The organism is Acinetobacter sp. B-6 (assembly GCF_056930735.1).
Genome location: NZ_JBXPBY010000016.1, coordinates 1 through 110,149, shown reverse-complemented (window position 1 = coordinate 110,149; position 110,149 = coordinate 1). Strand labels below are relative to the sequence as shown.

101 protein-coding genes and 1 pseudogene are annotated in these 110,149 nt (G+C 38.1%); 67 read left to right on the top strand and 35 right to left on the bottom strand.

The features are described 5' to 3' along the window. Window positions 1-63: 63 nt before the first annotated feature. Window positions 64-768: an SIMPL domain-containing protein gene (locus tag AC1Z3T_RS17820; protein ID WP_100884915.1), complete on the bottom strand. Its 705-nt coding sequence runs from the start codon at window positions 766-768 to the stop codon at window positions 64-66. A 502-nt stretch (window positions 769-1,270) separates the two neighbouring features. Here AC1Z3T_RS17820 and AC1Z3T_RS17815 point away from each other — a divergent pair. After that, window positions 1,271-2,644 (top strand): diaminobutyrate--2-oxoglutarate transaminase, encoded by a 1,374-nt coding sequence (locus tag AC1Z3T_RS17815; protein WP_004831411.1) that lies wholly within the window; start codon window positions 1,271-1,273, stop codon window positions 2,642-2,644. Between the two features lie 3 nt (window positions 2,645-2,647). Beyond that, window positions 2,648-4,180: a pyridoxal phosphate-dependent decarboxylase family protein gene (locus AC1Z3T_RS17810; RefSeq protein WP_100884916.1), complete on the top strand. Its 1,533-nt coding sequence runs from the start codon at window positions 2,648-2,650 to the stop codon at window positions 4,178-4,180. Window positions 4,181-4,597: 417 nt separating this feature from the next. Here the strand turns inward: AC1Z3T_RS17810 and AC1Z3T_RS17805 are convergent, their stop codons facing one another. The 4 genes from AC1Z3T_RS17805 to mutS form a co-directional block, all read right to left on the bottom strand. Then, a complete protein-coding gene (locus AC1Z3T_RS17805; protein WP_004831408.1) occupies window positions 4,598-5,317 on the bottom strand; it encodes a D-Ala-D-Ala carboxypeptidase family metallohydrolase in 720 nt (239 codons plus the stop codon). 140 nt (window positions 5,318-5,457) lie between these two features. Further along, the gene (gene fdxA, locus AC1Z3T_RS17800; RefSeq protein ID WP_004831407.1) at window positions 5,458-5,781 is read right to left on the bottom strand and encodes a ferredoxin FdxA; all 324 of its coding nucleotides are present in this window, start codon (window positions 5,779-5,781) and stop codon (window positions 5,458-5,460) included. Between the two features lie 339 nt (window positions 5,782-6,120). Next, window positions 6,121-6,657 carry a GNAT family N-acetyltransferase gene (locus tag AC1Z3T_RS17795; protein ID WP_058968364.1) on the bottom strand — a complete coding sequence of 179 codons (537 nt, stop codon included), beginning with the start codon at window positions 6,655-6,657 and terminating at the stop codon, window positions 6,121-6,123. A 141-nt stretch (window positions 6,658-6,798) separates the two neighbouring features. Next, window positions 6,799-9,453: a DNA mismatch repair protein MutS gene (gene mutS / locus AC1Z3T_RS17790; protein ID WP_151713749.1), complete on the bottom strand. Its 2,655-nt coding sequence runs from the start codon at window positions 9,451-9,453 to the stop codon at window positions 6,799-6,801. 450 nt (window positions 9,454-9,903) lie between these two features. On the opposite strand from mutS, the gene dctA reads away from it, so the two are divergent. Both dctA and AC1Z3T_RS17780 read left to right on the top strand, forming a co-directional pair. Then, a complete protein-coding gene (gene dctA, locus AC1Z3T_RS17785; protein ID WP_005029908.1) occupies window positions 9,904-11,232 on the top strand; it encodes a C4-dicarboxylate transporter DctA in 1,329 nt (442 codons plus the stop codon). A 122-nt stretch (window positions 11,233-11,354) separates the two neighbouring features. Continuing rightward, window positions 11,355-11,554: pseudogene (locus AC1Z3T_RS17780) on the top strand (IS1595 family transposase); the annotation flags it as partial. Here the strand turns inward: AC1Z3T_RS17780 and dddY are convergent. After that, window positions 11,554-12,759 (bottom strand): dimethylsulfonioproprionate lyase DddY, encoded by a 1,206-nt coding sequence (gene dddY / locus AC1Z3T_RS17775; protein WP_419320851.1) that lies wholly within the window; start codon window positions 12,757-12,759, stop codon window positions 11,554-11,556. The pseudogene AC1Z3T_RS17780 and the gene dddY overlap by 1 nt on opposite strands. Before the next feature lie 976 nt (window positions 12,760-13,735). Here dddY and AC1Z3T_RS17770 point away from each other — a divergent pair. The 6 genes from AC1Z3T_RS17770 to acuI all read left to right on the top strand — a co-directional run bounded on the left by AC1Z3T_RS17770 (window position 13,736) and on the right by acuI (window position 20,076). Next, complete coding sequence (locus AC1Z3T_RS17770; RefSeq protein ID WP_151713747.1) at window positions 13,736-15,001, top strand: CaiB/BaiF CoA transferase family protein; 1,266 nt, start codon at window positions 13,736-13,738, stop codon at window positions 14,999-15,001. A 38-nt stretch (window positions 15,002-15,039) separates the two neighbouring features. Beyond that, complete coding sequence (locus tag AC1Z3T_RS17765) at window positions 15,040-15,906, top strand: enoyl-CoA hydratase (protein ID WP_004831352.1); 867 nt, start codon at window positions 15,040-15,042, stop codon at window positions 15,904-15,906. Window positions 15,907-16,023: 117 nt separating this feature from the next. After that, entirely contained in the window at window positions 16,024-16,332 is a 309-nt protein-coding gene (locus AC1Z3T_RS17760; RefSeq protein WP_004831351.1) for a DUF485 domain-containing protein, read from the top strand. Continuing rightward, window positions 16,329-18,056, top strand: a complete 1,728-nt coding sequence (locus AC1Z3T_RS17755) for a cation acetate symporter (RefSeq protein WP_288499957.1) — start codon at window positions 16,329-16,331, stop codon at window positions 18,054-18,056. Before AC1Z3T_RS17760 ends, AC1Z3T_RS17755 begins: the two co-directional genes overlap by 4 nt. 320 nt (window positions 18,057-18,376) lie before the next feature. Further along, window positions 18,377-19,021, top strand: coding sequence for a TetR/AcrR family transcriptional regulator (locus AC1Z3T_RS17750; protein WP_139422157.1), 645 nt, complete (start codon window positions 18,377-18,379; stop codon window positions 19,019-19,021). 77 nt (window positions 19,022-19,098) lie between these two features. Further along, window positions 19,099-20,076: an acrylyl-CoA reductase (NADPH) gene (acuI, locus tag AC1Z3T_RS17745; protein ID WP_419320847.1), complete on the top strand. Its 978-nt coding sequence runs from the start codon at window positions 19,099-19,101 to the stop codon at window positions 20,074-20,076. Window positions 20,077-20,603: 527 nt separating this feature from the next. Here the strand turns inward: acuI and tcuB are convergent. From tcuB to AC1Z3T_RS17715, 6 genes are all read right to left on the bottom strand, one after another. Next, window positions 20,604-21,731 (bottom strand): tricarballylate utilization 4Fe-4S protein TcuB, encoded by a 1,128-nt coding sequence (tcuB, locus tag AC1Z3T_RS17740; protein ID WP_288499954.1) that lies wholly within the window; start codon window positions 21,729-21,731, stop codon window positions 20,604-20,606. Then, window positions 21,721-23,127: an FAD-dependent tricarballylate dehydrogenase TcuA gene (gene tcuA, locus AC1Z3T_RS17735; RefSeq protein WP_288499951.1), complete on the bottom strand. Its 1,407-nt coding sequence runs from the start codon at window positions 23,125-23,127 to the stop codon at window positions 21,721-21,723. The genes tcuB and tcuA overlap by 11 nt, the downstream gene beginning before the upstream one ends. Window positions 23,128-23,230: 103 nt before the next feature. After that, on the bottom strand, window positions 23,231-24,160 hold the full coding sequence (locus tag AC1Z3T_RS17730; protein WP_151713741.1) for a LysR family transcriptional regulator: 930 nt from the start codon (window positions 24,158-24,160) through the stop codon (window positions 23,231-23,233). A 129-nt stretch (window positions 24,161-24,289) separates the two neighbouring features. Beyond that, a complete protein-coding gene (locus AC1Z3T_RS17725) occupies window positions 24,290-25,084 on the bottom strand; it encodes a substrate-binding domain-containing protein (protein WP_151713740.1) in 795 nt (264 codons plus the stop codon). An 82-nt stretch (window positions 25,085-25,166) separates the two neighbouring features. Beyond that, window positions 25,167-26,477: an MFS transporter gene (gene tcuC, locus AC1Z3T_RS17720; protein ID WP_004831342.1), complete on the bottom strand. Its 1,311-nt coding sequence runs from the start codon at window positions 26,475-26,477 to the stop codon at window positions 25,167-25,169. 278 nt (window positions 26,478-26,755) lie between these two features. Beyond that, window positions 26,756-27,685: a LysR family transcriptional regulator gene (locus AC1Z3T_RS17715; RefSeq protein ID WP_058968349.1), complete on the bottom strand. Its 930-nt coding sequence runs from the start codon at window positions 27,683-27,685 to the stop codon at window positions 26,756-26,758. A gap of 675 nt (window positions 27,686-28,360) precedes the next feature. Between AC1Z3T_RS17715 and AC1Z3T_RS17710 the strand changes: the two genes are divergently transcribed. From AC1Z3T_RS17710 to AC1Z3T_RS17680, 7 genes are read left to right on the top strand one after another with little or no spacing between them, the layout of a single operon-like run. Continuing rightward, window positions 28,361-29,350, top strand: coding sequence for an acyl-CoA desaturase (locus AC1Z3T_RS17710; RefSeq protein WP_151713739.1), 990 nt, complete (start codon window positions 28,361-28,363; stop codon window positions 29,348-29,350). Next, window positions 29,347-30,621: an NAD(P)/FAD-dependent oxidoreductase gene (locus tag AC1Z3T_RS17705; protein WP_419320843.1), complete on the top strand. Its 1,275-nt coding sequence runs from the start codon at window positions 29,347-29,349 to the stop codon at window positions 30,619-30,621. The genes AC1Z3T_RS17710 and AC1Z3T_RS17705 overlap by 4 nt, the downstream gene beginning before the upstream one ends. An 8-nt stretch (window positions 30,622-30,629) precedes the next feature. Then, entirely contained in the window at window positions 30,630-31,424 is a 795-nt protein-coding gene (locus AC1Z3T_RS17700; RefSeq protein WP_151713737.1) for a DUF1365 domain-containing protein, read from the top strand. Next, window positions 31,421-32,617, top strand: coding sequence for an SAM-dependent methyltransferase (locus AC1Z3T_RS17695; RefSeq protein ID WP_004831337.1), 1,197 nt, complete (start codon window positions 31,421-31,423; stop codon window positions 32,615-32,617). The genes AC1Z3T_RS17700 and AC1Z3T_RS17695 overlap by 4 nt, the downstream gene beginning before the upstream one ends. 38 nt (window positions 32,618-32,655) lie before the next feature. After that, window positions 32,656-33,435 (top strand): DUF1295 domain-containing protein, encoded by a 780-nt coding sequence (locus tag AC1Z3T_RS17690; protein ID WP_009584906.1) that lies wholly within the window; start codon window positions 32,656-32,658, stop codon window positions 33,433-33,435. Between the two features lie 8 nt (window positions 33,436-33,443). Next, the gene (locus tag AC1Z3T_RS17685) at window positions 33,444-34,493 is read left to right on the top strand and encodes an SAM-dependent methyltransferase (RefSeq protein WP_004831335.1); all 1,050 of its coding nucleotides are present in this window, start codon (window positions 33,444-33,446) and stop codon (window positions 34,491-34,493) included. Between the two features lie 47 nt (window positions 34,494-34,540). Further along, window positions 34,541-35,863, top strand: coding sequence for a sensor histidine kinase (locus AC1Z3T_RS17680; RefSeq protein ID WP_419320841.1), 1,323 nt, complete (start codon window positions 34,541-34,543; stop codon window positions 35,861-35,863). On the opposite strand, the gene AC1Z3T_RS17675 is transcribed toward AC1Z3T_RS17680, so the two are convergent. Genes AC1Z3T_RS17675 through AC1Z3T_RS17665 form a run of 3 tightly spaced genes read right to left on the bottom strand, consistent with a single transcriptional unit; the run spans window position 35,856 to window position 37,624 of the window. After that, window positions 35,856-36,554, bottom strand: a complete 699-nt coding sequence (locus AC1Z3T_RS17675; RefSeq protein WP_151798593.1) for a response regulator transcription factor — start codon at window positions 36,552-36,554, stop codon at window positions 35,856-35,858. The genes AC1Z3T_RS17680 and AC1Z3T_RS17675 overlap by 8 nt on opposite strands. Window positions 36,555-36,572: 18 nt before the next feature. Next, the gene (locus AC1Z3T_RS17670; RefSeq protein WP_419320839.1) at window positions 36,573-37,076 is read right to left on the bottom strand and encodes a chalcone isomerase family protein; all 504 of its coding nucleotides are present in this window, start codon (window positions 37,074-37,076) and stop codon (window positions 36,573-36,575) included. Beyond that, a complete protein-coding gene (locus AC1Z3T_RS17665) occupies window positions 37,046-37,624 on the bottom strand; it encodes a hypothetical protein (protein ID WP_004831331.1) in 579 nt (192 codons plus the stop codon). Before AC1Z3T_RS17665 ends, AC1Z3T_RS17670 begins: the two co-directional genes overlap by 31 nt. A gap of 516 nt (window positions 37,625-38,140) precedes the next feature. Here AC1Z3T_RS17665 and AC1Z3T_RS17660 point away from each other — a divergent pair. The 11 genes from AC1Z3T_RS17660 to AC1Z3T_RS17610 all read left to right on the top strand — a co-directional run bounded on the left by AC1Z3T_RS17660 (window position 38,141) and on the right by AC1Z3T_RS17610 (window position 47,453). Then, complete coding sequence (locus tag AC1Z3T_RS17660; RefSeq protein ID WP_419320837.1) at window positions 38,141-38,620, top strand: hemerythrin domain-containing protein; 480 nt, start codon at window positions 38,141-38,143, stop codon at window positions 38,618-38,620. A 366-nt stretch (window positions 38,621-38,986) separates the two neighbouring features. Next, window positions 38,987-39,637, top strand: coding sequence for a paraquat-inducible protein A (locus AC1Z3T_RS17655; protein ID WP_483396832.1), 651 nt, complete (start codon window positions 38,987-38,989; stop codon window positions 39,635-39,637). Beyond that, on the top strand, window positions 39,634-40,413 hold the full coding sequence (locus AC1Z3T_RS17650) for a paraquat-inducible protein A (RefSeq protein ID WP_483396831.1): 780 nt from the start codon (window positions 39,634-39,636) through the stop codon (window positions 40,411-40,413). The genes AC1Z3T_RS17655 and AC1Z3T_RS17650 overlap by 4 nt, the downstream gene beginning before the upstream one ends. Before the next feature lie 44 nt (window positions 40,414-40,457). Continuing rightward, on the top strand, window positions 40,458-42,110 hold the full coding sequence (locus tag AC1Z3T_RS17645; RefSeq protein WP_004831326.1) for a PqiB family protein: 1,653 nt from the start codon (window positions 40,458-40,460) through the stop codon (window positions 42,108-42,110). Further along, window positions 42,107-42,802 carry a PqiC family protein gene (locus AC1Z3T_RS17640; protein ID WP_483396830.1) on the top strand — a complete coding sequence of 232 codons (696 nt, stop codon included), beginning with the start codon at window positions 42,107-42,109 and terminating at the stop codon, window positions 42,800-42,802. Before AC1Z3T_RS17645 ends, AC1Z3T_RS17640 begins: the two co-directional genes overlap by 4 nt. A gap of 546 nt (window positions 42,803-43,348) precedes the next feature. Continuing rightward, on the top strand, window positions 43,349-43,735 hold the full coding sequence (locus tag AC1Z3T_RS17635; RefSeq protein WP_317807983.1) for a VOC family protein: 387 nt from the start codon (window positions 43,349-43,351) through the stop codon (window positions 43,733-43,735). Window positions 43,736-43,844: 109 nt separating this feature from the next. Beyond that, on the top strand, window positions 43,845-44,381 hold the full coding sequence (locus AC1Z3T_RS17630) for a GNAT family N-acetyltransferase (protein WP_317807981.1): 537 nt from the start codon (window positions 43,845-43,847) through the stop codon (window positions 44,379-44,381). A 461-nt stretch (window positions 44,382-44,842) separates the two neighbouring features. Next, window positions 44,843-45,139: a pyridoxamine 5'-phosphate oxidase family protein gene (locus AC1Z3T_RS17625; protein ID WP_483396829.1), complete on the top strand. Its 297-nt coding sequence runs from the start codon at window positions 44,843-44,845 to the stop codon at window positions 45,137-45,139. Continuing rightward, window positions 45,055-45,252 carry a pyridoxine 5'-phosphate oxidase C-terminal domain-containing protein gene (locus AC1Z3T_RS17620; RefSeq protein WP_483396828.1) on the top strand — a complete coding sequence of 66 codons (198 nt, stop codon included), beginning with the start codon at window positions 45,055-45,057 and terminating at the stop codon, window positions 45,250-45,252. Before AC1Z3T_RS17625 ends, AC1Z3T_RS17620 begins: the two co-directional genes overlap by 85 nt. A gap of 351 nt (window positions 45,253-45,603) precedes the next feature. Beyond that, window positions 45,604-46,143 carry a type 1 glutamine amidotransferase domain-containing protein gene (locus tag AC1Z3T_RS17615; protein WP_483396827.1) on the top strand — a complete coding sequence of 180 codons (540 nt, stop codon included), beginning with the start codon at window positions 45,604-45,606 and terminating at the stop codon, window positions 46,141-46,143. 821 nt (window positions 46,144-46,964) lie between these two features. Continuing rightward, on the top strand, window positions 46,965-47,453 hold the full coding sequence (locus AC1Z3T_RS17610; RefSeq protein ID WP_139421237.1) for a pyridoxamine 5'-phosphate oxidase family protein: 489 nt from the start codon (window positions 46,965-46,967) through the stop codon (window positions 47,451-47,453). A gap of 43 nt (window positions 47,454-47,496) precedes the next feature. Here the strand turns inward: AC1Z3T_RS17610 and AC1Z3T_RS17605 are convergent, their stop codons facing one another. Together AC1Z3T_RS17605 and AC1Z3T_RS17600 are read right to left on the bottom strand one after the other, a co-directional pair. After that, window positions 47,497-47,964: a BLUF domain-containing protein gene (locus tag AC1Z3T_RS17605; protein WP_042089834.1), complete on the bottom strand. Its 468-nt coding sequence runs from the start codon at window positions 47,962-47,964 to the stop codon at window positions 47,497-47,499. 39 nt (window positions 47,965-48,003) lie between these two features. Then, window positions 48,004-48,453: a BLUF domain-containing protein gene (locus tag AC1Z3T_RS17600; RefSeq protein WP_058968331.1), complete on the bottom strand. Its 450-nt coding sequence runs from the start codon at window positions 48,451-48,453 to the stop codon at window positions 48,004-48,006. Between the two features lie 1,034 nt (window positions 48,454-49,487). Between AC1Z3T_RS17600 and AC1Z3T_RS17595 the strand changes: the two genes are divergently transcribed. The 3 genes from AC1Z3T_RS17595 (at window position 49,488) to AC1Z3T_RS17585 (ending at window position 51,237) form a co-directional block, all read left to right on the top strand. Further along, window positions 49,488-49,646 carry a DUF1328 domain-containing protein gene (locus AC1Z3T_RS17595; protein WP_004831314.1) on the top strand — a complete coding sequence of 53 codons (159 nt, stop codon included), beginning with the start codon at window positions 49,488-49,490 and terminating at the stop codon, window positions 49,644-49,646. A gap of 102 nt (window positions 49,647-49,748) precedes the next feature. Further along, entirely contained in the window at window positions 49,749-50,018 is a 270-nt protein-coding gene (locus AC1Z3T_RS17590; protein WP_004831313.1) for a hypothetical protein, read from the top strand. Window positions 50,019-50,673: 655 nt separating this feature from the next. Continuing rightward, window positions 50,674-51,237: a TetR/AcrR family transcriptional regulator gene (locus tag AC1Z3T_RS17585; protein WP_151713728.1), complete on the top strand. Its 564-nt coding sequence runs from the start codon at window positions 50,674-50,676 to the stop codon at window positions 51,235-51,237. Between the two features lie 23 nt (window positions 51,238-51,260). Here the strand turns inward: AC1Z3T_RS17585 and AC1Z3T_RS17580 are convergent, their stop codons facing one another. Both AC1Z3T_RS17580 and AC1Z3T_RS17575 read right to left on the bottom strand, forming a co-directional pair. Then, the gene (locus AC1Z3T_RS17580) at window positions 51,261-52,478 is read right to left on the bottom strand and encodes a multidrug effflux MFS transporter (protein ID WP_483396826.1); all 1,218 of its coding nucleotides are present in this window, start codon (window positions 52,476-52,478) and stop codon (window positions 51,261-51,263) included. Between the two features lie 801 nt (window positions 52,479-53,279). Next, a complete protein-coding gene (locus AC1Z3T_RS17575) occupies window positions 53,280-54,098 on the bottom strand; it encodes a sulfite exporter TauE/SafE family protein (RefSeq protein ID WP_252048365.1) in 819 nt (272 codons plus the stop codon). A 95-nt stretch (window positions 54,099-54,193) separates the two neighbouring features. Here AC1Z3T_RS17575 and AC1Z3T_RS17570 point away from each other — a divergent pair, with 95 nt between their 5' ends. Next, complete coding sequence (locus AC1Z3T_RS17570) at window positions 54,194-54,967, top strand: AraC family transcriptional regulator (protein WP_262468838.1); 774 nt, start codon at window positions 54,194-54,196, stop codon at window positions 54,965-54,967. 155 nt (window positions 54,968-55,122) lie between these two features. On the opposite strand, the gene proP is transcribed toward AC1Z3T_RS17570, so the two are convergent. Then, window positions 55,123-56,604: a glycine betaine/L-proline transporter ProP gene (gene proP / locus AC1Z3T_RS17565; RefSeq protein ID WP_100884928.1), complete on the bottom strand. Its 1,482-nt coding sequence runs from the start codon at window positions 56,602-56,604 to the stop codon at window positions 55,123-55,125. 440 nt (window positions 56,605-57,044) lie between these two features. Here proP and AC1Z3T_RS17560 point away from each other — a divergent pair, with 440 nt between their 5' ends. From AC1Z3T_RS17560 to AC1Z3T_RS17550, 3 genes are all read left to right on the top strand, one after another. Then, window positions 57,045-57,653 (top strand): TetR/AcrR family transcriptional regulator, encoded by a 609-nt coding sequence (locus tag AC1Z3T_RS17560; protein WP_004831307.1) that lies wholly within the window; start codon window positions 57,045-57,047, stop codon window positions 57,651-57,653. Between the two features lie 4 nt (window positions 57,654-57,657). Beyond that, window positions 57,658-58,635: a zinc-binding dehydrogenase gene (locus AC1Z3T_RS17555; protein ID WP_042089851.1), complete on the top strand. Its 978-nt coding sequence runs from the start codon at window positions 57,658-57,660 to the stop codon at window positions 58,633-58,635. 65 nt (window positions 58,636-58,700) lie between these two features. Further along, window positions 58,701-59,057: a DUF1304 domain-containing protein gene (locus tag AC1Z3T_RS17550; RefSeq protein ID WP_483396824.1), complete on the top strand. Its 357-nt coding sequence runs from the start codon at window positions 58,701-58,703 to the stop codon at window positions 59,055-59,057. A gap of 89 nt (window positions 59,058-59,146) precedes the next feature. On the opposite strand, the gene AC1Z3T_RS17545 is transcribed toward AC1Z3T_RS17550, so the two are convergent. Continuing rightward, window positions 59,147-59,587 (bottom strand): MarR family winged helix-turn-helix transcriptional regulator, encoded by a 441-nt coding sequence (locus tag AC1Z3T_RS17545; protein ID WP_009583934.1) that lies wholly within the window; start codon window positions 59,585-59,587, stop codon window positions 59,147-59,149. 229 nt (window positions 59,588-59,816) lie between these two features. Here AC1Z3T_RS17545 and AC1Z3T_RS17540 point away from each other — a divergent pair, with 229 nt between their 5' ends. The 5 genes from AC1Z3T_RS17540 (at window position 59,817) to AC1Z3T_RS17520 (ending at window position 65,235) form a co-directional block, all read left to right on the top strand. After that, window positions 59,817-60,323 carry a flavin reductase family protein gene (locus AC1Z3T_RS17540; RefSeq protein WP_483396823.1) on the top strand — a complete coding sequence of 169 codons (507 nt, stop codon included), beginning with the start codon at window positions 59,817-59,819 and terminating at the stop codon, window positions 60,321-60,323. A gap of 23 nt (window positions 60,324-60,346) precedes the next feature. Next, the gene (locus AC1Z3T_RS17535) at window positions 60,347-61,534 is read left to right on the top strand and encodes a flavin-dependent monooxygenase (protein WP_483396822.1); all 1,188 of its coding nucleotides are present in this window, start codon (window positions 60,347-60,349) and stop codon (window positions 61,532-61,534) included. Between the two features lie 33 nt (window positions 61,535-61,567). Continuing rightward, window positions 61,568-62,545, top strand: a complete 978-nt coding sequence (locus AC1Z3T_RS17530; protein ID WP_483396820.1) for an amidohydrolase family protein — start codon at window positions 61,568-61,570, stop codon at window positions 62,543-62,545. Window positions 62,546-62,668: 123 nt separating this feature from the next. Beyond that, window positions 62,669-63,991: an MFS transporter gene (locus tag AC1Z3T_RS17525; protein ID WP_009583903.1), complete on the top strand. Its 1,323-nt coding sequence runs from the start codon at window positions 62,669-62,671 to the stop codon at window positions 63,989-63,991. 32 nt (window positions 63,992-64,023) lie between these two features. Further along, window positions 64,024-65,235 (top strand): DcaP family trimeric outer membrane transporter, encoded by a 1,212-nt coding sequence (locus tag AC1Z3T_RS17520; protein ID WP_199936553.1) that lies wholly within the window; start codon window positions 64,024-64,026, stop codon window positions 65,233-65,235. A 258-nt stretch (window positions 65,236-65,493) separates the two neighbouring features. Here AC1Z3T_RS17520 and AC1Z3T_RS17515 read toward each other — a convergent pair whose 3' ends face one another. Then, entirely contained in the window at window positions 65,494-66,414 is a 921-nt protein-coding gene (locus AC1Z3T_RS17515) for a LysR family transcriptional regulator (RefSeq protein ID WP_151714567.1), read from the bottom strand. 118 nt (window positions 66,415-66,532) lie between these two features. Here AC1Z3T_RS17515 and AC1Z3T_RS17510 point away from each other — a divergent pair, with 118 nt between their 5' ends. The 6 genes from AC1Z3T_RS17510 (at window position 66,533) to AC1Z3T_RS17485 (ending at window position 71,840) form a co-directional block, all read left to right on the top strand. Continuing rightward, on the top strand, window positions 66,533-67,411 hold the full coding sequence (locus tag AC1Z3T_RS17510; protein WP_058972053.1) for an intradiol ring-cleavage dioxygenase: 879 nt from the start codon (window positions 66,533-66,535) through the stop codon (window positions 67,409-67,411). After that, window positions 67,408-68,091, top strand: a complete 684-nt coding sequence (locus tag AC1Z3T_RS17505) for a 3-oxoacid CoA-transferase subunit A (protein WP_483396819.1) — start codon at window positions 67,408-67,410, stop codon at window positions 68,089-68,091. The genes AC1Z3T_RS17510 and AC1Z3T_RS17505 overlap by 4 nt, the downstream gene beginning before the upstream one ends. After that, the gene (locus tag AC1Z3T_RS17500; protein WP_004829536.1) at window positions 68,088-68,744 is read left to right on the top strand and encodes a 3-oxoacid CoA-transferase subunit B; all 657 of its coding nucleotides are present in this window, start codon (window positions 68,088-68,090) and stop codon (window positions 68,742-68,744) included. The genes AC1Z3T_RS17505 and AC1Z3T_RS17500 overlap by 4 nt, the downstream gene beginning before the upstream one ends. A 124-nt stretch (window positions 68,745-68,868) precedes the next feature. After that, window positions 68,869-70,077 carry a 3-oxoadipyl-CoA thiolase gene (gene pcaF / locus AC1Z3T_RS17495; RefSeq protein WP_483396818.1) on the top strand — a complete coding sequence of 403 codons (1,209 nt, stop codon included), beginning with the start codon at window positions 68,869-68,871 and terminating at the stop codon, window positions 70,075-70,077. A gap of 318 nt (window positions 70,078-70,395) precedes the next feature. Then, a complete protein-coding gene (locus tag AC1Z3T_RS17490; protein ID WP_483396817.1) occupies window positions 70,396-70,761 on the top strand; it encodes a nuclear transport factor 2 family protein in 366 nt (121 codons plus the stop codon). Window positions 70,762-70,772: 11 nt separating this feature from the next. Continuing rightward, window positions 70,773-71,840, top strand: coding sequence for a maleylacetate reductase (locus tag AC1Z3T_RS17485; protein WP_483396816.1), 1,068 nt, complete (start codon window positions 70,773-70,775; stop codon window positions 71,838-71,840). Window positions 71,841-72,068: 228 nt separating this feature from the next. Here AC1Z3T_RS17485 and AC1Z3T_RS17480 read toward each other — a convergent pair whose 3' ends face one another. The 3 genes from AC1Z3T_RS17480 to AC1Z3T_RS17470 form a co-directional block, all read right to left on the bottom strand. Further along, the gene (locus tag AC1Z3T_RS17480) at window positions 72,069-72,725 is read right to left on the bottom strand and encodes a hypothetical protein (protein ID WP_483396815.1); all 657 of its coding nucleotides are present in this window, start codon (window positions 72,723-72,725) and stop codon (window positions 72,069-72,071) included. Between the two features lie 69 nt (window positions 72,726-72,794). Next, window positions 72,795-74,324 (bottom strand): alkaline phosphatase, encoded by a 1,530-nt coding sequence (locus AC1Z3T_RS17475; RefSeq protein ID WP_483396814.1) that lies wholly within the window; start codon window positions 74,322-74,324, stop codon window positions 72,795-72,797. A 15-nt stretch (window positions 74,325-74,339) separates the two neighbouring features. Further along, entirely contained in the window at window positions 74,340-75,929 is a 1,590-nt protein-coding gene (locus tag AC1Z3T_RS17470) for an alkaline phosphatase (protein WP_100884933.1), read from the bottom strand. Window positions 75,930-76,558: 629 nt separating this feature from the next. Here AC1Z3T_RS17470 and AC1Z3T_RS17465 point away from each other — a divergent pair. The 8 genes from AC1Z3T_RS17465 (at window position 76,559) to AC1Z3T_RS17430 (ending at window position 86,443) form a co-directional block, all read left to right on the top strand. Beyond that, on the top strand, window positions 76,559-77,236 hold the full coding sequence (locus tag AC1Z3T_RS17465) for a GntR family transcriptional regulator (RefSeq protein WP_009584626.1): 678 nt from the start codon (window positions 76,559-76,561) through the stop codon (window positions 77,234-77,236). Window positions 77,237-77,312: 76 nt separating this feature from the next. Next, the gene (locus AC1Z3T_RS17460) at window positions 77,313-78,638 is read left to right on the top strand and encodes an NAD(P)/FAD-dependent oxidoreductase (RefSeq protein ID WP_100884934.1); all 1,326 of its coding nucleotides are present in this window, start codon (window positions 77,313-77,315) and stop codon (window positions 78,636-78,638) included. 191 nt (window positions 78,639-78,829) lie between these two features. After that, window positions 78,830-80,158, top strand: a complete 1,329-nt coding sequence (locus tag AC1Z3T_RS17455) for an MFS transporter (RefSeq protein ID WP_100884935.1) — start codon at window positions 78,830-78,832, stop codon at window positions 80,156-80,158. A 71-nt stretch (window positions 80,159-80,229) separates the two neighbouring features. Continuing rightward, window positions 80,230-81,135 carry a dihydrodipicolinate synthase family protein gene (locus tag AC1Z3T_RS17450; RefSeq protein ID WP_009584606.1) on the top strand — a complete coding sequence of 302 codons (906 nt, stop codon included), beginning with the start codon at window positions 80,230-80,232 and terminating at the stop codon, window positions 81,133-81,135. Further along, the gene (locus AC1Z3T_RS17445; RefSeq protein WP_100884936.1) at window positions 81,135-82,631 is read left to right on the top strand and encodes an aldehyde dehydrogenase; all 1,497 of its coding nucleotides are present in this window, start codon (window positions 81,135-81,137) and stop codon (window positions 82,629-82,631) included. The genes AC1Z3T_RS17450 and AC1Z3T_RS17445 overlap by 1 nt, the downstream gene beginning before the upstream one ends. A gap of 157 nt (window positions 82,632-82,788) precedes the next feature. Continuing rightward, complete coding sequence (locus AC1Z3T_RS17440; protein ID WP_100884937.1) at window positions 82,789-83,985, top strand: hypothetical protein; 1,197 nt, start codon at window positions 82,789-82,791, stop codon at window positions 83,983-83,985. 75 nt (window positions 83,986-84,060) lie between these two features. Continuing rightward, window positions 84,061-84,948 carry an aromatic amino acid DMT transporter YddG gene (gene yddG, locus AC1Z3T_RS17435; RefSeq protein WP_171266127.1) on the top strand — a complete coding sequence of 296 codons (888 nt, stop codon included), beginning with the start codon at window positions 84,061-84,063 and terminating at the stop codon, window positions 84,946-84,948. Between the two features lie 166 nt (window positions 84,949-85,114). Beyond that, entirely contained in the window at window positions 85,115-86,443 is a 1,329-nt protein-coding gene (locus tag AC1Z3T_RS17430) for an MFS transporter (protein ID WP_100884938.1), read from the top strand. 124 nt (window positions 86,444-86,567) lie between these two features. Here the strand turns inward: AC1Z3T_RS17430 and yddG (AC1Z3T_RS17425) are convergent, their stop codons facing one another. Both yddG (AC1Z3T_RS17425) and AC1Z3T_RS17420 read right to left on the bottom strand, forming a co-directional pair. After that, window positions 86,568-87,488, bottom strand: coding sequence for an aromatic amino acid DMT transporter YddG (gene yddG, locus AC1Z3T_RS17425; RefSeq protein WP_151959949.1), 921 nt, complete (start codon window positions 87,486-87,488; stop codon window positions 86,568-86,570). A gap of 191 nt (window positions 87,489-87,679) precedes the next feature. Continuing rightward, window positions 87,680-88,735 (bottom strand): GlxA family transcriptional regulator, encoded by a 1,056-nt coding sequence (locus AC1Z3T_RS17420; protein WP_058970677.1) that lies wholly within the window; start codon window positions 88,733-88,735, stop codon window positions 87,680-87,682. Between the two features lie 265 nt (window positions 88,736-89,000). Between AC1Z3T_RS17420 and AC1Z3T_RS17415 the strand changes: the two genes are divergently transcribed. Next, window positions 89,001-89,753 carry an IclR family transcriptional regulator gene (locus AC1Z3T_RS17415; protein WP_058970680.1) on the top strand — a complete coding sequence of 251 codons (753 nt, stop codon included), beginning with the start codon at window positions 89,001-89,003 and terminating at the stop codon, window positions 89,751-89,753. A 46-nt stretch (window positions 89,754-89,799) separates the two neighbouring features. On the opposite strand, the gene AC1Z3T_RS17410 is transcribed toward AC1Z3T_RS17415, so the two are convergent. The 4 genes from AC1Z3T_RS17410 to AC1Z3T_RS17395 form a co-directional block, all read right to left on the bottom strand. Next, a complete protein-coding gene (locus tag AC1Z3T_RS17410; RefSeq protein ID WP_009584622.1) occupies window positions 89,800-91,296 on the bottom strand; it encodes a CoA-acylating methylmalonate-semialdehyde dehydrogenase in 1,497 nt (498 codons plus the stop codon). Between the two features lie 46 nt (window positions 91,297-91,342). After that, on the bottom strand, window positions 91,343-92,503 hold the full coding sequence (locus AC1Z3T_RS17405; protein ID WP_058970683.1) for an iron-containing alcohol dehydrogenase: 1,161 nt from the start codon (window positions 92,501-92,503) through the stop codon (window positions 91,343-91,345). A 32-nt stretch (window positions 92,504-92,535) separates the two neighbouring features. Further along, window positions 92,536-93,927, bottom strand: a complete 1,392-nt coding sequence (locus AC1Z3T_RS17400; protein WP_479734038.1) for a GntP family permease — start codon at window positions 93,925-93,927, stop codon at window positions 92,536-92,538. Window positions 93,928-94,436: 509 nt separating this feature from the next. Next, window positions 94,437-94,829: a DUF4440 domain-containing protein gene (locus AC1Z3T_RS17395; protein WP_121774237.1), complete on the bottom strand. Its 393-nt coding sequence runs from the start codon at window positions 94,827-94,829 to the stop codon at window positions 94,437-94,439. A 376-nt stretch (window positions 94,830-95,205) separates the two neighbouring features. Between AC1Z3T_RS17395 and AC1Z3T_RS17390 the strand changes: the two genes are divergently transcribed. The 4 genes from AC1Z3T_RS17390 (at window position 95,206) to AC1Z3T_RS17375 (ending at window position 99,841) form a co-directional block, all read left to right on the top strand. After that, window positions 95,206-96,549: a spinster family MFS transporter gene (locus AC1Z3T_RS17390; protein WP_058970689.1), complete on the top strand. Its 1,344-nt coding sequence runs from the start codon at window positions 95,206-95,208 to the stop codon at window positions 96,547-96,549. A 90-nt stretch (window positions 96,550-96,639) separates the two neighbouring features. Next, the gene (locus AC1Z3T_RS17385; RefSeq protein WP_100884957.1) at window positions 96,640-97,635 is read left to right on the top strand and encodes an AraC family transcriptional regulator; all 996 of its coding nucleotides are present in this window, start codon (window positions 96,640-96,642) and stop codon (window positions 97,633-97,635) included. Between the two features lie 99 nt (window positions 97,636-97,734). Further along, window positions 97,735-98,841, top strand: a complete 1,107-nt coding sequence (locus AC1Z3T_RS17380; protein ID WP_042089969.1) for an NAD/NADP-dependent octopine/nopaline dehydrogenase family protein — start codon at window positions 97,735-97,737, stop codon at window positions 98,839-98,841. A gap of 1 nt (window position 98,842) precedes the next feature. Beyond that, window positions 98,843-99,841, top strand: a complete 999-nt coding sequence (locus AC1Z3T_RS17375; protein WP_100884958.1) for a 3-hydroxybutyryl-CoA dehydrogenase — start codon at window positions 98,843-98,845, stop codon at window positions 99,839-99,841. Window positions 99,842-99,890: 49 nt separating this feature from the next. On the opposite strand, the gene AC1Z3T_RS17370 is transcribed toward AC1Z3T_RS17375, so the two are convergent. Beyond that, a complete protein-coding gene (locus tag AC1Z3T_RS17370) occupies window positions 99,891-100,358 on the bottom strand; it encodes a MarR family winged helix-turn-helix transcriptional regulator (RefSeq protein ID WP_004831289.1) in 468 nt (155 codons plus the stop codon). A 149-nt stretch (window positions 100,359-100,507) separates the two neighbouring features. Between AC1Z3T_RS17370 and AC1Z3T_RS17365 the strand changes: the two genes are divergently transcribed. The 8 genes from AC1Z3T_RS17365 to AC1Z3T_RS17330 all read left to right on the top strand — a co-directional run bounded on the left by AC1Z3T_RS17365 (window position 100,508) and on the right by AC1Z3T_RS17330 (window position 107,953). Then, window positions 100,508-101,620: an amidase gene (locus AC1Z3T_RS17365; protein WP_042089966.1), complete on the top strand. Its 1,113-nt coding sequence runs from the start codon at window positions 100,508-100,510 to the stop codon at window positions 101,618-101,620. An 18-nt stretch (window positions 101,621-101,638) separates the two neighbouring features. Next, entirely contained in the window at window positions 101,639-102,805 is a 1,167-nt protein-coding gene (locus AC1Z3T_RS17360; protein WP_005029794.1) for an acyl-CoA dehydrogenase family protein, read from the top strand. A 43-nt stretch (window positions 102,806-102,848) separates the two neighbouring features. Continuing rightward, window positions 102,849-103,376, top strand: a complete 528-nt coding sequence (locus AC1Z3T_RS17355; protein WP_004831286.1) for a nuclear transport factor 2 family protein — start codon at window positions 102,849-102,851, stop codon at window positions 103,374-103,376. A gap of 30 nt (window positions 103,377-103,406) precedes the next feature. Beyond that, window positions 103,407-104,684, top strand: coding sequence for an aromatic ring-hydroxylating oxygenase subunit alpha (locus AC1Z3T_RS17350; protein WP_004831285.1), 1,278 nt, complete (start codon window positions 103,407-103,409; stop codon window positions 104,682-104,684). 10 nt (window positions 104,685-104,694) lie between these two features. Next, on the top strand, window positions 104,695-105,180 hold the full coding sequence (locus AC1Z3T_RS17345; RefSeq protein ID WP_004831284.1) for an aromatic-ring-hydroxylating dioxygenase subunit beta: 486 nt from the start codon (window positions 104,695-104,697) through the stop codon (window positions 105,178-105,180). Window positions 105,181-105,190: 10 nt separating this feature from the next. Beyond that, window positions 105,191-105,928, top strand: a complete 738-nt coding sequence (locus tag AC1Z3T_RS17340; RefSeq protein ID WP_100884959.1) for an SDR family NAD(P)-dependent oxidoreductase — start codon at window positions 105,191-105,193, stop codon at window positions 105,926-105,928. 34 nt (window positions 105,929-105,962) lie between these two features. Continuing rightward, the gene (locus tag AC1Z3T_RS17335; protein ID WP_100884960.1) at window positions 105,963-106,916 is read left to right on the top strand and encodes a PDR/VanB family oxidoreductase; all 954 of its coding nucleotides are present in this window, start codon (window positions 105,963-105,965) and stop codon (window positions 106,914-106,916) included. A 71-nt stretch (window positions 106,917-106,987) separates the two neighbouring features. Then, window positions 106,988-107,953, top strand: coding sequence for a p-hydroxyphenylacetate 3-hydroxylase reductase component (locus AC1Z3T_RS17330; protein ID WP_171066850.1), 966 nt, complete (start codon window positions 106,988-106,990; stop codon window positions 107,951-107,953). An 80-nt stretch (window positions 107,954-108,033) separates the two neighbouring features. Here AC1Z3T_RS17330 and AC1Z3T_RS17325 read toward each other — a convergent pair whose 3' ends face one another. The 3 genes from AC1Z3T_RS17325 to AC1Z3T_RS17315 form a co-directional block, all read right to left on the bottom strand. Then, window positions 108,034-108,759 (bottom strand): hypothetical protein, encoded by a 726-nt coding sequence (locus AC1Z3T_RS17325; protein ID WP_100884961.1) that lies wholly within the window; start codon window positions 108,757-108,759, stop codon window positions 108,034-108,036. An 81-nt stretch (window positions 108,760-108,840) separates the two neighbouring features. Next, window positions 108,841-109,533 carry a hypothetical protein gene (locus tag AC1Z3T_RS17320; protein ID WP_100884962.1) on the bottom strand — a complete coding sequence of 231 codons (693 nt, stop codon included), beginning with the start codon at window positions 109,531-109,533 and terminating at the stop codon, window positions 108,841-108,843. Between the two features lie 36 nt (window positions 109,534-109,569). Next, window positions 109,570-110,149, bottom strand: a 580-nt coding sequence (locus AC1Z3T_RS17315; RefSeq protein WP_483396811.1) for a hypothetical protein, incomplete at its 5' end; no start/stop codon positions are given.

The following is a 110,149-nucleotide window of genomic DNA, read 5'->3' as shown; positions in this document are numbered from 1 at the left end:
TAAGCACGGTTTCTATCAATCTGATTTTTTCTATGAATCTGATTTAAAGTTAAATCAACGAGATTATTTAAACTGGATAGAACCATTGGCATTTACTGTGATCTTCGACTCACCAGCAGCCATATTTTGTCCACCAGCATCGGCAGCTTCAAACTTAGCCATAGATGCACGTGCGGCATAAATCGGTTGTGGATAAGAGTTGCTGGTATTGATGTTGATATTCACCAAGTTATAAGACGATTTGTTCCATGCTTGCGTTAAAATTTGCGCACGTTGCTGGAAGTTTTTCGAAGCTTCAACCATTAATTCATTTTCAACTTTCTTACGTTGTTCATCAGAGACTGTGAAGTTGATAGACTGGGTTTGGAAGCTGTTTTGCAATTCATTGATTAGTTGGCTTGCTGCTTTAAAGTCTTTACTTTCAATTTGGATTTCAGCACGACCACGCCAATCTTTTAACTTTTGATTGTCATTGTCATATACAGGATAGGTGGTTTGTGAACCTGTTTCGACTTTAACTTGTGGATATTTTTTAGAGATCGCAATGGCTTGATTCATTAATTGAGTGATTTGTGCGGAAAGCTCGGCAGGCTGTTTGTTGGTTTTTTCAATAAACAGTACGGCATGCATTTCATCATTAGACACTTGACGTGTCGCATCTGCTTGAACATTTACGATGTTGTAGTTTAGCGAATCATTATCAGCTGCCATTGTCATTGTGCTCAGTGTAGTTCCCAGAAGTAAAGTGGTTAAAGCTAAGTAACGCATAAGTCATCCTTAAAAATTGTTTGATTAAATTTTATGACCAAAAGATATATTGTATAAATTGAATCTGTTTTTGATGATAATGGTAGTTTGTGGAAAAACTATGGCGGATTTTGTGGTGCATTTGTAATAATTTACATAGAAATTGCAATAATGTTTTATTTAAAAATTTTTTAAAATGAATTATTTACGCACTTATAGAATATTGGATTTGTATAAGATCGTGTCTTATAGGTAAAGTGATTTTAATTGTCTACTTTTCTTTGCTTTGTCACATAGTATGATAATAATACTTGAACTGGATTGAGCTAAATGTTTTTTTCGATAAATGGAGAGTAGATAAGTACATAAAAGTTATTTATTTTCTTGTAAAAAACTGTATTATCGCGCTCCTAGTTATGAATATTAAAAGCTCTCTAACTAGATTTCTATAAAGCACCGAGTCAAAGGACCACAAGTCACCCGACTTATTTCTTTCAACCCATATCAGAGATGGTAATTCGATATGAGCGTTACTTCTGTAAATCCTGCTGCCACTTCCACAAACGAATACTACTTGACTCGCCAAAGTCAGATGGAATCGAATGTTCGTAGTTATCCACGTAAATTACCGTTAGCGATAGCGGAAGCACATGGTTGTTGGGTTACCGATGTTGAAGGTACAAAGTACCTCGATTGTTTAGCTGGGGCAGGAACATTGGCTTTAGGCCATAACCATCCTGCGGTGATTAAAAGTATTCAAGACACTTTAGCAAGTGGTTTACCTTTACATACTTTAGATTTAACAACGCCTTTAAAAGATGCTTTTACTGAAGCACTACTTGAACAACTCCCAGGTGGAAAAGAAGAGTATTGTCTACAGTTCTGTGGTCCATCTGGTGCAGATGGTACAGAAGCAGCGATTAAGTTGGCAAAAACATATACTGGTCGTAGTACTGTGATCAGTTTCTCTGGTGGTTACCATGGTATGACACATGGTGCACTAGCGATGACAGGTAACTTATCTGCTAAAAATGCGGTGAATGGCTTAATGCCAGGCGTACAATTTATGCCATATCCGCATGAATACCGTTGCCCATTGGGGATTGGCGGTGAAGCAGGTGTAGATGCCCTTACCTATTATTTCGAGAACTTCATTGAAGATGTCGAAAGCGGTGTGACCAAACCTGCTGCTGTAATCCTTGAAGCGATTCAAGGTGAAGGTGGTGTTGTGTCTGCACCTGCAAAATGGTTGCAAAAAATCCGTGAAGTGACTGAACGTCATAATATCGTATTGATTTTAGACGAAGTTCAAGCAGGCTTTGCACGTTCAGGTAAAATGTTTGCCTTTGAACATGCAGGTATTGAACCTGATGTTGTGGTGATGTCAAAAGCAGTCGGTGGTAGCCTACCATTGGCTGTATTAGGGATTAAACGTAAGTTTGATGCTTGGCAGCCAGCAGGTCACACGGGGACTTTCCGTGGTAACCAACTTGCTATGGGTACTGGTCTTGCAACGATTAAAACAATCAAAGAGCAAAATCTGGCGAAAAATGCACAAGAACGTGGTGATTTCTTACAAGCTGAATTGAAAAAATTAGCTCAAGAATTCCCATGTATTGGTAATGTTCGTGGTCGCGGTTTGATGATCGGTGTTGAAATTGTGGATGAGCGTAAGCAAGCAGATCATATGGGTTCGCTTCCTGCTGATTCACAATTGGCAGCTGCAATTCAAACAGCATGTTTTAACAATAAACTATTGTTAGAAAAAGGCGGTCGCAGTGGTACGGTGATCCGTCTACTTTGTCCGTTGATCATTACTCAAGAAGAGTGTGAAGATGCAATTGCGCGCTTTAAGAAAGCTGTTGCAGAAGCTCTTGTTGCAGTTCGAGGCGCTTGATTTATGGTAGATTTTGCAGAACATCGTAAAGCGTTACTCTGCAATGATGCTCAATCTATTGCTGACTATGAGTCAGCAATGGCTGAGGCGACTAAAGCAGTCGCAGCATGGTTGCAAAACGATAAAATGTACACAGGCGGAAGTATCAAAGAACTTCGTGAAGCGATTTCTTTTGCGCCGTCTAAACAAGGTTTAGGACTTCACCAGTCGCTTGAACGTATGGTTGAACTTTTCCTTAATAAAAGTTTAAAAGTACATCACCCACATTCTTTAGCACATTTGCACTGTCCAACGATGGTGACCAGTCAAATTGCTGAAGTGCTGATTAATGCCACAAACCAGTCAATGGACTCTTGGGATCAAAGCCCAGCAGGCTCATTGATGGAAGTTCAATTAATCGATTGGTTGCGTCAAAAAGTAGGTTATGGTACAGGTCAAGCAGGGGTGTTCACTTCTGGCGGTACACAGTCTAATTTGATGGGTGTACTGTTGGCGCGTGACTGGTGCATTGCCAAGAATTGGAAAGATGAGGATGGTCGTCCTTGGTCTGTTCAACGTGACGGTGTTCCAAACGAAGCGATGCGTAATGTCAAAGTGATTTGCTCTGAAAATGCACATTTCTCTGTTCAAAAGAACATGGCGATGATGGGCATGGGCTTTCAGTCGGTTGTGACTGTACCTGTCAATGAAAATGCACAGATGGATGTCGATGCGCTAGAAAAAACCATGGCGCATTTACAGGCTGAAGGCAAAATTGTTGCTTGTGTTGTTGCGACTGCTGGGACAACCGATGCTGGTGCGATTGATCCATTGAAAAAAATCCGTGAAATCACCAATAAATATGGCGCGTGGATGCATATCGACGCAGCATGGGGTGGTGCACTGATCTTATCAAATGATTACCGTTCAATGCTTGATGGCATTGAATTGTCTGATTCGATCACCTTAGACTTCCATAAGCACTATTTCCAAAGTATTTCATGTGGTGCGTTCTTGTTGAAAGATGAAGCGAACTATCGTTTCATGCATTATGAAGCTGAATATTTAAATTCTGCTTATGATGAAGAGCATGGTGTACCGAACTTGGTGTCTAAATCTCTACAAACAACACGTCGTTTTGATGCGTTAAAATTGTGGATGACGATTGAAAACCTAGGTGAAGAGCTTTATGGTTCAATGATTGATCATGGCGTTAAGCTTACCCGCGAAGTGGCAGATTACATCAATGCTACTGCTGGTTTAGAAATGCTGGTTGATCCTCAATTTGCATCGGTGTTGTTCCGTGTGGTTCCAGAGAATTATCCTGTGGAATTACTGGATACATTGAATCAAAACGTTGCAGATGAATTATTTGCACGTGGTGAAGCCAATATTGGTGTGACTAAAGTGGGGCAGGTTCAATCTTTGAAAATGACCACTTTAAGCCCAGTTGCAACTTTAGATAACGTGAAGAATCTTCTTGCTTTGGTATTGGAAGAAGCAGATCGTATCAAAGCAGCAATCGCTGATGGTACATATACGCCTGCAATTGACTAGGTTTAAACTGTGTTGATTGAAATGAAATAGACTTTGTTTATTTCAAAAACGCCCGATGAATTTCATTGGGCGTTTTTTATTTAAGAGTGTTTCGATCTAAAATATAGTCAACCTGTCAAAGAACTCAGACGCAAGAATATAATCTCTTTTAATTAAATCAATTCCCTGTAAGAATAAATTATTTGCTTGTAAAGAAGCTTGCAATGCCACACCTTGCATTCAAAGTTTAAATACCTCCACCCAACGGCGACATCCATGTCACCCCACGGTAGGGTAACCATCTAGAACCTAAAAGCACAAAAAACGAATTGATAACCTAGTTTTTAAAGTTCATACAGAAACATAAGCTTCATTTATGATCAAATACTTGGTCATAAAAAAGAGATCTTATCGATCTCTTTTAAATTGAACCTTGACTTAAAAATTACACATTGAGCTATTACGGGTCAAGTCAGGTCCCCAAGTACGATAACCTTGAGTATCAATATGGATTTGTCCTGAAGCATATAGACCTAAGCCCATGTTTAAGCTTTGACCGTACTGTGACCAAAATTGACACAGTTTAAACTTGGTGTGTTCAATATAAGCATAATCTTCAGGTTGAGGGTTTTCAGGACCGATACGAAAATCGATGGCTGAATTAAATAAATGACGTGAAGAGCCAGCGCCACCCGCACATTGATTCAATGGTAGGTCACGATAAACTGAAGTAACCGTAAAGTCTGTTAAAACTTTGGATGCAACCAGATATTTGAACACTTTCAATGTCGGTAATTGATTATTCCATAGCTCTCGACTTGGAATCATATATTCTGATTTACCGCATTTTTCCCAATCCCGTGCAGTTTTAAATAATTCAAAACTTGGAATAATATTTCCTGCATTGTTTTGTTCAAGAAAACGTTCATAACCACGCGCACGAGACTGGTTGTCACCATACATTAACCATTGACGATAAGAGGCGGGCATGGTCTTTTGTGGGATTGGTCGTTCAATCGTAATTTTTTCTTCAGGAATATAAATACGTTGACCATGCGGTGTGCTAATTGTTGGATTCTTTTGAGGGGAAGATGTACATCCGGCCAGAATCATTGTAGTAACACCGACAGCAAGTAGACCTTTCAAAATAAATTTCATTCTCAATATTAGCTAAAGCAAGTAACGGAGTATTCTAGTCTAGTTTAGGTTGGGTATTATGAATAAATTGCAAATAAATGTATAAATTACATATTTAAATGCAAAAAAGATCAGCCTAAGCTGATCTTTTAGAACAGTACTTATTTCTCTAAGTACTGTAATTTATCTGGCTTACCATTCCATTCTTCACGATCTTCGGGTTGATCGCCAATTTGGGTAATGTTAGGCCATTTTTGTGCAAGTTCAGCGTTTAATTCAATAAAGACTTCTTGACCTTCAGGTAATTCATCTTCTGAGAAAATTGCATTTGCAGGGCACTCAGGTTCACATAATGCACAGTCAATACATTCGTCTGGGCTAATCACAAGGAAATTCGGACCTTCATAAAAACAGTCTACTGGACATACTTCTACGCAGTCTTGATATTTACACTTAATACAATTTTCAGTGACAACAAAGGTCATGGCGTCAGCTACCTAAAAATATGGTTCTAATTAATAATGGTGTATTTTAGGGAAAACGCGACAAAGTAACAATTGCTTTTATTGATATTTAATATAGAAGAACCTGCTGAATCAATTTTTTTTATAGTAAGAAGGTTTATTTTGTGATGTATTCCTCATTTATGTGAGTATGAGTAATAATTATAGAGAAAGTATTGTTAAAAAAATGCTAAGCATATTAAAAATAGGGCATAACTGTAATATTGAAAAAACACAAAAATTATTTTATTGCTTGAAAAATAAACCGAACCTGCTGTCTGTTTAGACTGAATGATCGTTAACTATATTTCTCTATATGGACTATTCGCTGAGATTGTAGATTAAATGGATATCCTCAGGTTCTAAAGACCAGAGTTGATGATCAGGTTTTTCTAAAAGCTTTGCACCTTGCTTGAGATAAAAATCGACTGTGCGTTGAGTGGGCGTTGCTGAAATATAGAGTTGTTTTGCACCTAATTTTTTTGCTGATGTGATGGCTGTTTGCATTAACTGACTGCCAATGCCATGACTTTGATGATGGGCATCTACATAAAAATATTGCAGTAGTTTCGCTTGAGGATAATCAGTAATTTTTTGATTTGATACGACCTGAACTGCGATGAGTTGGTTTGACGGAGTAAAGCCACCTATGCAAATTGCACCTTGTTGGCAAAGATGTTTGATCAAAGGTGGGTCATTTTCTAGATGATACTGATCCCAACACTGAACATCATAAAAGCAGTCAATACGCTGAAGTTGTTGGCTGTGTTGTAGATACATATGTGTGATTAACTCTTTTCGATCAATCTGTTGCCAAATTAAATCAATCTCAGCGTATTGTAATGGTCTAAAGGAAATCTTAATTTTACAGCCCTCAAATCGGTTTTAATGACTTTTTATACATCAGAACTTTATGTTTTTGAATTTAGATAATCGGTTTACTTGTAATACATTTTTCCAGAACCCGCTTAAATAATAAACAGGTCCTGGGATATTGGTCTATGACTTTAAAGCAGCTTTCAGTGCATACAATTGTTCAAGTGCTTGGCGAGGAGTTAAATCATCTAGGTCGATATTTGCCAAAGTATCGAGCACTGGAGAAGGTTTAATAATTTCAATGACTTTTTCAATTTCAATAATCTGCTCCTGTGTTTCAGGTTCAGGTTGGTCAACATTGGCAAATAGATCATTTTGTACAACGGATTGCAATTGTTGCTGTTGTTGCTTCTCTAAAATTTTTAAGCGTTTTTGTGCTTCTTTAATCACCCCAGCAGGAATCCCTGCAAGTTTTGCAACTTGTAAACCATGGCTTTGACTGGCAGGACCTTGCTGTACTTTATGCAATAAAATCAAATTACCATTCAATTCTTTAGCAGTGACGTGATAATTATCAATTGCGACTTCTTTTGATAATTCGGTTAATTCAAAATAATGGGTTGCGAATAAACATAAGCATTTGATGCGTTTGGTTAAGTCGAGTACACATGCCCAAGCCAGTGACAAACCATCATAAGTACTTGTACCCCGACCAACCTCATCCATCAGCACTAAAGACTGATTGGTGGCATGGTGCAAAATTTGAGAGGTCTCAGTCATTTCAACCATGAAGGTAGATTTCCCTGTAGACAAATCATCTGCAGAACCAATACGGGTAAAGATACGATCTATAGGCCCTAGTTTTGCAGCTTTTGCAGGAACGAAACTACCGCAATAGGCAAGTAGACTGATCAATGCGGTTTGACGCATAAAGGTCGATTTACCTCCCATATTCGGTCCAGTAATGATTGCCATACGATGATTAAAATCGAGTTGAGTATCGTTCGGTGTAAATGGCGTTTTACTTAATGATTCGACCACAGGATGACGACCAGCAGTAATTTTAATGCCGATCTCGGGGCTATATTCTGGTCGATTCCAATTGTTTAAACGTGCTTGATGCGCAAAGTTAGCCAATAGGTCAATATGTGCAATGGATGCACTCATCATTTGCAAATTGGCAATGTCTGCTCTTAATTCATCTAACAACATTTCAAAGAGTAGCTTTTCTCTAGCCAATGCTCGAGATTCACTGGAAAGCACTTTGTCTTCAAAGGATTTTAACTCTGGCGTAATGTAACGCTCAGCATTTTTCAAGGTTTGGCGACGTATATAATGTTCAGGTGCTTGTTCTGCCTGAGCACGGGTGAGTTCAATATAGTAGCCACTCACACGGTTATAGCCAATTTTTAAGGTGTTGATTCCTGTTGTTTCACGTTCTTTAATTTCCAGATCAATTAAAAATTGCCCTGCATGATCACGGATTTTACGAAGTTCATCTAATTCAGTATCAAAGCCTTCTGCAATGACATTGCCATCACGCAATAAAACAGGTGGATGCTCAACAATGGCTGACATTAAACGTTGGTGCAATCCATTAAAATCACCCAATTCTTCATTTAATTGTCCAATTAATTTAGATTGTTGAGTATTGAGAATGGGTTGCAGGGCATGCCTTAAAAATGGGATTTGGGCGCATGCCTGACGCAGTTGTACCAAATCACGTGGACGAGCACTTCCAAGAGCGACTCGACTTAAAACACGCTCAATATCTCCAATTTCTTTAAGCACTAAACGTACAGGCGCTTCATGATAACCTTTGAGCAATGTATCTGTGGCGTCTAGACGCTCATCGAGTATTTGTGTATCGCGTATAGGTTGCATTAGCGTACGTGCAAGCAATCGGCTGCCCATTGCAGTTTGGCAATCATTGATCAAACTAAATAATGATGTTCCATGTTCAAAGAGTGGATCAATAATTTCTAAATTACGACGTGTGACAGGATCGAGCGCAATGAAATCAGAACTTTGTTCTAACTTAATTGAACGAATATGCGGTAATGCCGTTTTTTGAGTTTCTTTCGCATAATGAAGTAAGGCAGCAGCTGCGGCTTTAGCCAGCGGTAAATGATCAATCCCAAAGCCAGAAAGTGTGGAAACAGCAAACTGATCACATAAGGTTTTTTGTGCATTATTTAAATTAAAATCAACATTAGGGCGTTTGGTGATTGGACACTCAATTTGTTTTTTTATTTGCTCAATAATATTCGGGTCGACAATGTCTTCATCGACTAGAATTTCACTTGGCATTAATCGTGCCAGTTCAATCGCTAAATTTTCAGATTTAAAATCTTGCTGCTGTACTTTAAAAATACCTGCACTTAGGTCAAGTAAGGCGATACCGATTTGATTTTGCTGAAAGCATAAGGCAACAAGATTGGAGGATTGTGTTGCCGTCAATAAGGCATCATCAGTTAACGTTCCTGGTGTAATGATTCTGACTACGCCGCGTTCAACAGGTCCTTTTCCTGTGACTTCACCAATTTGCTCACAGATCACCACCGCTTCGCCTTTTTTGACTAGACGAGCCAAGTAGCCTTCAGCTGCATGATAAGGTACACCCGCCATTGGAATAGGTTCGCCGTTGGCTTTCCCTCGGTGCGTAAGCGTGATTCCAAGCAGTTTGGCAGCTTTTTTTGCATCATCAAAGAACAGTTCGTAAAAGTCGCCCATGCGATAGAACATTAATGAATGTGGATGCTGCATTTTTACTTTTAAATATTGCTGCATCATTGGCGTGTGAGAAGATAAGTCAGCCGTTATTTCTGTGTTATTCATGTACATGAAATCCCTGAATTTAAGCAAAAAATATAAATCTAAAAAAGCCTGGCCGTCTAACCGAATCCAATTTTTCTGAGTGAATGAGAACTAATCAAAGCGGAAGTATACCTTGAAGTGTACTTGTGATTGTTGAAATTAAATCAACAAAGGGGAGACGATTAGCTCAATTTCTCTAAGCTCCATCTTAGCAAATTGAGGAGGATTAATAAAAAATAATCCTGAGATGAGTGAGGAAATAAACAGCAAAAAGAAAGATGGCGCTATCTGCACGGGTCATTAATAAAATGAGAAAGAAGATGCTGTAAACAACAGGAAGAATATTAGTCAAGTTAAAAATTTGGCTATTTTTGGTAATTTGTAATCTAAATTTGAAAGAACTCAAAAGGGCTTATTTGAGTTGGCATCCATTTTGCTTTTCTTAATTTAGTCCTATCATTGAGCTAATTTATGAAATTAATTAGAAATTCTTTATTTACCCAAGTCATTATTGCTTTATTTTTGGGATGTTTATTTGGGTATTTTTCTCCAGAAATTGCTAAGAATTTCCAAGTCTTAGGTACAGGATTTGTCAAATTAGTTAAAATGCTTATTGCTCCACTTATATTTTGCGTGATTGTTTTAGGTATATATGGTGCTGGCGATTTAAAGAAAGCAGGTAAGGTTGGTGCAAAGACTTTAATTTATTTCGAGGTCATGACCTCAATTGCACTTGTACTAGGGCTCATTGTTGCATATATCTTTAAACCTGGTCATGGAATGAATGTAGATTTATCAACATTAGATGCATCACAGTTGGAAAAATATAATGAGAATATTCATGCTGTTACTGGAGTATCAGATTTTTTCTTAAACATGATTCCTCAAACTGCTGTAGGAGCATTTACAGGGAATGATGTTCTTCAAGTTGTTGTTTTCGCTATTCTGTTCGGTGTTGCATTATCAATGCTTCCTAAAGATACTAAGGATCCAGTGGCATCTTTGATCGATAAGATTTCTCAAGTTATTTTTAAAATAATGGCGCTTATTGTGAAATTGGCACCTATAGGCGTTTTTGGTGCAATCGCTTTTACTGTAGCTCAATTCGGAATTGCAACGCTTGTTAATCTAGGCTATTTGATACTCATTTACTATATGACCGTTATTTTCTTTGTCGTTGTTATACTTGGACTCATATTAAAATTATTAGGGTATAACATTTTTAAATTCATAAGATACTTTAAAGAAGAAATTTTGATTGTCTGTGGGACATCATCATCTGATTCGGTGTTACCACAAGTCATGTATAAATTAAAAAAACTCGGTATTAAAGACACAACTGTAAGTCTTGTTATTCCATCTGGATACTCTTTTAATCTTGATGGATTTTCAATCTACCTGACACTTGCTGTTGTTTTTATTGCTCAGGCTACTGGCGTTCATCTATCAATTTCAGACTTACTCATCATTTTGCTTATAACTTTGTTTACTTCAAAAGGTGCGCATGGTATTCCTGCATCAGCAATTGTTGTTTTAGCTGCTACGTTATCCAGCTTTCCAATTATACCTGCAATTGGTTTAGTGCTGATTCTTTCAATAGATTGGGTGATCGGAATTATTCGAGCAGTCAGTAATTTAATTGGCAACTGTGTTGCTACTTTAGTCATTGGCTCTTGGGAAAAAGATGTAGATGTTCAACAGGTACAACGTATGCTAAATGATCCTAATTGGGCTAAGTCTGAGCTAGTTCAAACACCACCCCAATTAAAACCTATTGATGAAAAATCCATAATATATTGATGATTCGATGAAAAGAATGCCAATAAAGTTGATTGGCATTCTTGAAACTGAAAAATCAATCTATGGATTTGGGGGCTAGGACGTTAAGTCTATTAAATATGATGATAACTCACTGATAAAAAATATACTGTTTTTGCTCAGAGATCACAGAAGTAAAATTCAGAAAAATTGATCGCTTTTTTGACATGGATTTCACTGCCTCCGATGTAGCCAAACTTACCAATATTTCTGTACATTACATCAATACAATTCGCATCAAACTGAGAAAAAGATCGCTATCCTATACGAAGAAATCTCTTCCTTTCATAATATTATCCATGTTTAAGGTTTCCAATCATTCAAGTCGCAGATTGCTTTGTCTTCTGGTTTCATCGTCTTTATATCTTTTGCACCTGTCATCGGTCGACATAGCTGAGTAGTTTGATTATTGTCCTGCGCTGTCGTACGTGCCCATACAGTTACTAAACCAGAATTTTTAATTGTTTGATTGCAGCCTTCAAGTGTGTGAAATGCGTGGATTGCGTTACGTTCAAAGTAAGTCAGCCAATTCTGCTCTGGATCTTGATTGGAAAACCACTTTTTCCATTTTTCTTTAGAGCCATCGATATTTACCGTCCAGCCATTGTCGCTACGCTTTTGTTTGAATTGGTTATTGTCCCAATGCATGACCATATGTTTGTTCTGATCAATACACTGGGGTTTGGTCAGCGTCATGTAGATTTCCTGAGGGTGATGGTAATGGTAGGGATAGGATGTATTAAATAATTGGGCCGTCATTCCAATTTCTGCATCTACTTTTTCACCATCAATTTCTTTGATCCTTAAGTTGCCCCATGGTCCCATTACCTCTGCATAAAGATAACCTCCACGAAAACGATCACTTCCCGCATTTGGATTTTCAGCATAAAAGGGAATCCAACCTACTGAAGACCAAAGTGTTGGTAATCCTTTAATACTCACATCTTTTGTCCAGTGTAAAGTAGTGTCTGTTCGTGATGTAATCTCAAGAAAATTTTCATTCAATTCAAGACCAGCAGCACCAATTTCACCGCCTATTTTTTTGTAGTAGTCGGTCAATAAAGGTCGATTAATCCACTTAGAGGTTGCCGATAAGTTTTGAACTTGCGCACTTGGTGTGTAAAGTGGGAACGCTTTATAGTTCTTTTGTGGATCGAAACAAGCCTTTGCTTTGTCTGGCTCGGCTAAAACAGCCTTGAGATGTTTTGCAACCAATTCTACATCACGATATTTCATGATGCATTGTGTTTGCATTTTTCCCGTCTCTGAATTATAGGTTTGAATGGTAGCTTGTGCTGAATCCTTGCACTGTCCAGTTGGCGTCTCTAAAGCCTTCAAGTATTGATCTAAATAGATTAAAGATTCATTCCAAAACTGATCAACTAGTTTCTGTTCTTCGGTTGTAAATGATGTTGGTTTTACATCATCTTGGCACTGAAACTGAGCCGCTTGCGCTTGAAAGCATATCAGTGTGGCTCCGAAAATTGTCCCTAAAAACCGTTTATGCATGATTTCTTCTCCTTGTTTTAACTTAGTAAGAATCTGTGATGTCACAGGTTCAATCTTCCGTGGTAAATGTATATATAGTGACAATGATGAATACCTTGCCACATCGTCTAATTCCAGAAAAACGCATGTAAATTAGGACATCTTCTTGTATATCACTGAATTTTAATGAGTGTTTTCGGCATGGTCTAATGGCAAGTTTTATCTTTTTTAATCGTTCTAACTTTGATAGACATGGTATTTTAATAATTAGACTGATTGTCTAGAAATATATAATAAAAAAAGCCATTAGCTACTGAGGTTCAACTAATTGAATAACAGACAGATCGTTGAGTCCTTACCGACTGATATTAGACCGAGTGTTTTTTAAATGCAAGCCGTTCTTCATCGAACTAGAGTGGAAGCATGCATAATGCAGGATGTGGAAGAGGAAGGGCAACAGTTTTAGTATTTAGTTAGAAACATTAAGATTGTTATGTTTTGGGATAATCTAATTATATATTAATCTAATGCAAATGTGTTCAAAAGAATTCTTTTTCGTTATTGCATGAACCTCAGAAATTCCTCTAATTTTGAACTCTTCGAGCCAGCTTGAACTATAGGGATCGACATAAAAGATTAATAACAGTACTAAATTTAGAAAGACATAGTTTGGGATGAAAGTGATCATTGGGGGTAAATATCGTAGAATAAATGATCTGTTGACTTGTAAAAATGTATGGTCTAGTATCAAAAAAAGAAGGTAAATTTTTTTTATTTTATTTCTAGGTATTCGGTCTAATATTTTTTTTGGTCTATTTATAGGTAGTTAGTCTAATTTTTGGAAGTGTTTTTTTAGCTTATTTGTAGGTGATTGGTCTAATTATTTTTTGAGAATATCATAATGAATATCAATATGTTGAATATGTGTTTGATGGGAAAATAGATTGATTGGATCAATGACAAGGAATCATTATTTTTTAAACAAGGAGAGATAACAATGGATACCTCACAAGGTTTGCCGCTAAAGAAAGGTCCTCTAGATGGGATCACAGTATTGGACTTTTCACGTGTTCTTGCTGGTCCTTATTGCACAATGATATTGGCTGATCTCGGGGCACGTGTCATTAAAATTGAAAGAATTGCTACGGGTGATGATACTCGTGCATTTGGACCGTTCATTGAAGATGAATCAGCGTATTTCATGTGTTTCAATCGAGGCAAGGAGAGTATCGCATTAGACATTAAAAGTCCGCGCGACCGCGATCTATTAGAACGTATGCTTGATCAGGCCGACGTACTCGTCGAAAACTTTCGCCCTGGTGTAATGGATCGTTTAGGTTATGGAGCGGAACGACTTGCGCGAACCCATCCACATCTTGTCTATGCTTCGATCTCTGGATTTGGACATACTGGCCCTCTTAGTGATCTGCCTGGCTATGACATGGTTGTACAGGCTATGGGGGGAATTATGAGCTTGACTGGCTGGCCTGATGCTCCGCCAGCTCGAGTAGGTACTAGCTTTGGCGATCTCAGTGCAGCTTTGTTCGCAGCCATAGGTATAGTTGCATCACTCTATAAAAGAACTCGTGACGCACAAGGCTCGCGAGTAGACATCGGTATGTTGGATTGTCAAGCAGCACTGATGGAGACTGCATTGGCACGTTATGATGTTGAGGGCAAAGTTCCTACACGTACAGGTGACAACCATCCATCACTTGCCCCATTTGAGACTTTTTCAGCGAAAGATGGTCGTTTCGTAATAGCTGCGGGTAATGATCAACTTTTCATGCTTATGGCAGATGTTCTTGGCAACCCACAATTAGCGCTAGATCCACGATTTATCACGAATGATTTACGCTGCCGCAATCGTCCTGCACTGGTTCAAGCTATTGAGGAGATTACACGCACAGAACCTATGGAACATTGGATTGATCAATTAAATATAGCCGGCGTTCCGTGTGCACCCATCAATACGATTGACCGATTGTTGGATCATCCTCAGCTTGCTGCACGCAAAATGATTATTCAAGTTCAGGGTGCGTCAGGTCGATCCTTCCGAACCGCAGGCAATCCAATCAAACTCAACACCTTTTCAGATATTGACGTTAATACGCCACTACGTGCGCCAGCACTTGATGAACATCGCGAACGTATTCTCGCTGAGTTGATGTCGGGAACAGGTGATTATGCTCCTGCCTCTGGCACAGATGATGGACCACTACCACAAGAAGACCATGACCAACTCAAGCAGGTCATTGCTTAAATTTTTTCGATTATCGTTTTATCTAGGAGATACCACCCATGACTGCATCAGTTAATAAAAATGTAAACACTCAATCTAGCACTACAAAATCTGCGACTGTAGCCAATACCGCTGTTGAGTCTGTATCTGCACAACGCTATGAGACCATTTTGGTTGAGCGACGTGAACGCGTAGGACTAATTACGCTAAACAGACCAAAAAGCCTTAACGCGCTGAATGTGCGTATGTCTCGTGAGGTGGTTGCTGCTCTTCGACAGTTTGATGCCGATGACAACATTGGTGCAATTGTTATTGCAGGGAGTCCAAGAGCCTTCGCAGCTGGTGCTGACATCGAAGAGATGGCTGATAAAACCTTCGCTGAATTGCAAGCAAATGACATCTTTGCTGCTTGGCAGGAACTGCTAAGCATCAGTAAACCTATCATTGCAGCTGTTAGTGGTTATGCACTTGGCGGAGGCTGTGAATTAGCGATGATGTGTGACTTTATTATCGCTGCTGAAGATGCACATTTCGGACAGCCAGAGATAAAGCTGGGTATTTTACCAGGTATTGGCGGATCGCAACGACTGACTCGATCAGTCGGAAAGGCACTTGCTATGGATCTAATTCTCACTGGGCGAAGCATTAATGCTGTGGAGGCAAAGGCGGCTGGGTTAGTAGCTCGTATTGTACCTTCAACTGAATTACTGCAAACCGCGCTAGAGGCTGCGCATACTATTGCTGGCTATAATGCGCCAGCAGTACGTATGGCAAAAGAGGCAGTGAACCGCGCATTGGAAGTGGGTTTAACTGAAGGGATGCTGCACGAGCGCAGACTATTTCAAGCTGCCTTTGCTACGGATGGGCAAAAGGAAGGCATGCATGCATTTCTTAGCAAGCGTGCACCCGTGTTTCGTCATCGTTAAGGTTTGCTGACACAAGAAAGGTGCTAGGAATTTTTTAACTGACTTGCACCTACTGGATGAGGAAAATGGATGTTCTGCCTCGTCCTACATAATAAGATTTATTACAAGGAAAGCTTTATGAACGACTACATCGTCGATAAGATAAAACAAAACCCTCAATATCTTGCATTACGTACAAAACGTAATCGTTTAGCCTATATTTTGACATCAATGCTGCTGTTCGTGTATTTCGGATATATTTCACTGATCGCATTTAATAAACCATTCCTGGCACAACCGATTGGAAGCGGTGTAACAACAGTAGGTATTCCACTCGGTATGGGGGTGATCGTCTTTACTATTGTGATTACGGGTATTTATGTACATCGTGCGAATAATGAATTCGATGCAATAACGAAGCAGATACTGAAGGAGTCTATTGAATGAATAAATCCTTCAGCTTTCTTTTTATAATATTAACTTCCTTGACTACAATGGCTGTACATGCGGCTGGTGGCGATTTAGGTGAAACTGTTAAACAAACCACCAATTGGACTGCTATTGGTATGTTTGGCACTTTCGTGGTTGCTACGCTTTTAATCACGAAATGGGCGGCTACGAAAACAAAGTCAGCTTCGGATTTTTATACCGCAGGTGGAGGTATCACTGGTTTCCAAAATGGTTTAGCGATAGCTGGTGATTATATGTCTGCCGCTTCATTTTTAGGGATTTCAGCTGCCGTTATGGCTACAGGTTATGACGGATTGATTTATTCGATTGGTTTCCTCGTAGGTTGGCCAATTATCACATTTTTGATGGCTGAACGATTGCGTAATCTAGGTAAATTTACCTTTGCTGATGTTGCAGGCTATCGCTTCAGACAAACGCCAATTCGCGCTTTTGCGGCCTCGGGTACGTTGATTGTTGTGGCGTTTTATCTGATTGCTCAAATGGTTGGAGCTGGGCAACTCATTAAGTTACTCTTTGGCTTAGATTATTGGATAGCTGTAGTAATTGTTGGTGCATTGATGATGCTGTATGTGTTGTTTGGTGGTATGACAGCCACCACATGGGTACAGATCACTAAAGCTTGCTTATTATTAGCAGGTGTGACATTCATGGCTGTTATGGTGTTAGCTCAATTCGGATTCAGTCCAGAAGCCCTATTTGCAAGAGGTGTGGAGGTGAGAACGGCAATTGCAGCCAATGCTGGTAATTCTCCTGATGAGGCGAATAGGCTCGGTTTAGCAATTATGGGACCTGGTGGTTTCGTGAAAGATCCAATATCAGCTATTTCCTTTGGTATGGCACTCATGTTTGGTACTGCGGGCTTACCACATGTCTTAATGCGCTTTTTTACCGTACCTGATGCCAAGGAAGCACGAAAGTCGGTACTTTGGGCGACCACATGGATTGGTTATTTCTATGTGCTTATTTTCATTATTGGTTTTGGTGCCATCGCGCTAGTGTTGACAAATCCTGAGTTCGCGGATGTTGTAAATGGAGTCATCTATGGCGGACCTGGAACGGCTAACATGGCAGCTGTGCTTGTAGCTAAATCAGTGGGTGGAAATGTATTCTATGGCTTTATCTCAGCCGTAGCTTTTGCCACTATCCTTGCAGTAGTTGCGGGGCTTACGCTCTCTGGTGCTTCAGCTGTGTCACATGATTTATATGCTACGCTGTTTAAAAAAGGTAAAGCTGATAGTGCAAGCGAACTAAAGGTTTCTCGTGTCACTACCGTGATTTTGAGTGTCATTGCAGTGTTATTGGGTATTGCTTTTGAGAAACAGAATATTGCATTTATGGTATCTCTAGCTTTTGCGATTGCTGCCTCAGCAAATTTTCCAGTGCTTTTTATGTCAGTATTATGGAAAGACTGCACTACGCGTGGTGCAGTGATAGGTGGCTTTCTTGGGCTAATTTCGTCAGTGATGCTGACTGCGGTTTCTCCTTCTGTATGGGAGACTACTCTTGGAAACCCAACTGGTTCAGCATTATTTCCGTATACTTCACCAGCTCTTTTTTCCATGACAATTGGTTTTGTGAGTATTTGGTTTTTTTCCATTACTGATCATAGTGCCAGTGCAGCACGTGAACGGGCAGCTTTTGTTACCCAGCAAGTACGGTCTGAGACGGGATTAGGGGCAGAAGGAGCCTCAGAACATTAAACTTATTATGCTGCGATTCGTATCAAGATAGTTTGAAAAATCACATGCAAAAGGAATGTAAATATTTTTTAATTTATTCTTTATAAAGGAAATTTAATTTAATATAAGGCAGTATATTATCCGATTTCAACCTGTTTTCTCAAATAATGAAATTTCTACGAGATAAGGTTGATCGGGTAAATCTAATTTTTTCTTATCTAACTGAAATAATTCATGATCTTAATTTCCAACGTGATATGATCTTAAAAGTATTCTTTCTGATTTGAGATGAATACACAAACAGCATTGCTATTTCTAGATAGATAGTCTACTTTATTTACATGAATTATTCACTTTTACCTAAAAGACCACGTGGTCGCCCCACTAAACATGGAAGCAACTATGCAGATACCAAAGATGTATTAATACGTCGAGGGATCGAATTGCTTACAGAGCGTGGAATGAATGCCATGAGTTTAGATGATTTAATGACGCCTGTGCAAATTCCTAAAGGCTCTTTCTATCATTATTTTGAAAATAAAGAGGCATTTATTTTAGAAGTCTTAAATGCTTACGAAATTTATTTTGTAAGACGATTGAATAAGTTTTTAAATCAATCTGATATTTCTCCTATAGAAAAGCTGCAAAATTTTGTAAATGATGCTGGAGAAAAGCTACAAAAATATGATTTTAAGCGAGGTTGTATTTTAGGTAATTTAGGGCAAGAAGTTTCTTATCTAGCACCTGAGATTATTGCGCGCATAGAGAGTATTTTTCAGGTTTGGGAAAAAATGGTTTCAGATTGCTTACACGAATTTTATGCTCAATACAGTTTATCAGATTGCAATGACATGGCTTATCAATTTTGGATTGGATGGGAGGGCGCAGTTCTTAGAGCTCGTTTAACCAAATCTACACGTCCTTTAGAAGCATTCTATCGTTTGTTTACATTAGGAGTAGAACAATTCAATAGTGTGAAAAATTAAGTAAAAAAATGCAGACATCTGCATTTATTTTTATTTAATTCTAGGTGTTTGGTCTAATTAAAAAGAAAGGAAGTTTTATGTACAAAGGTATCTTAATCACTAAAGATGATACAGGTTACATGTCAAAGGTTGCTGAGATTACGCCAAAGCCTTTGCAAGGAGGAGAGGTTTCAGTTCAAGTAAAATATTCAACATTAAATTATAAAGATGCCTTAGCCATTACTGGGCGCTGTCCAGTGGTCCGTAGTTTTCCATTAACGCCAGGTATTGATTTTTCAGGTGTAGTGATTGAATCAAAACATCCAGCATGGAAAGAAGGTGATGAAGTTATATTAAATGGTTGGGGGGTTGGTGAAAAGTATTCTGGTGGACTCGCTGAGCAAGTGACTGTTTCAGGTGATTGGCTTATACAAAAACCTATTACCTTCTCATTTAAAGATACAATGATCATAGGTACTGCTGGATATACTGCGATGCTTTGTGTCATGGCTTTGCAAAAGCATGGTATCAAGCCAAGTGATGGAAAAATTTTAGTAACAGGTGCAAATGGTGGGGTGGGTAGCATTGCCATTATTATTTTGAGTCATCTTGGCTATGAAATTACAGCATCAACTGGTAGACCCCAGGAATCAGAATATTTAACAGGTTTAGGGGCAACGGAGATTATCGATCGGGCTGAATTATCTTCACAAGGAAAGTCGCTAAACAAAGAAATTTGGGCAGGAGTGATTGATACTGTTGGTAGCTATACTTTAGCCAATGCATGCGCTAGTACAAAATATCGTGGCGCAGTTGCCGCTTGTGGACTGGCAGGTGGCATGGATTTTCCTGCAACAGTTGCTCCATTTATCTTGAGAGGGATTACATTGTATGGGGTTGATAGTGTTATGGCGCCGATTGATTTAAGAAAAGAAGCTTGGGAACGTTTAGCTAAAGAATTAGATAAAACAAAACTGGACACTTTAACTACTGAAATTCAGTTAAGTGAAGCTATACATTTTTCAAATGAAATTTTAGACGGAAAGGTAAGAGGGAGAGTTGTTGTTAAACTATAATTTTTGACGCATTGAAAAATTTTAGAATTGTTTTTCAAAGATTATTCAACTTAAGAATGCTTAAAAGAAATTATATCTTGTGAATTTTTATCAGGATACAGTCTAAGATCATTTTCTATATATAATTTTCGTAGAAACCTTTTCGAAAGGTTTTTACGAAATAGCAGAAATCTGACTTAATAGATGAGGATTTTCAAATATTAGATTGATTCGCTTTATTTATTTTTTAGCCAATAGATTTGTGAGTTTGGTTAAAATTTAATTCGTTTTAACTTTTGATTTAAAAGATATATAAAGTCCAAATAAGCAAAATACAAGCTTTCGCAAGAGTGTTTATATAGTCTTAGTCGATTGATAAGTTGAGGCTGATCATCCAGAGCATATTAACAAACAGCCTAAGGCATTTGACTTACAAACTAGAGTCGAATTTACGCTTTCAAGCTTGGATTAGGCAAATAAATGGGTTTGTGATCATAAGGATATTTAATTAAAGATAAGGCGTTTATAAACACCTTATCTTTAATTCATTATTTTGACATTCTATTTTCGATGGCAAATTTGAGTAAAGATGCACTACGGTAAAAACCATGTGCAAACTTTCCAAATGGCATGGTAATGAAGAATGTCATGACTGTGGCTAAATGGAAAATTAATAAAAGTGCCATGAATGGTGTATTGCGTAGCCCCATGAGTAGTAGCCCCGAAGCACTTACTAAAAGTAAAAGAAAAATAAAACCTCGATCTATAGGTTTTTGCTTGCGATCACCATGTAATGGGTGACGTTTAAGATTTAAATAGAGTAAACCAGATGGTCCAATAATTAAACCAATTCCTCCGAGTGTACCGAGAATAACTGGCAAACTAAGAAAAGGGTAGGGTGCGTGTAAATTAAGAAAATAATGGTATAAGGTTGCTACGATTGTGGCAGTAAAGCAGAGCATAAACCCATAAAACGTCATGTGATGGAACACGCGGCGGATTTGTGTATAACGGTCATCTTGTTCATTACAACCTTTGCTATGTCCACCATCCAAGTATTTAAGTGTTAATACATTTTGGGTGGCTTGAATGAGATCAGGTTTTTCAACTTTACCATGAATGACTTTAGATGTTTGTCGCCAGAATTTATTTATCCCAATGCCCAGCAGAATAATTGCAACTGTAAAGATCACTCCAAAGAGGAGTGCTAAAAAGTTATGCGGGAAAATCGTATAGAAATGACCTTGGTGGTCTGCAAATAGGTTGGTCCCTTTGTACCACAGCACAGCTAACATGCATAAAAAGAAAATAAGGGTTAATACCGAAACAAAAGGAATGCCCATAGACATATAAAGTCGACCTAGAGACCGAGGCGTTGCAAACTCTTGGTAAGTTTCTAAACGTACTTGTGCCATTACTTTTGGAATATTTACACCAAACTCATGTGGTGGAGCATACTGGCAAGCATGTAAACAGGCGCCACAGTTATGGCATAAGTTTGCTAGATAGTGAATATCTGCTTGATTAAATTCAAGGCGCTTGGTCATCGCGGAAAATACAGCACAAAATGATTCACAGTAGCGGCAAGCATTGCAAATCTGTAATGCGCTTTGGAGTTCTTGTTCATGGTCAGAGAGCTGAACAAGAGGAATAAGGGATTTGGCACTAGCATTCATGTTCATCTCCTTGTGAAAGTGCATATTCGGCTGCATTTTTCCCAGCAATTCGTCCAAATGTCGTTCCGATCGACATCCCAACACCTGCTGTATAACCCTGACCAAGTACATTGCCTGCCATCATTTCACCAGCGACAAAGAGGTTAAGGCTTGCTCTATTGTTAAAACGTACAGCGGCATCGTCTTCGACTTTCAAACCTAAATAGGTAAAGGTAATGCCTGGTTTAAGCGCATAGGCATAGAACGGTGGTTGATCGAGAGGAACGGCCCAGTGGGTCTTGTTGGGAATAATATTTTCGGTGCTGCAATCATCTAAAACGGTATGGTTAAAGCTGCCTTGCACACAGGCTTGGTTAAATTCTTCTACGGTGTAGCATAAGGTTTTTGTATCTAGCCCAGTTTTTTCGGCTAACTCTTGAATGCTATTTGCTTTTACACCAGCAAATACAGGTGGCATAAAGCGACCAATGGCTTTTGAGTCAATAATCGAATAGGCAATTTGCTGCGGCTGTTTAGCAACAAGACGTCCCCAAATTGCATAACGTTTTGGCCAAAAGTCTTCGCCTTCATCGTAAAAACGTTCGGCTTTGTTGTTGACCACAATCCCCAATGAAACGCAGTCAATACGAGTGCAGATGCCGCCATCATATAACGGTGCACGTGCATCTACGGCGACACAATGTGATTGTGATGGATCGCCAATAACATCAGCACCTTGATCTATCATAAATTTAAGTAAGTTGCCTTGATTAAAGCGGGTCCCGCGAATAATGAAATTATCGGCAGGCCACTCGCCGTTTTCATTTTGTCCCCATGCTTCTCTTAACCATTCCAGATTTGACTCAAAACCACCTGCAGCCAGTACACAGCTTTTTGCTTTAAACACACGACCATCTTCCGCAATTGCAGCTTCAAAATGTGCTTGGTTTAACTTTAGATCTTTAATTTTTGTGTTGTATAAAATTTCAATGCCAAGTTCTTGGGCACTTCGGTAATACGCATTAATGAGGGCTTTACCGCCACCCATAAAAAAAGCGTTGGTACGTGCAACATGTAAAGCCCCTGAGAGTGGTGGCTGAAAATTTACCCCATGTTTACGCATCCAGTCACGACAGCTCGCCGTGTTACGAATGACCAGACGTGCTAAATGTTCATTGGTTTTGCCAGATGTCACCTTCAGCAAGTCTTGCCAGTATTCTTCTTCGGGATAAGCATCAACCAAAACATCTTGGGGGGCATCATGCATACAGCGAAGGTTACGAGTATGTTGTGAGTTACCTCCACGCCACTCTTTAGGTGCTGCTTCTAGTACGAGTACAGAAGCACCGTTTTCTTTAGCCGTGAGCGCGGCACACATTGCGGCATTCCCACCACCAATTACAATCACATCATGCATGGATTTCTCCCTTTCTCAGCTAGGGCTAATGTAGCTTTAAAAGGGTTGATGAAGTGAGAGGCTAAGTTTGAATGGGTGTTTATTAAAAATAAAGACTCAAAGCTTAAGTGTTTATGAGTTGAGCACCAGGCCAACGTTTTTCATTAATTAGATTGGTTACACAGGCACGAACCACCACTTTAGTGGCTAGGCTGGCAGGCGAGAGTTCTTCTTCAGAGAGACTAACTAAATAGTTAATACGTTCGATGGCAGGTTCTACAACCTGAATTAAACATAAGTCTTGTCGCGAGTTTAATGATGCACCAGCAGGTTGAATAGTTGCCATTTTGAGTTGGCTGATGCTTTCCATTAATAAATGTAGCCCATCAATTTCATAGGCAACTTTCAACTGGTGAATTTTCTGTTCGAGCAATAAACGTAACCCATGTCGTTGGCTGGGTAAAATAAGTGGAAGTTCTTTAAGCTGAGAATGAGTAATGGTTTGGGTATTGATACAGCTTTCAAGCTGATATTGACTCAAGACTTCTTTCGGTGAAATTAAAAAAATTTGTTCTTTAACTAAAGGTTCTATCGACCACTGAGGGTCAACATCGTCATTAAAAATGATTGCAACATCGAGCTGTCTTGCATTGACCAAAGCTTTAAGATCACCTGATAATCCTTCAATTAAACGGACTTTTATGTCTGGGTATCGATTTCTCATGAGTGTTAAAAAATGTGTACCAATAACTGCAGCAACACTCGGAGAAAACCCCATGGTGACATGACCACTTAGACGTGAAGAGTGTGCAGAGTCTACGGCATGGTCTAGATGTCGAAGTGCAAGTTGAACCTGTTGAAAAAAAGCTAAACCCGCAGGGGTGGGTACTGTGCCAAGCGCTGTACGTTGTAACAGGCGAATGGAAAGCTCACATTCTAATTTTGAGATTTGCTGACTAAGTGCAGAAGTTCCAATATCGAGATTCTTTGCTGCTTTCCCCAAGCTTCCTGACTCGATCACTGTAATAAAATACTTGAGTTGTTTGAGTTCCACGAAAAATACTTCTTAAACCTTTAATGATTATTCTATACGAGTTTGTCTCTATATATTTTATTGGCTTAGTTTAATCAAACTATCAAATAAAAAGGTAACAGCAATCGTAGACGTTACCTTTTAAAATATTTATTGTTTGATTTGCTCTAACCCTTGATCTTCAATAATTTTGGTGGCTTGTGGTGACTTCACAAACTGAATTAACGCTTTTGCGACGGGTTCATGTTCAGCGTTTTTACCAATGCCCGCCGCAAACACAGTGACTTTTTGATAAGGCACAGGAATTGGACCTACTAAATCAACTTGACCATATTGACCCGTAAAAGGTTTGATTTCACTGATTTGCTGGAAACCAATATCAAACTGTCCTTCAGCAATACGTTTAGCAACACGGTCACCAATCACTTTTTCTGCTTTACTCGAAATCACTTTATATTCGACAGGTGGAAAGCTTGGAAATACATCTTTTTCTAGGTGTGTGCCGCTTGCACTTGCTGAATAACCAATGTGTTTCGCATTTAATAAAACATTTTCGAATTTTGCTGCAGTACTAATATCTGGTTTTACAGCACCTTTAGGAATCGCCATACCAATCCTTGAATTTACCAAACCTCGTTGTGAATTCGGATCGACATAGCCTTTTTCTGCAAGTTTGTTGAGTTCAGATGCAGCCAATATCACCACATCAAAATGTTCACCACGATCAAGACGATTCGGTATTGCTGTTGGAGATGCTCCCATTGATGATCCTGATGAGAGGTGAACAGTATGTCCAGTTTGCTTTTCAAATATTGGAATGAGTTTTTGCATAGATGAATAAAAACCACCGGAGCTAATTACTTCGAGTGTATCTGCATTGGCAAGAGTTGTGATTAAGCCAACACCTGCGAATAAAATTTTCATGAAGATAGGAGATTTTTTCATAGTGCCTCACTTTAACTGTAAAAAAAAGCACAGTACGAAGACTGGAGATCTACGTACTGTTCAAAAAAACTAAATAGGGGGGTTAAGCACTGATTTTTGCAGGTTCAACAATTGCATCAGATTTATTTTGCTTCGATCCACGACATAGATATAAGCTTGAAATCAGGCTACAAACTGCAGCCAACATCAACCAAAAAGCTGGTGTACTTGCATTGCCCGTATTTTCAACAAGGAAGGTACACGCCATCGGGGTCATACCACCGAAAATGGCTGCAGCGAGACTAAATGCTAAAGAAAAGCCAACTGTGCGTACACGTTTTGGCATAACTTCGGCAAGCGTTGCCACCATAGTGCCGTTGTACATACCGAAAAAGAATGAAAAGTAAGCAAGGGTAATTAAAAGGTGAGTGAAGCTAATGTCACTGACTAACCAACTTAAAACGGGATAACTTGTAAAAATTGCAAGTGTGGTAATACCGACCAAAACTGGACGACGACCAATTTTGTCTGAAAGTAAGCCACCTATTGGTAACCAAAAGAAATTAGATAATCCAACAAATACAGTGGCTAAAAGACTATCGGTTACTGACATTTCTAAAGTGCGTTTTGCATATACAGTGGTGTAAACCGTAATAAAGTAAAAGGTTGTGGTTGTCATTGCACTCATCATCATCCCTGCAAGTACGATGCGCCAGTTACTTGCCAATGTGCTAAAAATTTCTTTCGATGATGGATGAGTCTTTTGAGCTTTAAAGTCTTCAGTTTCCTCTAAGGTACGACGAAACAAAAAGATTAAAGGAATAATCAAACAACCAATCAAAAACGGAATGCGCCAGCCCCATTCACCCACTTGAGCTTGAGTTAAGATCGTGTTGAGCCAGTAACCAAGTAGTGCTGCAAATACAACCGCAATCTGTTGGCTACCAGATTGCCAACTTGTAATAAATCCGCGGTTTTTATCAGTTGCAATTTCTGCCAAGTAAATTGATACACCGCCAGATTCAACACCAGCTGAAAAACCTTGTAACAGTCGTCCAATTACCACCAAAATTGGTGCAATAATACCGATGGTTTCGTAACCAGGTACAAAGGTAATTAAAATAGTTCCAATTGCCATCAGACTTAAAGTCACAATCAAACCTTTACGTCGACCTACTCTGTCGACATAGGCGCCCAAGAAAATAGCGCCAAGAGGACGCATAAGAAAGCCTGCAGCAAATACTGTAAACGTCATCATTAAAGAGACATATTCATTTTCAGAATGAAAAAATTTTGCTGCAATATATGTGGCATAGAAACCAAAAAGAAAAAAATCGTATTGTTCTAAAAAATTGCCACTGGTTACATTTAAGATTTTTTTAAATGTAGCCTTACGGTTATTTACGACATCCATCGGAGACCTCCTTGGTCTGACAAAATGGAAACACTCACGATTTTCAATGCTTGGAATTACACGGATTCATTCTTCAGACCTAAAGAACAAATAGGTCGAAGCAAAAACGCAACGATATACTCCGCAGAAATTGTGATGCCTTGTTTCCAGTTCAAACGACACATCTATATTTTGATAAACAGAAATTCACTTATCATTAGAAAGAAAATGTAATCGGAAATACGAGGAGGGAGTGAGGGGGCAAAATTAATTAGGTGTTTAATAAAATTAATGACCTGTTATAAAATAATTTCAGAACATGGCCAAATTTGGTTTTGAATGAGCTCTTTTACACAAGCCTTAATTGCTGATTTTGCTGCAAGTGCTGCAGGCGATAATTCTTCTTCCGCAAGACTGACTAAATAATTGATACGTTCAACTTCAGGCTCGGCGAGTTTAAGTAATTGAAGTTTATGTTGATATTCTTGCAAACAAGCACTTCCAGGACGAATACTTGCAAGGTCAAGATGAATCAGGCTATCCATGAGTAAGTGGAGTCCATCAATTTCATAGACAACATTGAGTTGTCCAATTTTGTGTTCGAGTAATTTTCTTAAGCTATGGCGCTGACGTGGAAGTACTAAAGGAATTTCACCAATTTGTTGGGTCGAAATAATTCCATCTCGTATGCATTTTGAAAGTCCGTATTTTTCTAACACTTCTTTACGCGCCATTAAATACATCTGTTCTCGAACTAAGGGTTGTATAGACCATTGCTTGTCAATTTCATTGGTAAAAATAATTGCGATATCAAGTTGGCGTGAATTAATGGATTGGATTAGGTTACCCGAGAGTGTTTCCACAATTTCAAGTCGAATGTCTGGGTAGCGTTCAGACATCAATTTCATTAAAGGAATACCAATTAAAGCCGTAATGGTGGGAGGAAAACCAAGACTTACATGTCCTGAAAGTCGTGCTGAATGAGCAGCATCCACCGCGAAATTAATTTGACGCAAAATAAGTTGGGAATGTTTTAAAAATGCCAAACCTGCTGGTGTAGGTGTCACACCAAAAGCATTACGTTGTAATAAGCGAATACTTAACTCTTGTTCCAATTTACTCATCTGTTGACTAATGGCCGAAGCGCCAACATCAAGTTTTTGAGCTGCTTTACCTATACTCCCTGCCTCAACCACAGTCAGAAAATACTTTATTTGTTTGATTTCCATAATAAAGTGACTCTTAAAATTCTCTGTAAATTTCGAATAAAGTATTCTTAAGAAGATTTAACTATTCTAGCAATACTAATGAGTAATGGATTAAATGTTTTATATATCTAAAAGTACTTTAGCTATAGATAGCTTGCTAAGTATTTGAGATATTTAATTAAATTTTTATCAATTAAAAGAGTATTCAGTTTAAATATACGAAGTAGGGAATGTGCATATCAGGTTAACACAAAGTTACTTTAAGCAAATTGAAAATTATATGAAACGAGAAGTAGAACAAATTAGCAGCAATTTGCACATTTCCCCCATGTATTTTCAACACAAATACATGGGTGATATTCATGAAAATATAAACTGAAAACGAGTATTTACCTTTAGACTTAGCTTTATCTACAAACCCAGAATGGGGAGTTTCTAAGGTTATTGATTAAAATCAGATAATACGAACTAAATATTTAACACAAGCCATGTTTGGATATGGCAACGTTATGTGCAAACTAATTAAGATATTGCTATAACAATAGAATGAAAATAAATGGAGTTATTGACCGATATAGTCATCTACATTAACGTTTTAGTGTCATGAAAAAAAATATTTACTTCACATAAATTTCATTTCGGGTTGATTAAACTTCTTTATATAAAATCCAATGATTAGAAAATTAGGATACCTCTATGTTGAATCGTGTTAGGCAGTGGATAGACAGTTGGTCCCGTCCGATTCAGGTACAGACCAGTTCTTCAGAAAGCAAGAAAATTCAATGGGTACGCATTATTCCTTTTATTATTCTGCATGTTGCCTGTCTCGGTATATTTTACGTCGGGGTATCTTGGTTTGCTGTCACTTTCATGTTGCTATTTTATCTGATAAGAATGTTTTCAATTACTGCATTTTTCCATCGATATTTGTCACATAAAACGTTCCAAACCTCACGAATAGTTCAATTTGTTTTTGTGTTGATTGGAACGATGAGTGCCCAACGTGGACCTTTGTGGTGGGCTGCGCATCATCGTTATCATCATCGGTTTACGGATACAGAACATGATCCACATTCATCGACCTATGGTTTTTGGTATAGCCATTTAGGCTGGTTTTTAAATGATTATAATTTTGCCACGCGTAAAGAAGTGGTCAAAGATTGGCTGAAATATCCTGAACTGGTGTGGTTAGATCGTTTTAGCTTGATCATTGTGCTGCTAACCGCAGTGTCAATTTATGCTTTGGGTGAGTGGCTTGCCGTTGTCTATCCATCGCTTGCCACATCAGGTCTACAACTATTGGTCTGGGGCTTTGTTGTTTCAACAGTTTTATTAATTCATGCCACTTTATGTATTAATTCACTCGCACATTTATATGGCAGTCGAGATTTTGAAACAGAAGATCAAAGTCGAAACAACTTATTTTTATCGATCATTACTTTAGGTGAGGGATGGCATAACAACCATCATTATTATGCTGGGAGCGCTAGGCAAGGTTTTTATTGGTGGCAAATTGATATCACTTACTATCTTTTAAAAATGATGTCTTGGATCGGTTTAGTCTGGGGATTGAAACCAATACCAGCACGAGTCTATGAATTCAGTAAAATTGCTCAATCAGCAACTAAAGTAAATATCTTCATTAAAACAAACACCAATAAAAGTTCAACTGGGGAATCTTCATGAAAATTGCGATTATTGGGTCGGGAATTTCTGGACTGTATGCTGCATGGAAACTTTCAAAACATCATCAGGTCACTATATTTGAGAAAAATACGTATTTTGGTGGGCATACTGATACACATGATTTGATTATTGATGAGCAAAAACTCGCTATTGATAGTGGTTTTATCGTATTCAATCATTATAATTATCCATTATTTAGCCAGATGATCGCTGAGTTAGGTGTAAAAGCACAAAACAGTGATATGAGTTTTTCGGTCAATAATCTAATTACGGGTTTACAATATAACCCTTCAAAAAAAATTTCTTTACTAAGTAGGCCACAAAATTTTTTTAAATCAAAATTTAGAGTCATGCTTTCTGATCTTTTTAAATTTTATTCAGCAAATAAAACTGTCGTGGTGAATGATCTTGAGATCAATTTAAGTATTGAAGATTATCTAAATCAAAATGGATATTCCGAGGCTTTTCGCCAAGAGCATTTATATCCAATGTGTGGCGCATTATGGTCATGTCCGGTTGATCAAGTAGGAAAAATTCCTTATAAATTTGTGGTGAGTTTTTTTCAACACCATCGAATGCTTCAGCTTAAAGATCGCCCTCAATGGCAAACTATCATTGGTGGTTCAGCTCGTTATGTCGAAGCCATTCAACAGCAGTCTGCAAATATTGAGTTTAAAAAACAAGCAGTAATCAGTGTATCTCGTTTGACGGATCAAGTGATTGTTCAAACAGAGTATGAGACACAAAAATTTGATTGGGTGGTTTTTGCAAGTCATGCAGATGACAGTCTAAAGTTATTAAATGATCCATCTGAATTAGAGCAGGAGGTGTTGTCCAAATTTTCCTATCAAGACAATAAAATGGTGGTACATCATGATCTGACAATTATGCCCAAGTCGAAATCTCAATGGGCGAGTTGGCATGTACATATTACTCAAGATCAATCAAATTTTGATACGCAAAATATCAAGCCAAGAGTTCATTACACATTTAGCTACTGGATGAACAAACTACAAAACTTGTCCTGCCAAACACAAATTTTCGCTACATTGAATCCAAATTTTGACATTAAACCAGAGCTGATTTTAGTTGAGCGCGAGTATCGTCATCCTGTATTTGATGTATCAGCCATAGGAGCGCAAGGACGCTGGTCTGAGATTAATGGACAAAATCGAACCTCATTTTGTGGTGCCTATTGGGGATGGGGGTTTCACGAGGATGGTGTACGTAGTGCAGCTCAAGTTGTGAAGCATATAGAAAAGCTAATCTAGGAGTTCTTATGTTGCTGACTGAATTAGCTATAGCTCCAGCCTCGATCCGGCATCGACGCTATTTACCCAAGTCCCATCAATTTGAAGCAAAGTTAAATTATTTATGGTTTGACCCAGATCAAATCCACTATTTTACCGAGCAATCTTATTTATGGTCATCACAACGTTGGAATTTACTCAAACTTGATCCGAATGATTTTTTAATAGAAGAATATGGAACAATTCGGCAAAAAATTGAAAAAATATTATTAAAACAAGCCAATAGTCTATTAGGTTTAGATACACAGATTCGAGTTTTAGCCTTGCCGAGAACTTTAGGTTATCGATTTAACTCAGTGGTATTCTTTTTTATTTTTGATGCCAGTGAAAAGCCGCTATTTATTCTAAGTGAAATCACCAACACGCCATGGGAAGAACGTAAAGTATATGTACACGACTGTCGTGACAAAGCTGTACAACATTCTCAATTTAACAGCTATAAATTCGAGTTTAAAAAATCATTTCATGTTTCTCCTTTTATGCCAATGGACATCAATTACAAATGGAGTTTTAATTTCTCTGCGCAACAAAATGTGATTCATATGCAGCTTTTTCAACAAGATGTACTGCAATTTGATGCAACTATGCGATTTTCACTAACCCCCATCACAGTTTCTTCACAACAGCATCGATATGCTATTCATAGTGTCTTTGAACCTTTCAAAATGATGGCGGGAATTTATCTAAATGCTTTTCGTTTATGGAAGAAAAAGGTCCCATTTTATCGGCATCCGAATAAACAAAAAGGAAAAACAAAGCGATGAAAGCACTTATTTCCAGTGAACAAGATTCTCTACCTTTGATTTTACAAAGTTTGTTAAAACTCCGTCATGGTCAAATTATATTTAGCGGGGTGTGGAATGGTTTTGTCGGTGACAGTATTGAGTTAGTAGCAGTAGTTCAGGTTCATGATAAAAAATTGGTGGACTTGATCTTCAAGTATGGTGTGCTAGGCGCAGCTGAAGGCTATATTCGTGGTTATTGGAGTACCAATCATTTGGTTGAATTGATCCAAATTTTGGCACGTAACCGTGATCTTTTGGATCAATTAAATCAAAATATTATTGCTCAAGCGAGCCAATTTTTTTTAAAAGCTTGGTATAAAAAGCGTAAAAACTCGATCAAGGGGAGTCGTAAAAATATCGCAGATCATTATGACCTGAGTAATGATTTCTTTAAATTATTTCTTGATCCATCAATGATGTATTCGAGTGCCGTGTTTAAAGATGCTGAAATGACTTTGGAGCAAGCCTCAGAGTATAAAAAAGATTTGATCTGCCAAAAACTACAACTCAAACCCATGGATCATTTGGTCGAAATTGGAAGTGGATGGGGCGGTTTCGCACTTTATGCTGCACAAAATTATGGCTGTAAGGTAACAACGATTACGATTTCACAAGCACAATATGATGAAGCCGTGGCGCGTATTGAAGCAGCAGGCTTAGCACATCGGGTAGAGGTGCAACTAAAAGATTATCGCTTGCTTGACGGTAAATTCGACAAATTGGTTTCAATTGAAATGATTGAAGCGGTAGGTGAACAATATTTATCTGCTTATTTTAAACAATGTCGTAATTTATTGAAACCAAAAGGATTGGGATTAATTCAAGCCATTACCATTGAAGACGCACGCTATAAAAAAGCTTTAAAAACTGTTGATTATATTAAACGGTATATTTTCCCTGGTAGTTTTATTCCATGTATCAGCGTATTAACGCAAACGGCATCCGAACAAAAATTACGTTTAAAACATTTGGAAGATATTGGTCAAAGTTATGCACAAACATTGCATCTTTGGCGGAAAAATTTTTTAGCTGCTCGTGAACAAGTTCTTGAACTTGGATTTGATGAAAATTTTATTCGGATGTGGGACTTCTATTTATGTTATTGCGAAGGAGGATTCAAAGAGGGCGTAATCAGTGATGTACATATGTTGTTTGAAGCAAATATTTATTAACTTCTAAGCATTCATTGATATATCAAGGAGTAAGCAAAATGTTTTTGAAATTGTTTTTACTTGATGTCGTGATTATGCTGCTCTGTTGGCTCATCGTAAGCTATAACAATCGTGCGGGTTTAGTCGATGTAGCATGGAGTTTCTGTATTGCATTGAATGTGATGTTAGCGGCTTTTTTGCTGGATACTGCACCTCTAAGTGTACGTATCTTTATTGGACTTTCAAGCAGCATTTGGTTTTTACGCCTGACGTGGCATTTATTTCGCCGTTACTGGCATGAAACAGAAGAAGACCGTCGTTATGCCAATATGCGCCGTGCTATGGGGCAATTCAAACATTTGGGATTCTTGGCTTTTTTTATGTTTCAAGCAGGACTCGCGCTTTTGTTTTCTTATCCCATGCTATCGTTACTCAGTTCCCCAAAAACACAGTGGAATGAATGGATCTATTGGGCACAGATTGCAGCCGCACTGGTGATGTTACTGGCTTTTATTGGTGAAAGCACTGCCGATCAGCAGCTATATCGTTTTAAACAGAATCCAAATAATCAAGGTCAAACCATGGATCAAGGATTATGGAAATATTCGCGTCATCCGAATTATTTTTTTGAATGGTTACATTGGTTTGCCTATCCTATTCTAGGATTAGCAGCTGGGCTTTATCTGCTATGGATTTATCCATTACTGATGTGGGTATTTTTATATTACATCACGGGTATTCCGTTTAGCGAACAGCAAGCATTACGTCATCGTGGTCAAAATTATCGGGATTATCAAAAACGAACCTCAATGTTTATTCCGTGGCAACCTAAAGAGTAGATCAAAATATGGATTATATTATTCAACAATCTTTAAAGCTGGTCGAAAGTGGGCTGATCCCAGATCAAGCTATACGTGCGGTGATCCGAAGTTTAAGTAAAAAGCGTTTAATTCAAGAAGGACGTTATGATCCTGAATTGGGTAGTCAGCGTTACATGGATGTTGTGAACATGCTTAAACGTAGTGAAATTGCGATTGAAACTGACAAAGCTAACGAGCAGCATTATGAACTTCCCACTGCATTTTTTCAGTCTGTACTAGGAAAGCACTTAAAATATAGTGCGAGTCTATTTACAGATGCACAAACCAGTCTAGACGAAGCTGAAGCGTTGGCTTTAGCATGTTATTGCGAGCGAGCAAAATTAAAAGATGGCCAACACATTTTGGAAATCGGTTGTGGTTGGGGATCCTTAAGTTTATGGATGGCTGAGCATTATCCGAATGCCTCCATTACGGTGGTGTCAAACTCAGCAACGCAACGTGAATATATTCAGGAACAAGCTAAATTACGGCAGTACAATCATTTAAAAGTGATCACCTGTGATGTCAATGTATTAGAACTTGAATCCAGTGCATATGATCGTGTGGTATCGGTGGAAATGTTTGAGCATGTGCGTAATTACCAAAAGTTATTTGAAAAAATAAATCTCTGGCTTAAACCTGATGGATTATTGTGGTGTCACATTTTTTGTCATCGGTTTTTACATTATCCATTTGAAATTAAAAATGAATATGATTGGATGTCGAAATACTTTTTTAGTGGTGGACTTATGCCATCTGCATCGACTTTCTTACATTTTCAAGATCACTTACAATTAGAACAGCATTGGCAATGGTCAGGTAAACAATATGAAAGAACAGCAAATGCTTGGCTTGAAAATATGGACCGACAACATCAAAGTTTAAAACCATTATTTGAACAAACCTATGGTAAAGATGCAGCAATATGGTGGCAACGTTGGCGAATCTTTTTTATGGCTTGTGCTGAACTTTTTGGTTTTGAACAGGGACAAGAATGGGTTATTGGTCATTTTTTGTTTTGCAAGAAAGTCTTATAATCTGAATTGAATGTGTTGTTTATTGCGGCACACAAGGGAGCATATTTATGCTGAGACTATTTAAGGGCAAGCGTGCCCATCCCTTGGGTGAAGTCTTTAATCGATATTACTGGTTACAAATCGGATTGATTGCTTTATCGATCGTGATTGGTATTACATGTAGTGCGTGGGTGATTAAAGGCACTTTGTTGAAAACTGCACTAGAACAGGAAATGGAACATTATTGGATGCGTGTAGAGCGTAATCCAAATGCAGATTTGCCTGATACTAAAAATTTATATGGATATCGCTGGACTAAGGCAGCGCCAAATAGTTTTCAGAACATGCATTTAACACCAGGCGTTGGCCGTCATTTTGTGGATGGCAAGGAGCGTATGACTGTTTATGGTGAGCGTAATGGACAGCATGTGCTTTTAGTTTTTGGTGAAAGTAATGTCAATAAACTGATTTGGTTGTTTGGATTGGCACCTCTCATGTTAAGTTTGTTTGTGCTTTATAGCGTACTTTGGTGGTGGAACCGTCGTGCACGTCGTTATTTTTCTCCAATCACTAGACTTGCCAATGCTTTAGAAAATATTGACTGGGATCACCAGAACAAAGGGGCATCACCATTTAAGGATATTAGTACTGATGCAAATATGGAAGCAGAATATTTAAAACAAGCGTTAGAGAAATACCATCAAGTTTTGAGTGAATTTATTCATCGTGAGCGTGAATTTAGTCGTGATGTTAGTCATGAACTACGAACACCTTTAACTGTCCTTAAAGGTAATGTTCAGCTTTGCCAAGCTCGTTATGGAGATAATAAAGTCTTTGTTCGTTTGAGCAATACCATAGAGGATATGCAGTTACTGGTTGATACTTTATTGGCAATTGCTCGTAATACGACAAACACACTTACACCAGAACACAGCTCAATATTTAAAATCTTACAAGAATTACAAACTGATCTTGAAAGTGTGGGGCAAGTGAAAGGAATACAAATTAATCTTCATCAGGGGATAGCAGAACAGACACGACAGTTGTATCCCTCTATGACAAAAATGGTTTTCGGCAATATTTTACGGAATGCCTTAAATTATTCCCAAGGATCAGAAATCGATATCATCATACAAAAAAACAAAGTTCTGATTGCTGATAACGGTATAGGTATTCATTTACTCAATGATAATAAAGTACAGGATTTATCTAGCCCTCAATTAAGGTTACAAACTAAAGGCCACGGTATTGGACTCCAACTGGTGCAAAAGCTGTGTAAACAATTAGGCTGGCGTGTAGAGTTATTTGATCGCCTCTATTATTTGAGTATTCACAATGATATAGCGTTAATACCATCGACAGGACTGGTCGTTGTGGTTTATCTTAATTAAATGAATCAGGTTCAAGAGAAATTTTTAAGCCAACACCTGACACGGTATGAATTAATTTTTGATTAAAGGGCTTATCCACCATTTTTCGTAAGTTATAAATATGGCTACGTAGTGCATCACTTTCAGGTTCTTCATCTCCCCAAAGTTCTATGATAATTTCTTGTTTGGTCATAACTTTGGGTGAATTCCTCATCAATAATTTTAATAATTTAAATTGAATAGGTGGAAGTTCTATATTTTTTCCGGCACGGTGAATTGTCTGTTGTGAACTATCTAAGATGAGATCATGAATTTGTAATTTGCTATTCGAGACCTCTCCTGTAGATCTTTTGATCAATGCTCGAACACGCATAACCAACTCGTTAAAGTCGAAAGGCTTAATCAAGTAATCATCGGTTCCTGAAGAAAAACCTTTAATTTTGTCATCCAATGTGTCACGTGCTGTTAGCATAAGCACAGGGATATCTAGACCTTGTTCAGTCCTTAACCAGTGGCAAAGATCGAAACCACAACCATCAGGTAAATTGATATCCAATAAAAGAATATGATAAGGATGATTTTTCAATAAATTACGTGCTGTATCTAAGTTACGTGCATGATCAATGACAAAATCATGTGCTTCTAAAAATTCACAGAGTGTAGAGGCTAATTCGTAATGGTCTTCCACCATAAGAATAAAATATTTTGTCATTACAATAACTTTATGTTGTTAATTTAAGAGTTGTTGCTTCAATTTAGCATTAAATGGCGCTGAACCTAACCAAATTTTAAAATATTGATTGGCTTGATCATTTTGGATATGACCTAATATTTTTCCATTCAGTGAAAGCGTTAATATGCGGGATGAATGGACGTAACTTAAGGTATATAAATCCCCATTTTTAACTGGTTTATAAAGCTGTGTAATTTGGTTTAAAGCCGATGTTTCTTTAAAATCAGGAATATTTTTCTTTAAAAAATGAGTGGCTGCACGTTTGAAAGCCCATTCAGGAATATTCTGGTTGTATAAAAAATTCATTTGAATACTTTGATTTTCCCAAGTCTGTTTACAAGATTCTGCAAAGTAGCTTGCCTTACCAATCTGTTTTGTACCAACTAAAATAGCACCATTTCCACACTGTTTAAATGTTGCTGCTTGAACATTTGAAATACTGATGGATAAACTTGCTACAGATATAATCATTACGGTGATTTTTTGAATGTTAATACCCATGAATATAAGCCTCCGAAATAAGGTAACTGGCGAAACAAACCATTTGCTGGATCCCAAAAGTCTTGTTGGAAAATAATTTGTTGATCTTTGTTGACTTTGATTTCGCTGATGCCATAAGACGCCATCGTTTTATTCACACCAAAAATTTTGAAATCATAAGCCATAAACCAATGAATATATGCAGAATCTCGGTGATAGGTCGTGTTTAATAATTTGACTGTAACATTGCTAACTCGTTTATTCATGCCTTTAAAATGTTCAATCAAATTTTGTCGCGATGAAAATTGAGAAAGAGTGTCATTGATATAGAGTTGATCTGCGTATAACGAACTTGCCTTATCGATGAATTCAGCTGTACCTAAGGTATTGAAGGTGGATGTAAAGCGGGTGCCAATATCTAATGCTTGAGTATCGGTCAATGGAATACCAACTACATTATTTCTAGCTTTACCATAATCTGCGGAGTAACTAGGAATACTTTTGCATCCAGATACACAAAGAAGTGTGAAGATGGAGGCAAATATTTTTTTTGAGTTTTTCACGTTCATTATCCATTTGGAGTCTTATCTAATACTGTAGATAAGTAGTTGTGAACGAGATGTGAAGTTGGATAGGAAAAATATCATGTCATCTTTGACTTTGTTACTGGGTTTTGATTCGCCTTAATCATGAACTTAGGATTTTATTAAAATAGAAAAAGATCATATATTTTCTTTTCGGCATTTTAGCTCCAAATTTGATTTAGCAACCTACCCAGTCAGAATATGACGGTGTTCGCTCAAAATAATTGAGCTCAAGTTTAGAAAATAGAAAAAATATTTTTAAAAATATCTAAGTGTTAAATTAATAACAAATTCTGATTAAGTTTTCACACGATTTAAAAAAAGAAAATTTTTGATGGAATGGTCTAATCATTAAGATATATGAATAAAAACGAAAACTTTACAATAGTTTATAAAAATTACAGTGCTATACAGTTGAATTGCTTTTTACTAACAAATTTCAACAACATTTTTTTAAACCATTAAGAATAATTGATATGAATTATTGGAAAAGGATAGTAAATGATGAATGTTAAAGTAAATAATAATATTTTTGATGAATTGAGAAGAAGTCATGATAAGCAAAGAAAATATGCTGAACAACTCATTCAAACCTCAGGGGATACTGAAGAAAGAAGAAATTTATTTGATGCACTGAAAAATGAACTTTTTGCTCATGCTGTTGCTGAAGATCGATATTTTTATATTCCTTTAATGATGACAGATCCTGGTTTGAATATCACCAGACATGCACTTTCTGAACATCACGAAATGGATGAATTGTTAGAGCAACTTACTGAAACAAAATTTAGTCATCCAAGTTGGTTAACAACTGCAAAAAAACTTTCAGAAATTGTTCACCATCATTTAAAAGAGGAAGAACATAGTTTTTTCCAACAAGCAGGTAAAATATTAGGTGAAAAAGAGAAAAAAGATTTGGCTAAACAATATGCAGCTGAATATCAAAAGTACTTAAACAAAGATAAAGATAGCCTTGTGTAAAAGGCTATCTTTTATTTAGTTTTTAAGGTGAAAATTTTTTGAAAGCTTTTTAGCTATGGTTAATGATCAATTTACTGATGGATTAATAGTATATCGGTGCTTTTAGGTTTGCAATCGTATAAAAATAGAAGTAACAGAATGATTGTTCTGAGTTTTACTTTTCAGTCCTGATTTGAAAAAAACTAAGTCTCAATAGTCTAAAAAAAATTATTTTAATCATTGATGTTATCTTGCCTGAATTGAATGTTAATTTGTTTAAAAATTGTGTAGTTAAGAGAAACAATGATTGAGATGTTAAAAATAAGATGTATAAGATAGATGAACTGTTCTTCTAAATGAAAGAATCAATCGAACGGATGTCAGCTTATGGCGAATAAAAATAATCAGCCTTTAGCATCGGCGCAACCTCTTCACTTAAATGAGTTGGTCGGTTGTGAAGAATGTGATGCGATTTATCGTAAAGTTGACTTATTACCGAATGAGCGTGCTTATTGCACCTGTTGTGGTGCAGAGTTATATCGACGCAGCCGACCTTTTTCGTCATTGCTTGCTTTAGTCATTACAGCACTGATTGTATTTGTTATTGCCAATAGCTTCCCTATCGTGATTGTGGAGTTACAAGGGAATACCTCACAAACCACGCTGATTGGAGCTGCATGGACCATGTTTCATATTGAGCGTCCTTTAGTCGGGGCACTGATTCTCATGACTACATTTATTGTTCCATTGATTGAGTTGTTATTGTTGAGTTATGTCTTAAGTTGTGTTGGTTTGTTTAAATACCGACCTCACTATCTCAGATTGGCACTGAAAACTTTATTTTTATTTAGAACATGGGGGATGGTGGAAGTCTTTTTAATTGGTGTATTGGTCACCTTAGTTAAGTTGGTTGGAATGGTGACGGTAATTCCGGGTGTGGCACTTTGGGCGTTTACGATCCTAAGTATTCTTTTGGTTTATATTGCTTCGGTGAAGATCAAAGATCTTTGGGATGAAGTCGATCGGAGCTTAACATGACACAAAAGAATCATCATGATGATGAGATTAGTTCAGTGCTAGAGCATCTTTCTGATGTTGATTTACAGGTCAAAAGCGATGTGCGCGCAAAGGATCTTGGATTAATACAATGCCATTGTTGTGGCTTACTGAATTCTGTTGGCTCAAGCATAGACGAACATTCTGAACTAAAGTGTTCAAGGTGCAAAAGTGCATTACACTCGCGTAAACCGCAAAGTTTAAATCGAACTTTTGCTTTAGTCATTGCCGCAGCAATTTTATATATTCCAGCCAATGTAATGCCGATGACAGTAACGGATTCTTTATTGGGACGTCAGCAAGATACCATTATCAGTGGGGTGATCTACTTTTGGCAAAATGGAGATTATCTGGTGTCTGTGGTCATATTCATGGCAAGTATTTTCATTCCAATTTTAAAATTATTAATTTTGATTTTTTTATTGGTCGCCGTGTATATGCAATCATCTTCAAGATGGCATTTTTCACCTGAACATTGTGCACTGTTATATCGAATTGTTGAATTTATTGGGCGCTGGTCGATGATTGATGTTTTTGTTGTGGCTTTATTGACAGCTCTTATTCAAATCCAATCCTTAGCGACCATCTTGGCTGGACCTGGAGCTGTGGCTTTTGGAGCAGTCGTTGTTTTAACCATGTTTGCTTCATTGAGCTTTGATCCAAGACTGATCTGGGATAATTATTTCAAAGCGCACAAGGCGAATTCTCAACAACCCCAACAGATGAACACAGTTGTTATTCATCAACTGAAAAGTTAAAACGAAACCATATCCTCATGATTAAATGCTAAAGAATGATCACTATGCCAGACAATACGCCAAACAACCAAGATTCTACACCAAGCCCAAGTGAGACCACGGAGAATGGTGTATTTCTCGCTGAACCTGAAAAGAAGAAGGCGCGTTGGCGACCTGCGCTGATTTGGCTAGTTCCATTCATCGCACTTTTGATCGCATTGTCACTTGCTGCTAAAGCCATACTGGATACAGGTCCAACGATTGAAGTGTCATTTCGTACTGCAGAAGGTTTGGTCGCAGGCAAAACCACAGTACGTTATAAACAGGTTGATATCGGTTTAGTCCGTCAAATTGATCTTTCTGATGATCGTTCACACGTGATTGCCAAAATTGAATTACGTAAAGATGCCAGTAATTTTGCTGCTAAGGATTCACGCTTTTGGGTGGTTAGACCTCGTGTAGGGACAGGGGGCATTTCTGGAATTGATACATTATTGTCTGGCGCTTACATTGAAGTGGATGGTGGCAAGGCGGAACAAAAGCAGGAGACTTTCACTGGGCTTGAAGTTCCACCTGTTGTAGCCTCTGATATTCCCGGCAAAGTTTTTTTCTTAAAAGCGCAAGATCTCGGCTCGCTTGATATTGGCGCACCGATTTACTATCGCAAAATAAATGTGGGGCAGATTACGGCTTATAAATTGGCAAATGATGGGAAAAGTGTCGAATTACAAACTTTTATACAATCACCTTATGATAAGTTCGTAACTACAGATGCACGCTTTTGGCAAGCTAGTGGGGTAGATGTTTCTTTAAATGCTTCAGGCTTTAATTTAGATACACAATCCCTTGCCAGTATTGTTGCTGGAGGGATTGCCTTTGGTTATCCAGAAAATTCAGCGGGCAGTATCGCACCGAATCATAGTTATTTTACTTTATCAGACTCTCGTAAAGAGGCAATGAAAGAACCTGATGGTAAGCCACGTCCAATTATTATGTACTTTGATCATTCATTACGAGGTCTAACCGCAGGTGCACCTATTGATTTTATGGGTATCGAAATTGGCAATGTTAAAGCCATTAATGTTGAGTTTGATCCATCTTATACCCAGTTGCGTATGCGTGTAGATGCGACCATTTATCCATCTCGCTTGGCGCATGGTAAAGAGCTTGATCCTGATGGTGAAATTTTCAAAAACTTTATCGCAAATGGTTGGCGTGCACAGATGCGTACAGGCAACTTGCTAACTGGTCAAAATTATATTGCCTTTGATAAGTTTCCAAAAGCCAAAGCCGCAACTTTGAAAATGCGTGTAGATGGGCGAGCTGAGGTTCCAACCACTGCGACGGAATTAAGTGGTTTACAAGCTCAAGTATCACAAATTGCGGATAAGTTGAGTAAGTTCCCACTCGATGAAATTGGACAAGATGTACGTAAAACATTCAGCAATATGAATAAGACCATTGAATCTACAGATAAACTGGTTAAACAGTTGGATGATAAAGTTGCACCAAACTTACAAGCAACATTGAATGATGTACGTAAGACAATGCAATCTAGTGAATCGATTTTATCCAGTGATGCGCCAATGCAGCAGGATGTACGTAAAGCTTTGCAACAAATGACCCGAGCTGCTGCTTCATTACAGTTAATGGCTGATTATATTGAACAACACCCAGAATCATTAATCCGTGGTAAAAAAGCAGAGGCTAATAAATGAAAAAAACAGATAAAAAATTATTCGATGCTTCTTTGACTATGAGATACGCTGGCGCTTTATCTACAGCGATATTGTTATCTGCATGTTCAAGCTCGCCAGTACCGAACTACTATAGTTTAACGACTCAAGTATCTCCTTTAGCCAACTCAAAGGTTACTGTCATTGAGGTATTGCCTGTAGGATTGCCTGATCGTATCAATCGTGCTCCTATCGTGATTCAGGATATTACGGGTAAATCTCAAATTTTAGACAATGAGCGGTGGACTTCAACTTTAGGAGCGGAACTTCGCGATAATTTATCTGCAGGTTTGCAACAAAAACTGGGGGCAGTGGATCGTTATAATAGCGGGATGGTGGGTGGAAAAATTTCTTATCGGATTGCCACTGATTTTTCACGTTTCGATATTGTTCATTCGACAAATCAAACGAATGAAAAAATAGAGGTGTCTGTAGCTTGGATTGTGAAGCGTAATGATCCCACGATTACTTTGGATCAAAACTCTACCCAAAATCAGCAATTGGCATGCCGTATGAGTTTTGCTCAAGACGTAACAGGCAATCATAAACAAATGCAAGATATCGTCACTACAGCCAACACTGCTTTAAACCGAGTCGTAGATGCTGTGGCACTTTCGATCGTATCTTTAGATTCAAAAAAAATAGCGCGTGTTGATGGTGTGAATTGTACTTAAGCTCACTGCACAAATGCAAATAGCTGTTATTTAGCTATTCAAGTTTATGGATTGATCTATATCCGATAGGCTGCGTTCATAGGTCTTTTTTAAACTTTAAATCAATATAAAATCCCCGCACCTTGCCTTCTTCATCATGGAGAAGGCACTTTGAATATTCATATATTTAACTGAATTCATGCGTTGTAAACAAAGCAGTGTTTTATTTTAACCCATATAGCTCTACCCAACATGGAGACATTCATGTCGCCTCCCGATAGCAAGAACATCTGCGAATTAAAAAAATAAAAAACTGGTTAAGCAAAACTTTTTAAAATTCATATCAAAAGCATAAAATTGATTGAAGATGAGTCGCTTGTTTGAAAAATTAGACGGTTTGACTATATCGACTTTGCATTGATTTAGACAGTGTAACATTGGATGCGGCAAAGAATCGGTCCACATTCATAGTCTTGAAACGATGTTGAGTATGAAAAAAATACATTAAATTTCATTTAAAAAGCTGATAAATTGGTTATTTATGATCAATCGATTTGAAGGCATTCTATGGAAATTTCACATTTAGATCATTTGGTTTTAACAGTTGCGGATATTGACAGAACTTGTGTTTTTTATCATCACGTCTTAAATTTTGAAATTATTACATTTGGAAATAACAGAAAAGCGTTAAAGTTTGCTCAGCAAAAAATAAATCTGCATCAAGCAGGTAAGGAGTTTGAGCCAAAAGCCAAACATCCAACTCTGGGCTCTGCTGATTTATGCTTTATCACAGCTACACCCTTGAATGAGGTGATCACACATTTAGCGCATCAACAGGTAGAAATTCAAGAAGGTCCAGTTCGGCGTACAGGCGCTGTCGGAAATATCATGTCAGTATATATTCGTGACCCAGATGAAAATTTAATAGAAATTTCAAATTATATAACCGAATAAATGTGACACAAAAATAGCGGTGTAAGCATGATCACCATTGACATTTTTTAGTACAGTAATCGCTTGTTTTGAGCAAGAGATATTTTCAATTAAAGCAATTGGAATAGATATGCAAACAATAATAACCACCGCAAGACAAAGCTTTGTGCTTCGTAAAGCAAAGGCTCAAGATTTACCTGAGGTGTTAGATATCTTTGATGGCGTTGTTGCGTGGCTCGTCTCCATTGGAAATGCCCAACAATGGGGAGAAGTGCCCTGGTCAACTTCAGCCAGACAGATTGATCGTGTCTCAGAAGCACTTGCTTTGCCTGATGCTTGGATTGTTGAAACACAAGATGGTAGTGTTTGTGCTGCTATTGTTATGGGGGATGCTATGCCTTATGTTCCGCTTGCAGTTCAGCCAGAATGTTATGTACGTTTACTTATCGTAAAACGGGGGCAACAGTATAAGGGAATAGGGCGTCAATTATTGGCTTTTGCTGATCAGCAAGCTAAAGAGAAGGGAATCCGTCATCTACGGCTTGATTGTTATGCGGGCGGTAATGGAAATTTAGTCAAGTTTTATCAATCCTGTGGTTATCAATCTACATTGAGTTTTAATGATGAAGGGTGGTCAGGACAAGTGTTAGAGCGTAACTTAGGATAAAAGCAATGAATCATCCGCTTAGACATCTCCAAGATCTTTGGTCAAAAGCAAAGCAAAGTGGTGTTCTACCACATTGAAATGCGATTTGTGTTTCGACCATTGATGATCAGGGTTTTCCTCACTCTCGATTCGTAGACTTAAAAGAAATTAATCAAGAAGGGTTAGGGTCTGTGGACATTTCATAAATGGCTTGCGTTGTAGGTTAAAATTGAGCAGGTATGAGGAGTATACTCCGCAAGGAAACGAAGAGAATAGCGAGACTATTTTTAAGTTTCATAACGTAGCCTGAGATAATTTTAGCCACAACCCTTCGGGACTAGCGTGTTTTTTGTCGCTTCGTCGTTACGAACTACTCATTTAGAATGACTAAATTTCGTATTTCGCGCCTAGAATCGCCTAAAAAATACACCTAGTCGCAAACATAGACGAATTGTCCACAGACCCTAATATTTTGTACAGAATTGAAGTCAAATAAAGCAAAAGAGATTTTGAATAATCCCAAAGTCAGTCTAACGATTTGGTGGGAGCATGTGGCACATCAAATCAGAATACAGGGATTCTGTTCGCTAATTGATTCTCAACTTGCAGATTCCTATTGGGAAAAACGGGTTCATGACGCTCAAGTGGTGTCTTATATTTTTGATCAAAGCCAAGAAATTGAACACTCGAAGCCATGCAACAAAAATTTCTTGATGAAAAAAGTAAATATGATCGTCATAATCTGTTTCGTCCTGAGACATGGGGTGGATTTATCATAAAACCCATACAGATCGAATTTTTAGAGTTTAAAGAAACACGTCTACATTTAAGGACACAATATTCACTCAATTCGACAGATCAATTGTGGGTGAAAACTTTTTTACAGCCATAAGGCATTTGGAATAGCTTGAAGGCGTACAATATTTTAATATTCATAAAACGTAATCAAGTAAGCTATATGGTTGATTATTTTATAAAAATTTAAAAAAAATCTTCAGCATCAAAGCGCGCAAAACTCTCTTTTAAAAAAGGGTAAATGAACTTTTAAGATTGAATACATCCATCAGACTTGAGTGTACTGTCGTTTTGGATTTGTGTAAAAAGGTCTAAATTAAATCAACAGATATAACAAATCTTACAACAATGCATTTCAACAATTAACAAGAAGGTGTTTAAACAAGTACATCCGAAAGCCAATTTTTTGTTAGCTTAAAAACATACATACATATTGGTGGAGTAAGAAATGTCAAAAAAAGTATTATTTATCACTTCAAACTCTGGTGTAGAGCATGATGAACTCAAAAAGCCATTAGACTTTTTAACAAGTAAAGGAATTGAGTGCATTCATGCCGCAGTTGAATTAAAAGATGTACAGACCGTTCTTCATGATGATGAAAAATCTGCATCCTATTCACCAAATGCAACTTTAGAAAAATTAGATCCAAATGACTACGATCTACTGGTCATTCCAGGCGGAACGGTGAATGCAGATCAATTAAGAATTGATGAAAATGCACTAAAAATTATCCAATTATTCACAGACAATAAAAAAACCATTGCGGCTATATGTCATGGTCCTTGGGCTTTCATTAATGCTGAGCGAATTAGAGACAAAAATTTAACTTCATATAAAAGTATACGTTTAGATTTAGAGAATGCAGGAGCAAACTGGATTGACGAGCAAGTACATCGTTGTAACACTCATGGATGGGTTTTGATCACTTCACGTAATCCCGATGATATCCCTGCTTTTAATCAAGCTATATTAAACGAGCTTGAATAATTTTTTGATTTTGAACGATTTAGAAATAAACTGAGTGCTTTGTCTTACTTTTACCAAGATCGGGTACTCAGTTTTTTAAATATATATGATTGTTATGGTTTTTTTAATCGCTGTGTGATCTTAATCTGTGATGCTTTAGCTATTTTGTCAAAGCTACTGAGTAATCAGAGTTTTTAAACTAAACTTACATATTCGGCTTCTTTTATAACTCCTTTTTAATACTATAAATCAACATAAGTTCCGACCTTTATCCTATTGGCGGCACAACTTTCAATACCTCTTTAATTCGATGAACATGATCATTTTAAGATTTATGAAAGATAAATATTAAAAAATAAAATAAAAAATATTAATTGAAAAAATAAATTACATAATTTTAATAAATAAAAATATTAAGCTGAATCTGATTTAGGTTATAGTTTGAATTATTTTAAATTTAGAGAATATGCCATTGTGTATTTATGAAATTGTACTTCAAGATGAGAAATTTCAGTTACACAAACTTGTTAAGGTTAAGGACACTATTTATAATCCCATTCATAAAAATGAATCATTCATGTGGTTTTGGATTTATTCGGATACATCTGAATTTTTTTATTTTGATTTATGGAATGAATTGGATCATGCAGAAATAGGTCAATATATTAGATATAAAAAAAATATTTTTAAAGTTGTGAGTATTAATAATAACAAAAAGATAAATTATTCATAAATCATGATCTTTAACTATCATGATTAAACATTTAATAAACATAAAGGAACTGTTTTGTTTTGCGGGTTGGTAGATATTTAAGATTCAAGTTTATAAAGGGAATATCAACGTGGAAAATTTAAATCAAGATTATGAACAGATTAATGCATTAATAAAAGATATTCGATTTGTGATGGTCACATTTATCACTGAAGAAGGGCATTTACATTCAGTGCCTATGACCACACAAAACACTGATTTTAATGGTGTCGTGTGGTTTATTGGCGCTAAAAACTCAGAATTAGTTAAAAATATAGCAACTCGTCAGCAGGTTAATCTCGGGTATAGTCATATTTCAAATAATGATTACATATCAATTAACGCTATTGCAGCGTGTGTGCATGATCCAGAGATTCTTGAGCAATTATGGTCACCAGCCTATGAAGCATTTTTTGAGCAAGGGAAAAATGATCCCAATATCCAATTGATTCGTGTCGTTTGTAATGGGGCGCAATATTGGAAAGGTAATGGGAAGTTGGTGACCTTATTCAAACTCGCTAAAGCTTCTATCACTGGTGAAACTGAGCAACTGGGTAGCAGCCAATCTGTGAAGCTTTAAATGCTTGGTAGATTAGACGAACGAACGTTCGTCTAATCTAAGTTTATAGAAAAGTTGATACGCCACGTTGATTTAGCCCCACCTTTTTACGCATACGAGTTTGCTTTTCGCTCAGAAGTTCTTTTAAGAATATATCTAAATTATCTTCATTGAGCGCAGTTGGCGTGAATAACTCATATCCCATTTGATTGAAAAATATATCAATTTTTGAACACTTCTGAACATACTTCATTGACCAGTTCTTAAAGTAAATTTTGTCAATTTGCATGATTTTGAACTCAACAATATCGTGATGTCTAAGGTCATTCTTTATCTGCTGAAATAACGTTTGAACGATCGCTTTATCACCTTCAAGACACTGAAAGAAGTAATTATTGGCATAATATAAAACACCAAAAATTTGATTGTTGCTATTAAACTCCCTAGCAGTGTTTAAGATATTATTCAGATCTTCAAGTAAATCAGAAGTCAATTGATTGCGAGAACTCGCATAACACAATCGAATTAACATATGCGTTTTCTTAAGTCATTTTGAGAAGAAAACATTGGATCACTCATTGACATCAAAGTTATAAGGTTCAACATCATACTCTCCAGCTAAAAGATCAATAAAAGAAGGAATCGTCTCGCTTGAGAGAAGAAAGGGATTAAAATCATCCCGGTGATTTTCTATAAAAAAGTCTCCAAGCCTTTTGTTGACTGGAGCAAATTTCATATTCCAATGTTTAAATAATCCAATGTCACATTTTTCATAGTATAAAATTTCACAATTTTGATGACGTTGGTCTTTCAAAATTTGATTGTAAAAAAGATCATCTACTTTACTTTTACGTCCTTCTAAACATTGAACAAAATATCCATGCCCATAGTAAAGAACGCCTGTAATTTCATTACGAGAATTAAAATCCACAGCTGAATTCAAAATCTCTATGAGATCATTTTTGATATCAGGATGAATACTCGTAGCTTTACTTGCATATAAAACTCTCACAAATTCCATTGATAGTCTTCCATCATAAAATTTACTCCGAACTCGGTGCTAACGCTTTAATTTTATTAATAAGCTTTATGTTCTCACATAGGAAGATTAGTACTGATGATTACCATACAGGGTTTCTAAATTGAAAGCGAACATATTGGAAGAATTTATTAAAAAATATGAAATGTAACGTTTTTTTATTGCTGTTTGAGTGATTTGTTAAGTTAAATCGTTGAATATTTATTTTGTTAAAAATAAGATTTTGAAAATAAAAGTAAAATTTTAATTTTTATTAAAATAAATTGATTAAAAAATATACAAATGTAAGATATTTCTCACAATCATGTAAGCTATGGATTATACCGCCTGTTTTTCATTTATTTATACTGCCTACATACACCACAAGTGTTCATTATTATAAAGCTGAATAATTATTTAAGTTGTTTGTCGCTAACACTTAAATTAAAAAGCATTTATTAAATTAATGAACATAATAAAAATTGTTGTGTATTGGGGTAGCCCTCCTCCTTAGCCGGTTTACTAAGGAGGAGGGGTTTTTCTAAGCTATAAAATATGAGGGAATGAAATGTTAATTTTAAAAAATTTATTTATTTTTGTTGTCTCAATATTCGCTATTTCCTTGCTTATTATTATTTTTGATAGATTGGGAATGAACAAGTATGTAAATTTATTTACAGCAGCGCTACTTTATGGCGCGTTTATTACTATTTATTTTCAAAAAATATTTTTAAGCTTATCTTTCTTTTTTGGGTTTTATACCCTGTTATTCATGATTAGTTATTCGATTGATGTATTAGTCATGCTATTCATTTCATGTGCTGTATTATTTTCAATTAAATTTGTCATGCCTAAATTGAAGAATGCAGAGATTGATCACATTTTTAGTTTTAATAAGTTATATAAAAAATGATTCTTTGAAAATTATTTTTTATATAAAAGTATTGAAGAGTTAAATGCCGATATAAACATGTATTGGTATCAAGTTCTTTAAATATTAATGTGAAAGTAAAAGATTAATTTATGGAGTAATACATATGTTTCGTTGGGCAATCATTTTTGCAGTCATTGCACTTGTGGCAAGTTTACTTGGATTTGGCGGTGTAGCTGGGCTTTCTAAAGACTTTGCAGTTATTCTTTTAGTTGTAGCGGTCATACTGACCATTATTGGTTTTATTTCTAGAGGAAAAATGTAAGTGCTTTCTTCAATTTCAATAGAGTCTTGCTGGCTCTATTGACGATTGGTGGGAATGCTAAAAAATTATCGAATGCATTGAATATTAAACATTGGATCAATTATGAAAAATATCAACTATTCATATGTTTTAGAACAGATTTATAACTTTCTGTTGCTTACACCTGATTTCAAAAGTAAGACTAATTTTGAAAAAGTTGTTGAATATTTCAAAGTGCTTAATCAAGGTGTAGATGATGATTTTATTTTCGAAATTCCTGATAAAGTTGTTGGTCAATTTGGAAATAAAAAAATGATCAATATTATCAATGCGCCTGAGATTGATCATAAGAATAAATTTTTGGATTGGGTGGATCAGCAAATCAATGCATAGTGTTCTATAAGATTGCAGAAGGGGAATTGTTCCTCAAACGCTTTAATCTAATTTGCCAGTCAACTGATTGTCGAGTTAACCGTATGCCCCCCATTCCTACCAACTCAAAAAGTTAACCTAAAACACTCATTTTATGGACATGATGTTTAAACAAATAAGTACGATAAAATCATATTGATACAATAGACTCATCATCGACGCACTGAGTATAAATAACGGATTATACATAGATATGAATTTCATAAAGTCTCGTGCTCAAGATCATTATTTTTATAAATTTTAGTTATGAAGAAATGTTGAAATCAAAGTTAAATTTTATTAATATCGTAGTTGCGATAGATTCTCATCTATCCTTTCGCGAAAAAAAGTTGGCAGCCCGGAAAGACGGGCACTATTTTTACCTGCAAGTTTTTATGCCAATTTACAAAATGAGGTTAAATCATCTTTAAACTTAATTTTGATTTGATATCGGCTAAATAACTCATCAAAAGACCAATATCACACCGAGATATAATAAGAATATAACCATTTGAATTGATTTTATTTTTTAAAATTATATAAACTTTTGTCATTTGACTGCATCAATGGGTAGGCTTGGGTTGCATTTGCTTTACATGCTATCATTCAACGATTTGCAATAAAGGTTTTTGTTTTCGTGACTGCTATCAAAATTCAAAAAGCTGCCTTGGAACGTTTTGCAAAGCAAGGGTTTAGTGCAACTTCGATGAACGAAATTGCAACGGATGTCGGTATAAAAAAGCCATCAATTTATGCGCATTTTAAAAATAAAGATGATTTGTATTTAAGTTTAATTCCCATCATGGTTGAGCATGAACTGAATTATGCAAAACAAATATTGATCGGTGGCGAGGAAGTATTTCAACAATTCAATCTGTATTTGAGTAGTATTGATCAGCGATTTGATCAATCATTTGATGTGCAATTTTGGGTCAATGCTTTGCTGAATCCACCAAAACATATTTATGCTGAGGTAATCGAACCCATGCACTTATTTATGGAACATTTAGAGCAAATTTTTATGCAGGCTCTGAAAGATCTACCTGAAAATCAGTTAGATCATGTGACTTTGGCTCGAATGTATATGAGTTTTGTGGATGCCTTACAGAGTGAATTAATTTATGGTGGTAAACAAAAATACCAACTTCGTTTAACCGCAATACTCAATGTATTGGATGTATTGAAAAACACCTGTAAATAAACGAGTGTTTTTCAATAGTTCAATCAAGTGGTTTTTTCATATTTACTCATTTTGTTTGCATAAATGCTAAGTGCGAACATCAACAAACCGCAGAGCAGGAGTGTAATAGGTAAAACTGAAATGTGCTCAGGCATCAGACTGGCAAGGAATCCAATCATTGCCCCTAAGGCATATTGTATTAATCCCATAAATGACGATGCGACTCCTGTTAAATGGCGCTCTGCTTGTTGCATTGCCAAAGCGGTCAAATTTCCAAATAAGAAGCCTGTTGACCAAATCGCTAAGCCTAAGGTCAAAATATATTCTATTAATGTCGGCTGTCCAAACAAGCTACTGAGGCATAACCCTATACTGGCAATTGAAAAAATACTCAAACCCAATTTTAATATTTTATAAGCAGACCAAAACTGATTCAGCAGCCAAATTGAAATTTGCCCTGTAACGATAAAGCAGAAGGCGTTAAATGCGAAAAGATAGCTAAAGTGACTGCTATTGAGCTGATAATGCTGAATAAAAATATAGGGAGAGTTGCTAATATAAAAGAAGAATCCGCCAAATAAAAAGCCACTTGCAAGGGTAAAGTATAGATAAGCGTGATTGCTGCAGATCGAACGATAACTGTTGAATATATTTTTAAAATCCAATGCTTGTCTTTTTTCAGGAGCGCAAGTTTCAGGCAATGATCGGATACTCCAAAGCAGTAGAATCGTGCCTAGACCGGCTAAAGTATAAAATATGATCTGCCATGAGTTATGCTGAATTAAATAGCTGCCGACAATGGGTGCAACGATAGGTGCCACCATCATGACTTGCATTAAAATTGAAAAATTCTTTGCGGCTTCCTGTTCATTACAAAGATCGCTGATAATCGCACGTGGTGTAACCAAACCTGCTGCAGCACCTAGCGCTTGTAAAAAACGAGCCGTCAACAAAAGTTCCAATGAGCTTGCAAAACTTGCAATCAATGAACCGATGATAAAGATCAATACGCCAATGATTAAAGGTAATTTGCGTCCAAAACGCTCTAATAAGGGACCATAAATACCTTGACCAATGGCTAAACCAACTAAAAATATGGATAAAGTTTGCTGCATTTCATTCAGATTGACACTGAGACTTTTGGCAATTTCAGGAAATGCAGGTAAATAAATATCGATCGCTAACGCATCTAGTGCAGTCAGCATCGCAAGCAGCACAATAAGAGCAAAACCAATTTTTTGATGGCGTATATTTGGATTCATAATGATTGATCTGTGAAATTACCTAACGTTAGGTAGGTTAATTAATTTATTTTAACTTTTCAAGCTGAAGTTTGCTCTTTATTCATTGAAATAATGCCATTTTAGTTGTGTGGAAACAGGGGATAGTGGTGAAATTTTCTATTATCATAATGATATTGCTGATTTTTTGAATGACTGAATTATCAATATTATCAATGTCTATTCCATTATTTGCGCCATTGTCTATGGAGTAGAATGCTACTTATTAGAGCTCTTGCGTTAGTCAAAATTTGAGCAGCTGTGATCTTTGTTATATAGTCAATCTGTTGAAAAATTCATACAGTAGAATATCATTTCTCTTGATCAATAAAATTAAAGCGATCAATATATTGTTTGATGATATAAAGCTTGCATTGCCACGCTTTAGCTCTAAAGTTTAAATTGTTTTGCGTAGGCGATACTCTACTTTTCAGAGATGAAAAGTAACAAAAATCTTCCGTTGAGCGAGGGGTACATCCTCATACCCCCGCTCAACATGGCGACATCCATGTCGCCTCGTGATAGCAAGACTGTTTATGATTCAAAAGTACAAAATAAATGAATCATCCAAATCCCTTGTATGAATAATCAGGCGGTTTGACTATATAAGGTATTGCATATAGCTAAATGCCCAAAAACCTACTTTCGCAAGAGGTCTATTGTTTTTTATAGCATCGTTTAAGTGTGATTACTCTTAAGTTGATGAAGATCCTAATTTATTCAGGATCTTATCAGTTGAAAATGCGGATTTTGATTTAAGAACGAGCAGACAAACTTATCTCATTAAGTCAGTAAAATACTGAATAGGACCAAAGTTAACAAGACAATATAACCGCGTTCATGGGCTGTATTGGATAATTTACTTGACAAACCAAGGGTGAGTTTCATCCCTATAAAACCTCCAAGGATTAAACATATTAATGCTGGATAATAGAAATATCCCCAAAAATGTATCCCTAAGTGAGGTGGTTGTATCCATTGAGTTATAATTAAGGTTAAGCAACCCGCAAGTGCAACAGGCATACTGAGAGGATTAGCCAGAGCGACAGCGCTAGACATATCTAAGCCACAACGGCGAAATAAAGGAACGGTCATCACACTTCCGCCAACACCGAGTGCAGCTGCAATACCACCTATGAATATGCCACCCAGACGCTGTTCTTTGGCGTTTAAGACACGTGTAGAAATTTGCTGAAATTGCTGTGATTTGAGTTGTCGTGAGAGACAGTCCAGAATTGTCATTGATAAATAGACTACAAATGCCCATTTTAAATAAATAGGTGATATATAGAGCGATAAAAAAGTCCCGATTACTGCACCTATCCCTATCCAATAGGCAATCGGGAAAAGATATTTTCGCTGTATATTGCCTCGTTTGAACTGTTGATATGAGGCAAGCCCAGAGTTGATGATCATCAATAGTAAGGAAGTTGCAACAGCACTCTTGAACGCCATCGTATACGCCAATGAACCAGATACTTCATGCACGCGAATGGTGGAATAGACCAATGGAACGACGACGAAACCGCCTGCAAAACCAAATAAAATGGTAAGTATACCGCTAAGAATGCCTGCACCCAGTAGAATAAAATAGAGTTCCATAATCAGAATCTTAAAAAATAATTCAGATTTTAGAGCTTTATAAAATAGGCAAGTTTGTTATATTCAGCTTTCAATTACTTAATTCAGACATGTGTATGAAGCAAATTTCTATTCATAGTATTGAGCATCTAGAGCATAAAATCATTGCCATTGAAACCCAATATGCTGAATTTTATAGACTTGCACAACATAGTCATCAACGTGCCCAACTGCTGTATGGCGCAGAAGGTGTGATGCATGTTGAAACACCTCAAGGCAATTGGATTATTCCGCCTGAAAGAGCAGTATGGATTCCCCCAGAAGTTCCACATCAGCTGACTTTGTTTAATGTGAAAACATGTAGTATCTATATACGTCCTGAATATTTACCTCGTCCTTCAACACAATGTGAAGTCTTGGCAATTTCTCCTCTACTGAGACAGCTACTTTTAAAAGCGCCCCAACTTAATCCACCTTTCTGCAAACGTGATGAATTGATTTTTGATTTGATTTTAAGTGAGCTTGAATTGTCTGAGGTGATCGATTTACATTTAGCCTTACCTGAAAACCCAGCGATGCTGAAGATTTGTAGAGCATTTATTCAGCGCCCGAATATCCACTTTTCTCCTGAAGACTTTGCTGCACAACTTTGTGTCAGTGAACGTCATTTTAGTCGACTATTCAAAACTGAAACGGGGATGTCCTTTTCTAAATGGCGACAACATGCGTGCGTATTGTTAAGCTTAGAAAGGCTGATTCGACAGCATTCAATTCAACAGATTGCTTATGATTTTGGTTTTAAAAATCCTGCTGCATTTAGCACTATGTTTCATCGTGTTTTGGGAATGAGCCCAAGTCGATATATTCAGCGTGATGATTTTGCAAATTAGGATGTAATAATATTTCAAAAAAATGACGTTGAGAAAATTGAATGTACTATGAAACTGGCTACTTTAAAATATTTGAATAGACAGTTTCATTTGTTCATTGAGTATCTTATGTGCCACTCTACGAAAGTGTTTTGCGTTACAAATTAATTCCTAAACTAATCTATATCAGGATGTTGTTTTGCAAGATGATCACGCTTTTCTTGTAACTCCTCGATTTTTTCATCAATTTTTTCGATTTTTTGCTCGATATTGTCATGATACTGTTCCAACAGTTCTTCAGCCTCTTCCATATCCACAGCCATTGGTTTTGCACCTTTTAGTGGTAAGTTTGCAGTTTCTTTAAGATAAATTGCAGTAATCACACCAAAACAACCGCAAACCACAAGATAATAAGCTGGGATCATAATATTCTGTGTAGTTTCCACCAAGGTCGCTGTAATCGTTGGCGTTAAACCGGCAATGACCACCGAAATATTAAAAGCAATTGCAAGTGCGCTATAACGAATCTCTGTCGGGAAAAGTGCAGGCAGGGTTGAAGCCATGATACCAATCAGCATATTCAATGAAAGTGCCAACATCAACAGACCTAAGAAGATCAAATAAACATTGTTGGTTGCGAGCAATAAGAAGGCAGGGTATGACAAGACAATCAGTGCAATACTGCCTGCGAAAACAAAGGGGCGACGACCTATTTTATCACTGAGCATACCAACAAAGGGTTGTACAAACAGCATCCCAACCATGACTGCGATAATAATCAGAACACCATGATTCTCAGAGTAGCCTAAGTTGTGTGAAAAATAACTCGGTAAATAGGTCAAGAGCATGTAGTAAGTGACGTTGGTACACAGCACTAATCCCACACAGACCAATAAACTACGTTGGTGATCTCGTAAAATTTGTTTAAAACCGACTTTTTGTGGTTTCTTGAGCTGTGATTGCGCTTCGGAATGTGCTTGAAAGGTCGGTGTTTCATCTAAGGAGTGACGTAGATATAAGCCAATCAATCCTAAAGGAAGTGCTAAGTAGAAGGGAATTCGCCAGCCCCAATCGACAAAGGCTGCTTCACCTACGGCAAAACTGATCATTGAGACTACACCAGCCCCAACGACAAAACCTAAAATAGACCCAAAATCAAGCCAACTACCCATAAAGCCACGTTTTCGGTCAGGTGAATATTCGGCAACAAAGATTGCTGCACCCGCATATTCTCCACCAACTGAAAAGCCTTGTGCAATTTTTACTATCAGTAATAAGATCGGTGCCCAAATTCCAATACTCTCATATGATGGAATTAATCCAATACCAAAAGTACTGACCGACATGATAATAATGGTAATTGCCAGAATTTTTTGACGACCATATTTATCCCCTAAAAAACCAAAGAACAATCCACCCAAAGGGCGAAATATAAAGGGAATTGAAAAGGTCGCTAAAGCAGCGATCATTTGTATACTGGGTGAAGAATTAGGAAAAAAAACCTTACCTAATACATAAGCCACATATCCATAAACACCAAAATCAAACCATTCAATCGCATTTCCTAAAGCTGCTGCTTTAATGGCTTTTTTTGTCTTATCATAATCAATAATCTCGACATCATCGATTTCTAGGGGTTTGATTTTTCTTTTATACATATATGCTTAATCCTGATTTATGACTCTGTTTTACAGTTTTCACTAAAAAAACATAATCAAAAGATAAAATATGGAGAGGTACGATTAAAACATCGTTCATAAACACATCCAGATCACTGGATGCTTAGAAAATTAATAAATATCAATTGATTATAATTTTAGGTTTTTTGTTGAGTTTATGTGTTGGCTAATCATGAATAAAGTGTATAAAAAATGCTGTCATTGTGTAATAAATTTAATGTTTAAAAAACAGTCTAAAATGTATAGAAGTAATACTGACCAGCAGAAGAGGAAAGTGAATTTGTCAGTTTAAAACTAAAAATTAAATAAATATCATGTAATTAGTTATGAATTAACTATTTGTACCGATTAAAAATTGCAATACTACACCACAAATAAATCCACTAGACGACTGGTCTATTACTGGTTATAGTGTAGTCATGAAAAGATCAGATAAAAGTGAAGCAACTCGACAATATATTCTCAACACCAGTTATAAATTAGTGTTACATAAGGGTTTTGTTGGAGTGGGCTTACAGGAAATTTTAAAGACTTGTGACGTTCCGAAAGGATCGTTTTATCATTATTTTGCCTCCAAAGAGGCATTTGGATGCGAGCTTTTAAAGCAATATCTCGCTAATTATAAAGTCAAAATAGATGAGCTTATGCAGATAGAACAGGGCAATGCATATGCGCGTTTAGTGGCACTTTGGCAAGCATGGATTGATGACCCAAGCCATGATGATGGTGGTTGGGCTGAAAACTGTTTAATTGTAAAACTTGCAGCTGAGGTCTCAGATTTATCTGAGGATATGCGTCAAATTTTAAATTTTGGTGTAAGTAAGCTGACACAACGTATTACGAATTTACTTCGTGAAGGGCAACAAGATGGTTCAATTCCAATAGATATTGAACCTGAAAAAATGGCACAAACCATGTATCAGCTCTGGTTGGGTGCAGCCTTATTGGCAAGACTCGCACAAGATAAACAACCGCTTTATCTTGCATTGGAAACAACACAGCAATTACTAAAACCATTAAAGGATTGAACAAATGCAAAGTATTATCCATCGTAATTTTGGCGAACCAGTTGATGTATTAGAGTCAGCGGAAATGCCTAAACCTGAACCGAAAGCAGGTGAAGTTCGTATTAAAATGATTTTATCACCCATCCATAATCATGATGTATGGACGGTAAGAGGTAATTATGGCTACAAGCCTACACTTCCAGCAATTGGAGGAAGTGAAGGGGTTGGCGTCATTGATGCTTTGGGGGAGGGTGTAGAGCAAGTATCGCTGGGACAACGTGTTGCTGTTGCAGCTGTACATGGCAGTTGGGCGGAGTATTTTATTGCACCCGCACATGGTGTGGTTCCATTAGTAGATACAATTGACGATGAAACAGCGGCTCAATTGATTGGTATGCCGATCAGCGCATTGATGCTGCTAGATTTTATAGATCTTCAAAAAGATCATTGGTTGATTCAAAATACTGCCAATGGTGCTGTAGGCAAAACAGTTGCCATGATTGCACAGGCTCGTGGTCAAAAAGTCATTCACTTGGTTCGCCGTAGTGAAGCTATTGCAGAAATGAATGCTTTGGGTATTGAAAACGTTGTTGCTACAGATCAGGCAGATTGGAAACAACAAGTCAAAGCAATCCATGCAGATCAGCCTTTGATGGCTGGGGTAGATTCAATTGGTGGTAAAGCCAGTGGTGAAATGTTGGCTCTACTCAGTGAAAATAGTGTCTTGGTTTCTTTCGGAAGTATGACTGGGGAGCTGATGCAGATCTCTTCTGGTGATTTGATTTTTAAACAGGCTGTAGTGAAAGGTTTTTGGGCAAGTGTAGTGAATAAGCAGTTGTCTAAAGAACGTAAAAAAGCTTTGATTGTTGAATTATTGACGCTTGCCGCTCAGAAAAAATTAGTACTCCCAGTTGAAGGCATATTCAGTTTTGATCAAATTAAACAAGCTGCAGCGAAAGCCACTCAAGGCGCGCGTCAAGGTAAAGTACTCTTAAAGCCATAAACGTATCTGACATAGATCGGCAGTAGTGCTGATCTATCACCATATTTAAAAATAAGGAAAAAAACATGGTTGGACAAATTTTAGTCGGTTTGATTGCACTGTTGCATGTGTATATTCTCGTGTTAGAAATGTTTTTATGGGATAAGTCTTATGGTTTAAAAGCATTTGGGAACACGCTGGAAAAAGCACAATTGACTAAGGTGTTGGCGCAAAATCAAGGTCTGTATAATGGTTTTCTTGCTGCTGGTTTATTTTGGTCTTTATGTGCACCTGAAATCTATGCAACTGCGTTGGCGAATTTCTTTCTCGCTTGTGTATTGGTAGCAGGTATTTATGGTGGACTGACTGCCAGTAAAAAAATTATTTATATACAAGCAATCCCAGCGCTATTGGCATTGCTTGCGGTAAATTTCCATATATAAAATGAGAGCCATGCTCCCATTTTAATTTTATTGAGAATAAAATGATTCAGCATCTAGATCAAAAGGGGGGAGCTATACTTTGATGTTGGCTATTTAAAATGCAATTCTTCAAAATTTTCCCCCATTTGAATGAGTGCATTTTTAAGCCATTCAATCTGGTCATCATTAAAAGATGCTGTACCTACAGATTCAAATTCAGCAGCAACAGGCATAAGTTTCTCAATCAGCAAGTGACCTTGTTCTGTTAGATCAATATGTACCATACGAGCGTTTTCTTCTAATCGGATACTAGAAACTAAACCTCTATTTTTCATTGATTTGATCAATCTAGATAGGGTGGAAAGTTCTACAGTCACCATATTACTTAAATCGCCAAGACTTTGTTTGCCTTCTTGTCTTAAAACTGCCATGACCCGATACATCGGTAAAGTCACCTTATATTCAAGCAGTCTTTCTGAAAAAATTTCTCCCATACGAACACCGACACGATTTAGCAAGTAGGGTAATGAAGTGGTAAATCTATAGTTCATAAATTTCATTCAATTCTTTTCTTTATTTCTATCATACACCATACAAATGTTTTAAATAAAACATTTGTATGTCCAAATATTATAATGATTTATAAGTTTTAAGTCTTTATTTTATATAATTTTATTATTTTTGAAATTCTGAATTTCAATATTGTAATTTATATTGCATTGACAACATTTGTTTATGCAAATATTTTAATTGCAATAGATGTTGAAAAAGGAAAATTCAATGAATGAGCTAATTATGGATAATATTGGCACACATTTTCGCGCAGTTATGCGTAGATTTCCGTCAGCAGTGAATATCATCGTGAGCAATAAAGATGGTGTGGATCATGGAATGACAGCAACAGCGGTAATGTCTGTTTCAATGGAGCCTCCATCTTTGGTGGTTTGTATAAATAATAAGACCTTTTTACATGAAATTTTGCTGAATCAACCTACATTTTCAGTCAATGTGTTGAGCGCCGAACAACAGGAAATTTCAAATGCTTTTTCAGGACAAGTCATCCCCAAAGAACGCTTCAAAATTGGCTGTTGGGAACGCCATTCGAGTGGTGTATTAGCACTTGAAAATGCTTTGGCAAAAGTAGTCTGTAAACGCGTAGCCGCAATTCCTTACGGCACACATACTTTATTTATTGGCAGAGTAATTGAAGCTGATGTTAAGGAAGATCATATTCCTTTGCTATACGAAAATACTCAGTACTGCATTACTAGTCCAAAGATCAATTGAATAATTACACCAAGGATGAATCTATGAATACAAAGCTTGATCTTAAAAACATTAGCCTAAAAGAAAAGGTGAAAAAACTCAAAAATACATTTAAAGAATGTGCTTTACACACTGAAAATCAACGTAAAGTTCCATCTGAGAATATGCAATTATTATTTGAAATTGGCTATTTTGATGCTGTGAAACCTAAGCGATATGGAGGAGATGAACTTAGTTTTTTTGAATTGGTTGATGCCAATATTGAGCTTGCAGCCAGTTGTGCCTCTACAGCATGGGTTGCGGGTTTACTTTCCGCACACCAATGGCTTTTAGCAATGTTTCCCAAACAAGCTCAGGATGATGTATGGCTTGAAAATTCTCAGGCTCTGATTTGCGGCTCATATGCACCAGTAACTCATGCTACAGAAACAAGTGACACCTATATATTGAATGGAAAATGGTCGTTTGCCAGCGGGTGTGATCATGCACAATGGTCGTTATGTGCTGCATTTGTACCCGAAGGTGAAGGATTTACGCCTGCCTTTTTGTTGGTTCCAGCAACACAATATGAGATTGAAGATACATGGAATGTTATTGGGTTAGCAGGAACTGGATCAAAAACTTTAGTCTTAAAAAATGTAGAGATACCCAAACATCGTATTTTAAAGTTTAAAGATGCTGTCAGTGGTCAAACTCCTGGTTCACAACAATATTCAGGGGGGGTATTTAAAATACCTTTATTAATGGGAGTGCCGTCTTGTTTGGCATCCGTTGGTGTAGGAGCTGCACAGGGGGCATTAGAAAGCTATTTAGACACAGTTTCAGCACGTGTGACCCGCGGCGCTGTCGCTGGTCATAATAATAAAATGGCAGAATTTCCAACGATTCAATTGCGTGTTGCAGAAGCGGTTTCAAGTATAGATGCGGCACGCGAAATTTTACTTCGAGATGTAATAAAAGCGGAAAGCTTAGCAGCCTCAAAAAAAATACTTTCAATTGATGACCGTCTAATCAGTCGACGTGGTCAAGGGTTTTCTGTTCTTTTAGCATTACGCGCTGTAGAAGCATTAAATGCTTCTACAGGCGGGCTGGGTCTTAACTTAGATAACCCTGTCCAGCGCGCTTGGCGTGATACCAATGCTGTAGCACGTCATATAAGTATGAATTGGGATGCTGTTGGAACAATGATTGGTCAACAAATGCTTGGTCTAGAACCCAAAGGGCAGTTTTAATTTTTATCATCCAAAAACACAAGGAATGTTTATATGAACGGTAAAATAGCTTTAGAAGAACACTTTGCAATTCCAGAAACTGTCATGGATTCAGCAGGTTTTGTTCCAGATAATTATTGGATCGAATTGAAAGCGCGATTATTGGATATTCACGATACGCGTTTAGAACTTATGGACAACCATGGGATCGAGCAAATGATCTTGTCACTCAATGCGCCAGCTGTTCAAGCTATACCAAATCATGCTGAAGCAATAAAAGTTGCAAAAAGGGCGAATGATTATTTAGCTGAAGAGTGTGCGAAACGACCTGAACGTTTTAAAGGTTTTGCAACTTTACCTATGCAAGATCCTGAAGCTGCAGTAATTGAGTTAGAACGTTGTATTAAGGAGTTGGGTTTTGTTGGTGTATTAGTCAATGGTTTTAGTCAAAGTGAAAATACCCAAGAAATATTATATTACGATTTACCTCAATATCGAATGTTTTGGGCAAAAGTTGAAGAGCTTGATATACCGTTCTATTTACATCCCCGTAATCCATTGCCAGAGGACAGCCGTATTTATCAAGGACATTCATGGCTAATGGGACCAACATGGGCATTTGCACAAGAAACAGCTGTACACGCATTGCGATTAATGGGGTCGGGTTTATTTGATGAACATTCAAAACTGAAAATTATTTTGGGGCACATGGGCGAAGGTTTGCCATATATGATGTGGCGTATTGATAACCGAAATGCTTGGGTGAAAGTTGAACCGAACTATCCTGCAAAGAAAAAAATTCATGAATATTTTAATGAAAACTTCTATATCACAACCTCAGGTAATTTCAGAACACAAACATTGATTGATGCAATGTTAGAAATTGGTTCAGATAAGATCTTATTTTCTACCGATTGGCCATTTGAGAATATTGATCATGCCGCGAATTGGTTTGATCAAGCACCCATCTCAATTGATGATCGCAAAAAAATTGGTTATCTGAATGCTAAAAAGCTATTTAACCTGAAATAAGATATTGATTATAAATACTTATATTTTTAAAGCATCAGGATGAGCTTTAAAAATGAGTGGAGTGGAAATCGAACTCTATATTAAGCGATGACAACTCCTATTGTAATTGCTAGGGAGGCTATAATGAAAATAATTAACGTATCAGACGTATTGGATCGTAGTAAAGTCAGTAGACATCATTTATGGGCTTTGGTGATTTGTGCCCTTTGTATGATTGTTGATGGATTTGATGTTCAAGCAATGGGATATGTTGCTCCAGCATTGATTAAAGAATGGGGGATAGCGAAAGAAGCATTTGGTACTGTGTTTGGAGCAGGCTTATTAGGGATGGCTGTAGGTGCAATTTTTCTTGCACCTTTAGCTGATAAATTTGGACGTAGACCTATACTTATTACTGCAATTTTACTGCTTTCAGTCAGTATGTTTGCAACAATAATGGCAGATAATATTCGCTATTTGATTATTGTACGATTCATAGCTGGCATAAGTTTAGGGGCAATAGTGCCAAATGCAGTGTCTTTAGCAGGCGAATTTAGTCCAGTAAAAATACGTATTACAACCATGATGATTATTTCTTCTGGTTTCATTTTTGGAGGGGTAATTGGAGGAATAATTTCAGCCAGTGTGATTCCTATATTTGGTTGGCAAAGTGTTTTTTTGATTGGTGCAATTGCCCCTCTAGCTCTCGTTATTCTCATGTTTTTCAAGTTACCTGAATCTCTTTTATTTTTAACAGTTAAGGGTAAGAGAAAAGGATATATCGTAGACTGGCTGATTAAGCTTGGATACAAAGAAGCTATCAGTCAAGATACGCAATTTATCACCCATGAAACGAAAAGAAATGGTGTGGCACTCATTCAACTTTTTAAAAATAATCTAGCCATTGGTACCGTGATGCTTTGGGTCATTATTTTTATGAATATGCTTGCGAATTTCTTTCTAGCAACATGGTTGCCTGTTTTGATGACTGAAGCTGGTCATAATCAATCTCAAGCCGTTTGGGCAGGCGCCGTATTCTGGATAGGAGGATTGGTTGGAAATCTGATTTTGGGTTGGATCATTGATAGGAAAGGGTTTGGGGTAATTTTGAGTGTAACCTTTGTTGGGGCAATTATTGCTATAGGCTCTATTGGTCAACTCACAACAAATCTTTCACTAGTATTAATGGTCATTGGCGCTGCGGGTTTCTGTATTTTAGGGGCACAGGTAGCACTAAATGCATTAAGTGCGGTGTTTTATCCAACTGAATTTCGTTCTACTGGAGCAGGATTTGCTCTAGGTATCGGAAGGTTGGGTTCTGTTTTTGGACCGCTTATTGGCGCAGAATTAATGCGTTTACAATGGAGCATTCCAAATCTTTTCTTTGCTTTTACTGTTCCAATTACGATTGCACTTATTGGTGTATTAATCTTTTGGAAATTCGGTCACTTACCTAAAAACAATTAATTCAAATTGATCTAACAATAATGGAGTATTGTATGAATCCTATTAACTTGGGCGGAAGAGCTATTGCCTTTTCAAGTTTGCTAATCGCTACGCATGTAGCATTTGCTAGTGATATAACTCATCTTGAACAGAAAATTTTAAAGTTAGAAACTTCTGTTGAGCAAATTCAAAACCGAACTACGGAAAAAATACGATCAAATGATCTGAATGTTAAACACAAACCTGATTTTGATATTCAATTATATGGTTCCGTTAGAGCTGATTTTTCTTATCAAACTGATGGTGGAGATGCATCGAGACTATATAATCAGATTAACACTGTTCCTTTGAAAGGTAGTGCCTTAAGTTCAGACATTTTTAAATCAACTTTGGCTGCCAGTCGTTTAGGCATGGACATCAAATCTGAAAGTAATCATGTTGCAGGTAAGTTAGAGTTTGATTTTTTAGGTGGAATAAATGCTGATCAATTTAGAATAAGGCATGCTTATTTAACCTATGATCAGTGGTTGATTGGTCAAACATGGTCTAACTTTGCAATGCCAGATTTTATGCCTGAAACGATCGATGGTTTGGGATATGTCGGTGGATCTGTTCGCCGATTTATGCAGCTTCGCCATACATGGTCTTTAGGAAGTCAGACTGCATTAGTGAGTGCCTTGGAGGACTCTAAAGATGCGCAAACTTATACAAGGTTACCAGCTTTAACGTTACGATTGAATCAGAAGTTTGATCATGGAAAAGGTTTGATAAGTATTAGAACGCTAGCGACTGAAAAGAGGACGGCATCAGATGAGACTTTTTCTTGGGGGATTGGATTGGGTACTAAATATCAGATCAACCCTGAAACAGAGCTGAAAATGGATTATTACCATGTTAATGGTGACAGTAGTTTTGTCGCATGGACTAATCCAGGAATTGCAATTAATCCTGTGACAAATGATATCGTTGAAAAGAATGAATTTAATTCATTAGCCCTTGGGGTTACTTACAAATATAGTCCAAAGTTGCGTGGTACGTGGGGCTATGGCTATATGTCGTTTAGTGATAATCAAAGATATCGTCAGAATTTTACCAATGAAGGACGGATTAATAAAAATCTTTGGCAAAGCTGGGTAAATATGATGTATAACCCAACTCGACCAGTTACTTTTGGAATGGAATATGTTTATGGTAAAAGAGAAACTTTCCAAAATAAACAAGGTCTTGATAATCGTCTTAATCTCGTTGCGATCTATAGTTTCTAAGTGAGTGTTTTTAATTAAAGCATAATAATAGACAAGAAAGAGGTACTATCTTCTTGTCTATTTATGACTTAATTTTTTGATCAAATACAAAAGAAACTAATTTAGAATAGAAACTGAATCAAGCAAGTTATTTATCTTACACAGTGCTTTATGAAACAGTTTTAAAATATGATTCATAATAGAATTTTGATGTGCTGTTTTATTTGTTGTAATACTTTTGAGATAGAACAATCGACTTGAACTTTAAAAAGAGGAGCGTTATTGAATCGAGCCCCAATAACGTTCATATTCTTTATTTTTAAAATCCTCGATGAGAAAATCTATAAAAAGCCGATTCTTTATTGGCATAAATTGCCTACTTTGAAATGCAATATTAACGGTAAGTTCTGGGAGTTGCCAATCTGTGAGAATTGGAATCAGCCTGCCTTCAACAATATCTTGATAAATAATGTAGAGCGGTTGGATCAAAATTCCAGCACCATTTAATGCAGCAGAGCGGACGATTTGCCCATCATTGGTTTCCATAATTGGATTTAAAGCGAAGGTTTTTGTTTCCTGTTCTTTGCTGAAACTCAAGATCCTTGGATTATTCGCATGGCTATACAGTAAAATATCGTGATTTTGAAGTTCTTCAATGGTTTTAGGCTTTCCTTTTCGCTTTATGTAGTCATAAGAAGCAGCCAAAATACGATGTGTCGTCGCCAGTTTTCTAATGGTTAAATTAGAGTCAGGTTCAAACTCACGAGTTCTAATCGCAATATCTATATTGCTATCTATAATGTCATGATAACGATTTGCACCGATCAAATTAATTTTGATTTTTGGATAGAGTTTATTAAATTTCGGAATTAAAGGTGTGATATGCATAATCGCAAATGAAATAGATGAAGTAATGGTCACGGTTCCTTCAGGTTCAACTGCTGAGGAAGTAATTGACGATTCAGCTTGATCAATTTCAGAAAGTAAGTCTTTACATTTTTTATAGTATTCAGTCCCAATCGTTGTCAATGATAATCGACGCGTACTGCGTTCAATCAGTCTGACATTCAATCTATTTTCTAATGAATTAATATGTCTAGTGGCAGCAGCATTCGATATATCTAACTTTTCAGCTGCCTTGTTGAGTGTACCAAGTTCTGCAACAGCAACAAATAACTCCATGCTTGTTAATCTGTCCATATGATCCTTTCCTATTATTTCCTAAATGAAATAAAGATTTTCCTAACCAATATTTTATTTCAATAATTAACAGCTTAGCATGAGTTTCATAGGAGTAAGATTGATTTTATGGAAAATTATGAAAAATCTAGATGAAAGAACAATCACGCAAGCTGTTATTGAAAGAAATTCTTTGGCTGAAAATGAGCGATTAAAAGACGTCATGCACTCCTTAGTGCAGCATCTTCATTCCTTTGCGAGAGAAGTTCAGCTCACTGAGGAAGAATGGGAGATTGGTGTAAAGTTTTTAACAGATGTTGGGCAAATTTGTAGTCCAACACGTCAAGAATTTATTCTTTTATCAGACACACTCGGCTTATCGACCTTAGTTATTGCCCAGAACCATAAAAAGCCAATAGGTTGTACAGAAGCAACTGTATTCGGTCCTTTTCATGTCAAAGATGCTCCTCATCTATCATTAGGTGCAAATATGAGTGAGGGAATAAATGGAACATCTTGGTTTGTAAATGGCACTATTCGAGGGATTGATGGTCAAATCATACCGCATGCTGAGATTGAAGTTTGGCAAGCAGATGACGAAGGTTTCTATGATGTGCAAAAACAACATTTAGACGTATATCAAGGTAGAGCTGTTTTTCATGCAGATCGAGATGGAAAATATTATTTTCAGACTATTGTTCCTGAAGCATATCCAATTCCCCACGATGGTCCTGTAGGCAAAATGCTGGAAGCATTAAATCGACATCCATGGAGACCAGCTCATTTACACTTTATGATTTCTGCTCCAGGTTATGAACGTTTAGTTACTCATGTATTTAAAGCTGAAGGAGATTATTTAGATTCTGATGCTGTTTTTGGGGTGCGTACTTCTTTAATTGCAAATTGGCTTAAACACGAAAATGGTATTGCTCCCAATGGTATAGAGCAACATGAACCTTTTTATACATTAGATTTTGATTTTATTTTAAATAAACAAAAAGTTGAGGCTGTCCAATGATTGATAAGCGTGCCGGCTCATTGACAGAGGTTTTGTCACAAATTAAGGATGGTTCAACCATTATGATTGGTGGCTTTGGAATCGCAGGACAACCCGCAGAGCTGATTGATGGATTGATGGAGCTTGGCGTCAAAGATTTGGTCATTGTCAACAACAATGCAGGCAATGGCGATTATGGTTTGGCAAAACTCCTCAAATCAGGGGCTGTACGTAAGATCATCTGTTCATTCCCACGCCAGTCTGATTCATGGGTATTTGATGAGCTCTATCATGCAGGCAAGATTGAACTAGAACTTGTTCCTCAAGGAAACTTGGCATGTCGTATTCAAGCAGCGGGAATGGGTTTAGGGGCAGTATTCACACCAACAGGTTTTGGTACATTGCTTGCCGAAGGAAAAGAAACCCGTCAGATCGACGGAAAAGACTATGTGCTTGAGTATCCGATCAAAGCTGATTTTGCCTTGATCAAAGCCTATCAAGGCGATCGTTGGGGCAATCTGGTCTATCGTAAATCTGCACGAAACTTTGGACCGATTATGGCGATGGCTGCGGATGTGACCATTGCACAGGTTTCTGAAATCGCAGAACTCGGTCAACTTGATCCTGAACATATCATTACACCTGGGATTTTTGTACAGCATGTGGTTGCTGTCAATGCAGGACAGGGAGAAGCACAATGAGTTACCAAAAACTAAGCCGTGACCAAATTGCAGAACGTGTTGCACAAGACATTCCCGATGGCGCTTATGTGAACTTAGGTATTGGTTTACCGACCAAAATCTCGAAATATTTACCTTCAGACAAAGATGTATTCCTACATTCTGAAAATGGTTTGTTGGCGTTTGGTCCACCCCCTGCCAAAGGCGAAGAAGATCCTGAACTGATTAATGCAGGCAAAGAATTCGTTACCATGCTCACAGGCGGAAGCTTTTTTCATCACGGCGATTCTTTTGCCATGATGCGTGGTGGGCACTTGGATATTGCAGTATTGGGTGCATTCCAAATTGCTGAAAATGGTGATCTTGCCAACTGGCATACAGGCGCACCTGATGCGATTCCTGCGGTGGGTGGTGCGATGGATTTGGCAGTCGGTGCCAAAAAAGTCTTTATCACCACTGACCATGTCACCAAACAAGGCGAACCCAAAATCGTGGCTGAGCTGACCTATCCTGTGACTGGCAAAAAATGTGTCGACCGTATCTATACCGATCTATGTGTGATTGATGTGACTCCAGACGGTTTAAAAGTGATTGAAAAAGTAGCGGGTCTCAGCTTTGAAGAATTGCAGTCGATGACGGGTGCTGAATTGGTTGATGCAACACAGCAGAATTAATGGATGAAATCCCCCTTTGTTAAAGGGGGACTTCACCTAAATAAATAATGGGCTGAAGTCTCTCTCCTTTTTAAAGGATGAGAAGTACTGCTTCGCAAGGGGGAGATTATTTAAGGAAAAACACATGAAAAATGCTTATATCATTGATGCCATTCGAACTCCATTTGGTCGTTATGCGGGTGGACTTGCAGCTGTAAGAGCGGATGATTTAGGTGCAGTGCCAATTCAAGCCTTGATGCAACGCAACCCTAGCGTGGATTGGCAACAAGTTGATGATGTGATTTATGGTTGTGCCAATCAGGCAGGTGAAGACAACCGAAATGTGGGGCGTATGTCGGCATTATTGGCAGGGTTACCTGTCGAAGTGCCTGCAACTACGGTCAATCGTTTATGTGGTTCTTCACTGGATGCGATTGCGATGGCAGCACGGGCGATTAAAGCCAATGAAGCCGATCTGATCATTGCTGGTGGTGTGGAAAGCATGAGCCGAGCACCCTATGTAATGGGTAAATCCGAGAGTGCTTTTGGGCGTAGCCAAAAAATTGAAGACACCACCATGGGTTGGCGCTTTATCAATCCAAAGCTAAAAGACATGTATGGTGTAGAAACCATGCCACAAACGGCTGAAAATGTGGCTGAGCAATTCAACATCAACCGTGCTGATCAAGATCAGTTTGCATTGAACAGCCAGCAACGTACAGCAGCAGCACAAGCACAGGGCTTTTTTAAACAAGAAATTGTTGCTGTGACCATTCCTCAGCGTAAAGGTGATGCTTTGTTGGTGGATCAAGATGAGCATCCACGAGCGTCGACCACATTGCAAGCCTTACAAAAATTAAAAGGTGTGGTGAAAGCAGAAGGTACGGTAACTGCGGGCAATGCTTCAGGAATTAATGACGGTGCAGCCGCTTTACTGATCGCATCAGATCAAGCCGTTGCACAATATCAATTAAAACCACGTGCCAAAATCATTGCAGCAACAACTGTCGGTATAGAACCTCGAATCATGGGTTTTGCACCTGCACCAGCGATCAAGAAATTACTTCAACAGGCACATCTGAGTTTAGCGCAGATGGATGTGATTGAGCTGAATGAAGCCTTTGCCGCCCAAGCTTTGGCAGTGACTCGTGATTTAGGCTTGGCAGATGATGATGCACGGGTCAATCCGAATGGTGGTGCGATTGCTTTGGGGCATCCATTGGGTGCATCAGGTGCCCGTTTGGTGACAACCGCCCTCAACCAACTTGAACAGATTCAAGGGCAATATGCTTTGTGTTCAATGTGCATCGGTGTGGGTCAAGGCATCGCCATGATTATTCAACGGGTAATATAACTTTCTTGTGATTATAATCAATTAAAAGGGTCCTTATTTAGGATCTTTTTAATTTGTGTAAATCAAAAAATACTAGAATTTATTTAGTATTAAATATAAGAAAAAATAAAAGAAAGCAGAGTTTATTTATGAAAAATATTTTAGATAGTATGTTTGTAATTTTTGCTTTTTATAATATGTTGATTTTTAATAAATAAATTCAATAAAAAATATTCTTTCAATTATGAAAATATAATTTCCTAAATCGTTGTTTTTAAAATTTTTTATAAAAGATAGGATGAATTAAATCTTGAGTTATTTAAAAGTGTAATCAATCTAATGGAAGATATTCTAATCAAAAAACTTGAGGATGAACGGTTTAAGTCAATCGTTGAAAGACGTTATGAAGATTTTGCCAAACTGGTTCATCCTGAAATGACTTATACGCATACTGGTGGAATCACTGATTCAAAACAATCGTACTTAGATAAATTGTTCAGCGGTTTTTATGATTATAAGTGGATAGAACACCCAATTTCCAAAATTCAAATTATTGGTGATATTGCACTGGTCTTTGGTGAAATGCATTGTGAAGTCCTTGCTGGAAATATTCAAAAATTTTTAAAGAATAAATCATTAGCAATTTGGAGAAAAGAAAATAACGAGTGGCTATTTTATGCTTATCAGCCAACACCGTTGCCATAAGGAGATTAAATGTGAAAAAAGAATTTATCTATGATGTTCCGCAAAGCAGAGTAATTTTTGGAGCAGGTTCTCTTAAAAATTTAAAAGCTGAAATTGAAGCTTTAGGGGCGAAAAAGGCATTAATTTTATGTACACCTGAACAGGTTGAGTTAGCAGAGAAGATATCTGATTTGCTAGGGCATTCTTGTGTAGGAATATTCCCTAAAGCAGTTATGCATGTACCCATTGAAACAGCGAAAGAAGCAATAAATGTCTCAAGAGCATTAGATGCCGACTGTGCGATAGCTGTAGGGGGCGGATCAACGACAGGTTTAGGGAAAGCAATTGCTTTAGAGGATGACCTGCCGATACTTGCGATCCCAACCACTTATGCAGGTTCGGAAATGACCCCTGTTTATGGCATCACGGAAAATGGTATTAAGAAAACAGGAAAAGACCCTCGAGTTTTGCCAAAAACAGTAATTTATGACCCTGAACTTACATTAAGTTTATCATTAAATATGTCTATTACGAGTGGTATCAATGCCATAGCACATGCAGCAGAAGGTTTATACGCTCAAAATGGTAATCCGATCATGTCTTTGTTGGCTGAAGAGGGAATTAAGGCTTTGGCAGATGGATTAAGACTTCTAAAGCAAAATGATCAAGATATTGAAGCACGCAGTTTATGTTTATATGGCGCTTGGCTGTGTGGTTATGTGCTAGGAAATGTCGGCATGGCGATTCATCATAAACTTTGTCATACCTTAGGAGGAAGTTTTAATTTACCACATGCACAGACTCATACGGTTCTGTTACCACATACGATTGCTTATAACCAGCAAGCTGTTCCTGAAGCGATGGATAGGATTAAAAGAGCACTAGGAGCAAAAGAAACTACAGCAGCAAATGCTTTATTTGATCTGGTTAATGAGCTTGACGGACCGATATCTTTGGCAGAATTAGGATTAACTGAATCAGATTTGGATAAGGCAACGGAAATTGCATTATCCAATCCATATTGGAATCCTGAAGCTATAGAAAAAAATGCAATTCGCCGTTTATTACAAAATGCATTTGAAGGCTCACGTCCTAATTAAATTTATGAATTACTCATGAATGAGTGAAATATGCTGATCTATTTATTTAGGTCAGTTGGATTTTTCATAAAATCAAACTAAAATTTTTATTAAAAAAAATTAGGTTGATGTCCAATCTTTTATTAGAAAGTTGTTAATTTGGAAGAGGGTTTTGGAAATATTGAACATCAGCCAAATAAAAATATGTTCCAGTTAGATTAAGCTTTTTATACTTTAATCAGCTGTTGTTCAATCACCAAAATCTGCATATTCCTTCGAGATGAATTTTCCATATTGAGTCCATGGTGGCGTAATATTCACTTGTTGGATGTGGGTTTTGGTCAAGCTGTAACTTTGCCCATTTAAGCTGCGAATATCGATGATCAGCGCTAAATTATTTTTATTGTCCCATTTTACTTTAATCTTATTTTTTGCATTTTGGCTCTCATACCATGTATAGCCATTACCTTGTTGAGTGATTTTCATTTTTTTCACTGATCGGTAATCAAAAATGGAAAAGACACAAGTCCAGCAGTTAGTCAAACCCAGCATTTCAATATCTACAGTTTGTAAATGAATGACAGTTTTATCCTCAGGCAAAACCAAATTGAGTCGTGTTGATTTTTTATTGTCGAGAAAATAATGTTGTGCCGTTTCAGATAAGTCTAGGTGTTTATGGCTGGGTTTATTTTTAGCATCGGTTGAATGTTGATGATGTTTTGGAAGCACGCGCTCAAGCCAAACATTATTCTGATCTCGATACATGTGTTCTTGAAATACTGAAGTGTGGGTAACACCATCATTGCCAATCACTTGAGACTCTCGGCTAATGGTCGCTTTAAGCACTGGTGCGGCTTGAACAGTGTGGATGAAGAAGATAAGTAAAACAGTGATAATAAAACGCATAAATAACCCTGTATAAGCAAGAAAACCTCAGCTAGATACACCTCGCTGAGGTTTTAAATAGATCAAAATTTAGAACCCAAAAGCTTCTTTTAATTTGCTAAAGACCCAAGTGTTATCACGTGTTCCTTTAAATATCGATGAACCTGCACCCTCTGCATATAGCATGACATCACCACCACCATGGGTTTCAGAACCAGGTGCACCCATGCGAATCCCAACTTCTTGTAGATAATCATCGGAAGCAGCATCTTGTTCAGAAATGTTGACACGAGAAGTCGGACGAGGACCACCACCATTACCAAATACCAGTACTGATCCATTATTGCCATTTACATCAAGGGCAGGAGCATGTGGTTTTCCATCAGCCAAAATGCGATTTGGTGCAGCAGCAGTGTTGGCAACAGCATACAAATAGCTTAAGCCTAAAATCCCCGGATTAGTCGATGTGGTTTTGCCAGTACGGGCGTTGTAGCCATTAAAGGTTAGGGTATGGTCATGGTCTGCTGTGACCACGATTAAGGTGTTTTTGAGATCAGGATCAGTTTGTTTCACTTTGTCTAAAGCGGCTTTGATCGCATTATCAAAGGCGATAGTGTCTTGTAGTGAACGTTTGGCATTAGTGCCATGCAGGGCATGGTCAATACGACCGCCTTCGACCATTAAAAAATAACCCTTGTCGCCACTTTGTGCCTGTAGCATCTCAATTGATTTTACGGTCATTTCTGCAAGACTAGGTTGATCTGGTGCCTTACCATTCAAACGATCCAGATCATAGGCAAGGTGAGAGGTTGCCGTATAAAGACCAATATATTTTTTGTTGAGTGGTGCAGATTGCATTTCGGCTTTGTTTGCAGCAACGGTATAACCTTTTGCCGACAGTTCACTTAATAAATTACGTCCATCAATACGCCCTCTGCTATTGCTAGGGCTGTATGGGGTAAAGTGATTACGACCACCGCCCATCAATACATCCACACCATCAAGTAGTTTGCTGTTGTAGCCAGCCCCACCAGGAATAATTTGACGGGCAATTTCAAACTGGGCATTTCGATTACATACATGTGCAAAAGTTGCAGCAGGAGTTGCATGGGTCAGTTCAGTTGTGGTGATTGCCCCAACTTTTTTGCCTTTGGCTTTTGCCAATTCAAGAATTGTCATTGCAGCTGTACCTGCCGCAGTGCTTGAACCAGGTTCTGGACAACGATTTACAGCATTCCGAACGCTTGTCCCATCAGGTGCTTTACCTGCTGCTGGTTCAACGGCTACTGTGCCAGGACTCATCCCAATCACTTCATTACGGGTTTTCTGTCCTGTCATGTAGGCTGCCATTGAAGGTGCGCTATCCGTCGTTTGTCCATCTTCAGAAAAGGTTTTGATACGCACAGCACGGCTAAATGTATCCATGGTGAGTTTACCTGATTCACCATAAGCATATATTCGACTGGCAGTGACCACGGTTGGTCCCATACCATCACCTAGAAAGAAAATCACATTTTTGGCTTCACCCGCTGCTTGAACAGACATACTACTCAGTAATAATGTGGCAGCAATGATGGACGCCCCAAGGTTGATTTTGTCTCGTTTTATATTTTTTGACATGGTTATATTCCTTGTTTATAGACCAATGGCTTTTCGAATACGTTGAAACACTTCAGTATTTTCAAGGCTGCCGTAAAAGTTTTCAGATCCAGCTCCTATTGCACCTAAAAATACATCTGTTCCTCCATGTGTTTCGTCATCAGCGAAACCTGTTTGAACGACGGCTTCTTGTTGAAAGTCATCTGAGGCAACCCCTGTACACCAACCAACAGTACTGATGTCTGTACCGAGACTGTCTTTATAATTTCCAACAGGTCCTTTGACTGGATTACAAATATCGTTGTCGACGAGCACACCACGTGGTTCTTTACGATCAAAATCAAGGCGTTTTTTACCTGTACCAAATCCGATAATGGCATACGGATTTCCGTTAATATCTTTTGCTACACCTTCACCGTTATAGTTTTTAACCAGTCCAAGAACACTGGTTTCGCCACCTTTAACATATTTCCCTGTACGCTTTGCATAGCCATTCAGAACCATTGTATGGTCATGGTCAGCAGTGACGACGATCAATGTATTCTTAAGTTCAGGGTCTGTTTTTTTCATTTTTTCAATTGCAGTTTTAATTGCATTGTCAAAAGCCACAGTGTCTTGAAGCCCTCGTTTTGCATTGGTGTCATGGAGTGCATGGTCAATACGTCCACCTTCTACCATCAAGAAAAAGCTTTTATTTTTGGCTTGTAGTACATCAATCGCTTTGCTGGTAAGGTCGGCAAGACTTGGTTCATCAATTTTTTTATTCACTCGATCAAGGTCATAATTGAGATGGCTGGAATTAAATAAGCCTAAAAGTTTTTGAGTTTTGCTTGGATCGACTTTTGCAAAATCAGTTCCATTTGCAACAAAGTTATAACCTTGCTTTTGCATTTCCTGAATAAGATCACGACCATCGGCACGTTTTCCACCCGCAGAGGTAGGTTTAAATTGTCTTAAACCACCACCGAGAATGACATCAACACCATCTTTGAGCTTAGTGTTATATGCTGCATAACCTGTGCCTTTGCCCCCTGGAACCAGCTGTGCTGCAATATCGTTTTCTGCATCACGGTGACAAACATGAGCATAGGTGGTTGCAGGCGTAGCATGAGTAACACGTGTTGTGGTAACAATGCCTGTTCCCATTCCTTTTGACTTGGCAAGTTCAAGTAGGGTTTCTGCTGGTTTTTTATCTTTATTGTCGGCAGCACTGTCGCAGTTACTTGTTCCATTGCTATTGGGTGGTGTCGCAACAGTACCTGTCTGCATTGAAATGACTTCATTTTTCATTTTTACGCCTGTCATATAGGCGGCCATAGATGGTGCACTATCTGTAACTTGACCATCTTCAGAAAAGGTACGTACAAAAGCGGATTCTGGTAAGCGATCAATGGTTAAATCGCCATCTTCTCCCACTGAATAGATGCGTGCAGCGGTTAAGGTGGTGATGCCCATCCCATCACCTAAGAAGAAAATGACATTCTTCGTCGTTGGTTTTACTGGTGTAACCACTTGCGGATTATCTTTGTCATTGTCCGAGCAAGCTGTAATGGTTGTACCGCCGAGGATTGCTAACAAGCTGAATGCGAGAAGTTTTTTCCTCTTGGTCATTTTTAGAAAGAACATAGATCAAATACCCTTTGAATAATAATAGTGGCTTTTTTTTGTTCAGTTTGAGTCTAGTCACGGATCATGACATTTTTATTTCTATGTTTAGAATTTCTTAAAAATGACTAATTTGTAATTTAACTATGATGTCTTCATGTGGTGTCGTCAAAATTAAAAAATGAACGATGATGATGACGCAATAAAAGCAAGTTGTTTCGTCAATCAAATAATGCTTGTAGGGAGGGAACGGATTCAAACTAAAATCTTATCACTTCCATCAATATTGATTTATCTTGAATAATGCTTTTGAGGTGGATTCATGGAAATTATTGAATCCTCAATGGAACCAATCTTGTTTGAAATGATTATGTATGACCTTTTTGAGTTTTATCTTTCAGCAAAACTTTATATGAATTTATTATAAGTATTAGATATTAATCAATAAAATTTAATCTTTGTTTAATTTGTCCGATTTGCTACATAAAAAATATATGAGTCGAGTAAATTTCTTATATTTTCTGTCCTTTTTATTATCTTTTGCATTGTCGATACATTGTATGATTTGAAAAAGTGGAGATTATACAAAGTGTCGACACAACTTGAATAGTTTAAGAATGACATCAAGTTCTGGGACGCAGAGGTTTGTTATGGACAAGAAAATACGTTTAGCCGAAACACTAAAACGCCGAATTATTAGCATGGAATTAGCACCGGGTGCTGTTGTCGATGAAGTGGCGCTAAGTGAAGAGTTTGGTCTGTCTCGTTCGCCCGTCAGAGAACTTTTAAGACAAATGGCTGCTGAGGGATACTTAGAACTTGAGGCAAATCGTGCAACACGTGTGTCTTCAATGAGCCATCAGTCGCTTCGAAACTTTTTCTTGGCTGCGCCCTTAATTTATATTTCGACCACGCAATTAGCAGCCATCAATGCGACACAAATTGAAATCCAGCAACTGAAACAGATTCAGCAGTGCTTTCGAGAAGCGATTGATCAAGGCGATATAGAAGGGCGAGTTTACTATAACAATCAATTTCATTTGGAAATTGGCAGGATTGCAAATAACCCATATTTATTACCAAGTTTGGAACGTTTACTGATTGATCATGCTCGTTTAGGCAAAATCTTTTATCGCTCGCCAACTACAGAGGATATGCAAGAAGATTTGAATACGGCGGTTTTACAACATGAGCAAATCATTGAAGCAATTGAAGCTCACAATGCAGGTGAAGCAGGTGAGATCATTAGATTGCATATGGATTTGTCTCGCCGTCGAATGACTGAATATGTTGTGCCTGTGGGCATAGAAGTACCCGTTTCATATTGATCAACGAAAGATTTAAACATATCTGCTCCTTTCACAGTGGAATATGAAGTGAATATATCAATGGAGTTTGATAAAGATGACAAAAGTCACCGCCTTACCCGCAGATGATCAGCAATGCGCTTGGTATCATTTGAGCCATCAAAGGCAAGTTAAAGCACGCCATACAGGCAAAAGTTCTGCGAGATGGGCTGTGGTTGGTGCGGGATATACTGGACTGGCAGCAGCAAGACGTTTGGCTGAACATTTTCCTCATGATGAAGTGATTTTAATTGAAGCACAGGAAGTCGGATATGGTACAGCAGGACGCAATGCAGGCTTTGCGATAGATCTGCCTCACGATATTGGCGCAGAAGATTATATCGGTGATATCGAAATTGCCAAAACAACCTTAAAGCTCAATTTACTAGGTCAATCACTACTTCAAACACAGGTAAAAGCGCATGGCATTGATTGTCATATGCGCAGAAGTGGTAAATATCAAGGTGCAGTTGAAAACCGTGGTATTGCAGTACTCGAGGCATACCAGCGTGGCTTAGATAAGCTCGGGCAAGATTATCAAGTGATCAGTGAACAGGATTTGCCGAATCACATTGGAACCTCATTTTATAAAAAGGCATTGTTTACCTCAGGAACGATTTTATTACAGCCATCGGCATTGGTAAAAGGTTTGGCGGACAGTCTGCCTTCCAATGTCACTCTGTATGAGAATACAGCAATTACTGAAGTTGAATATGGGGATAAAGTTGTTCTAAAACATGAAAATGGACTAATCATTGTTGACAAGCTAATCCTTGCCAATAACGCGTTTGGGCAACGATTTGGATTTTCACAGATTCAACGCACCATGTTGCCGGTTTTTCTCTATGCCAGCATGACACGACCTTTGACAGAAACTGAACAAGCTCAACTGGGTGGTAAAGATTTCTGGGGCGTGATCCCTTCTGACCCTTTTGGGAGTACTGTACGCCGTACTCATGATCATCGTATTTTGATGCGAAACAGTTTTAGTTTTAATCCCAACGGACAACCTAAGCCACATTGCTTAAAACGTTTTCTACAACGTCATGAACAGTCTTTTAAGAACAGATTCCCCATGTTACCTGCGGTGGATTTTGAATATACATGGAGTGGTTCACTGGCGCTTTCACAAAATCATAAAGGCTTTTTTGGGCAGTTAGCGCCAAATGTCTTTGGTGCACTATGTTGCAATGGACTCGGCATTACACGTGGTACGGTGACAGGAACATTGTTAGCAGATTGGCTTGCAGGTGAACGGAGTGAATTAATTGACTTTTTACTGGCAACGTCTGGACCGAATAAAGTTCCACCAGAACCCTTTTTATCCATAGGTGTAAATGCAACCCTATGGTGGGGGCAAATGAAAGCTGGATTGGAGAGTTAATATGTCAACATCATGAAAGCTTATTTTTAACTTTTGAATTTAAACGATTTAAATTAATTCAGTCCTCCTAAATACAGAAGCATTTCATCGCAGCGAAATTGTTGATTCGATTTTGCAGGCTTTGTTCAGCCTTATTTTGGGAAATGTGTAGGAAGCACACCCTTTCAATATTGGAGGGATCGGAGACAGAGATGACAACAAATAATGTTTCTATTGAAGATGTACCTTTAAATAGGTTTCATCAACTGTTAACCATCCGTACTGGTGGTGGATGGCTCTTAGATGGTTATGTACTGAGTATTGTCGGTGTGGCAATGGTGCAACTCTCTTCAGCATTACAAATGACAAGCTTTTGGCAGGGAATGATTGCAGCCTCGGCTTTGATCGGGATCTTTTTTGGTAGTTTCCTCGGTGGTTGGCTTGGCGGTTTAATTGGACGACAAAAACTTTATTTTGTTGCACCGATCTTATTTACCTTGTGTTCTCTAACTCAATATTGGGTCGAGTCAGCAATGATGTTGTTCCTTTGCCGCTTTGTGATTGGCATCGGTGTGGGATTTGAATACACCATTGCAGGGTCATTACTCGCTGAGTTTTTGCCACAACAGTCTCGAGGACCTCGTCTGGCCGTTTTGACCATTTTATGGTTTGTGGGTGCTGCACTGGCTTATATCGTTGGAAACTTGATTTTAAATAGTCACTTTGAAGATGCATGGCGTTTGGTACTGGCGAGTCCAGCCGTGATTGGTATCTTACTGATCATTCTGCGTTTAGGTACACCTGAGTCTCCGCGTTGGTTATTGAGCAAAGGGCGTACTGCTGAAGCAGATGCAATTATTAAAAAAGTCTATGGACCTACTTTTTCTCTGAATAATCTGCAATCACAAATTTTAGAAAAGAAAATTTCCTTCAATAGCTTCTTAACTTCTGGTTATGGAGCACGGGTATTTTTTGTCTCTATGTTCTGGGCATGTTCAGTCATTCCTGTCTTTGCAGTGTATGCCTTTGCCCCAAAAGTTCTGGGTGCCTTGCATTTAAAAGGTGACTGGGCGGCTTATGGATCAGTAGCGATCACCCTATTGTTTGTCGTGGGTTGTGTGCTTGCGACTCGCCTAATCAATCATATGGGGCGTCGCAGTATGGTCATTCAAAGTTTCCTGTGGTCTGGGTTGGCTTTACTGGGTTTGGGCTTTTTCTCAGAAGCTTCACCCATACTTATTTTGGTTTTATTTGGACTTTATGCACTTTTCATAGGCGGTGCACAAGTCTTGCAATTTGTTTATCCAAATGAGCTGTTTCCAACACAAATACGTCCCATTGGCGTGGGAATTGGCGCTGCTTTCTCTCGGATTGGGGCAGCAATAGGAACATGGTTAGTGCCAATGTCGCTGGATTCAATTGGCATTGGAAACACAATGTATGTGGCAGCGGGTGTCACGCTGTTGGGACTGGTTGTCTCTCTGGCGTTTGCACCTGAAACACGTGGAATGAGTTTGGAACAATCCACAACCTTAAATTAATTCAGAAAACCTTGCCATGATTTGGAACTGAGCACTGGCAAGCATATAACACCTCAAATGGAGAAAAGAACATGAATTTTGACGGCATTTACACACCTGTAATTACCCCATTGACAGCAGATGGCGCAATAGACAAAGCAGCTTTTGCAGATGTTTTAGAATATTTAATCGAGGCAAAAGTACACGGGGTCATTGTTGCTGCAACTACAGGTGAATATTACGCCCATACTGCGCAAGAACGTTATGACTTGGCAAAGTATGCCAAAGAAGTGATTGGTTCACGCGTACCATTAATGGTGGGAACAGGGGCTATTCGTACCGAAGATTCAATAGAATTTGCAAAAGTTGCCAAGCAAATTCAAGCTGACAGTATTTTGGTGACGATCCCACCTTATGCATTACCAACTGAAAAAGAAGTCGCTGTTCATGCTTTAAGCATCGATCAAGCAGCAGACTTACCCGTGATGTTTTATAACTACCCAGCACGTATGGGTGTGAGTATGGGAAAAGAATTTTTTGACACAGTTTTTGCTGAATCTAAAAATTTTGTCGGACTGAAAGAGAGTTCCGGTGAAATGAATCAACTGCATATGTTGGCACGTCACTATCCAGAGTTGGAAATTTCATGTGGTTGGGATGACCAAGCACTTGAGTTCTTTGCATGGGGAGCACGCAGTTGGACTTGTGCAGGTTCAAATTTTATTCCACGTGAACATATTGCCTTATATGAAGCATGTGTCATTGAAAAAGACTTTGATAAAGGTCGCCGAATTATGGCAGCCATGATGCCGTTGATGGATTTCCTCGAAACAGGTCATTTTATTCAATGTATTAAATACGGTTGTGAATTGAATGGCTTACGTACAGGAAGTGTGCGTGCGCCATTGCAAGATATGGACGCTGAGAAAAAGCAGACCTTCCAAACTATTGTCGCAGAACTTAAACGTGATGTTGCCGCGATTACAGGAGGTGCGTAATGGCTGAGTTGTTAAGTGCAGCAGAATATCGTGATATTGCACAAAAATTAAAATTGCCAACAATGGCTTTTATCAATCACAAATTTCAAGCTTCTGTTTCAGGTAAAACCTTTAGAACCACCAATCCTGCCACAGGTGAAGTGCTCGCTGAAATTACTGCTTGTAATGAGCAGGACGTCAATATTGCTGTTGAGCATGCCAAAGCAGCATTTGAAGATGGACGTTGGAGTAAGCTTTCACCAAATCAGCGCAAACATATTCTCTTCAAATTTGCCGATTTACTTGAAGCGTATACCATTGAACTTGCAGTCATGGAAAGTTTGGATAGTGGTAAACCAATTCGTGAATGTCAGCTCACTGATATTCCTGAAATGATTCATACCATCCGTTGGCATGCTGAATTGATTGATAAAATTTATGATAACACTGCGCCTGTGGGAGCAGATACTTTATCCATTGTTGAGCGTGAGGCAATTGGTGTCGTGGGTTTAGTTTTACCATGGAATTTTCCACTGTTAATGTTGGCTTGGAAAATTGGTCCTGCTTTAGCGGCAGGTTGTTCTGTGGTGGTGAAACCTGCAAAAGAAACAACATTAACGGCATTACGTGTTGCTGAATTGTCTGTTGAAGCAGGTCTTCCAGCAGGCGTGTTCAACGTGCTGCCGGGTGGGGGACGTGAAGTTGGTGAACCTATAGGCAGGCATATGGATGTCAGCATGGTCAGCTTCACGGGTTCTACTGAAACAGGTCGCTTATTTCTCCAATATGCATCTGAATCAAATTTAAAACGTGTCGTCCTCGAGTGCGGTGGTAAAAACCCTGCTGTGGTGATGAACGATGTTGAATATTTAGATCAGGTTGCTCAACATATTGTCAATGGGGCTTTCTGGAATATGGGAGAGAACTGTTCAGCCTCGTCACGCCTGATTGTACATCACGATGTCAAAGATGAATTATTAGCTTTGATTGGCGTCCATCTAACGGATTGGAAAATGGGCGATCCGCTTGATCCAGAACATAAATTGGGTGCATTGATCAGCCAGTCCCATTTTGAAAAAGTTAAATCCTACATCGAGCAAGCCAAAGCAGAGAAACTCAAGATTCTACATGGTGGTCAGACTGAAAAAGGAATTTTCGTTGAACCGACCGTGGTAGACGGTGTGAAAGCCACGGATACTTTATTTCAAGAAGAAGTGTTTGGACCTGTGCTTGCCGTGACCACTTTCAACACCATTGAAGAAGCGATTGCTTTGGCAAATAACACAATCTATGGGCTTGCTGGCTCGGTTTATACCAGTAATTTACGTCATGCCATCAAATTGGCGCGAGCAATTCAAGCCGGTGTAGTCACAGTTAATTGTTTTGGTGAAGGGGATATCACCACACCGTTTGGGGGCTATAAGGCGTCTGGCTTTGGTGGACGTGATAAATCCATTTGGGCACATGACCAATACACCGAACTGAAAACAATCTGGATTGATGTTTCAGAAGCTTAATTGGATGACCAACGAGGAATGATGAGTGCTACAACCTTTAATCGTTCCTCATCTTTGATCTGTGGAACAGACAAAAGTATCAACATTTGCATCAGATGCGTTCAAGAATTTTAAAACCATACTGTTGCGATAAATCATGGAAAGAAAGGAATTAAAAATGCTTAAAACAACAAATACAAGAGCAAGCACAATAGGCTTGGGATTACTGATGTTGGGGATGACTTTTCCCGTTATGGCAGGGATTACGTTTGGCTCAGCAGAAAGTGAAACAGGTGCATTAACGCTATCTGGTACATTACGCGTCAATTATCAAGACAAAGATTATGGAGAAGTTGCCGCAGATCAGAAGGTAAAACTTGATGCTGCAATTCTTAGACTGGCATATGACGCTCCTGATTGGTTTGGAAAAGCCGAGTATCGTTGCTATCAATATGATACTTTATGTGACTTTTCAGCGCTAATTTATGGCTATGCAGGCTATCGTTTCAATTCAACTGATCATCTTACTGTAGGTTTACAGCCTATACCATTTGGTCCAAGTCGTTTTTGGGACAGCAGTTTCTATGCCAGTATCAACAATACGCTGGGTCTGCAAGATATCCATAATTTAGGTGTGAATTATCATTTTGAAATGCCGTCAGCAACCAAAGTGGATTTGGCTTACTTTGCTACAGATGGAGGCAATTATCATGGTGAGAGTCGAGACTCAGCTCGTTACAGTGCAAATATGGTGACATCCTCTGACCCTTTAAAAACCAACTTGCAAGAAAAGAACATGTGGATGGCACGGGTAGATCAAGACTTAAAATTTTTAAGCCCCTTTTTTAATCATGATGATCTTAAACTTTCGGCAGGTGCAAGTTATTGGTATTCACAGATTGAGAACCGTAAAACCTCAGAAAATGGCTCAAGAAATACATGGGCACTGTTTAATCGAATTGGTTATAAAAATCTAAATATTGTCATGACTGGGGGAAAACAGTCGATCAACAACAAAGATCATCTCAGACCCGACAGCTCTGGTTTTGGTTCTTTTGATAGTGAATATGATATTGCCAATCAAGGTTATTTCTACACAATTGACAGCAGTTATCGCTTCGATCATGTGCGTGGTGCTTTGAATTTAATACCATATTGGGTACTCAGTGGTTTTGATAAAAAGCACAAAGAATTTGAAAACTCACAACGTAATATTGTTGGGCTGGCGTGGGAGTACAAGAATGCAACGTTATACACCGAATATTTGATCAGTAAGAATGATCCGTTTGTTGGTGGAACAGTCAGCTCTTTGGCAAAAGGCGACGATGGTAAATCGAATAAGCTGCTGAATGTGATGTTGGTATACAACTTTTAAGTGATTGTTGAGCAGTAAAAATGGCACTTTGGTCAAACAAAAGACCGAGTGTCACAACCTAAATAAGTGATGAAGATGATTGTAAATAGAAGAAATGCAACATTCATAGGACTCATTGCAGTCTTGCTATGGAGTGCAATTGTTGGGCTGATTCGTAGCGTCAGTGAGAGTCTGGGAGCAACAGGAGGTGCAGCAATGATATATAGCGTTGCTTCAGTGTTCTTGTTCTTGAGTATTGGATTTCCCAAACTACGAGAATTTCCACGAGCTTACCTAATGTGGGGAAGCCTACTGTTTGTATCTTATGAATTGTGTTTGGCACTGTCGATTGGCTATGCAAATACCAGTCAACAGGCAATCGAGGTCGGAATGGTCAACTATTTATGGTCAGCCTTGACCATGGTTTGTGCCATTTTATTCAATCATCAAAAGTCAAATTTACTGGTTATACCCGGTTTTATCATCGCAATTTTAGGCATCTGTTGGGTTTTAGGTGGAGAGCAGGGACTTGATTTGGTCAGTATTGGACGAAATATTCAAGATAATCCCTTGAGCTATGGACTGGCATTTATAGGTGCTTTGATTTGGGCTGCCTATTGCACCGTTACAGCAAGAATTGCCAATGGCAAAAATGGAGTCACACTCTTTTTTATGCTTACGGCTGCGGTGTTATGGATTAAATATCTCGCTATGGGTGCAGTACCGATGCACTTTGATTTACATGCGCTGATTTATCTTGTACTTGCTGCGGGGGCAATGGGTTTTGGTTATGCAGCTTGGAATATTGGTATTTTGCATGGCAATGTCACACTTTTGGCTGGTGCTTCTTATTTTATTCCTGTGTTTTCAGCTGCACTTGCGGCCATCGTTTTACAAACGCCGCTTTCACTCTCTTTCTGGCAAGGAGCTGGCATGGTGTGTTTAGGTTCAATTTTATGTTGGTTTGCCACACGCCAGAAGTAACGACTCTTGATTTAAATGAGGTCATAGATCAGAGAAATATTATAACAAATTGTTTTTAAATGGAAAAAAGCTGAATCCCTAATCTCAGGTATAAAATATAAACTTTGAAATATTTTTATTTCAATTGTTTAGTGGGTTCGGCTTACTTTTAATTAAGGAAGTAACAATGAATAATTCTAACATTTCAGTTGAAGATGTCCCGTTAAATGGATTTCATCAGAGACTTACAGTCTCTGTTGGCGGCGCTTCATTAATGGATGGCTATATACTCAGTATCATTGGTATTGCGTTGGTACAGATGACAGCCAATCTACAACTTACTAACTTTTGGCAAGGGATGATTGCAACTTCGGCACTCCTTGGAATTTTTGCTGGTGGGTTATTTAGTGGTTGGCTCACCGATAAGTTTGGTCGCCGAAAAGTTATATTTGTGGCACCTATTATTTTTTTGATTTGTTCAGTTTTACAATTTTGGACAGACTCACCCATCATGATTTTTATGTTGCGGTTTTTAATCGGGATCGCGATTGCGATTGATTATTCTGCTGCAACCAGTCTGTTTGTAGAGTTTGTTCCCAAAAAATACCGAGGTTCACGTTTAGCCAGCTTTACCATTCTATGGTTTGCAGGTGCAGCAATGGCTTATATTTTTGGCGATATTATTGTTCGTGTCATGGGTAATGAAGGCTGGCGTTGGGCACTTTCTAGTTCAGTCATCATTGGTGTGATTTTACTTTTATCTCGTCTAGGTACTGTCGAATCAGCGCGTTGGCTGATTACCAAAAATAGAAGTCCTGATGCGGAAGATGTCATCAAAAAGGTATACGGCAATCAATTTTCATTGGCGAATTTGCCTAAAGAACCGACTTCTTCAAAACTCTCATTAGCCGATATGTTGCGTATGGGCTATGGCAAGCGTCTCATGTTTGTCATTATATTTTGGACATGCGCCATCATTCCTGTTTTTGCTGTGTATGCTTTTGCTCCAAAAGTGCTTGCAGCGCTGAAGTTAGAAGGAGATTGGGCAGCCTATGGTTCGGTTGCCATCACACTGTTATTTGTCATTGGCTGTATTGTGGGAACCAAGCTGATTGATGTGTTGGGGCGTCGTAAAATGCTGATCCACAGTTTTTTGTGGTCAGGTTTGGCTTTGTTGTTACTGGGTGCATTCTCTGATTCTTCAGAAATGGTGGTATTGGTCTTTTTTGGCGCTTATGCCTTATTGATTGGTGGTGCGCAAGTTTTGGAACTTGTTTATCCGAATGAGATTTTTCCGACCGAGTTACGTCCTTATGCAATGGGATGGGCGGTCTCAGCGACACGGATCGGTGCGGCAATAGGAACCTTTCTTGTTCCGATGTCCCTTGAAACCATCGGGATTGGAAATACCATGTATGTTGCTGCGGCGGTAACTTTGGTTGGGCTAATTGTTTCAGTTGCTTGGGCGCCAGAAACCAAATCAAAAGATCTTTCGGAGGCAGCCGCATTGGAATGATCTAGAGTGAAGGCTGTTGGTAACATGAGCAGGGTACAAAATCTTGTATCCTGCTCAGATCGAAAACATTATTTTATAAATTAAGGTTTGAGCAAAATAAGCTTTTAAAAAGCAAGCTTTGGCTTCAATAGGTTCTTAATTTTTTTAATAAAGGTTTGATTGCAATCCAGTTGCTCGAAATCCAGCAAATAAAGGAACCCAGTGTCACTAAGCTGGTTCCTTGCCAAAAAGTGATTGGTAATTGAGTATCTAATACAAACATCGCCAAGACTGATGAGACAATCGGTGTAAAGTAGGATGCAACAACAAGAATAGTAATATTGCCGTGAATAATGCCAATATTCCAAGCTGCATAACCTAAACCAACGGCAGCAGCAGCGAATAATAGATATAAGGACAATCCAAGATCAAAATCGGGCATGACCAATTGATCAGTGATTATTAATTTTAACCAGAGGGTGAGTGCAACACCGATAAAGAAAAGTGAGATTGGGTTTTGACCGTTGCTCATTTTTCGGGTGACAACACAGTAAAATGCCCAAATCACTGCACCTGAAAGTGCTAAAAGATAACTGAGTGGATTATCTTTTAGGTTTGTGACAACACTTTGGACATTAAAAGATCCACTACCTGCTTGAATATAAATAATGCCACTAATTGAAATAAATAAGCCAATTAATATCAAAACATTAAATTTTAATTCTTTAAAGATGACAAAAGCCACAATGGTCAGACTTGGCCATAAATAATTTACAATACTCACTTCAATGGCTTGTTGAGAGGTCTTTGAATAGGCGATTGCAAAGGAAAAGCACAACTCATAAACAATGAACAGGAATGTAGCAAGGATTAAGTATTTTTTTGAAATCAGTTTAAAGTTGGGAAACCTAAAAATAAGCAGGACGATCAGCGCACTTAAACTATAAATCAGGGTAATTCCCATCGCAGGGCCGACAGCAGTACTGATATATTTTACCAAGCCGACCATGGATGCCCACATGAGAATTGCACTAAGGCCGATCAATGTTGCTAAATTCTTAGACATAAACATTTCAAAATAGAGGGTGGGAGTGTAGAAAAGACAGATATAAATGTAGCCCTACAGAATAGAAAAAAATGACCAAGTAAAATAGAAAGATTAAGACATTATCTAGAATATTTTTACATGAGCGAAGTTTGGAAAATAAAATATTGTAAGCGATTCAAGCGTGTAATCATCTTATAGACAGTCATATTTCATTTTAGTTTGTCTACCCCATGACGGCGTTTTCGATAGGCAAACGGGGTTTCACCATATTGCTTTTTAAACCATAGGATAAAGTGAGAGCCATCGGAAAAGCCACATTCGACTGCAATGTTGGTGATATACGCACTGGTGTTTGCAAGTAGTTTTCGAGCGTGTTCTAAGCGCAGTCTGCGCCAGTAATTGGCAGGTGCTTCATTGGTATTTGCTAAAAAGACTCGATTTAACTGTCTCGGGTTGGTATTTACGTGTTCAGCAACTTCTTTTAAGGTCACATGGGCACTTAAATTTTCACTCATAAACGCGATTGCTTTAGACACCATATTATTTTCATAAGTGCTCGGATTGTCTAAAGTGGTTTTTTCTTTGTCTTGTGAATGAAGTGGTTTCTGCTGAATCAGCAAATAATCCAAGGTTTTTTGTGCACGGATTTCACCACAATGGACTCGAATTAAATCAGCCGCTAAATCAATTGCTGTTCCACCCGGACAAGTGAATATGCCATGATCTTCAATATAGGTTTGTTCAATGAGCGTAATGGCTTTGGGAAAAAGCCCGACAAATTCATCTCGGGTCGTAAAATGGATGGCACATTTACGACCGTCGAGTAAGCCCGCATTGCCCAAAACAAAACAACCTGAACACAAAGCAATAATCGGAATCTTGGCAGCATGTATCTCTTTTAAAGCTTCCAGTAAGTATTCTGGTGGTTTGCGGGTTTCACTGAGCAACCCACCTGCAATGACAATATAATCATAGTTTTGTTTGAGCTGTTGGATATCCATTTCTTTGCTTGGGTTGACCGACAAGCCGCAACTGGCATTCACAGGCAGGTTGTTATAGGTCATCCAATCCCATTTACAATAGATTTGCAAACTACGGAAAGATTGATCAGCAGCAAATCTTAAAGATTCGACAAAACCTGAAACGGGCGCCAAAGTGAATTTATCCATGAGGATAAAGCCAACTCGGAGATCAGGCTTAATTTTTGAAAGGTTTTCTGGGGTAGGAGAAACCTCATCATAAGCATTGGAGGATATTTGTTGCATCGTGTTCACCGTCAAATCCATAAGAGCAGTGTGAAGCCAAGATGATTTATTTTATTGATGCTTTGGCTGAAATTAGTTTTTATTTTAACAGGTATAACTGAGAAGCGCTTATAAAAAGATTAAATATAAGTCGTCTATAAGGCGGTTGATGCCTATCTTTGGAATTATTGATAAGACCTCAATTATTATTTATCAGATACAATCTGTTATGATAAACAAAGTGCAGAACATAGACTGACCAGATTGAATTGTTGGGAACATCAGAATGAATAAAAAAGGTTCATCAATTACACGCGTTTTAGACATTATTGAAGCCATATCAACAGCAAAACATCCACCAACACCCCTCGATCTTTCCGTTGAACTGGATATACCAAAACCCAGTATTCATCGCTTACTACAGACACTGGAACAAGAAAAATTCGTTAAAACGGATATGTATGGTGGATATATCTTGGGTGATCGAACCTATAAATTGCTGCTAAGTTCTTGGGAGCAAGAGCCGCGAAAAATGGAACGATTGGCGATATTACAAAAACTCTCAGACCAAATTAATGAAACTTGTGGCATTGCCATCCTAAATAATAATCAAATGTTATATACCGACCGTGTACAAGCCAACTGGCCATTGCAGGTGTATTTACCTGTCGGTTCAACTGTTCCTTTATGGTGTAGTTCAAGTGGAAAACTTTTTTTAAGTTTCCAACCCAGTCAACGTAGAAAAAGTATTTTAGAGCATTTACCGATTACGCAACTCACACGAAATACCATTACTGACCCAGTATTACTTGAAGAAAATTTAGATCAGATTTATTTAAATAAAATTGGAACAGACAATGAGGAATTTATTTCGGGTATGGTGGCATGTTCAGTACCAATTCAGCGTGGTGATACGATTATTGCCTGCTTATATGTACATGCACCAACCATCCGAAAATCGCTTGAAGATCTGTTGCAGTTTGAACCTTTACTACGTCAAGCGGCGCAAGATTTAAATAAATTAATTGAAGTTGAATAAAAAGCAGACGATAAAGTCTGCTTTTGTTCAAACAAAGTTAATAGGATTAATTTAATGTCGGCATCGCAAACTGTGCGCCTTCACGGACATTGGTACTTGGCCAACGTTGAGTAATGGTTTTTCTGCGTGTGTAGAAGCGAGCACCATCTGGACCATATGCATTTAAATCACCAAATAATGAACGTTTCCATCCGCCAAAACTATGATAAGCCACAGGAACTGGAAGCGGAATATTAATACCCACCATACCGACTTTGATGTGATCACTAAAATAGCGGGCAGCTTCACCATCACGAGTATAGATACACGTTCCGTTGCCATACTCATGATCATCAATCAGATTCATGGCTTCTTGCATGGTTTTTACACGAATGACTTGCAGTACTGGACCAAAGATCTCTTCTTTATAACTGGTCATATTGGGCTGAACTTGGTCGATTAATGTTGCACCAACATAAAAACCATTTTCATAGCCAACTGGTGCTGCATTTCGACCATCAACAACAATTTTTGCACCTTGCTGTTCTGCGCTACTGATATAACCCTCAACCTTTGCTTTATGTTGTGCAGTAATGACGGGACCAAAGTCATTGTTTTTGTCGGAGTATGGACCATATTTCAATGTACCGATTTCATTAGAGAGCTTTGAAATCATTTGATCTGCAATCTCATCTCCTACAGCAACCGCTACAGATAATGCCATACAGCGTTCACCTGATGAACCAAAAGCCGCACCAAGTAATGAGTTTACTACATTATCAATATCTGCATCTGGCATAACGATGGCATGGTTTTTGGCGCCGCCCAATGCTTGGCAACGTTTACCTGCCGCTGTTGCGGTTTTATAAATATATTCTGCAATTGGTGTTGAGCCCACAAAACTCACAGCTTGGATACGTGTATCATGCAGTAAAGTATCCACTGCTTCTTTGTCACCATTGACCACATTGAGTACACCATCAGGTAGTCCAGCTTCTTTGAGTAATTGTGCAATATATAAGGTCGAAGATGGGTCACGTTCAGACGGTTTTAAGACAAAGGTATTTCCGCAGACAATCGCCATCGGGAACATCCACAAAGGCACCATCACAGGAAAGTTAAAAGGCGTAATCCCTGCAACCACACCTAAAGGTTGAAATTCGCTCCATGAATCAATTGAAGGTCCTACATTTTTACTAAATTCACCTTTTAAAAACTCTGGTGCGCTACAGGCATACTCGACATTTTCAATACCGCGCTGTAATTCTCCTGCTGCATCGTGTACTATTTTTCCGTGCTCTTCACCAATCAATTGGCAAATTTTTTCAGCATTTTGTTCAAGCAACTCTTTGAATTTGAACATGACACGAGCACGTTTGATCACAGGGGTGTTACGCCATTCAGGAAATGCAGCTTCAGCAGCAGCAATAGCCTCTTCAACTGTAGCTTTGGTCGCTAATGCCACTTCTTTCGTTTGCGTACCGAGTGATGGATTGAAAACAGCTTGAGTTCTGCTGTGTTCAGTATTTAAAGCACCGTTAATAAAATGTCCGATTAATTCCATGTGGGGATATCCTCATTGTGATAAAAAATAGTAAAAGGGTGTTCAGTCATGACCAAAGTTTTTGGTAGAGCGAGACCATTTGTTCAACTGTAGGAACAATAGGGTTGTTGGATGGTGAACCAGATGCCAGCGCTTGCTCTGCCATGGTTTGCACTACCTCATCGAAATATTGTTTGTCTACACCAAACTCCGCCAAAGTCGGCACTTTGAGATCGCGATTGATTTCGATTAAAGTATTAATTAGTTTTTGATTTGCCACGTCATTTGAATCATCAAGATGTGCGCAGCCCATTGCTTTAGCGCATTCTGCATAGCGTTCAGGTGCAGCTTGTATTGAAAATTCAGTGATCATCGGCAGCAACATGGCATTGGATAAGCCATGTGGGACATGAAAAAATGCACCGATTGGGCGGCTCATCCCATGCACCAATGCAACTGATGCATTGGAAAAGGCAATGCCTGCAAAAGTAGAGCCCAGCATCATTTTTTCACGAGCTTGTTCGTGATCAGGTTGGTGGTAAACAACTTGCAAGTTTGGTCCGATGAGTTTCATCGCTGCAATTGCTTGAGCATCACTATATGGTCCGGCTTTCTTACTGACATAGGCTTCAATCGCATGCGTTAATGCATCAATACCAGTATCTGCTGTGGTACGAGCAGGTAAGGACATGGTGAGCTCGTAATCAATGATGGCGGCAACAGGAAGAAATCCTAAACCTGCACAGAGCATTTTTTCACTGGTGAGATCGTTGGTAATAATGGTAAAGCGGGTACATTCCGAACCTGTTCCTGCTGTTGTAGGAATGGCAATAATTGGAAGTCCCATTTCATTGACTTGGCGAGGAAATTTATAATCCGAAATTTCTCCACCATGTTTGCTCAAAATACTGATCGCTTTTGCACTGTCAATCGGGCTACCACCACCGATTGCAATAATCGCATCGTATTGATGAGTTTGCACATGATGAACGCCGGCTTCGATTGAACCTGAAGTCGGTTCAGGAATCGTTTCATCAAAATAGTCACTCTCGATTCCTGCTGCCTCTAGAATGTTTTGAATCTGTTGAATATAACCCAACGTAACCATCATTTTATCGGTAATGATCAGTGGCTTTTTTGCACCTAAACTTTCAAGAATCGCCGGGAGCTTCGCTCTGGCATTTTTTCCAACTTCCATAATCCTTGGAAGGTTAACTGAATGAGACATCTTTAATTCCTTTCGTAATGGATGATGTGTTTTTAAAATGAACCGAATAATGTTCCCAATGTGATTACACCGCACAGCGCAATCAGTGGAATAATGACAGCGACTACAAACATGTCGTAATAAGATTGTTTGTGCGTCAAACCACATAAAGTAATAATGGTAATTACAGCGCCATTATGAGGCAGAGAATCAAGTGCCCCAGAAGCCATAGAAGCGACACGGTGCATAAGTTCTTGAGAAATACCGTGCTCAATCGCTAGATTTTTATAGGTTTCACCCATGGTATTGAGTGCAATACTTAATCCCCCAGATGCCGAACCTGTGATACCTGCCAATACGTTGATCACAATGGCTTCCGAGATCAGCGGATTGTTTGGCGCAATGCCGACCAAAAAGTCACGTAAGATAATAAAACCAGCCAATGATGCGATGACCGAACCATAGCCAACTTCCGAGGCAGTATTGAATATGGGTAAAAAGGAAGAGGAAACCCCTTGTTGAATGGAATCTTTAATATCCACAATGGCTTTCCAGTTGAGAACAATAATACTCAGACACGCCAAGACTAATGCACAGATGATTGCCCATAATCCAATCACTGAATTCAATGAAGTATTACCAAACTTATCTGTTGCTAAATAGGCAGTGTCCAGCGAAGGTAAAATCAATTTAGTCAGCACTAAGTTGGTAATAATCACAATTAAAATTGGGGCAAATGCAATGATCAGACTTGGGTTTGATTTCACCAACTTTGTTTCAAGATGCGTTTCAACATGGTTGCCATAACCTTCTTTATTGAGGTCTGCTTGTGCAATACGCTTGTTTAACCACCACATGCCTGTCAGCAAAATAAAAATTGACGCTAAAGTGCCCAGACCCGGTGCGGCATATAGATCGGTATTAAAGAAGGGCATTGGAATCGCATTCTGAATCGCAGGAGTGCCAGGCAGAGCAGTCATGGTAAAGGTGAGCGCACCTAGCATTATCGCTGCTGGAATTAAGCGTTTCGGGATACCAAGTTCTTTAAACAGTGCTGAGGCAATTGGAAATACAGCAAAACCAACTACAAAAAGCGAAACACCACCATAGGTCAAAATAGCGCAGGACAGCACAATAGATAACATTGCACGACGATGTCCTAATTTATCAACAAAAAAGTTGGCAATGGTTTGGGCAGAACCAGAGTCATCCATTAATTTTCCAAATACTGCACCCAATAAAAACAGTGGAAAATATTTGATGATATAACCGCCTAAACCTGTCATGAACACTTGCGAGTAAAAACCAAGCAGCTCATTACTTAATCCACTCCAAGCCACTGCAAATAAAGCGAGTAGTGGAGCAAGTACAATAACGCTAAATCCTTTATAGGCTAAATACATCAGCAACATTAAGGATATGACTATTCCAATTAGTCCGATCATTTTTAAACATCCTGTTTATCATTCTATATATAATGATACGATTCGTATCGTTATTAATGTATATAATTTAATCTTGATGATGTCAACAGAAAATTAAAAACGATTTTTTTCTTATACTGCCGAGTTGAGAGAATGAGATTTGAGTAAATTTTAAAAATGTTAGATCGTTTTGATGGGAATGTTATTGCTTGATTTTATGAATAATTTAAAATTTCATATGCAATATAGACATTAAAATGATGTGATTTTTTAATGATCAGTTGTCGTTGAGATCGGAAGTATTGAGAAAAAAACTAAATAAAGAGAGGGTTTTACTATGAGAGGAAATAAATTTATTTTTATGGAGGGTTAAATGCATCGAAGACTGTTTTTTTAAGGGATAAAAATTTTAAGCCGCAACAACTTTAAATGGCAACAAAGCGGGGAATATCGCAAAATAGAGTATGCCCCATATACATTTGAGCAGATCAATTAGATACAGGGCACGATTTATTGATGATGATTATGTTTTAGGATAAGAATGTTTCTTGTAAATAACTCCAGCGCATTTTTCCTTCAATTTCCTCAATCAGTGCACATGAACGGCGAATCAGTACACCCGAAGATTTGGTGTGTTTTTCAGTATAGGTAAGTACGATGGTATTTGGGCTCTGCGTCAGAATTTGCTCATCATAAATTTCAATTTGGAGATCAGGCATCTTTCCTTGATTATTTGCAAAAAGCCCTTTGACTTCTTGGAGTTTAATTCGTTTTCCTGCCGCACCGACCATTTCAAAATGATCTGCAAAATAATCAATCAGTAGAGGAAGATCTTGTTCTGAATGTTGTCCAGTAAAAATCTTTTCGATCAATACATGCATTGTATGTATACTTTCGATTGCGTGTTCTTTTAAAAGTGCCATATCCATTTCCGTTGAAAGCTTTTCTCTCTTTTTATTTTATTGCAAAAATAAATGTAAAATTCAATATAAATTTAAAAAATATATTTTGGTCAGAAAATTATTTAAGCAATAAAATATCATAAAACTAAATATATCATATGTTTATAAATTATTTTTTAATTATTTATCATACTGAGGAAAATCGGGAATAGCCAAAATAGCAAAAAAGGTATAACTTTATACCTGAACTATTATGGAAAATTCCATGTAAAAATAATAATTATATGGCAGGATGATTTACCTTATTGAAGATTGACTGGAAAAGGAGATGTGTTCTGGTCGCAAGATTTTTCAATAAGTAGACCCATTAGAAAAATGGCATGGACAAGGAAGAAAGATGGATACTCATACAACTGAGCCAACAAGGGCTCAATCCAATATATATGCATGGTATGTCGTTTTACTGTGTATGTTGGCATATATATTTTCATTTATTGATCGACAGATATTGGCACTGATGATTGAACCGATTAAAGCCGATCTTGGTCTATCAGATACTCAGTTTAGCTTATTACATGGTTTAGCATTTTCATTGTTTTATGCTTTTATGGGCTTACCTTTGGCCTATTTGGCAGACCGATTTTCACGACCAAAAATTATTGCAATCGGTGTGGTCTTTTGGAGTATTGCAACAGCATTTTGTGGGCTTAGTAAAAACTTTATTCAACTTTTTTTAAGTCGTATGGGCGTAGGTGTAGGTGAGGCGGCCTTATCCCCAGCAGCCTATTCGATGTTTAGTGATATGTTTAGTAAGGATAAATTGGGACGAGCGGTAGCAGTTTATTCCATCGGTTCTTTTGTCGGAGGTGGTATTGCCTTTCTGGTCGGTGGGTACGTGATTGGTTTGCTCAAAAATATGGATACGATTCTGATTCCTGTATTTGGAGCACTAAAAGCATGGCAGGCGGCATTTATTATTGTCGGTTTACCAGGGGTATTTATTGGATTATTGGTTCTACTCACCGTCAAAGAACCAAAACGTAAGGGACAACGTTTAAATGCACAAGGCGAAGTGGAAAAAACCAGCATGGGTGATGCTTTCAAATTCATCAAAAAACATGCACAAACATTTAAATGTCATTATTTAGGTTTTACATTTTATGCGATGGCGTTGTACTGCTTAATCAGTTGGTCACCTGCATTTTATATGCGTAAATTTGGACTGACCCCAACAGAAGCTGGCTATATGCTTGGAAGTGTTTTATTGGTGGCAAATATTTTAGGGGTATTCTGTGCAGGCTGGTTAAATGACTGGTTTATTCAAAAAGGTCGTAAAGATGCACCCATGATTACTGGTGTTATTGGAATTGTCGGTCTAATTTTACCGATGATGATATTTACCCACGTCGATCAATTATGGCTCTCAGTTGTTTTCCTTGTACCTGCCATGTTTTTTGCATCTTTTCCGATGCCAATTTCAACCACAGCGATGCAAATGCTGGCACCAAACCAACTCCGTGCTCAAATTTCTGCCATCTTTTTACTCATCAGTAATCTGGTTGCCGTTGGAATAGGTACAACTTTGGTGGCATTAATTAGCGATAAAGTTTTTGAAAACCCACTGATGGTCGGAACTTCATTGAGTATTGTGGGAACAATTTCATGCATATTGGCATTTATTTTATTGAAAAAAGGCTGTCAGGCATTTAGTGACAGTATGCAAAGGGAACATGCTTCATGATTTAGTCATGTTTGATGACCAACCAGCGCCCATTCTTTAGTGATGGGCGTTGTTGTTGATTTGATCAATCCATAACAAGGGAGTGCAATGATGGAAATATCTGTCAAACTGAATCACCTTCATTATCTGGATGAATTTTTATTATTGAAGTCTGATGACTATCAGACCATCAAAGAACAAATTAGCCATTACTTATGTCCGCATCATTTTGATGTTGCTTTAAGAGAACCTTTGAATACACGATTAAATGGTTTTAGTTTTGGAAATAATGCGCTCTACGATTTGAAATATAGTGCGCCTGTGATGATTACGATTGATGAGCGATCTAACTTTTATTTATTTCGACTTACGCTTGAAGGACAATGCAAAGTCAGTCTAGCAAATCAACATGTGCTGCAATCCGCTGGAATCATGTCCGTCACACATCCTTATACACGGCAACAGATTATCACCAACCAAGATTGTCGCAATATTATTCTAAAATTGTCACAGCACGATGTAGACGCACAGTTATGTAAGATGTTGGGACATTCTGCTCATAAACCACTTCAGTTTGATACTTCGCCGTCTTGTACGAATGAGCGCATAGATGCTGTGATCGAAACGCTCAATTATCTGTGTCATGCTTATTATCATATTCACAACTGGCAATTTATTTCGAGTAGCTTTAGTCAGTATTTGATTGAATTGATTTTACTCAAAATTCCAAACAACTATAGCGAGCAGTTGCGTATACAAGGTCAGCAGCTTTTACCACGGTATCTAAAAAAAGCCCAACAGTATATTCAAGATCAATTACAACAACCGATTTCATTGTCAAACTTGAGTCAACACTGTGATGTGTCGATTCGGACATTACAAAAAGGCTTTGGGCAATATTTACAGCAAACCCCAGTGGAATATATTCGTGAACAACGATTGAAGCATGTGCATCAGGCTTTGCAAACGACACAAATCAATGAAACGGTAACTGATATTTTATTGCGTTATGGTATCCAAAGTTTTGGACATTTTTCGACAATTTATAAAAAGCGCTATGGATGTTTGCCTTCTCAGACCTTAAAAATGAATACTCAGCTCAACTAAAAAATGCCTGCGTGAATTGAATAAGCCATGCGCATTTGGATAAGCCAGATGATTGTGGCTCACCTATGATCAATTGAAAATGAATCATCAGGAGAGATCATGAAAATTACAATACTTGGCGGTGGGCATGGATGCTATGCAGCTGCAGCAGAAATGGCAGAAAAAGGACATGACGTGGTGTTATGGCGTCGTGATTCAGCAGCCTTAAAACAATTCGCCATGACAGGGCAATTGAAGGTTAAGGATTATCAAGGAGATCGAAGCCTAACAGTGGGATTTGAACAGAGTCAGATCAACTTGACTGATGATTTGCAAGCGGCGATCCAACATGCCGAATTGATCATTATTCCTTTGCCAGCGACCACACATGAAGATTTAGCCCAACAAGCGGCAAAATTTTTTAAAGCAGGGCAAGTGGTGTTTTTACCTCCGGCAACATTTGGTAGTTTTATTTTCGCCAAAGCCATGCGAGATGCTGATAACCATGCCGAAGTGGCTTTTGCAGAAACGGGGACTTTACCGTATTTAGTGCGCAAACATGGAGTCAATCAAATTGTAATTAGTGGTTATGCTACAAGATTGCCGACGGGTGTGTTTCCCAGCGCATTGTCAGAACATGCTTTTCAGCAGCTTAAGCAGGCTTATCCAAGTGTGGAGCCGATTGAAGATAGTTTAAGCGGAGCATTGATGAATGCTGGTCCAATTATTCATCCTCCTTTGATCCTCATGAATGCTGGTCCGCTAGAGCATTTTGAAGCTTGGGATATTCACAATGAAGGTACGCAACCTTCAATTCGCCGTGTGACCAATCAGCTCGATGTTGAGCGAATGCAAGTACGTGAGGCACTAGGTTATGCTGCACCTCATTTCCCTTTGGCGGATCACTATAACAAAGCCGATGAGGGAGATGAATGGATGTATGGTCGAGGTGCGCATGGCAAATTAACTGATAGTGGAGATTGGCGAGAAGATATTGATCTACAGTCACATCGTTATATGTTGGAAGACACGCGTTTAGGATTATCCTTTTTAGTTTCGGTGGGACGTTGGGCGGGTGTCGCAACACCTGTGGCAGAGGGTTTGCTGAATATTGCCTCTGCAATTACTGGAAAAGATTTATATCTGGAAGGTCGGACCTTTGAAAATTTAGGTCTAGCCCATCACAGTAAAGCTGAACTGCAAGCGATCTTATTGCAAGGAGTTTAAGATGCGGAAAATTTCAAAGATTGCAATATTGGGTGCGGGTCGAATGGGCAAAGCAATGGCGATTGCTTTTGCCTACGCAGGGCTTAAGGTCGCGTTAATTGATGCTAGGCAACGAAGTGAAATAGAATTTCAAGACTATCACAGTCAAATCCTGAATGATCTACAACAAGAGCTTCAATTGCTTGAAACAATAAAATTTATCAATGCTGAACAGCATATATTCATAGATAAGCAAATTAGTATTTTAAGCCGAGATGCATCAGTCGAGATCTTATCGAATTGTGATTTATTACTTGAAGCTATTCCAGAAGTAAAACCACTCAAACAGGAAATTTTTGCTTGGCTAGACCCCTATATTTTAGCCAATTGTATTGTTGCTTCCACAACCTCTACTTTTTTGGTCACGGATATTGCGCAAATGATTTCTCATCCTGAGAGAGTGATCAATGCACACTGGTTGAATCCTGCTTATTTGATTCCCTTGGTGGAATTAAGCCGTTCTGAAGAAACTTCAGATGAGGTGGTGGCTGACTTAAAACACTTTTTGCATGACATCGGCAAAGTTCCTGTTGTATGTAATGCTAAAGCTGGGTATATCGTGCCGCGGATTCAAGCATTGGCAATGAATGAGGCAGCAAGAATGGTCGAAGAAGGCGTAGCCTCTGTTGAAGATATTGATATTGCTATTCGTACAGGATTTGGTTTGCGCTTTTCTGTTTTGGGATTATTAGAATTCATTGATTGGGGTGGTGGTGATATTTTGTATTATGCCTCACAATATTTGCAGAGGGAGCTAGGAGATCGCTATCAAGCACCTGAAATCATTGCTGACAATATGCGTCAACAACGCAATGGCTTACGTGAAAAACAAGGCTTTTATAATTATGATCAGGTTGATATTGCTGATTACAAACAGCAAGTGTTACATCAATTTGCAGATCGAATCACCAGCCAGCAGTTAAAACCACTGTTTAATATCTTACAAAATGATGCCGTTTAAACTTTGCTACTTAGCTCATCTCGATAGAGATGAGCTTTTACGATCAAATTTAACTCGAAGGCATGAGATTAAACAGTTTTTTGAGTTGGGCATTTAACTGATGAAGTTCTTCATCTTCAAAGGCATTTAGAATCCCAGACAAAGTCACCTGACTGATCTGATTAATTTGTTCAACCAGTTCTTTACCTTTATCAGTCAGTTTGACCATCGAGATTCGTTCGTCAGCCTCTGATGAAAAAACTTGCACAATATCATCTTCAACTAAACGATAAATTGCTTTGGTTGCCGTGGTTAATTTGAGCGTAGAAAGATTGGCAATCTCTGTAATACTGGCTTGTTCTAAAGCATTAGTACTCAAGATAATTTTACGACGCGTGTTATCTATACCTAATTTTTTAATCGATTTTTCAATAAGCTGGGTATATTTTCCGTTAACTTGCGAGATCCAGAAAAAAGGGTAGCTTTGTAAACTGCTTGGTTCATTGTTAGGTAGAAATTGTTCTAAATGAGTCAGCATAGCCAAGTAATAACTTTATAAAAATGGACATTTCCCATTATACAAAAATTAAATTTATTTTTCTTTGTTGTTTATCAATAAAAATATCTTGACAATTACATTACTTTTTCCGATATTTGTATTAACTATAAAAATACATGGAAAAGTGAATGAATATCGTTGTACAAGAGGTACAAAAAGGCACAGGTGCTTTGAAAGTGATGGTGAAAGATTCCATCGACATTCAAGGTATGAAAACGATGGCAGGTAGCCAAGCGTTAATGAATACACCTGCTGCGACTCAAAATGCAGAAGTTGTGGATCGTATTTTGGCAGCCGACTGTCAAATTACTGCGAAAACCAATTTGCATGAACTTGCCTTTGGCATTACAGGCATTAACCATCATTTTGGTACGGCAATTAATCCTAAATATCCTGAGTTGATCCCTGGTGGTTCCTCAAGTGGCTCTGCGGCAGCCGTAGCAGCAGGTTTGGCTGATTTTACATTAGGTACTGATACAGGCGGTTCAATCCGTATGCCTGCTGCATGCTGTGGTGTATATGGCTTAAAACCAACGTTTGATCGAGTCAGTCGTCAAGGTGTGCATCCAGCTGTAAGTTCTTTGGACTGTGTTGGACCATTTGCAATGTCAGTCAACATGATTGAAACCGCAATGCAGATTATTGATCCAAGCTTTCACCCTTTAACGGACTTAGCGCAGGCACCAAAACTCGCTTGGCTTGATGTCAGTGCTGATGCTGTAGTGATTGAATCCATTCAGAATTATCTTGCCAACGCTAATTTGACACTGACTAAGGTGAAATCAAAATGGTTTGATCCAGCATTTGAAGCAGGTATGCAGATTATCAATTATGAAAACTGGCAGGCATATGCAGCTTTAACCGAAACAGGACTGGTTGGAGCAGATGTCAACGGTCGATTACTCAAAGCTGCACAAACAACAATGGATCAAGTCCAACAAGCAGAACAAATCAAAGCCAATTTTAAGGCTGAAATTGATGCTTTACTGGCGCAATTCGATGCCTTGATTTTACCAACCTTGCCACAGATTCCACCCAAAGTGAGTGAGGCTGAAAATACAGTGGCGTTTTTGAATTTAACCAGTTTGGTTCGTCCTTTTAATTTGTCAGGACACCCAGCAATTTCAATACCCCTACAAACAGCATCAGGCTTTCCGATCGGTTTACAAATCGTGGCAAAACAAAATGCAGATGAGTATCTCTGTGCAATTGCGAAATATATCGTTCAGGCAGGGCAATAAATTACAAGGAAGCAGGTAATGAATCAGTTAGCGACAAAGGATTTTGTAATGGACACAAAAACAGCAGAATTAGACGCTTTATGTCAGGAAATACGCGAGCGTGCTTGTACAGGTGAGTTTGACAATCAAGCTTATGTTAGTCAGGACATTATCGAGAAACTCAAAAAAATTGGTGTATATCGTGCTTTGGTTCCGAAACGATTTGGTGGCAATGAATGGTCACCAAAACAGTTTTGTGAATTGATTGAGCAACTGTCTAAAGCGGATGGCTCAGTAGGTTGGGTTGCAAGCTTTGGGATGAGCCCTGCATATTTAGGCAGTTTACCTGAAGCAACGCTTGAGCAGTTATACCAAGACAGTCCCGATATCGTTTTTGCAGGAGGTATTTTCCCACCACAACCTGCGGAAATTACTGAAGAAGGCGTTGTGGTCAGTGGGCGCTGGAAATTTTCTAGTGGTTGCATGGGGGCTGATATCGTAGGAGTCGGGATTTCACCACAAAAAAATAATGAAACTCAAGGTTTGCCACGTATGGCAGTTATGCCTGCTCAACAGGCACAAATTGAAATGACTTGGGATACAGTGGGACTTAAAGGAACAGGTAGTCATGATTTGGTGGTGAAAGATGTTCTGGTCGCAAAAGAATGGACTTTTGTTCGTGGCGAACCATCGAAGTTATCCGAACCATTTTTTAAATATCCCTCACTGTCACTGGCAACACAGGTTTTAACTGTGGTCGGGATTGGTGTAGCGGCAGCAGCACTTGAAGAGTTTCAAAAGCTTGCACCGGGTAAATCTTCAATTACAGGTGGGGCTGAAATCGCCAATCGTCCAGTGACCCAATATGAATTTGCTCAGGCCGAAGCGGAGTTTAAAGCAGCACGGGTTTGGTTCTATGACACCATGCAAATCGTTTGGAATGAAGTGCTTGCTGACCGTACACCAACAGCGGAACAGATAAGTGACATGCGCTTGTCATGTACCCATGTAGCAAGAGTCTGCGCACAAGTAACACGTAAAATCCAAATGTTGGCAGGTATGACTGCAATCTATACCCACAATCCCTTTAGCCGTTTTGTGAATGATACCAATGTGGTGACACAGCATGCCTTTATGGGAGATGCCACATTACAAAATGCGGCATTGGTCAGTTTTGGCATGAAGCCAACACCCGGTTATCTATAGTTTGATAAACAACATTAAAAAATAGTACAGGGATGAAGCAAAGATGAATGATCAAGTCGTTTTACAGCATCTTTTACAGCGGATACAACAACTTGAAGCACAAAATGCGATTCGTAATTGTATCAACCGCTATATGGAAATTTGTGATGGCTTAAATGCCGATACTGATCTAGATGAACTCATGGATTTATTTGATCCAGACAGTATATGGGAAGGGATTGGGGAAAAATATGCCCAATCTTTTGGACGTTATGATTCTTGGCACGCCATTTTTAACATGTTTAAAAGCTATACCCAGAAAGAATCACATTTTGTGATGAATGCGCACTTCGTCAGTTCAGAACAAATTGAAATAAATGATGAACAGGCAAATGCAAGTTGGTTGATGTTGCAAACCTCAACCTTTGCTGATGATCAAAGTCATTTAAACGCCGCAAAACTTACAGTGAAGTTTAAACAGCAAGCCAATGGGCGTTGGAAAATTAAACATTTCCAGACTGAAAATATTTTTAGTCGCCCCGTATCCCACTGGAACAGTACAGCGAAATTGCCAGTACCGTCTCAGCAATAACCTATGGATAGATTGAAAAGGATAATTGATATGAATAGTATTATTCCAATGCAGAACATTGAAGTTGATTACAGTGATTTGGTTCAAAGTGATCGTGTACATACCTCTTTATATAAAGATGAACATATCTTCGAACAAGAGATGGAAAAAATTTATTACAGCACTTGGGTCTGGGTGGCACATGCCAGTGAAATTCCTGAAGGCGGAAGTTATAAAACGATCAATATAGGTCAACAACCTGTTGTTGTGGTTCGAGATCGCAAGAAGAAAGTTCATGTTTTGTTAAACCGTTGCCGTCATCGTGCAGCAACAGTATGCGAACATAAAAAGGGCAAGACCAATAGTTTTGTCTGTCCTTATCATGGTTGGAGCTATGCGCTCGATGGTTCATTACGCGGTGTACCTTCACCTGAAAGTTATGGAGACTGTCTCGACAAGTCTGAATTTCCGTTGGTGAGCTTACGGGTTGAAGAATACAATGGAATGATTTTTGCCACATTTAAACAGGATATTGAACCCTTAGAAGATTTCTTGGGAGCTGCTAAAAAATGGATTGATCTGTTTATGAAGCAAGGTGCAGGGTATCCAATCAAAGTATTGGGTGAGCATCGTTTTCGTTTCCCAGGTAACTGGAAAATTCAGTTAGAAAATACCACGGATGCCTATCATTTCCCTTTAGTACATAAGTCTTTCTTAAGCTCAGTTGATGAGAAAACAGAAGAACTGTTCAATTTTGAAAATCAACCCGGTTTTGTCGAAGACTTAGGCAATGGTCACAGTGTCATGGTGATGATTCCTGAACTGGTCGATCTAGATGAAGAGTTAATGGGGCGACCAATCCAAGAGCGCTTTGAGGACTTGGCTCAGGCTTTACGTGATGAAGGTCATGAAGAATTAGAAGTCCGTCGCATCGTACGTGCTGTTGGCGGATCTGGTTTTAACTTGAATTTATTTCCTAACATCGCTTGCTCAATGGCTTTCTTCCGAGTTATGCAACCTATTTCAGCCAAAGAAACCGAAATTCACCACTCCGTCATTACCATGGATGGTGGACCACAAATCGCCAATCAATATCGTTTGCGTCTACATGAACATTTCCAAGGACCATTTGGTTTTGGAACTCCAGACGATTCTGAGGCATGGGAACGTGTACAACATGGTGCAAACGCAGGCAATGATTTATGGATCATGTTAAATCGCGGTCTACCGGGTGAAGTGAAAACTGAAGATGGTTTAAAGAGTGATGTCAGTGCTGAAACAGGCATGCGTGCTGCTTATCAGCAGTGGAAAAAGTTGATGACGGCTTAAGGAGAATGCCATGAAAATTGATTTAGATTTGCTCAATGAAATTACAGCTTTTATTTGGGCTGAGGCAGATATGTTGGACCACTCTGAGCATGATAACTGGTTAGATTTATGGAATGAGAAGGGCGTCTATATTATTCCGATTGATCCCAAACTGACAGATTATGAAAATAATTTGAACTATGCCTATGACGATCATCATATGCGTAAGTTACGTGTGCAACGCTTACAAAATGGTGAGGCAATTTCAACTGCACCAAAAGCCAATACTGTACGTAGTGTCTCACGTGTTCGCATTGTAAAAGATCAAGATGGTGAAATTATTTTACGTTGCGCACAAAACTTACGTGAGTTTCGTAAGGAAAGTCTAAAACATTATACCGCCGATGTGACATTTCATTTGGTTCGTGACTCAGAGCATGGATTTAAAATCAACAGAAAAATTATTAACTTAGTCAACTCGACCGATACCTTAGCGGGTATCAGTTATATCCTCTAGGAGCAGAAAAATGAAACAGGTTGTTTTAGTGACAGGTGCTGCTTCTGGATTGGGTAATGTCATTGCCGAATATTTTGCGGCTCAAGGACATCAAGTCATTGTTTCAGCAAGTAGCTTAGAAAAGGCAGAGAATGCCAAAGCACGCAGTCAATATGCTGAAAATATGTTTGCCTTAAAACTCGATATTTCAGTAGAGGCTGACTTTCATGCAGCAGTGCAGTGGATTCAAGAGAAATTCTCAAAACTGGATGTATTGATTAACAATGCAACTGTGACCAAGGCAACGCCTGTTTTAGAGATTACTGCTGCGGATTTTGATTGGGTGACACAGGTGAACCAACGTGGCACTTTCCAAGCTTGCCAGATTATTGGCAAATATATGGCTGATCAGGGTTATGGGCGTATCGTGAATATGGCTTCTTTGGCTGGTCAAAATGGTGGAACTGCTACAGGCGCACACTATGCAGCGACCAAAGGTGCAATCGTCACCCTAACTAAAATTTTTGCTAAAGAATTTGCAGCCAAGGGAGTAACTGTGAATGCGATTGCTCCCGGACCGATGGAGTCACCGATTGTACATAGCGTGGTATCCGATGAAAAAATGACGCAATTTATTGAAAATATCCCTGTTAAGGCATTAGGCAGTATGACGTTTATCGCTGAGACCTGTGCATTACTGGCAAGCCCAAGTGCTGCATTTGTGACTGGTGCAACGTGGGATATTAACGGTGGATTATTTATGCGCTAAGCCTAGCGCTCAGCACATAATAAGGAGATAAATCATGACGATACTCTATAATGTGGTTGTCAAAAACCGTCACGTTGAAGGTGGAAATGTTGCAGTCATGGAATTTGAGTCTGCAAATTCAACGGCATTACCAAAAATTGAAGCAGGTGCACATATTGATGTGCATTTGCCGAATGGCATGGTACGTCAGTATTCACTTTGCCAAAATCCAAATGCGATTGGTACCTTTCGATTAGGAATTTTGCGTGATCCTGAATCACGCGGTGGGTCAGTATCTGCATTTGATGATTTAAAAGATGGCATGCAGATTCAGGTCAGTGAACCTAAAAATCTATTTCCATTGGTTAAAGCCAAACATGCAGTATTAGTAGGAGGGGGTATTGGAATCACGCCCTTGATTACGATGGCTTATCAACTTGCAGAAGAAGGCGCTTCCTTTGAGCTGCATTATTGTGGAGCAAGCCCAGAGCAGTGTGCTTTTGTCGATGAAATTAAAAATGGTGTGCTGGCACCGTTTAGCACCTTTCATTTTAAATCGGAAGGTGCCAACCATCGTGAGTTTTTCCAATCCGCCATTCAAGACATCGAAAAGGATAGCCATATTTATACGTGTGGTCCCAATGGCTTTATGGATTGGGTAATTAACTTAGCCCTTAGTCAAAATTTCCCCGAACAGCAAATTCATAAAGAGTATTTTCAGGTTGAGGTAGAAACTGGCGGAGATGCTTTTGAAGTCGTGGCTGAACGTAGTGGCAAGATCATTATGGTCAATGCTGAAGAAACCATTTTGCAAGCTTTGGCACGTGAAGGCATAGACATCGAGATGTCATGCGAACAAGGGGTGTGTGGTACCTGTATGTGCGATGTGATTGAAGGCGAACCAGACCATCGTGATGTGTACTTTACAGATGAAGAAAAGTCTAGCAATGAACAAATATTGGTGTGTTGTTCTCGATCTAAGTCAGCACGGTTGGTCCTTGATATTTAATCAGTTGGATTAAACCAAGATATCGAGATGACAAAGATAGGACATCGAATAGGATAAAAATTCAGGAGAGAATAATGAATTCACGACAATCAATGGATGAAATCGCAATAGATCCGATGCAGTTTAGACGTGCATTAGGAAACTTTGCAACTGGCGTCACCATCGTCACCGCACAAAATGATCAAGGCGAAAAAGTCGGTGTCACTGCAAATAGCTTTAACTCTGTGTCTTTGGACCCGCCTTTGATTTTATGGAGTATTGATAAGAACTCATCTAGTTTTTCTGTATTTGAACAAGCCACTCATTTTGCTGTGAATATTTTATCGGGTTCTCAAATTGAGTTATCCAACAAATTTTCACGCCGTAATATCGACAAATATGAGGGAACAAGCTATCAGCCTGGTGCAGGCAAAGCGCCAGTTTTAGACCATTGTTCGGCTGTGTTTGAATGTGAGCGACATGAAATTATTGAAGGTGGAGATCATTGGATCATTATCGGAAAAGTGGTCAAGTTTCATGATCAAGGGCGTAGTCCTTTGGTGTACCATCAAGGAGCTTATTCTGGGGTAATTCCACACCCTTTGCTTCAGTTGAAAGATACCGTTCAAGCTGAACCAGAGGATTTAGGGCAACTTCATCAAGGACATTTATACAGTAATGTGTGTTATCTGATGAGTCGGGCGTTTAAATTCTATCAAACCGATTATATTCCTAAACAGCTTGTGACAGGGTTCCGTACCAGTGAGGCTCGCTTATTATTGGTATTGGGAAGTGGAACAGCTTCCAATAAAGCGGATTTACCTCGAGATATTGCCATGCCGATGCGCGAGGTTGAACAGGCTGCAACAATTCTTAAAAAAGATGGCTTAATGGTTGAAAGTGATGGTTTTTTCAAATTGACCGAAAAGGGCAAGAAAACAGCACATTATTTATTTGATATTGCAGACAGCCATCAAAATGAGGTTTTTGAAAAATACCCTGAACAAGAAAAGGAAGTATTTATAAAAATCTTAAAGGATATTGCAGGAATTGCATAAGATTAAAAAAGCCATTAACTGATTAGGTTTAGTTATTGGCTTTTTGTCGTATAGGATGAGAGAAGACAAAATCATTGTCATCACAAATCAACTTCACTAAAAAAATCTGAATCCAGCTCAGTTTCAGGAATTGCATTTAAGGCAACTAAAGCAATAGCATTTTCTTCTATAATTTTTTTCATACGATCAGATTCTTCAAAAATATTTTCGTCAAAAATTAAGATACTTCCTTGATTGAGATCATTTAAAACATCTATTTTTTTATATAAGTGGGGAATGGAATTTTCACTTATGATTTGCGGAACATAGCATATTGCTGAAACAGGATGTCTATGCTTAAATATCAAGGTATTATGAATAAATTCAGTTGTAAGATAAATGTAATCAAGAGAGAATTTTTTTAAAATAATTTCAAAAACTTTAACGAAAATATCGACACCTATTTTCTTCTGAATAGCAAGATTAAATCCCATTATACCAAGAGCTATACTAGCAAACGTCTCCTTATTGCCGCCATTCCATAATAATGAAACATCTGTTGGAGCTGTTTTCCTTTCCTGGAATAAGTAAATTTCAGCTTTATTTGAGGGGAATTTATATTCTAAAGGTGCAGAGATTTCTTCTAGTTCTTCTTCATTCATACTGTTATCTACATCTACGTTATTTATGTACCATTGATTGAATAATGGGTCTAAGTCTTTTAGGTCATAGGTTATATCTTTTAAAGTTAATAATTGCTCTTTTATATCGCTATCATTTGTTTTAAGGGCTTTTTTTAATACAGTTTTTAATCTGATTTCTAACATAGCTTTACTGTCCTAAAATTATATTAAAAAAGCATCTTGAAAGTATTTCTATATTTCACCCCAATGTGGAAGCTATGAAGATCAAAAATCAACTTCACTAAAAAAATCTGAATCCAGCTCAGTTTCAGGAATTGCATTTAAGGCAACTAGAGCGATCGCATTTTCTTCAATAATTTTTTTCATACGATCAGATTCTTCAAAAATATTTTCGTCAAAAATTAAGATACTTCCCTGATTGAAATCATTTAAAACATCTATTTTTTTATATAAGTGGGGAATGGAATTTTCACTTATGATTTGTGGAACATAGCATATCGCTGAAACTGGTTGTCGATGTTCGAAAACAACAATATCTCTAAAAAAGTCATCATAAATAAAAATAAATTTACACTTTAAATGAGTAAGCGTTATTTGGAACAGCTTTGTTAAAAGCTCAATATTTAATTGATTTTCAAGTCCAAAACTCAATCCGCTATTACTGAATGTAATACTTATATATTCAGCGCTGTCATTTTTTCCATTCCATAAAAGTGCTGAATCAAAAGGGTCTTTTTTTCTAGCATTATATAAATATTTAAAAGCTTCTTGACTTGGAAATGAATAACCCAAAGGTTTAGAAGGATTAATTGCATTATTAATATAAAGATTTGAAAAAATAGGATGTAATTTTTGAGCCTCAAGAACGATGCTTTCTAAAGCTTTTAATTGTTGCTGAATCTCTTGATCAGAATTCGATAAGGCTTTATAAAATAAAGTATGTAAGTTATATTCCATATCAAAAAACCTAGTATGAATAATCAAAAAATAAAACTAATAATCTATATCACTGAAAAATTCTGGATCAAGACCGATTTCAGGTATTGTGTTTAAGGAAACTAAAGCAATTGCATTTTCTTCTATAATTTTTTTCATACGATCAGATTCTTCATAAATGTTTGGATAAAATATTAAAATAGTTCCTTGATTTAAATTGTTCTGTATATCAATTTTTTTATACAAATGTGGTAAGTCTATTTCATTTATATTTTTAGAAACATAACAGATTGAAGAAACAGTCAGTCTATGCTTAAATATCGAAGTGTTATGAATAAATTCAGTTGTAAGGTAGATGTAATTAAGAGAAAAGTTATTTAATATAATTTCAAAGATTTTAGCAATAATATCTAAACTTATTTGCTTTTGAATACTCAGTTCAAATCCTGAAATACTGAGTGACATACTAGCAAAATTTTCCCCACTTCCTCCATTCCATAGTAACGAAGTTGCATAGGATTTTTCCTTTCGTTGTTTAAAGAGAAAAAGTTCAGCCTTATCTGATGGGAATTTATATCCTAATGTGGGAGAAAGTTTTTCAATTTCCTCAGCATTCATGTTAATGTCTACATCAATA

Bases quoted from the DNA above. Each gene is read 5' to 3' on its own strand.
- AC1Z3T_RS17820 (WP_100884915.1), bottom strand. From the start codon at position 768: ATGCGTTACTTAGCTTTAACCACTTTACTTCTGGGAACTACACTGAGC.
- AC1Z3T_RS17815 (WP_004831411.1), top strand. From the start codon at position 1,271: ATGAGCGTTACTTCTGTAAATCCTGCTGCCACTTCCACAAACGAATAC.
- AC1Z3T_RS17810 (WP_100884916.1), top strand. From the start codon at position 2,648: ATGGTAGATTTTGCAGAACATCGTAAAGCGTTACTCTGCAATGATGCT.
- AC1Z3T_RS17805 (WP_004831408.1), bottom strand. From the start codon at position 5,317: ATGAAATTTATTTTGAAAGGTCTACTTGCTGTCGGTGTTACTACAATG.
- fdxA (WP_004831407.1), bottom strand. From the start codon at position 5,781: ATGACCTTTGTTGTCACTGAAAATTGTATTAAGTGTAAATATCAAGAC.
- mutS (WP_151713749.1), bottom strand. From the start codon at position 9,453: ATGAATAACACAGAAATAACGGCTGACTTATCTTCTCACACGCCAATG.
- dctA (WP_005029908.1), top strand. From the start codon at position 9,904: ATGAAATTAATTAGAAATTCTTTATTTACCCAAGTCATTATTGCTTTA.
- dddY (WP_419320851.1), bottom strand. From the start codon at position 12,759: ATGCATAAACGGTTTTTAGGGACAATTTTCGGAGCCACACTGATATGC.
- AC1Z3T_RS17770 (WP_151713747.1), top strand. From the start codon at position 13,736: ATGGATACCTCACAAGGTTTGCCGCTAAAGAAAGGTCCTCTAGATGGG.
- AC1Z3T_RS17765 (WP_004831352.1), top strand. From the start codon at position 15,040: ATGACTGCATCAGTTAATAAAAATGTAAACACTCAATCTAGCACTACA.
- AC1Z3T_RS17760 (WP_004831351.1), top strand. From the start codon at position 16,024: ATGAACGACTACATCGTCGATAAGATAAAACAAAACCCTCAATATCTT.
- AC1Z3T_RS17755 (WP_288499957.1), top strand. From the start codon at position 16,329: ATGAATAAATCCTTCAGCTTTCTTTTTATAATATTAACTTCCTTGACT.
- AC1Z3T_RS17750 (WP_139422157.1), top strand. From the start codon at position 18,377: ATGAATTATTCACTTTTACCTAAAAGACCACGTGGTCGCCCCACTAAA.
- acuI (WP_419320847.1), top strand. From the start codon at position 19,099: ATGTACAAAGGTATCTTAATCACTAAAGATGATACAGGTTACATGTCA.
- tcuB (WP_288499954.1), bottom strand. From the start codon at position 21,731: ATGAATGCTAGTGCCAAATCCCTTATTCCTCTTGTTCAGCTCTCTGAC.
- tcuA (WP_288499951.1), bottom strand. From the start codon at position 23,127: ATGCATGATGTGATTGTAATTGGTGGTGGGAATGCCGCAATGTGTGCC.
- AC1Z3T_RS17725 (WP_151713740.1), bottom strand. From the start codon at position 25,084: ATGAAAAAATCTCCTATCTTCATGAAAATTTTATTCGCAGGTGTTGGC.
- tcuC (WP_004831342.1), bottom strand. From the start codon at position 26,477: ATGGATGTCGTAAATAACCGTAAGGCTACATTTAAAAAAATCTTAAAT.
- AC1Z3T_RS17715 (WP_058968349.1), bottom strand. From the start codon at position 27,685: ATGGAAATCAAACAAATAAAGTATTTTCTGACTGTGGTTGAGGCAGGG.
- AC1Z3T_RS17710 (WP_151713739.1), top strand. From the start codon at position 28,361: ATGTTGAATCGTGTTAGGCAGTGGATAGACAGTTGGTCCCGTCCGATT.
- AC1Z3T_RS17705 (WP_419320843.1), top strand. From the start codon at position 29,347: ATGAAAATTGCGATTATTGGGTCGGGAATTTCTGGACTGTATGCTGCA.
- AC1Z3T_RS17700 (WP_151713737.1), top strand. From the start codon at position 30,630: ATGTTGCTGACTGAATTAGCTATAGCTCCAGCCTCGATCCGGCATCGA.
- AC1Z3T_RS17695 (WP_004831337.1), top strand. From the start codon at position 31,421: ATGAAAGCACTTATTTCCAGTGAACAAGATTCTCTACCTTTGATTTTA.
- AC1Z3T_RS17690 (WP_009584906.1), top strand. From the start codon at position 32,656: ATGTTTTTGAAATTGTTTTTACTTGATGTCGTGATTATGCTGCTCTGT.
- AC1Z3T_RS17685 (WP_004831335.1), top strand. From the start codon at position 33,444: ATGGATTATATTATTCAACAATCTTTAAAGCTGGTCGAAAGTGGGCTG.
- AC1Z3T_RS17680 (WP_419320841.1), top strand. From the start codon at position 34,541: ATGCTGAGACTATTTAAGGGCAAGCGTGCCCATCCCTTGGGTGAAGTC.
- AC1Z3T_RS17675 (WP_151798593.1), bottom strand. From the start codon at position 36,554: ATGACAAAATATTTTATTCTTATGGTGGAAGACCATTACGAATTAGCC.
- AC1Z3T_RS17670 (WP_419320839.1), bottom strand. From the start codon at position 37,076: ATGGGTATTAACATTCAAAAAATCACCGTAATGATTATATCTGTAGCA.
- AC1Z3T_RS17665 (WP_004831331.1), bottom strand. From the start codon at position 37,624: ATGAACGTGAAAAACTCAAAAAAAATATTTGCCTCCATCTTCACACTT.
- AC1Z3T_RS17660 (WP_419320837.1), top strand. From the start codon at position 38,141: ATGATGAATGTTAAAGTAAATAATAATATTTTTGATGAATTGAGAAGA.
- AC1Z3T_RS17655 (WP_483396832.1), top strand. From the start codon at position 38,987: ATGGCGAATAAAAATAATCAGCCTTTAGCATCGGCGCAACCTCTTCAC.
- AC1Z3T_RS17650 (WP_483396831.1), top strand. From the start codon at position 39,634: ATGACACAAAAGAATCATCATGATGATGAGATTAGTTCAGTGCTAGAG.
- AC1Z3T_RS17645 (WP_004831326.1), top strand. From the start codon at position 40,458: ATGCCAGACAATACGCCAAACAACCAAGATTCTACACCAAGCCCAAGT.
- AC1Z3T_RS17640 (WP_483396830.1), top strand. From the start codon at position 42,107: ATGAAAAAAACAGATAAAAAATTATTCGATGCTTCTTTGACTATGAGA.
- AC1Z3T_RS17635 (WP_317807983.1), top strand. From the start codon at position 43,349: ATGGAAATTTCACATTTAGATCATTTGGTTTTAACAGTTGCGGATATT.
- AC1Z3T_RS17630 (WP_317807981.1), top strand. From the start codon at position 43,845: ATGCAAACAATAATAACCACCGCAAGACAAAGCTTTGTGCTTCGTAAA.
- AC1Z3T_RS17620 (WP_483396828.1), top strand. From the start codon at position 45,055: ATGCAACAAAAATTTCTTGATGAAAAAAGTAAATATGATCGTCATAAT.
- AC1Z3T_RS17615 (WP_483396827.1), top strand. From the start codon at position 45,604: ATGTCAAAAAAAGTATTATTTATCACTTCAAACTCTGGTGTAGAGCAT.
- AC1Z3T_RS17605 (WP_042089834.1), bottom strand. From the start codon at position 47,964: ATGTTAATTCGATTGTGTTATGCGAGTTCTCGCAATCAATTGACTTCT.
- AC1Z3T_RS17600 (WP_058968331.1), bottom strand. From the start codon at position 48,453: ATGGAATTTGTGAGAGTTTTATATGCAAGTAAAGCTACGAGTATTCAT.
- AC1Z3T_RS17595 (WP_004831314.1), top strand. From the start codon at position 49,488: ATGTTTCGTTGGGCAATCATTTTTGCAGTCATTGCACTTGTGGCAAGT.
- AC1Z3T_RS17590 (WP_004831313.1), top strand. From the start codon at position 49,749: ATGAAAAATATCAACTATTCATATGTTTTAGAACAGATTTATAACTTT.
- AC1Z3T_RS17580 (WP_483396826.1), bottom strand. From the start codon at position 52,478: ATGAATCCAAATATACGCCATCAAAAAATTGGTTTTGCTCTTATTGTG.
- AC1Z3T_RS17575 (WP_252048365.1), bottom strand. From the start codon at position 54,098: ATGGAACTCTATTTTATTCTACTGGGTGCAGGCATTCTTAGCGGTATA.
- AC1Z3T_RS17570 (WP_262468838.1), top strand. From the start codon at position 54,194: ATGAAGCAAATTTCTATTCATAGTATTGAGCATCTAGAGCATAAAATC.
- proP (WP_100884928.1), bottom strand. From the start codon at position 56,604: ATGTATAAAAGAAAAATCAAACCCCTAGAAATCGATGATGTCGAGATT.
- AC1Z3T_RS17560 (WP_004831307.1), top strand. From the start codon at position 57,045: ATGAAAAGATCAGATAAAAGTGAAGCAACTCGACAATATATTCTCAAC.
- AC1Z3T_RS17555 (WP_042089851.1), top strand. From the start codon at position 57,658: ATGCAAAGTATTATCCATCGTAATTTTGGCGAACCAGTTGATGTATTA.
- AC1Z3T_RS17550 (WP_483396824.1), top strand. From the start codon at position 58,701: ATGGTTGGACAAATTTTAGTCGGTTTGATTGCACTGTTGCATGTGTAT.
- AC1Z3T_RS17545 (WP_009583934.1), bottom strand. From the start codon at position 59,587: ATGAACTATAGATTTACCACTTCATTACCCTACTTGCTAAATCGTGTC.
- AC1Z3T_RS17540 (WP_483396823.1), top strand. From the start codon at position 59,817: ATGAATGAGCTAATTATGGATAATATTGGCACACATTTTCGCGCAGTT.
- AC1Z3T_RS17535 (WP_483396822.1), top strand. From the start codon at position 60,347: ATGAATACAAAGCTTGATCTTAAAAACATTAGCCTAAAAGAAAAGGTG.
- AC1Z3T_RS17530 (WP_483396820.1), top strand. From the start codon at position 61,568: ATGAACGGTAAAATAGCTTTAGAAGAACACTTTGCAATTCCAGAAACT.
- AC1Z3T_RS17525 (WP_009583903.1), top strand. From the start codon at position 62,669: ATGAAAATAATTAACGTATCAGACGTATTGGATCGTAGTAAAGTCAGT.
- AC1Z3T_RS17520 (WP_199936553.1), top strand. From the start codon at position 64,024: ATGAATCCTATTAACTTGGGCGGAAGAGCTATTGCCTTTTCAAGTTTG.
- AC1Z3T_RS17515 (WP_151714567.1), bottom strand. From the start codon at position 66,414: ATGGACAGATTAACAAGCATGGAGTTATTTGTTGCTGTTGCAGAACTT.
- AC1Z3T_RS17510 (WP_058972053.1), top strand. From the start codon at position 66,533: ATGAAAAATCTAGATGAAAGAACAATCACGCAAGCTGTTATTGAAAGA.
- AC1Z3T_RS17505 (WP_483396819.1), top strand. From the start codon at position 67,408: ATGATTGATAAGCGTGCCGGCTCATTGACAGAGGTTTTGTCACAAATT.
- AC1Z3T_RS17500 (WP_004829536.1), top strand. From the start codon at position 68,088: ATGAGTTACCAAAAACTAAGCCGTGACCAAATTGCAGAACGTGTTGCA.
- pcaF (WP_483396818.1), top strand. From the start codon at position 68,869: ATGAAAAATGCTTATATCATTGATGCCATTCGAACTCCATTTGGTCGT.
- AC1Z3T_RS17490 (WP_483396817.1), top strand. From the start codon at position 70,396: ATGGAAGATATTCTAATCAAAAAACTTGAGGATGAACGGTTTAAGTCA.
- AC1Z3T_RS17480 (WP_483396815.1), bottom strand. From the start codon at position 72,725: ATGCGTTTTATTATCACTGTTTTACTTATCTTCTTCATCCACACTGTT.
- AC1Z3T_RS17475 (WP_483396814.1), bottom strand. From the start codon at position 74,324: ATGTCAAAAAATATAAAACGAGACAAAATCAACCTTGGGGCGTCCATC.
- AC1Z3T_RS17470 (WP_100884933.1), bottom strand. From the start codon at position 75,929: ATGTTCTTTCTAAAAATGACCAAGAGGAAAAAACTTCTCGCATTCAGC.
- AC1Z3T_RS17465 (WP_009584626.1), top strand. From the start codon at position 76,559: ATGGACAAGAAAATACGTTTAGCCGAAACACTAAAACGCCGAATTATT.
- AC1Z3T_RS17460 (WP_100884934.1), top strand. From the start codon at position 77,313: ATGACAAAAGTCACCGCCTTACCCGCAGATGATCAGCAATGCGCTTGG.
- AC1Z3T_RS17455 (WP_100884935.1), top strand. From the start codon at position 78,830: ATGACAACAAATAATGTTTCTATTGAAGATGTACCTTTAAATAGGTTT.
- AC1Z3T_RS17450 (WP_009584606.1), top strand. From the start codon at position 80,230: ATGAATTTTGACGGCATTTACACACCTGTAATTACCCCATTGACAGCA.
- AC1Z3T_RS17445 (WP_100884936.1), top strand. From the start codon at position 81,135: ATGGCTGAGTTGTTAAGTGCAGCAGAATATCGTGATATTGCACAAAAA.
- AC1Z3T_RS17440 (WP_100884937.1), top strand. From the start codon at position 82,789: ATGCTTAAAACAACAAATACAAGAGCAAGCACAATAGGCTTGGGATTA.
- yddG (WP_171266127.1), top strand. From the start codon at position 84,061: ATGATTGTAAATAGAAGAAATGCAACATTCATAGGACTCATTGCAGTC.
- AC1Z3T_RS17430 (WP_100884938.1), top strand. From the start codon at position 85,115: ATGAATAATTCTAACATTTCAGTTGAAGATGTCCCGTTAAATGGATTT.
- yddG (WP_151959949.1), bottom strand. From the start codon at position 87,488: ATGTCTAAGAATTTAGCAACATTGATCGGCCTTAGTGCAATTCTCATG.
- AC1Z3T_RS17420 (WP_058970677.1), bottom strand. From the start codon at position 88,735: ATGCAACAAATATCCTCCAATGCTTATGATGAGGTTTCTCCTACCCCA.
- AC1Z3T_RS17415 (WP_058970680.1), top strand. From the start codon at position 89,001: ATGAATAAAAAAGGTTCATCAATTACACGCGTTTTAGACATTATTGAA.
- AC1Z3T_RS17410 (WP_009584622.1), bottom strand. From the start codon at position 91,296: ATGGAATTAATCGGACATTTTATTAACGGTGCTTTAAATACTGAACAC.
- AC1Z3T_RS17405 (WP_058970683.1), bottom strand. From the start codon at position 92,503: ATGTCTCATTCAGTTAACCTTCCAAGGATTATGGAAGTTGGAAAAAAT.
- AC1Z3T_RS17400 (WP_479734038.1), bottom strand. From the start codon at position 93,927: ATGATCGGACTAATTGGAATAGTCATATCCTTAATGTTGCTGATGTAT.
- AC1Z3T_RS17395 (WP_121774237.1), bottom strand. From the start codon at position 94,829: ATGGCACTTTTAAAAGAACACGCAATCGAAAGTATACATACAATGCAT.
- AC1Z3T_RS17390 (WP_058970689.1), top strand. From the start codon at position 95,206: ATGGATACTCATACAACTGAGCCAACAAGGGCTCAATCCAATATATAT.
- AC1Z3T_RS17385 (WP_100884957.1), top strand. From the start codon at position 96,640: ATGGAAATATCTGTCAAACTGAATCACCTTCATTATCTGGATGAATTT.
- AC1Z3T_RS17380 (WP_042089969.1), top strand. From the start codon at position 97,735: ATGAAAATTACAATACTTGGCGGTGGGCATGGATGCTATGCAGCTGCA.
- AC1Z3T_RS17375 (WP_100884958.1), top strand. From the start codon at position 98,843: ATGCGGAAAATTTCAAAGATTGCAATATTGGGTGCGGGTCGAATGGGC.
- AC1Z3T_RS17370 (WP_004831289.1), bottom strand. From the start codon at position 100,358: ATGCTGACTCATTTAGAACAATTTCTACCTAACAATGAACCAAGCAGT.
- AC1Z3T_RS17365 (WP_042089966.1), top strand. From the start codon at position 100,508: ATGAATATCGTTGTACAAGAGGTACAAAAAGGCACAGGTGCTTTGAAA.
- AC1Z3T_RS17360 (WP_005029794.1), top strand. From the start codon at position 101,639: ATGAATCAGTTAGCGACAAAGGATTTTGTAATGGACACAAAAACAGCA.
- AC1Z3T_RS17355 (WP_004831286.1), top strand. From the start codon at position 102,849: ATGAATGATCAAGTCGTTTTACAGCATCTTTTACAGCGGATACAACAA.
- AC1Z3T_RS17350 (WP_004831285.1), top strand. From the start codon at position 103,407: ATGAATAGTATTATTCCAATGCAGAACATTGAAGTTGATTACAGTGAT.
- AC1Z3T_RS17345 (WP_004831284.1), top strand. From the start codon at position 104,695: ATGAAAATTGATTTAGATTTGCTCAATGAAATTACAGCTTTTATTTGG.
- AC1Z3T_RS17340 (WP_100884959.1), top strand. From the start codon at position 105,191: ATGAAACAGGTTGTTTTAGTGACAGGTGCTGCTTCTGGATTGGGTAAT.
- AC1Z3T_RS17335 (WP_100884960.1), top strand. From the start codon at position 105,963: ATGACGATACTCTATAATGTGGTTGTCAAAAACCGTCACGTTGAAGGT.
- AC1Z3T_RS17325 (WP_100884961.1), bottom strand. From the start codon at position 108,759: ATGTTAGAAATCAGATTAAAAACTGTATTAAAAAAAGCCCTTAAAACA.
- AC1Z3T_RS17320 (WP_100884962.1), bottom strand. From the start codon at position 109,533: ATGGAATATAACTTACATACTTTATTTTATAAAGCCTTATCGAATTCT.